The organism is Paraburkholderia tuberum STM678 (genome assembly GCF_902833905.1).
Lineage (GTDB): Bacteria > Pseudomonadota > Gammaproteobacteria > Burkholderiales > Burkholderiaceae > Paraburkholderia > Paraburkholderia tuberum.
Genome location: NZ_CADFGP010000007.1, coordinates 56888 through 172230 on the forward strand (window position 1 = coordinate 56888; position 115343 = coordinate 172230).

General features: G+C 64.8%; 92 protein-coding genes, 1 tRNA gene, 1 other RNA gene and 1 riboswitch (2 of these 95 running past the window's edge). Of the genes, 47 read left to right on the forward strand and 47 right to left on the reverse strand.

Features of this window, described 5'->3' with window-relative positions; all coding sequences use genetic code 11:
- Positions 1-1054, reverse strand: the 5' portion of a protein-coding gene (locus tag HWY30_RS07840) for an NAD+ synthase (RefSeq protein ID WP_090805620.1). The gene continues 659 nt to the left of window position 1, outside the view; only the first 1054 of its 1713 coding nucleotides appear in the window; it begins with the start codon at positions 1052-1054; its stop codon lies off the left edge, out of view.
- Positions 1055-1204: 150 nt separating this feature from the next.
- Between HWY30_RS07840 and HWY30_RS07845 the strand changes: the two genes are divergently transcribed.
- Entirely contained in the window at positions 1205-2374 is a 1170-nt protein-coding gene (locus tag HWY30_RS07845; RefSeq protein ID WP_090803547.1) for a GNAT family N-acetyltransferase, read from the forward strand.
- Between the two features lie 10 nt (positions 2375-2384).
- The gene (locus HWY30_RS07850; RefSeq protein WP_090803545.1) at positions 2385-2702 is read left to right on the forward strand and encodes a GIY-YIG nuclease family protein; all 318 of its coding nucleotides are present in this window, start codon (positions 2385-2387) and stop codon (positions 2700-2702) included.
- Positions 2703-2708: 6 nt separating this feature from the next.
- Here HWY30_RS07850 and HWY30_RS07855 read toward each other — a convergent pair whose 3' ends face one another.
- Positions 2709-4805, reverse strand: coding sequence for an FUSC family protein (locus HWY30_RS07855; protein ID WP_090803543.1), 2097 nt, complete (start codon positions 4803-4805; stop codon positions 2709-2711).
- A gap of 287 nt (positions 4806-5092) precedes the next feature.
- Positions 5093-5620: an inorganic diphosphatase gene (gene ppa / locus HWY30_RS07860; RefSeq protein WP_090803541.1), complete on the reverse strand. Its 528-nt coding sequence runs from the start codon at positions 5618-5620 to the stop codon at positions 5093-5095.
- 297 nt (positions 5621-5917) lie between these two features.
- On the opposite strand from ppa, the gene HWY30_RS07865 reads away from it, so the two are divergent.
- From HWY30_RS07865 to HWY30_RS07880, 4 genes are all read left to right on the forward strand, one after another.
- Entirely contained in the window at positions 5918-7357 is a 1440-nt protein-coding gene (locus tag HWY30_RS07865; RefSeq protein ID WP_090803539.1) for an aldehyde dehydrogenase family protein, read from the forward strand.
- A 91-nt stretch (positions 7358-7448) separates the two neighbouring features.
- On the forward strand, positions 7449-8207 hold the full coding sequence (locus HWY30_RS07870) for an SDR family oxidoreductase (RefSeq protein ID WP_090803537.1): 759 nt from the start codon (positions 7449-7451) through the stop codon (positions 8205-8207).
- A gap of 140 nt (positions 8208-8347) precedes the next feature.
- Positions 8348-9667, forward strand: a complete 1320-nt coding sequence (locus HWY30_RS07875; protein ID WP_090803535.1) for an MFS transporter — start codon at positions 8348-8350, stop codon at positions 9665-9667.
- Positions 9668-9883: 216 nt separating this feature from the next.
- On the forward strand, positions 9884-10828 hold the full coding sequence (locus tag HWY30_RS07880) for a cupin domain-containing protein (RefSeq protein ID WP_090803533.1): 945 nt from the start codon (positions 9884-9886) through the stop codon (positions 10826-10828).
- On the opposite strand, the gene HWY30_RS07885 is transcribed toward HWY30_RS07880, so the two are convergent.
- The gene (locus HWY30_RS07885; protein WP_090803531.1) at positions 10825-11787 is read right to left on the reverse strand and encodes a LysR family transcriptional regulator; all 963 of its coding nucleotides are present in this window, start codon (positions 11785-11787) and stop codon (positions 10825-10827) included. The two genes, HWY30_RS07880 and HWY30_RS07885, sit on opposite strands and share 4 nt — an antisense overlap.
- A 744-nt stretch (positions 11788-12531) precedes the next feature.
- On the opposite strand from HWY30_RS07885, the gene HWY30_RS07890 reads away from it, so the two are divergent.
- Positions 12532-13647, forward strand: a complete 1116-nt coding sequence (locus HWY30_RS07890) for a lactonase family protein (protein ID WP_090803529.1) — start codon at positions 12532-12534, stop codon at positions 13645-13647.
- 370 nt (positions 13648-14017) lie between these two features.
- Complete coding sequence (locus HWY30_RS07895) at positions 14018-14596, forward strand: acetate uptake transporter (protein WP_090803527.1); 579 nt, start codon at positions 14018-14020, stop codon at positions 14594-14596.
- A 381-nt stretch (positions 14597-14977) separates the two neighbouring features.
- Here HWY30_RS07895 and HWY30_RS07900 read toward each other — a convergent pair whose 3' ends face one another.
- Positions 14978-15400 carry an ACT domain-containing protein gene (locus tag HWY30_RS07900; RefSeq protein WP_090803525.1) on the reverse strand — a complete coding sequence of 141 codons (423 nt, stop codon included), beginning with the start codon at positions 15398-15400 and terminating at the stop codon, positions 14978-14980.
- A 286-nt stretch (positions 15401-15686) separates the two neighbouring features.
- Between HWY30_RS07900 and acs the strand changes: the two genes are divergently transcribed.
- A complete protein-coding gene (gene acs, locus HWY30_RS07905) occupies positions 15687-17747 on the forward strand; it encodes an acetate--CoA ligase (RefSeq protein ID WP_090803523.1) in 2061 nt (686 codons plus the stop codon).
- A 151-nt stretch (positions 17748-17898) separates the two neighbouring features.
- Here acs and HWY30_RS07910 read toward each other — a convergent pair whose 3' ends face one another.
- Positions 17899-19953 carry a sigma-54-dependent Fis family transcriptional regulator gene (locus HWY30_RS07910; protein ID WP_090803521.1) on the reverse strand — a complete coding sequence of 685 codons (2055 nt, stop codon included), beginning with the start codon at positions 19951-19953 and terminating at the stop codon, positions 17899-17901.
- A 310-nt stretch (positions 19954-20263) separates the two neighbouring features.
- Here HWY30_RS07910 and HWY30_RS07915 point away from each other — a divergent pair, with 310 nt between their 5' ends.
- The 5 genes from HWY30_RS07915 to HWY30_RS07935 all read left to right on the forward strand — a co-directional run bounded on the left by HWY30_RS07915 (position 20264) and on the right by HWY30_RS07935 (position 27559).
- Complete coding sequence (locus tag HWY30_RS07915) at positions 20264-21790, forward strand: aldehyde dehydrogenase family protein (protein WP_090803519.1); 1527 nt, start codon at positions 20264-20266, stop codon at positions 21788-21790.
- A gap of 266 nt (positions 21791-22056) precedes the next feature.
- On the forward strand, positions 22057-22308 hold the full coding sequence (locus tag HWY30_RS07920) for a PAAR domain-containing protein (RefSeq protein ID WP_090803518.1): 252 nt from the start codon (positions 22057-22059) through the stop codon (positions 22306-22308).
- Between the two features lie 41 nt (positions 22309-22349).
- Positions 22350-26198 (forward strand): type VI secretion system Vgr family protein, encoded by a 3849-nt coding sequence (locus HWY30_RS07925; protein ID WP_090803517.1) that lies wholly within the window; start codon positions 22350-22352, stop codon positions 26196-26198.
- A 1-nt stretch (position 26199) separates the two neighbouring features.
- A complete protein-coding gene (locus HWY30_RS07930; protein ID WP_090803515.1) occupies positions 26200-26802 on the forward strand; it encodes a hypothetical protein in 603 nt (200 codons plus the stop codon).
- A 154-nt stretch (positions 26803-26956) separates the two neighbouring features.
- Positions 26957-27559, forward strand: coding sequence for a hypothetical protein (locus HWY30_RS07935; RefSeq protein WP_090803513.1), 603 nt, complete (start codon positions 26957-26959; stop codon positions 27557-27559).
- 59 nt (positions 27560-27618) lie between these two features.
- Here the strand turns inward: HWY30_RS07935 and HWY30_RS07940 are convergent, their stop codons facing one another.
- From HWY30_RS07940 to hemC, 6 genes are all read right to left on the reverse strand, one after another.
- Positions 27619-29340: a diguanylate cyclase gene (locus HWY30_RS07940; RefSeq protein WP_090803511.1), complete on the reverse strand. Its 1722-nt coding sequence runs from the start codon at positions 29338-29340 to the stop codon at positions 27619-27621.
- A gap of 36 nt (positions 29341-29376) precedes the next feature.
- Positions 29377-31116, reverse strand: coding sequence for a SulP family inorganic anion transporter (locus HWY30_RS07945; RefSeq protein WP_090803510.1), 1740 nt, complete (start codon positions 31114-31116; stop codon positions 29377-29379).
- A gap of 113 nt (positions 31117-31229) precedes the next feature.
- Positions 31230-32258 (reverse strand): SDR family oxidoreductase, encoded by a 1029-nt coding sequence (locus tag HWY30_RS07950; protein ID WP_090805618.1) that lies wholly within the window; start codon positions 32256-32258, stop codon positions 31230-31232.
- 272 nt (positions 32259-32530) lie between these two features.
- Complete coding sequence (locus HWY30_RS07955; RefSeq protein ID WP_090803508.1) at positions 32531-33721, reverse strand: heme biosynthesis protein HemY; 1191 nt, start codon at positions 33719-33721, stop codon at positions 32531-32533.
- Between the two features lie 2 nt (positions 33722-33723).
- Positions 33724-35715, reverse strand: a complete 1992-nt coding sequence (hemDX, locus tag HWY30_RS07960; protein WP_090803506.1) for a fused uroporphyrinogen-III synthase HemD/membrane protein HemX — start codon at positions 35713-35715, stop codon at positions 33724-33726.
- Positions 35715-36713 (reverse strand): hydroxymethylbilane synthase, encoded by a 999-nt coding sequence (gene hemC, locus HWY30_RS07965; protein WP_090803505.1) that lies wholly within the window; start codon positions 36711-36713, stop codon positions 35715-35717. Before hemC ends, hemDX begins: the two co-directional genes overlap by 1 nt.
- A gap of 543 nt (positions 36714-37256) precedes the next feature.
- Between hemC and ppc the strand changes: the two genes are divergently transcribed.
- From ppc to HWY30_RS07995, 6 genes are all read left to right on the forward strand, one after another.
- Complete coding sequence (gene ppc, locus HWY30_RS07970) at positions 37257-40496, forward strand: phosphoenolpyruvate carboxylase (RefSeq protein WP_090805617.1); 3240 nt, start codon at positions 37257-37259, stop codon at positions 40494-40496.
- A 164-nt stretch (positions 40497-40660) separates the two neighbouring features.
- Positions 40661-41473, forward strand: coding sequence for a helix-turn-helix transcriptional regulator (locus HWY30_RS07975; RefSeq protein ID WP_090803503.1), 813 nt, complete (start codon positions 40661-40663; stop codon positions 41471-41473).
- A 142-nt stretch (positions 41474-41615) separates the two neighbouring features.
- Positions 41616-43022, forward strand: coding sequence for an argininosuccinate lyase (gene argH, locus HWY30_RS07980; protein ID WP_090803502.1), 1407 nt, complete (start codon positions 41616-41618; stop codon positions 43020-43022).
- Positions 43023-43384: 362 nt separating this feature from the next.
- Complete coding sequence (locus HWY30_RS07985) at positions 43385-43918, forward strand: energy transducer TonB family protein (protein ID WP_090803500.1); 534 nt, start codon at positions 43385-43387, stop codon at positions 43916-43918.
- A 368-nt stretch (positions 43919-44286) separates the two neighbouring features.
- The gene (locus HWY30_RS07990; RefSeq protein WP_090803499.1) at positions 44287-45594 is read left to right on the forward strand and encodes an MFS transporter; all 1308 of its coding nucleotides are present in this window, start codon (positions 44287-44289) and stop codon (positions 45592-45594) included.
- Positions 45595-45814: 220 nt separating this feature from the next.
- Positions 45815-45994: a hypothetical protein gene (locus tag HWY30_RS07995; RefSeq protein ID WP_018419748.1), complete on the forward strand. Its 180-nt coding sequence runs from the start codon at positions 45815-45817 to the stop codon at positions 45992-45994.
- A gap of 34 nt (positions 45995-46028) precedes the next feature.
- On the opposite strand, the gene HWY30_RS42440 is transcribed toward HWY30_RS07995, so the two are convergent.
- The gene (locus HWY30_RS42440) at positions 46029-46160 is read right to left on the reverse strand and encodes a hypothetical protein (protein ID WP_269217455.1); all 132 of its coding nucleotides are present in this window, start codon (positions 46158-46160) and stop codon (positions 46029-46031) included.
- Between the two features lie 521 nt (positions 46161-46681).
- Entirely contained in the window at positions 46682-47686 is a 1005-nt protein-coding gene (gene waaC, locus HWY30_RS08000; protein WP_090803495.1) for a lipopolysaccharide heptosyltransferase I, read from the reverse strand.
- A 219-nt stretch (positions 47687-47905) separates the two neighbouring features.
- On the opposite strand from waaC, the gene HWY30_RS08005 reads away from it, so the two are divergent.
- Positions 47906-49342, forward strand: a complete 1437-nt coding sequence (locus HWY30_RS08005) for a chloride channel protein (RefSeq protein WP_090803493.1) — start codon at positions 47906-47908, stop codon at positions 49340-49342.
- A 225-nt stretch (positions 49343-49567) separates the two neighbouring features.
- Here the strand turns inward: HWY30_RS08005 and minE are convergent, their stop codons facing one another.
- The 5 genes from minE to map form a co-directional block, all read right to left on the reverse strand.
- On the reverse strand, positions 49568-49822 hold the full coding sequence (minE, locus tag HWY30_RS08010; RefSeq protein WP_008922443.1) for a cell division topological specificity factor MinE: 255 nt from the start codon (positions 49820-49822) through the stop codon (positions 49568-49570).
- 14 nt (positions 49823-49836) lie between these two features.
- Entirely contained in the window at positions 49837-50652 is an 816-nt protein-coding gene (gene minD, locus HWY30_RS08015; RefSeq protein ID WP_018419744.1) for a septum site-determining protein MinD, read from the reverse strand.
- Between the two features lie 106 nt (positions 50653-50758).
- Positions 50759-51607, reverse strand: a complete 849-nt coding sequence (gene minC / locus HWY30_RS08020; RefSeq protein WP_090803491.1) for a septum site-determining protein MinC — start codon at positions 51605-51607, stop codon at positions 50759-50761.
- A 210-nt stretch (positions 51608-51817) separates the two neighbouring features.
- Positions 51818-52351, reverse strand: coding sequence for a GNAT family N-acetyltransferase (locus HWY30_RS08025; RefSeq protein WP_090803490.1), 534 nt, complete (start codon positions 52349-52351; stop codon positions 51818-51820).
- A gap of 91 nt (positions 52352-52442) precedes the next feature.
- Positions 52443-53228, reverse strand: a complete 786-nt coding sequence (gene map, locus HWY30_RS08030) for a type I methionyl aminopeptidase (protein ID WP_090805615.1) — start codon at positions 53226-53228, stop codon at positions 52443-52445.
- 446 nt (positions 53229-53674) lie between these two features.
- On the opposite strand from map, the gene HWY30_RS08035 reads away from it, so the two are divergent.
- The gene (locus tag HWY30_RS08035) at positions 53675-54034 is read left to right on the forward strand and encodes a hypothetical protein (protein ID WP_167368629.1); all 360 of its coding nucleotides are present in this window, start codon (positions 53675-53677) and stop codon (positions 54032-54034) included.
- Here the strand turns inward: HWY30_RS08035 and HWY30_RS08040 are convergent.
- From HWY30_RS08040 to HWY30_RS08055, 4 genes are all read right to left on the reverse strand, one after another.
- Positions 54009-55616 carry a hypothetical protein gene (locus tag HWY30_RS08040; RefSeq protein ID WP_090803486.1) on the reverse strand — a complete coding sequence of 536 codons (1608 nt, stop codon included), beginning with the start codon at positions 55614-55616 and terminating at the stop codon, positions 54009-54011. The two genes, HWY30_RS08035 and HWY30_RS08040, sit on opposite strands and share 26 nt — an antisense overlap.
- 739 nt (positions 55617-56355) lie before the next feature.
- Positions 56356-56446: transfer RNA gene (locus tag HWY30_RS08045), tRNA-Ser, on the reverse strand.
- Between the two features lie 202 nt (positions 56447-56648).
- Positions 56649-57944: a serine--tRNA ligase gene (serS, locus tag HWY30_RS08050; protein WP_090803484.1), complete on the reverse strand. Its 1296-nt coding sequence runs from the start codon at positions 57942-57944 to the stop codon at positions 56649-56651.
- A 64-nt stretch (positions 57945-58008) separates the two neighbouring features.
- The gene (locus HWY30_RS08055) at positions 58009-59322 is read right to left on the reverse strand and encodes a replication-associated recombination protein A (protein ID WP_090803482.1); all 1314 of its coding nucleotides are present in this window, start codon (positions 59320-59322) and stop codon (positions 58009-58011) included.
- Positions 59323-59533: 211 nt separating this feature from the next.
- On the opposite strand from HWY30_RS08055, the gene cytX reads away from it, so the two are divergent.
- Complete coding sequence (cytX, locus tag HWY30_RS08060; protein ID WP_090803481.1) at positions 59534-60850, forward strand: putative hydroxymethylpyrimidine transporter CytX; 1317 nt, start codon at positions 59534-59536, stop codon at positions 60848-60850.
- 120 nt (positions 60851-60970) lie between these two features.
- On the opposite strand, the gene HWY30_RS08065 is transcribed toward cytX, so the two are convergent.
- The 4 genes from HWY30_RS08065 to HWY30_RS08080 form a co-directional block, all read right to left on the reverse strand.
- Positions 60971-61159, reverse strand: a complete 189-nt coding sequence (locus HWY30_RS08065) for a hypothetical protein (protein ID WP_244144826.1) — start codon at positions 61157-61159, stop codon at positions 60971-60973.
- 204 nt (positions 61160-61363) lie between these two features.
- Positions 61364-61594: a hypothetical protein gene (locus HWY30_RS08070; RefSeq protein ID WP_090805614.1), complete on the reverse strand. Its 231-nt coding sequence runs from the start codon at positions 61592-61594 to the stop codon at positions 61364-61366.
- A gap of 335 nt (positions 61595-61929) precedes the next feature.
- On the reverse strand, positions 61930-62673 hold the full coding sequence (gene lolA, locus HWY30_RS08075) for an outer membrane lipoprotein chaperone LolA (RefSeq protein ID WP_090803478.1): 744 nt from the start codon (positions 62671-62673) through the stop codon (positions 61930-61932).
- A gap of 151 nt (positions 62674-62824) precedes the next feature.
- Positions 62825-65134: a DNA translocase FtsK gene (locus HWY30_RS08080; RefSeq protein ID WP_167368628.1), complete on the reverse strand. Its 2310-nt coding sequence runs from the start codon at positions 65132-65134 to the stop codon at positions 62825-62827.
- Between the two features lie 391 nt (positions 65135-65525).
- Here HWY30_RS08080 and trxB point away from each other — a divergent pair, with 391 nt between their 5' ends.
- From trxB to HWY30_RS08100, 4 genes are all read left to right on the forward strand, one after another.
- The gene (gene trxB, locus HWY30_RS08085; protein WP_090803474.1) at positions 65526-66527 is read left to right on the forward strand and encodes a thioredoxin-disulfide reductase; all 1002 of its coding nucleotides are present in this window, start codon (positions 65526-65528) and stop codon (positions 66525-66527) included.
- Between the two features lie 203 nt (positions 66528-66730).
- Positions 66731-67498, forward strand: a complete 768-nt coding sequence (locus HWY30_RS08090; RefSeq protein WP_090803472.1) for a Smr/MutS family protein — start codon at positions 66731-66733, stop codon at positions 67496-67498.
- 116 nt (positions 67499-67614) lie between these two features.
- Positions 67615-68274, forward strand: coding sequence for a glutathione S-transferase family protein (locus tag HWY30_RS08095; RefSeq protein WP_090805612.1), 660 nt, complete (start codon positions 67615-67617; stop codon positions 68272-68274).
- 130 nt (positions 68275-68404) lie between these two features.
- The gene (locus HWY30_RS08100) at positions 68405-69325 is read left to right on the forward strand and encodes a LysR family transcriptional regulator (protein WP_090803470.1); all 921 of its coding nucleotides are present in this window, start codon (positions 68405-68407) and stop codon (positions 69323-69325) included.
- A gap of 84 nt (positions 69326-69409) precedes the next feature.
- On the opposite strand, the gene HWY30_RS08105 is transcribed toward HWY30_RS08100, so the two are convergent.
- From HWY30_RS08105 to HWY30_RS08120, 4 genes are all read right to left on the reverse strand, one after another.
- Complete coding sequence (locus HWY30_RS08105) at positions 69410-70525, reverse strand: ABC transporter ATP-binding protein (protein ID WP_090803468.1); 1116 nt, start codon at positions 70523-70525, stop codon at positions 69410-69412.
- 93 nt (positions 70526-70618) lie between these two features.
- Entirely contained in the window at positions 70619-71476 is an 858-nt protein-coding gene (locus HWY30_RS08110) for a carbohydrate ABC transporter permease (protein WP_167368627.1), read from the reverse strand.
- On the reverse strand, positions 71466-72404 hold the full coding sequence (locus HWY30_RS08115; RefSeq protein WP_090803465.1) for a carbohydrate ABC transporter permease: 939 nt from the start codon (positions 72402-72404) through the stop codon (positions 71466-71468). The genes HWY30_RS08110 and HWY30_RS08115 overlap by 11 nt, the downstream gene beginning before the upstream one ends.
- 217 nt (positions 72405-72621) lie before the next feature.
- On the reverse strand, positions 72622-73869 hold the full coding sequence (locus HWY30_RS08120; protein WP_090803463.1) for an ABC transporter substrate-binding protein: 1248 nt from the start codon (positions 73867-73869) through the stop codon (positions 72622-72624).
- Between the two features lie 601 nt (positions 73870-74470).
- Here HWY30_RS08120 and zwf point away from each other — a divergent pair.
- From zwf to HWY30_RS08140, 4 genes are all read left to right on the forward strand, one after another.
- Positions 74471-75934 (forward strand): glucose-6-phosphate dehydrogenase, encoded by a 1464-nt coding sequence (gene zwf / locus HWY30_RS08125; RefSeq protein WP_090803461.1) that lies wholly within the window; start codon positions 74471-74473, stop codon positions 75932-75934.
- Between the two features lie 193 nt (positions 75935-76127).
- Entirely contained in the window at positions 76128-76844 is a 717-nt protein-coding gene (gene pgl, locus HWY30_RS08130; RefSeq protein ID WP_090803460.1) for a 6-phosphogluconolactonase, read from the forward strand.
- Positions 76822-78738 carry a bifunctional transcriptional regulator/glucokinase gene (locus HWY30_RS08135; protein ID WP_090803458.1) on the forward strand — a complete coding sequence of 639 codons (1917 nt, stop codon included), beginning with the start codon at positions 76822-76824 and terminating at the stop codon, positions 78736-78738. The genes pgl and HWY30_RS08135 overlap by 23 nt, the downstream gene beginning before the upstream one ends.
- A gap of 151 nt (positions 78739-78889) precedes the next feature.
- Entirely contained in the window at positions 78890-79816 is a 927-nt protein-coding gene (locus HWY30_RS08140) for a bestrophin family protein (RefSeq protein ID WP_090803457.1), read from the forward strand.
- A 31-nt stretch (positions 79817-79847) separates the two neighbouring features.
- Here the strand turns inward: HWY30_RS08140 and HWY30_RS08145 are convergent, their stop codons facing one another.
- The 5 genes from HWY30_RS08145 to apbC all read right to left on the reverse strand — a co-directional run bounded on the left by HWY30_RS08145 (position 79848) and on the right by apbC (position 85503).
- Positions 79848-80594 carry a lysozyme inhibitor LprI family protein gene (locus tag HWY30_RS08145; RefSeq protein WP_244168779.1) on the reverse strand — a complete coding sequence of 249 codons (747 nt, stop codon included), beginning with the start codon at positions 80592-80594 and terminating at the stop codon, positions 79848-79850.
- Positions 80595-80596: 2 nt separating this feature from the next.
- On the reverse strand, positions 80597-82882 hold the full coding sequence (locus tag HWY30_RS08150) for an arginine/lysine/ornithine decarboxylase (protein ID WP_090803453.1): 2286 nt from the start codon (positions 82880-82882) through the stop codon (positions 80597-80599).
- 90 nt (positions 82883-82972) lie between these two features.
- Positions 82973-83542: a dCTP deaminase gene (dcd, locus tag HWY30_RS08155; protein WP_008924193.1), complete on the reverse strand. Its 570-nt coding sequence runs from the start codon at positions 83540-83542 to the stop codon at positions 82973-82975.
- Between the two features lie 205 nt (positions 83543-83747).
- A complete protein-coding gene (locus HWY30_RS08160; RefSeq protein ID WP_090803451.1) occupies positions 83748-84284 on the reverse strand; it encodes a superoxide dismutase family protein in 537 nt (178 codons plus the stop codon).
- A 130-nt stretch (positions 84285-84414) separates the two neighbouring features.
- Complete coding sequence (gene apbC / locus HWY30_RS08165; protein WP_090803450.1) at positions 84415-85503, reverse strand: iron-sulfur cluster carrier protein ApbC; 1089 nt, start codon at positions 85501-85503, stop codon at positions 84415-84417.
- 340 nt (positions 85504-85843) lie between these two features.
- Here apbC and HWY30_RS08170 point away from each other — a divergent pair, with 340 nt between their 5' ends.
- Complete coding sequence (locus tag HWY30_RS08170) at positions 85844-86497, forward strand: YiaD family glycine zipper/OmpA-like lipoprotein (protein ID WP_090803447.1); 654 nt, start codon at positions 85844-85846, stop codon at positions 86495-86497.
- 406 nt (positions 86498-86903) lie between these two features.
- Positions 86904-89036: a methionine--tRNA ligase gene (gene metG / locus HWY30_RS08175; protein WP_090803446.1), complete on the forward strand. Its 2133-nt coding sequence runs from the start codon at positions 86904-86906 to the stop codon at positions 89034-89036.
- A 97-nt stretch (positions 89037-89133) separates the two neighbouring features.
- Here the strand turns inward: metG and HWY30_RS08180 are convergent, their stop codons facing one another.
- Together HWY30_RS08180 and HWY30_RS08185 are read right to left on the reverse strand one after the other, a co-directional pair.
- The gene (locus tag HWY30_RS08180) at positions 89134-93471 is read right to left on the reverse strand and encodes a translocation/assembly module TamB domain-containing protein (protein ID WP_090803444.1); all 4338 of its coding nucleotides are present in this window, start codon (positions 93469-93471) and stop codon (positions 89134-89136) included.
- 45 nt (positions 93472-93516) lie between these two features.
- Positions 93517-95370, reverse strand: a complete 1854-nt coding sequence (locus HWY30_RS08185) for an autotransporter assembly complex protein TamA (protein ID WP_090803443.1) — start codon at positions 95368-95370, stop codon at positions 93517-93519.
- Positions 95371-95637: 267 nt separating this feature from the next.
- Between HWY30_RS08185 and HWY30_RS08190 the strand changes: the two genes are divergently transcribed.
- From HWY30_RS08190 to panD, 4 genes are all read left to right on the forward strand, one after another.
- Positions 95638-95823, forward strand: a complete 186-nt coding sequence (locus HWY30_RS08190; RefSeq protein WP_090803441.1) for a DUF3460 family protein — start codon at positions 95638-95640, stop codon at positions 95821-95823.
- Positions 95824-95843: 20 nt separating this feature from the next.
- The gene (locus HWY30_RS08195; protein ID WP_244144827.1) at positions 95844-96767 is read left to right on the forward strand and encodes a segregation and condensation protein A; all 924 of its coding nucleotides are present in this window, start codon (positions 95844-95846) and stop codon (positions 96765-96767) included.
- Between the two features lie 283 nt (positions 96768-97050).
- The gene (gene panC / locus HWY30_RS08200) at positions 97051-97884 is read left to right on the forward strand and encodes a pantoate--beta-alanine ligase (RefSeq protein WP_090805609.1); all 834 of its coding nucleotides are present in this window, start codon (positions 97051-97053) and stop codon (positions 97882-97884) included.
- A 60-nt stretch (positions 97885-97944) separates the two neighbouring features.
- Positions 97945-98331 (forward strand): aspartate 1-decarboxylase, encoded by a 387-nt coding sequence (gene panD, locus HWY30_RS08205; protein ID WP_018431692.1) that lies wholly within the window; start codon positions 97945-97947, stop codon positions 98329-98331.
- 47 nt (positions 98332-98378) lie between these two features.
- Here the strand turns inward: panD and HWY30_RS08210 are convergent, their stop codons facing one another.
- Complete coding sequence (locus HWY30_RS08210; protein WP_090803440.1) at positions 98379-99017, reverse strand: ParA family protein; 639 nt, start codon at positions 99015-99017, stop codon at positions 98379-98381.
- Positions 99018-99261: 244 nt separating this feature from the next.
- On the opposite strand from HWY30_RS08210, the gene HWY30_RS08215 reads away from it, so the two are divergent.
- Positions 99262-99681, forward strand: coding sequence for a PaaI family thioesterase (locus tag HWY30_RS08215; protein ID WP_090803438.1), 420 nt, complete (start codon positions 99262-99264; stop codon positions 99679-99681).
- Positions 99682-99738: 57 nt separating this feature from the next.
- Here the strand turns inward: HWY30_RS08215 and HWY30_RS08220 are convergent, their stop codons facing one another.
- The gene (locus HWY30_RS08220) at positions 99739-101265 is read right to left on the reverse strand and encodes a cobyric acid synthase (RefSeq protein ID WP_176078864.1); all 1527 of its coding nucleotides are present in this window, start codon (positions 101263-101265) and stop codon (positions 99739-99741) included.
- 89 nt (positions 101266-101354) lie between these two features.
- Here HWY30_RS08220 and cobU point away from each other — a divergent pair, with 89 nt between their 5' ends.
- The 4 genes from cobU to HWY30_RS08240 are packed head-to-tail and all read left to right on the forward strand — an operon-like array spanning position 101355 to position 104965.
- Positions 101355-101909 (forward strand): bifunctional adenosylcobinamide kinase/adenosylcobinamide-phosphate guanylyltransferase, encoded by a 555-nt coding sequence (gene cobU, locus HWY30_RS08225; protein WP_090803436.1) that lies wholly within the window; start codon positions 101355-101357, stop codon positions 101907-101909.
- On the forward strand, positions 101909-102850 hold the full coding sequence (cbiB, locus tag HWY30_RS08230; RefSeq protein ID WP_090803435.1) for an adenosylcobinamide-phosphate synthase CbiB: 942 nt from the start codon (positions 101909-101911) through the stop codon (positions 102848-102850). The genes cobU and cbiB overlap by 1 nt, the downstream gene beginning before the upstream one ends.
- Before the next feature lie 33 nt (positions 102851-102883).
- Positions 102884-103960, forward strand: coding sequence for a threonine-phosphate decarboxylase CobD (cobD, locus tag HWY30_RS08235; RefSeq protein WP_090803433.1), 1077 nt, complete (start codon positions 102884-102886; stop codon positions 103958-103960).
- A gap of 54 nt (positions 103961-104014) precedes the next feature.
- Complete coding sequence (locus HWY30_RS08240) at positions 104015-104965, forward strand: cobalamin-binding protein (protein ID WP_090803432.1); 951 nt, start codon at positions 104015-104017, stop codon at positions 104963-104965.
- Between the two features lie 53 nt (positions 104966-105018).
- Here HWY30_RS08240 and cobC read toward each other — a convergent pair whose 3' ends face one another.
- The 6 genes from cobC to HWY30_RS08265 all read right to left on the reverse strand — a co-directional run bounded on the left by cobC (position 105019) and on the right by HWY30_RS08265 (position 111428).
- The gene (gene cobC, locus HWY30_RS08245) at positions 105019-105609 is read right to left on the reverse strand and encodes an alpha-ribazole phosphatase (protein WP_090803430.1); all 591 of its coding nucleotides are present in this window, start codon (positions 105607-105609) and stop codon (positions 105019-105021) included.
- Entirely contained in the window at positions 105594-106370 is a 777-nt protein-coding gene (locus HWY30_RS08250) for an adenosylcobinamide-GDP ribazoletransferase (protein ID WP_090803429.1), read from the reverse strand. The genes cobC and HWY30_RS08250 overlap by 16 nt, the downstream gene beginning before the upstream one ends.
- Positions 106371-106443: 73 nt before the next feature.
- Positions 106444-107505, reverse strand: a complete 1062-nt coding sequence (gene cobT, locus HWY30_RS41490; protein WP_090803427.1) for a nicotinate-nucleotide--dimethylbenzimidazole phosphoribosyltransferase — start codon at positions 107503-107505, stop codon at positions 106444-106446.
- 33 nt (positions 107506-107538) lie between these two features.
- Positions 107539-108381, reverse strand: a complete 843-nt coding sequence (locus HWY30_RS41495) for an ABC transporter ATP-binding protein (protein WP_090803425.1) — start codon at positions 108379-108381, stop codon at positions 107539-107541.
- The gene (locus HWY30_RS08260; RefSeq protein ID WP_090803424.1) at positions 108378-109442 is read right to left on the reverse strand and encodes a FecCD family ABC transporter permease; all 1065 of its coding nucleotides are present in this window, start codon (positions 109440-109442) and stop codon (positions 108378-108380) included. The genes HWY30_RS41495 and HWY30_RS08260 overlap by 4 nt, the downstream gene beginning before the upstream one ends.
- A 39-nt stretch (positions 109443-109481) precedes the next feature.
- Positions 109482-111428 (reverse strand): TonB-dependent receptor domain-containing protein, encoded by a 1947-nt coding sequence (locus HWY30_RS08265; protein WP_090803422.1) that lies wholly within the window; start codon positions 111426-111428, stop codon positions 109482-109484.
- Between the two features lie 90 nt (positions 111429-111518).
- Positions 111519-111783, reverse strand: a riboswitch (cobalamin riboswitch).
- A gap of 220 nt (positions 111784-112003) precedes the next feature.
- Between HWY30_RS08265 and HWY30_RS08270 the strand changes: the two genes are divergently transcribed.
- The 5 genes from HWY30_RS08270 (at position 112004) to HWY30_RS08290 (ending at position 114491) form a co-directional block, all read left to right on the forward strand.
- The gene (locus HWY30_RS08270; RefSeq protein WP_090803421.1) at positions 112004-112363 is read left to right on the forward strand and encodes an ATPase; all 360 of its coding nucleotides are present in this window, start codon (positions 112004-112006) and stop codon (positions 112361-112363) included.
- Positions 112360-112674 carry a cell division protein ZapA gene (locus HWY30_RS08275; protein WP_018419691.1) on the forward strand — a complete coding sequence of 105 codons (315 nt, stop codon included), beginning with the start codon at positions 112360-112362 and terminating at the stop codon, positions 112672-112674. Before HWY30_RS08270 ends, HWY30_RS08275 begins: the two co-directional genes overlap by 4 nt.
- Before the next feature lie 66 nt (positions 112675-112740).
- Positions 112741-112922, forward strand: a non-coding RNA gene (gene ssrS / locus HWY30_RS08280) — 6S RNA.
- A 141-nt stretch (positions 112923-113063) separates the two neighbouring features.
- The gene (locus tag HWY30_RS08285) at positions 113064-113522 is read left to right on the forward strand and encodes an EVE domain-containing protein (protein ID WP_090803419.1); all 459 of its coding nucleotides are present in this window, start codon (positions 113064-113066) and stop codon (positions 113520-113522) included.
- A 243-nt stretch (positions 113523-113765) separates the two neighbouring features.
- Positions 113766-114491, forward strand: coding sequence for an SIMPL domain-containing protein (locus HWY30_RS08290; protein WP_090803418.1), 726 nt, complete (start codon positions 113766-113768; stop codon positions 114489-114491).
- A gap of 94 nt (positions 114492-114585) precedes the next feature.
- Here HWY30_RS08290 and lgt read toward each other — a convergent pair whose 3' ends face one another.
- A protein-coding gene (gene lgt, locus HWY30_RS08295) for a prolipoprotein diacylglyceryl transferase (protein ID WP_090803416.1) crosses the window boundary here: on the reverse strand, positions 114586-115343 show its 3' portion. The gene runs 148 nt beyond the window's last position; the window shows 758 of its 906 coding nt (coding positions 149-906); its start codon lies beyond the right edge, outside the window; it ends in the stop codon at positions 114586-114588.

The following is a 115343-nucleotide window of genomic DNA, read 5'->3' on the forward strand; positions in this document are numbered from 1 at the left end:
CGTCGCTGGTCGAGATATCGGCCGTGTAGCGCGACGGCATCATCACCGCGCGTACCTTGTCGGCGCCGAGCGCATCGCATGCAACGGCCAGCACGAGCGCCGAATCGACGCCGCCCGACAGACCGATCAAAGCACCAGGAAAACCGTTCTTGCCGATGTAGTCGCGCACGCCCATCACGAGCGCCGCGTAGACCTGCGCTTCGATCGACTGCTCCGGCGCGATCGCGGCCGGCAGCGGCGTGCCAGCGTCGAACTCCACGACAGCCGTGGCTTCCTCGAACTGCGCGAGCTTCGCGACGAGCTCGCCCCGCGCGTCGAGCACGAACGAACCGCCATCGAACACGAGTTCGTCCTGGCCGCCGACCATGTTCACGTAGACCATCGGAATACCGGTTTCGCGAATGCGCGCGCGCAGGATGTCGAAGCGCACCGCTTCCTTGTTCAGGTGGTACGGCGAGCCGTTCGGAATCAGCAGCACCTGCGCGCCCGCGGCCTTTGCCATCTGCGCGGCCGACGCATGCCACGCGTCCTCGCAGATCACGACCCCGTACTTGACGCCGTCGAGTTCGAACACGAACGGCTGCGGGTCGGAGGCGAAATAGCGTTTCTCGTCGAACACTTCGGTGTTCGGCAGATCCTGCTTGCGATAGGTGCCCTTCACTTCGCCGTCGACGATCAGCGACGCCGCATTGAACGTATCGACCGGCGGCACGCCGCGCTCGATCGGCGCGTTTGCATTACCATGGCCGTTCGCCGGGCGGTGCGCGAGGTTGTCCGACCCGTCGCGCAGCGGATGGCCCACGATCACATGCAGACCGGTGAACGGCTTCAACTGTGCGGTGAGATCGGCCAACGCGGCCGCGCTGGCGGTGTAGAACGCAGGGCGCAGCAGCAGGTCTTCGGGCGGATAACCCGACAGCGCGAGTTCAGGCGCGACCAGCAGCTTCGCACCATCGCTGTGCGCGGCGCGCGCGGCGGCGACGATCTTCGCGACGTTGCCGGCGAAGTCGCCGACGGTGACATTGATTTGAGCAAGAGCGATTCGGGTCTTCATGGCAGGATCGACAGGCAAGCCTTCACGGCTCGCGGTACCGCGGCTCGATGGCTCGACGGGATTGAACAAACCGGATAAACGAACTCAACGAACGACGTGGCAGCTTCAGTTTCACAGCGCCGCGCCGGTCATTGCATACAGTCACTCAGATTGAACCAGCAACGTATCGATTATCGCACGGGCATTCTGGCCTCGCCCTCCGAGGTGGACGCCGCCGAGTGGAACGCCCTCCTCGCCGCGCAGTCGCAGCCCACGCCGTTTTTGCGGCACGAGTTTCTGAGCGCGCTCAATGCGACGCAATGCGCGGTTCCCGACACCGGTTGGGCGCCGCAATTCGTCACGCTGACCGACGCGCGCACGGGCATGCTCGCGGCGGCGGCGCCCGTCTATCTGAAGGGACACTCGTACGGCGAGTACGTGTTCGACTGGGCCTGGGCCGACGCGTACAAGCGCAACGGCCTGCCCTATTACCCGAAGCTGCTGTGCGCGGTGCCCTTCACGCCGGTACAGGGCAACCGGCTGCTGTCGGCGAACGAGCATGCGTTGCGCCATCTCGCGGCCACGTTGATGGCGTTCGCCGAGCAGGCCGAGGTGTCGTCGCTGCATGTGCTGTTTCCGACGCAGAGCGAAGCGGACGCGCTCACCGATATCGGCATGATGCAGCGCGAAGGCGTGCAGTTTCACTGGCTCAACGATGGCTATCGCGACTTCGAAGACTTTCTGTCGACGCTCGAACAGAAGAAGCGCAAGAACATCCGCGCCGAACGGCGCAAGGTGCACGAGGCCGGCATCACGATGCGAAGGATCCGCGGCGCAGACATCGAGGATGCCGACTGGCGCTTCTTCAGCAAGTGCTATCGGCAAACCTATCGCGAGCATTTTTCGAGTCCGTATCTGGACCTCGATTTCTTCCGGATGATCGGCGCCTCGATGCCGGAGAATCTGCTGCTCGTAATCGCCGAATATGAAGGTAAGCCGATCGCGAGCTCGCTCGTCGTCTATCAGCGCGACGAGAAAACCGGCGGCACCTTGTATGGCCGCTACTGGGGCGCGCTCGAACACGTGCCGTGCCTGCACTTCGAAACCGCGTACTATCAGCCGCTCGAATTCTGCATCGAAGAAAAGCTCGGCGCATTCGAAGGCGGCGCGCAGGGCGAGCACAAGATGGCGCGCGGCTTTCTGCCCACGGTCACGCGCTCGACGCATTGGCTCGCGCATCCGGCGTTCGCCGATGCGGTCGGCCATTTCCTCGATAACGAAAAAAACAGCATCCACGCGTACGTGGACGAGCTGCGCGAACACAATCCGTTCAAAGGCTAGAAGCGCGGTTATGGCGTGGTTTCTCTATCTGCTCGAATGCTCGGACGGCAGCGTCTATACCGGCATCGCGACCGATGTCGCTGCTCGCTTCGACAAACATCTGAGCGGCACGGGCGCGCGTTATACGCGCTCGCGCAAGCCGGTGCGGGTGCTGGCGTCGTTCGAGCTGGCGGACCGGTCGAGCGCGTCGAGCGCCGAGTATTGGGTCAAGCGGCTTACGGCGGCCGATAAACGGGCGCTGGCGGCCGGGGTGTTCACGCTGCAGTCGGTGTTGCCGGTTGCAGCGGTGAATGACGTCGCGGAAGACGGCGAGCGTTCCGACGGCTGAGTCGTGCTACCCCCTCGCCTCCCGCATCCTCTCCGTCAGCAGCCGATGCACCCGCGCCAGCTCGCCCACCACATCTGCTTCCAGCGACGTCAATTGCGCGCGAGCGGGTAACTCGAGCCGCACCGGCCGTAACGTGCGATTCAGCGCGGCCTCGATCGCCGCGCTGATCGCCTCGACCCATTCGTCGAGTTCGCTATGCAGGTCGCGACGGTTCGCGGTGAGGCGCAACTGCGTCGCGGTGCCGGCCATCCGTCGCAGCAGGCTCAGCACCGTCAGCGTGACCGTATCGGCCATCGAGTCCTCGAGCTTCTCGAGCCGCACGCGGCCGATCGCTTCCTCCGCGTTGTTGCTGGTGAGGCCCGCGGCGCGGCGCAATTGCTCGATCTCCTTGCCGCCATGCCGAGGCGCGTCGAGCGACGCGCGCAGATACGCGAGATTCGCGCGCACCGCGTCGCCGAGATAGACGCGCACATCGAGCTTCTCGCGCGTCGGCCATAGAAGGAACGTCGCGAGCAGCGCGAGCACGCAGCCGAGCACGTTGTTGCCGAGCCGCGTCAGCGCGAACGCCAACTCGTTGGCGCCCGGCGTCGCGAAGTCGGCGACCAGCACGAAGGTCGGCGTCAGGAACAGCACGAACAGGCTGTAACTGACGGGGCGCAGCGCCATCGTCGCCATCACCAGCGGGAACACCGCGAGCGAGATGCCGAGCGGCGAATGAATCGCATAGCCGATCGCCGCCGCGAGCACGCCGCCGACGATACTGCCCGTCGCGCGTTCGATGCTGCGCGGCCAGGTCGCGGCGATCGACGGCTGCAGGATCAGCAGCGTGGCCATCGTGGCCCAATAGCCGAACGGCAGACCGAGCGCGCGAATCACGACGAAGCCCGCCGTCGTCGTCACGCCGACACGCGCCGCATGGCGCAAGCCGACCGACTGCCACGACAGATTGGCCTTCAGCGTCGACCACGCGCGCGCCGTATAACGCGCGACGCACGCGCTCCACGGCTCGTCGTGCACCTCACGCGGCGCGAAATCGACGAGCTCGAAACCGGATTGCAGCTTCACCGGTTCGAGCAACGCGCTTTCGAGCCGATGCGCGAGACGCCGCAGACGCGCCTGCAGGTCCGCGAGACGTTCCCAGCGCGCGTCGCCGGTCGCGCTGCCGATGTCGCTGAGCACTTCGCCGATCGCATTGAGCGAGCGCACCGCGCGTCGCGTGCGGCGCGAATCGTCGGGCACTTTCGCGCCCGCGCCCGACACCGCGATCAGATACGCGAACAGCGCTTCGCCATCGGTCAGCAGGCCGAGCAACGTGTCGTAGACGGCCGCCCCGCCCGCCTTCGATGCGGGCACGTTCGCGAGCGCATCGCGCGAACGTTCGAGCGACGCGCGCGCATCGGCGCGAAAGCGCGCGGCATGCGTGGCCCATTCGCGCGGCGCGGCACGGCCGCCGACAAGCCGCGCGCTATCGAACGCGACATCGGCGAGGCGCAGATACACCGCGCGCAACGACGCGCGGCTCGCGCCGAATGGATGAATGCGCCACACGGTCAAGCTCAGCACGATCGCGAACAGGCAGCCGACCAGATAGACGCCGAGAAACGCGACACCCGCGCGCGCGTCGTGCATCGGCCGGTCGACCATCACGACGCAGGCGGTCGCCGCGAGGATCGTCACCTGCGACGTGGCCGCGCCCCAGATGCGGCCGAACGCGCCGAGCGTCGTGAACGCGAGCACCGCGAGCGCGGCCCACGCGGCACCCGAGGCGGACGCGAACGCGGTCATGCCGCCGCACAGCGTCGACAGCAGCGCGAAGCTCATCATCGACATGAAGCGTGCGCGGTTCGAGCCGGCGGCATCGGCGAGGCAGGTCCAGAACGCGCCGATCGCCGCCCACGCGAACACCGGATCGTGCAGCACGTTGCCGAGCGCGAGCATCGCCGTCGATGCGCACGCCGCCCTCAAGCCCTCCGACAGATTCGCCTCGCTCGCCGCGAATGACACCATCCAGACCGGCCGCTTGCGATAGATCGCGGTGACGACCGAATGCAGCCGGGTCGACCAGCGCGGCGATGTCGAGTGGGACTTGCTGCGGTTCATCATCCGGACCGTGGTTCTTGAAGTGATGGAAACGCGCGTTGATGCCGTGAGTGCGCGCGCGAGGTCGTGCGGCGAATGATAAGGGTTTACACCTAAATATAAAAATGCGTTCCGTTCATCGGAGCGATGCGTTCAGGTTATGCGTGCGAGACGACGCGTGCCAGACGAAGATCGCGGCGTTTTTGCACGGTAGTCGAATACCGCGCAAATCAGATGAAAAAACCGCGCGGTCCTTGCGGACTCGCGCGGTTTTCGTACTGCATGCAGCAAGCGGATGAACCGCGGCGCGCTTACTTCTTGTAGTTCGCCACGCCTTCGCTGATTTCCTTGTGGGCAGCATCGACGTCGGCCCAGCCTTCGACCTTGACCCACTTGCCCTTCTCGAGCGCCTTGTATTGCTCGAAGAAGTGCTTGATCTGGTCCTTCAGGTAAGCCGGCACGTCGTCGACCGACTTCAGGTTCGCCGTCATCGGGCAAATCTTGTCGTGCGGCACGGCGATCAGCTTCGCGTCGACACCGGACTCATCAGTCATCTGCAGCATGCCGAGCGCGCGGGCACGCACGACCGAACCTGCCAGCAGCGGGAACGGCGTGATCACCAGCACGTCGACCGGGTCGCCGTCGCCCGACAGCGTCTGCGGAATGAAGCCGTAGTTGGCCGGATAGCGCATGCCGGTGCCGATGAAACGGTCGACGACGAGCAGGCCCAGGTCCTTGTCGGCTTCGTACTTCACCGGGTCGCTTTGCGCCGGGATTTCGATGATGACGTTGAAATCGTGCGGAAGGTCATTGCCTGCGGGAACGTGATTGAAGCTCATGAGCGCTCTCTGAAGGGGATGGAAATCGGAAGGCGGCGAACGGCGCGCGGGCTGCGGATGCGGTGCGAACTGTGTGCGAACCGCGAACGTCGGGCACTGAAACCCTCTCGCCCCGAACGACGGGGCCGCGCACCGGACCGTACGGAATGCGCCATTATAGCCAATCGGCAGGTGGCATCCGCGGTCGGATCGGCGCGATAATCGTCTGGCGAGTCTCGCTTCGCGTCTCTACCGTTTTGTGTCTCCCCTTCGAACCCGCGCCGCCGCACGCCGGCCGCACGTCATCAAGGAGCATGCATGGAAGAAGCACGGCATTTCATCGGCGGCGAGTGGTGCGCCGCTTCCGGCGGCGAATCGATCGCCGTACTCGATCCCTCGGACGGCCAGCCGTTCACGCGCATCGCGCGCGGCACCGAGGCCGATATCGACACCGCCGTGCACGCCGCGCGCGCAGCGTTCGACGGCGCATGGGGTGCGCTGAGCGCCGCCGAGCGCGGCCGCGTGCTGTACCGGCTGTCGCTGCTGGTGGCAGCGCGCCAGGAAGACCTTGCACGGCTCGAAGCGCGCGACACCGGCAAACCGCTCAGGCAGGCGCGCGCCGACGCCGCCGCCCTGACCCGCTACTTCGAGTTCTACGCCGGCGCGGCCGACAAGCTGCACGGCGAAACCCTGCCCTACCAATCCGGCTACACGGTGCTGACGATCCGCGAGCCGCACGGCGTGACCGGCCACATCGTGCCGTGGAATTACCCGATGCAGATCTTCGGGCGAAGCGTCGGCGCGGCGCTCGCGACCGGCAATGCATGCGTCGTCAAACCGGCCGAGGACGCGTGCCTTTCCGTGCTGCGGGTCGCAGAGCTCGCCGCCGAGGCCGGCTTGCCGGCCGGTGCACTGAACATCGTGACCGGCTATGGGCACGAAGCGGGCGCCGCGCTCGCGCGTCATCCGGGCATCGATCACATCTCCTTCACGGGCTCGCCCGAAACCGGCAAGCTCGTCACGCAGATGGCCGCCGAAAACCACGTGCCGGTCACGCTCGAACTCGGCGGCAAGTCGCCGCAAATCGTGTTCGCCGACGCCGATCTCGACGCCGCGCTGCCGGTGCTGATCTCCGCGATCGTGCAGAACGCCGGGCAAACCTGCTCGGCGGGCAGTCGCGTGCTGATCGAGCAGGCGATTTACGAGCCGCTGCTCGACAGACTCAGCAGCGCCTTTCAGGCGTTGCGCGTCGGGCCGTCGAATGCCGACCTCGACTGCGGGCCGCTGATCAGCGCGAAACAGCAGCAACGCGTGTGGGACTTTCTGTCGGACGCGCAACACGATGGCATCGCGATGGCCGCGCACGGCGAGGTGATTCCCGAAGCGCCTGAAAGCGGCTTCTATCAGGCCCCGACCTTGCTGCGCGACGTGCCCGCGAGCCACCGCCTCGCGCGCGACGAAGTATTCGGTCCGGTGCTCGCCGCGATGTCGTTCCATGACGAAGCCGAAGCGCTCGCGCTCGCGAACGGCACGCGGTTCGGGCTCGTCGCCGGCATCTGGACACGCGATGGCGCGCGCCAGATGCGCCTCGCCCGACGCGTGCGCTCGGGCCAGGTGTTCATCAACAACTATGGCGCGGGCGGCGGCGTCGAATTGCCGTTCGGCGGCGTCAAGCATTCGGGACATGGCCGCGAGAAAGGCTTCGAGGCGCTGTATGGCTTTACGGTGCTGAAGACGATCGCGATCCGGCACGGCTAGCGGGTGCCGTAGGGCTCGCTCGCGATCGGCGCGAGCAGCACGTTACACGCAACAACGCATCGCTCTATCCATCACAAACAACGGAGACATCATGCGGTTGACAGGTAAAACGGCCATCGTCACGGGCGGCGGTTCGGGTTTCGGCGAAGGCATCGCAAAGACCTTTGCGCGCGAAGGCGCGAACGTCGTGGTCAACGACCTCAACGGGCCGGCCGCCGAACGCGTCGCGAGTGAGATCGCGATTGCGGGCGGCAAGGCGATCGCGGTCCCCGGCAACGTCGCGCAACGCGACGACTGGCGCACGCTGCGCGAGGCCGCGCTGGAAGACTTCGGCAGCGTGCAGATCGTCGTCAACAACGCGGGCACCACGCATCGCAACAAGCCGGTACTCGAGGTGACCGAGGCCGAGTTCGACCGCGTCTATGCGGTGAACGTGAAGAGCATCTACTGGAGCGTGCAGGAGTTCGTGCCGTATTTTCGCGAGCAAGGCGGCGGCAGCTTCATCAATATCGCGTCGACGGCGGGCGTGCGGCCGCGGCCCGGGCTCGTCTGGTACAACGGCAGCAAGGGCGCGGTGATCGTCGCTAGCAAGTCGCTCGCCGTTGAGCTGGGGCCGGAGCGGATTCGCGTGAACTGCGTGAATCCGGTGATCGGTGAGACCGCGCTGTTGTCCGAGTTCATGGGGGTCGAGGATACGCCGCAGAACCGGCAGAAGTTCCTGGCAGGGATTCCTCTCGGGCGGTTTTCGACGCCGCAGGATATTGCGAATGCGGCGCTGTATCTGGCTTCGGATGAGGCGGAGTTTATTACCGGCGTGTGCCTCGAAGTGGATGGGGGGCGCTGCGTGTAGCGGTAGGTGAAGCGCTGCGCACGCACTGCGCGCGCAGTCAGTGTTTTCCCCCAATATCGATTCGTCCTGCAAAAAACCTGCCGCGGATAGAATCGTTCGGCGGCGGCACTTCAATTCCATAAAAATGAGGAGACATAGTCATGGCTAGTCCTGCAAATCCGCTCCACCATCCCGGCGCTGGCGCGCCGCCTTCGACGTTCGAAGAGGCGACTTATCGCAAGGTTACCTGGCGGCTCGCGCCGCTATTGATGCTCTGCTACATCGTTGCCTATCTGGACCGTGTGAACGTCGGCTTCGCGAAGCTGGGGATGAGCACGGATCTTGGCTTGAGCGATGCGGTGTATGGCTTCGGCGCGGGGATTTTCTTCATCGGCTATTTCATCTTCGAAGTGCCGAGCAACGTGATCCTGCATAAGGTCGGCGCGCGTGTCTGGATCGCGCGGATCATGATTTCGTGGGGCGTGATATCCATGCTGACGATGTTAGTCACCACGCCGACGATGTTTTATGTGATGCGCTTTTTGCTCGGGCTTGCAGAGGCGGGTTTCTTTCCTGGGATTATTTTGTATCTCACCTACTGGTATCCGGCGCATCGGCGTGGACGGATGACGACCTGGTTTATGACGGCGATTGCGTTGTCGGGGGTGATTGGTGGGCCGGTGTCTGGGTACATCCTGAAGAACTTCAACGGCGTGAACGGGTGGCACGGGTGGCAGTGGCTGTTTCTGCTCGAAGGGGTGCCGTCGGTGCTGGTCGGGATCATCGTGTTCGTGATGCTCGATGATCGGATTTCGAAGGCTAAGTGGCTGACCCGGGAAGAGCAGCAGTTGCTTGAGAGTCAGGTGTCGGCTGAGGAAGCGACCAAGCACGATATGCCGATTCGGCAGGTACTCACTAGCGGGCGGGTGTTGATGTTGAGCCTCACCTACTTCTCGTTTGTGATGGGGCTTTATGGGGTGAGCTTCTGGTTGCCGACGATTATCAAATCGACCGGCGTTACCGATGCGTTTTTGATTGGGCTGCTATCGGCGGTGCCGTTTGCGGCGGCTGTTGTGGCGATGGTGTTTGTGGCGCGGAGTGCGGATCGGTCGAGGGAACGGCGATGGCATATTGCGTTGCCGGCGTTTCTTGGTGCTGTGGGGCTCGTGCTTTCCGTCGTTTGGGCGCATAACACCCTGCTTGCCATGACTGGGTTGACCCTGGCTACTATGGGCATCCTCACTACACTGCCGCTGTTTTGGAGTTTGCCTACGGCGATTCTGGCAGGCACCGGCGCCGCTGCCGGGATTGCGATGATTAATTCGATTGGCAACCTTGCCGGTTTCCTTAGTCCTTATGCTGTGGGGTGGTTGAAGGAGGTTACCGCGGCGAACGATTCGGGGATGTATATGTTGGCGGCGTTCATGGTGCTGGGCGGTTTGCTTGCTATTAGTGTGCCGGCGAGGATGGTTAATAAGTAACCTTGGCCGATGATGAACTGGCTAGCGGCCCGGCACGAACAACCCGCCGCGCCTCGAAACCGTCGTGGCACGGTGTTCCTTTTGCGCAAAGGTGATTTCGATGTCCGGCACTTCCGGCGCCAACGCCCCGCGCCTAAAGTCAGGTCAGCCTTCGGATGCGGATCCTCACAAATGGAACCGCGCGAAGCCCCCTCAAAACTCAAAAGGAGCAAAACCATGCTGACCAGGACATCCCCCGCGCTTCTCACCAAACCGAATGTCGCCACGGAAGACGCGCAATACTTCGAATACACTTCGTCCGCCAATCCGATTGGCGCGAAGCTCATCTCGCGTGTGCCGTTCTGCAGCTTCTCGCCTTCGCTTTATGCAGACGGCGCAACCCGAGTCGTGCCGCTTGACCTGTCTGCGGAGTTGGGCTGCCCGGGTCCCGCGACCGGTCCCGGCTTGAGCGCCAACTTCCTGCGCATCAATGCGGGCGACGCGTTGACACTCGATCCCAATGCGACCTCGCAGGTCTGCTACGTCATTAGCGGAGCGGGTAGCGTGCAGCAGTCCGAAACGAGCTTCCCGTTTTCGATGGGCGATTTCTTCACGTTCCCGGGCGGCCATGCCACGGTGCTGTCCGCTGCTGCGACGGCCACGCTCTATTACGTCAATGACGCGCCACTGCTCACCTATCTTGGTACCACCGGGGTACATGCGCGCTTTGCGCCGACACGCTATCCGGCCGCCGAGGCGCAGGCAGCACTGCGCGCGGTCGCGGAACAAGCGAACGCGGGTCGTCGCAACCGCATCAGCGTACTAATGGGCAACACCAACTTTCCGCAGACGCGCACGGTCACGCATGTGTTGTGGGCGATGTTCGGCATCGTGCCGCCCAACTCGGTGCAGAAGCCGCACCGGCACCAGTCGATTGCACTCGACTTCATCGCCGGCGGCAAGCCGGGTGTCTATACGCTGGTCGGAACGGAACTGGACAGGGATGGCAATATCGTGAACCCGACCCGGGTCGATTGGGAAGCGGGAATGGCATTCGTCACGCCGCCGGGACACTGGCATGCGCATTTCAACGAAACGAACGAAAACGCCTATGTGATTCCGATCCAGGATGCAGGCTTGCAGACTTACCTGCGCACGCTAGACATCCGCTTCGCCCATTAAGGCTGACGCTCCAGTGCGAGTCCGTCGTCCCAGTACGGCGGCTCGCCAAACGCCTCGGCATAGAAATCCACGAAGGCGCGCACCTTCGACGAGACGATCTTCTTCGGTGGGTAGACCGCCCAGACCGCGGGTTCGGCTCGTCCGGTGCGTGCTTCCCATTCCGGTAGCACGTGCTGCAAGCGTCCTCCGCGCAGGGCCGTAGAGGCGAGCCATGTCGGCAGGAGCGCCACGCCACAACCGGCCACGGCGAGCGCGAGCACGGCTTCGGAGTCGTCAGCGCGCAAGCGCCCCTGCAACTCCACCAGCACCTGTTCCTGTTCTTGCGACGCCCGCGCGTCCGCGGTGACCAGCGTGAAATACCATTTGTCGTCCGGGACCAGGGACACGCGAAGCGCATCGCGCGCGGCCAGATCGCCAGGCACACGCGGTGTGCCGCTACGCGCGAAATACGCCGGGCTGCCACAGACGATACGACGATGCGGTGCCAGGCGCCTCGCCATCAATGACGAATCGGGCAGCACGCCGGTACGGATCGCCACATCAATGCCCGCATCGATCATGTTGAGCGTTTCGTCCGTAGAGACGATGTCGAGGTCGATATCAGGATAGCGCGCCATGAAGGCCGGCAGATGCGGCACGATGTGCAGGCGGCCGAATGCCGGTGGCATTGTCACGCGCAGCACGCCTTGTGGCGTGCGATTTAGCGACGACGTCACTTCGCGCGCGTCATCGAGTGCTTGCAACGCTAACAAGGCGTGTTCACGAAACAGCCGGCCGCCTTCTGTCAGGACGAGGCCGCGCGTCGACCGGTTGAATAGGGCGATGCCCAGATCTCTTTCGAGTTCGCTGACGTAGCGGGAGACAGTCGAGGTCTTGACTGACAGTGCATTGGCCGTCTTGCTGAAGCTCTGCAGTTCCGCTGCGCAAACGAAGGCCCGTACTGCGGCGAAGTAGTCCATGGACTGTCTGACGTGGATGGAATTACCGGGCTTTTGCCGAGACCGGTAGTGTACTGCCCCGGCGCGGGCGAGTGTCGCTCGTTCCCCGGCTGCAGCCCGGCAGCGATTGGCGGCACGCGACCCCTTCGAGTCACTCAATCCACGTTGACGAATGTCCCCTTGCTGCCCTACAGGAGGCCATCGTCAATCTATTCGCCCCGAAGGGCTTTTCAAGTCAAGGCCGAAGGTAGTCCATTGGCAGCACTTACTGGCGGATCAGTCATACCTTTGCCGGGATTCAACGGCATCGGGAGCACCCGTCAAAAAATGTTCATGGTCAAGCGGCCCAGATGGACTATATACAAACGAGGGGCGGCGAATGGCTGTACGTCCAACGAAAACCGCCCTTGACTCAGGTCCGCGAGAGCCGCAGTCAAGCCGAACGGAGATGTACGACGCCGAATAGTCGCGACCCGTCTTTTCCCACATAGACCGGTCAGTGGATCGCAGCGTTAGCATCATTGCCGGGGGCGACGCGCTCCCGACCAATCCACCGCTGCCCGATGTTCCCTGTTCGACCTCCTTAACCACCGTGTAGTCAACGCGACAAGGGGTGAAGTAATGAAACAGCTCGCGAACTGGCTAACGCTCCTGCAGGTCTGCCTGTAGCCCAATTTATCAAGGACGTAACGCACAGCTACCTGCTCTGCCCACTCGTCCATCCGACGTCACCCGTTCGCTCGTCGTCCACGCAAGGAGTACGCCATGTCATTTATCACGTGCCGTTTAACGTTTCTATTGCGAACCATCGCGTTCGCGACGGCGTTAGGATTCGCTTCAATCAGCATTGCGCAAGCCGATTCGGAGGTCGATCCGCCAGGAGCGGTTTACGTTCTGTCAAACCAGCCGTCCGGGAACTCGGTTCTTGTCTATTCGCGCGCTGCCAACGGAATACTGAACTACGAGGCCACGTACTCAACTGGCGGTAAAGGAGCCGGCACGGGAGCCGATCCACTAGGCTCGCAGGGTTCCCTAACGTTGGCAGCGGGCTTTCTCTTCGCCGTGAATCCGGGCAGCAATGATGTTTCGCTGTTCGCGGTCGACGGCAGCAAACTGACGCTGCTCGACAGAAAACCATCGGGTGGTCAAATGCCCGTCAGCGTGACAGTCAAGGGGCCCATCGCGTATGTGCTTAATGCCGGAGGCACACCGAACATCAATGGCTTTATCGTCGACGCGTTTGGCAAGCGTCTCGTTCCATTACCAGGCTCACAACGACCACTTGCCGGCGGAAACTCCGCCCAGCCCGCGCAAGTGACGTTTGCGCCGGAAGGCAACGAACTGCTCGTGACCGAAAAGGGCACACAACTCATTGACACGTATTATGTCGGCTTCACCGGCTACGCCTCGAAGACTCCAACCCCCCATGCGTCAAACGGCGTCACGCCGTTCGGGTTTTCCATCACGACCCGGGGTTATGCGATCGTCTCCGAGGCCGGGTCTGGTTCTGTTTCCTCATATGAGGTCGAGGACAGCAAACATCTGACTTCCATCAGTGCGGCAATTCCCTTGGGCCAGAGCGCCCCTTGCTGGCTTGTCACCACGGGCGATGGACGTTTTGCCTACACGGCCAATGCCGGGAGCGACTCGATCAGCAGTCTGCGGATCGCGGCGGACGGTACAGTACGCTTGCTCAATCCGACTGCAGGCACACTCAGCGCTCCCCTTGACATGGCGCTCAGTGGTCACAGCAAATTCCTCTACGTTCGTGAAGGTAACGGCGCTGTGAGTGGCTTTCGCGTGATGCCAGACGGAACACTCGAGCCACTTGGCTCAGTCACCGGCGTACCGTCGGGGGCACAAGGGATCGCGGCGCGCTAGACACATCTCCCCCCGCGCGGGGAGATGTGCACGCGGGATCATGCTTTCGTATCCCTGTATCGGCAGCCTTCGCGCGAGAACGTTGCCGGTACCGCTGAGCACCCGCCATACGGGTAGCGACACGCTGCGTCTATCTGGCGGTCATCCTCCAGCCAGATCAGTACCATCCGATTCGGCGAGCGGCGCAACGCATCCTACACTTAAGTTCAACCGCGCAGGCTTGCACGTGGCTGCGCCACAAATTGGGCCGAACGCATATTGCGCTGATGGCCATCGATAGCGAGCATGGCGCGGTCGCGTTCGGCGGCGACCGAGGGATTCGTATCGTCTCCGGATATGTCTCAGATGCTAACCACCAAGGAGGCGGTTTATGAACAGTAAGTTAGCCAACCCGGCGCCGCTCGGGCTCGCTGGATTCGCATTCACCACATGGATGCTCAGCATGGTGAACGCCGGCTGGTTCGACAAGGATGCCTTGGGGCTCGTGCTGGCGCTAGCGTTCGCTTTCGGCGGCACGGCGCAGATGATCGCGGGCGTGCTCGAATTTCCACGCGGCAATACGCTAGGCACAGTGGCGTTCCTCAGTTACGGCGCCTTCTGGTGGTCCTTTGCGCTGTTTGCCGCGTTCCTGGGCACCAACGTGCCTGAGGCCTTCATCGGCTGGTATCTGTTTGTGTGGGGGGTCTTCACGTTCTACATGTGGATCGGCTCGCTGCACACGAGTACGTCTGTGCAACTGGTGTTTCTCTCGCTGTGGGTCACTTTTCTGCTGTTGGCGATCGGCGCATGGACAGGTATGGGCCTTGCCACGCGGGCCGGCGGCTATGTAGGCTTGATTACCGCTCTACTGGCGTTCTATGCGTCGGCGGCGATGGTAATCAACGAAAGCTTCGGACACACCGTGCTTCCGACACACGACTGGGCACAAGCCCATCCGCAAGCGGCCTAGCCACTCGGCGCGGGTCGGCCGGCGTGCAGCAAGCGCGCCGGCCAGTCAGGCCTGCGGTGCTCCATGGAGACGGAGACCAAGTCTGAGTATCGAGTCTTTCCGGTATCAGCTAAGTGGGTCGAGAAATGTGGACCGACTGGACTCGTTACGAGGCGATGAATCGCCGTTCGATGGAGGAACTCTGATGTTCGAACGAATACCCCTGACAATTCGCGCTATCGGCGGCTGTGATCGCTGGCCGGCTCTACGACGTCGTAAACGTGTCAGGGCGCTGCTCTGATGGCGTCCCACGGCCGGCGTCGCCTTCGTCTTGTCTGAGGAGTGGGCCGTGCCGAGCACACGGCATTGCGGCACCCGTTGCTGTCGCGGCGGCGCAACGTCCTACGCCTGCTGCAAAATCTCCATTGCACGAATCGTGTCACCCAGCGCGTCCATTGCCAGGTAGGCAACGAACTGTGTGCCGATAGCGGCAGCCGAAACGCCGCGAAGGTTGATTCCCCCGGTAGCCAACTTTTGGGTCAACTCTGCAATGATGCCCGGCCGGTCGGGGCCCATCACCCGCACCGAGTGAAGACTCGGGAGGACGTTGAACCCCACCTGCGAGGCGGCACGAATTTCTCGGTCGTTCTGAAGCGGCGCGAGAAACACGACTGCCTTCCCGGGTGCTTCCGCAGTTCGACGGGAGATGATGAATTGCAGGTTCGCTCCGGCATCTCGCAGGACACTTAACACTTCGGCGAGACCGCCGGGCCTGTCCTCGATTGTGGCCGCCCATACGTCGACACGTTCAACGAGCAGATCCATGGCGCCTCTCCCGTTTGATGAACCCCAATGAAAATTTAGTTCAGGGTTGAGCGACCGGCAAGTCAACGCTCGTCGTCGCGCTAACACCATTGGCCCTCGGGATGCAGCTCTTTGACAGGGAATACGTTGCTTGGCATTGCATCCGCCCTGGCCTTAAATTCGTTATGCAGCGCACGGACTGTCGCGCCTGGTGTCCAGACCCATGAGACAGGTCAAAAGACGCGCTGCCGCGGGTAGCGTGGGACACCTCGTGTCCCTGGGCACCTAGAAGCAAGGAGGAACTGTCATGTCACGAGACAAGTCATCGCGCCGCGCTTCCGCAGAGCAACAAGCGGCCGAGGTTTCCGAGGCGCAAATCGCCGTGCACTGGCCTGAAGAGGAATATTTCCCGCCGCCCGCCTCGTTCATCGCCCAAGCCAATCTGACAGACGCGGGAGTGTTCGCACGTTTCTCTCTCGACAAATTCCCCGAGTGCTTCAAGGAGTTCGCGGACCTTCTCGACTGGTACAGGTACTGGGACACGATGTTCGACGCGAGCAATCCTCCGTTCTGGCGCTGGTTCGTCGGTGGCCGGATCAATGCCTGCTACAACTGCGTGGATCGTCACCTCGCCGCCTACCGGAACAAGGCCGCGATCCATTTCGTGCCAGAGCCCGAGGACGAGACGGTCCAGCATGTCACCTACCAGGAACTTTATGTCCGCGTAAGCGAGTTCGCGGCCATGCTACGCGACTTCTGCGGTCTAAAAGCCGGTGACCGGGTTACTCTCCATATGCCTATGGTGGCGGAGCTGCCCATCACGATGCTCGCCTGCGCCCGGCTCGGAGTGATTCACTCGCAGGTATTTAGCGGCTTCAGCGGCGCGGCCTGCGCCGACCGCATCCTGGATTCCGAGAGCCGTCTGCTGATTACGATGGACGCTTACTGGCGTGGCGGCAAGCTGATCGATCACAAGGAAAAAGCCGACACCGCGTTCGCCGAAGCTGCCGGGAAGGGTCACCAGGCCGAGAAGGTTCTGATCTGGCAGCGGTATCCGGGCAAGTATTCGAGTCCGACGCAGCTCGTGGAAGAACGCGATGTCATCGTCAACGACGCCCTCAAGGCGTTTCGCGGCAAACGTGTCGAGCCCGTGCAGATGCCCGCTGAGGCACCGCTATTCCTCATGTATTCGAGCGGTACCACGGGCCGCCCTAAGGGGTGCCAGCATTCCATTGGAGGCTACCTCGCCTACGTCGCCTGGACATCGAAATACATCCAGGACATCCACCCCGAGGATGTGTATTGGTGCATGGCCGACATCGGCTGGATTACCGGTCACTCCTACATTGTCTACGGCCCGCTCGCGCTCGCGGCCTCGTCGGTCGTGTACGAAGGCGTGCCCGTCTACCCCGATGCCGGGCGCCCTTGGCGAATTGCCGAAAACCTCGGCGTCAATATCTTCCACACGTCGCCGACTGCGATCCGCGCATTGCGGCGCAGCGGACCGGACGAACCCGCGAAGTACAGCTATCACTTCAAGCACATGACGACCGTGGGCGAACCCATCGAGCCCGAAGTCTGGAAGTGGTATCACCGGTCTGTCGGGAAGGGGGAGGCCGTCATTGTCGACACGTGGTGGCAAACTGAAACGGGCGGGTTCCTTTGCAGCACGGTGCCGGCGTTGCACAAGATGAAGCCCGGCAGTGCCGGTCCGGGAATACCTGGCATTCATCCGGTGATTTACGACGACGCCGGTAATGAACTTGCAAGCGGTTCCGGCAAGGCGGGCAACATCTGTATTCTCAATCCGTGGCCCGGCGCGTTTCAGACCATCTGGAGAGCCCCGGAGCGCTACGTGAAAACGTACTATGCCCGCTACTGCCGGGATCCCAAGAGCAAGGACTGGCGCGACTGGCCCTACATGGCGGGAGACGGTGCTGTCGACGCTGCGGACGGCTACTTCCGGATTCTCGGTCGCATCGACGACGTGATCAACGTCGCCGGCCATCGCCTCGGTACCAAAGAAATCGAGTCAGCCGCCCTGCTTGTCCCCGAAGTCGTCGAAGCGGCTGTCGTGCCCGTCGCCGACGAGATCAAGGGCAGAGTGCCCGAACTGTATGTTTCGTTAAAGCCCGGAGTGGAAGCTTCGGAGGAGCTTGCAAAGCGGGTCACAAACTCGGTGGTCGATCGGATCGGAGCCATCGCGAAGCCGCACCGGGTGGTCATTGTTCCGGACATGCCCAAGACCCGGTCGGGCAAGATCATGCGGCGCGTGCTCGCAGCACTTTCAAACCATCAAGACCCCGGAGACGTATCCACGCTGGCTAACCCGGAGGTCGTTGACAGTCTGCGGGAGCTCGTGAAGTAATGGGGGCTACGTCCATGATCATCACGCGGCGCGCGCGGCGGGCGGGCGGCCATCGGGCGCCGCAGCCTTCGTCACCCATGTGACTCGACTCATAGGGAAAACTGGCCGGTCACCGCGGCCATTATCGATTGGTCCTGCGAAAACTCCCGCGTCAATCCTTTTCCGCCACCCGCCCCGGCTGCACAGCCGGCATCCTGCGATAGATCGTGTTCCGCGAGACCCCGAGCGCACGCGCCGCGGCAGACACGTTTCCGCCGTGGCGCGCCAGCGTCATCGCAACCACAGAGGTGGCAACATCCTGCAGCCGAGCACCGTCGGGCCGCGACGCATCGCCAGCAGCGGGGGCATCCGCAGCCGAACCGGCCGAAATGGCTGAAGAGCTCGAAGCGGCCGACGCAGCAGAGTCCCCCTGTCCAACCTCGCCGTCGCCGCAACCCGCGCCCCCCACATCATCCAAAAAATCATCCGGCAAATGCTCCCAGCGAATCACCCAATCCTCCTCCACCATCGCCGCCGCGGTCCGCAGCAGATTAGCCAGTTGCCGACAGTTACCCGGCCACGCATGTCGCCCGAACACCGCCATCACATCAGCCGCAACGCTGAGCGCCTGCCGCCCCCCGCTTTCGACTGATTCCCACCGCAACATCTTTTGAACGACGACCGCGAGATCGCTCCGCTCACGCAACGCCGGCAACCGAACCGCAAGCCCGTTGATCCGATAGTAAAGATCCTCGCGAAACTGGTTCTGCGCGATCATCTCGCGCAAGTTGCGGTGGGTCGCGCAAATAATGGAGACATCGACAGGAACCGCCCGCGTCGCCCCAAGCGGCGTCACAACCCGCTCCTGCAAAACACGCAGCAACCGCACCTGCAACGAATACGGCATATCCCCGATCTCATCGAGAAACAGCGTGCCTCCATTCGCCTGCATCAGCTTGCCGATCGCCCCTTTACGCCGCGCGCCGGTAAACGCGCCCTCTTCATACCCGAATAGCTCAGATTCGATCAGCGACTCCGGAATCGAAGCACAGTTGACCGCAACAAACGGCCCATCACCTCGCGGCGAATCGTTATGAATCGCCTGCGCGAGCAACTCCTTGCCGGTACCGGTCTCGCCGGTGATCAGAATCGGAATATCCTTGCCGAGCACCTTGCGAACCTTCGCGATCAGTGCGGACACACGAGCATCGCCAGTATCGAGATCACCGAGCCGCGACAGTCCCGCAGCCGGTTGACGCGCATTCGCACACACCGGTCGCGGTGCGACTGCACCCTGCACATCGACGGCTCCACGCCCCAGCCCAAACGACGCCCGCCTGAACTGCCCGCGCGCGCAAACCACCGCACCGTTGTGCAAATTCAGCATCAGATGCGGCGCGACGCCATGCACCAAACGATCGATCAATTGCGCATACGAGATCTGAAATAGCGACGACAGCGTATGCGCGCGCAACGCAGCGAGCGACAAGCCCAACTGAAACTGCGCACTTCGATTCGCGGACAGAAAGCGCCCATCATCGGTAAACGCAATGATCCCTTCCATCAGCGTGCCGAGAAATTCCGGCCGTCCGTGAAAAGACACTTGCAGCACGTCACGAAACGCAGTCGAGAACAGATGGTTTTCGATCATCTGCACCGACATCTTCGCGAGTGCCGTCGTGTGCTGGTGATAGCTGCGGTGGTCGCCCGTCACGTCGAGCACGCCGATCAGATCGCCGTACGGATCGAGAATCGGCACACTCGAACAGGTCAGGAAGCGGTTCGCCGCCAGATAGTGCTGGTCCCCATGAACGACCATCGCACACCCCTCGGCCAGCGAGGTACCGATCGCGTTGGTCCCCTGACGATCCTCGGCCCAGTTCGCGCCAGGGCGCAGCGCCACTTTTTCCGCGCGATGCAGAAAGTCGTCATCGCCGATCGAATGCAGGATCAACCCTTCGGCGTTGGTCAGCACGATCATGCTTTGCGTGTTGACGATCTGCTCGCGCAGCGTCTCCATGACCGGCATCGCATGCGCGCACAGCACCTGGTTCTGTTCGCGCTGCAGCGCGAGTCCCGTGCCGGACAGGATGTCGTAATCCGGCCGGATCGATGCGCGCAGGCCGAACGTCTCGGAGCGTTCGTGGGCTTTCTGGATCGCCGGTGCGGGCCAACCTTTGGAGCGGTTAGCCGCCGCCACGCCGAGCGGATGAACGTCGTCGCGCATTGTCTCCTCCTGAATGCGCCCGGGTCGTGCCGGACGCTTTGATGCGTGTCAACAGAATACTCCCTTTGTCAGTCCGCCCGACGCGTGCGGCGACCCCGCGCGGGCCCGCATCCTTGATCTGCGTCAGCGTCGGCCGAATCTGCGGCGTTTCTGAACACCCGCTGCCCGCGCAACTGTTCCGAAACGGAACACTTCCGCCATCCAGCTCACCGCAGTCCCTTAAATAGCCCACTTCGATGCATTGGTACGGTTCGTGCCTGATGTGGTCCCGCGCAGTCACCCGATCACCATCACAAAACGGAGACAAGTGATGAATCCATTTGACCTGAAAGCACTCGGCATCGACATCGAGTATCCCTATCGCCAGCGTTACGAAAACTACATCGGCGGCAAGTGGGTACCGCCGGCCGGCGGCGACTATTTCGACAACGTGTCGCCGATCAACGGGCAGCCGTTTTGTCGCGTGCCTCGCTCGAGCGCTGCCGATATCGACCTCGCCATCGACGCCGCGCACGCAGCGCGCCGCAAATGGGCGAAGACCTCGGTGACAGAGCGCGCGAACCAGTTGCTGGCGGTGGCCGAGCGCATGGAGAAGAACCTGAAGCTGCTAGCGGTCGCCGAGACGATCGACAACGGCAAGCCGCTGCGCGAAACGATGGCCGCGGACCTGCCGCTCGCCGTCGATCATTTCCGCTATTTCGCGGGCTGCATCCGCGCGCAGGAAGGCGGCATCTCGGAGATCGACGACAACACGGTCGCTTATCACTTTCACGAGCCGGCTGGGGTGGTCGGTCAGATCATCCCGTGGAATTTTCCGCTGCTGATGGCCGCATGGAAGCTCGCCCCCGCGCTCGCGGCCGGCTGCTGCGTCGTGATGAAGCCCGCCGAGCAGACGCCGGCTTCGATACTCGTGCTGGTCGAACTGATCGGCGACCTGTTCCCCGCCGGGGTCATCAACATCGTCAACGGCTTCGGCAAGGAAGCGGGCGAAGCGCTCGCCACCAGCAAGCGCATCGCGAAGATCGCGTTCACCGGCTCGACGCCGGTCGGCAAGCGCATCCTGCACGCAGCCGCGGACAACCTGATCCCGTCGACGGTCGAACTCGGCGGCAAGAGCCCGAACATCTTCTTCGCCGACGTGCTCGATCGCGACGACGCGTTCCTCGACAAGGCGCTCGAAGGTCTCGCGATGTTCGCGCTGAATCAGGGCGAAGTGTGCACGTGCCCGTCGCGCGTGCTGGTTCAGGAGTCGATTTACGAGCGCTTCATCGAGAAGGCGATCGCCCGGGTGGAACGCATCAAGGCTGGCCATCCGCTGAACCTCGAAACGATGATCGGTGCGCAGGCATCGCAGCAGCAGCTCGACAAGATCCTGTCGTATATCGACATCGGCCGGGACGAAGGGGCGCAGTGCCTCGTCGGCGGCGAGCGCGCAACCCCTGGCGTCGGCCTCGGCGAGGGTTTCTACGTGAAGCCGACGATGCTGTTCGGCAACAACGATATGCGTGTGTTCCAGGAGGAGATCTTCGGGCCGGTCGCCTCGGTGATGACGTTCAAGGACGAACAGCAAGCGATCGAACTCGCGAACGACACGTACTATGGCCTCGGCGCGGGCGTGTGGACTCGCGAAGGTACCCGCGCTTACAAGATGGGACGCGAGATCGAGGCGGGACGCGTGTGGACCAACTGCTATCACCTGTATCCGGCGCATGCGGCCTTCGGTGGCTACAAGCAGTCGGGGATCGGGCGCGAAACACACAAGATGGCGTTGTCGAACTATCAGCAGACGAAGTGTCTGCTGGTCAGCTATCAGGCGGAGGCGCTGGGGTTCTTCTAAGCGAAGGGCGCGTCGTCTATGGACGGCGCGTGCCGAAGAATGCAGCCGTGCGGCGTGGTGGCCGCTCCGGCTGCATCAATCGATGCGAAATCACGAAGTCCCCTCAGACCTCAGTCCGCCTCGACTTCTCTTCTGGAAGCCGTGAGATCACGTTCGCCCGACAAATCAAACAAATTGCCTGCATAGGCTAAAAATTCATCCAATTCCGAATGCTCCTGGTTGCCCCGCTCCCGATACTGTCGTTCGCACATAACAGGGGATGACCGATGAAGAACGGCAACGGCCAACCGATGATCCGGCTCGCAGACAAGACGACGCACGACGGCACGGTCATCGAGGCCGCGACAGACCTCATGCACATGGGCATCCCGGTTGCACTCGATGGACACGGCGTCGAGTGTCCGAGGTGTGGCGGTGTCTATCCGATCATCGCGACCGGCCAGCGAACCCACAACGGCAAGCGGGTCAGCCATGCCGGCGACAGGACGGGCTGCGGCGCGATCCTGATCGCTTCATGATCGCTTCCCGATTGCCACGAAACACCGAGCTCCTTGCACGCATGGTCGAACCCGCGCAAGACCGCACGCTAGGTCTTTCCAGTGACGCACTACCCACATGGGGCAATGAGCCTTTGCTGGCTCCGCTACGCCTGCGCGGCACCGAATCCCTGGGCAAGCTCTATCGATACACGCTCGATGTGGCGACGATCGAAAGTCCGACGCTCGGATTGTGGCAAGCAAAGGAACTGGTCGTACCCGACAACCTGATTGGCAAAGTCATCGACATTTCGATCGCGTTCGACGGCAACGGATTGTTCGGTCAACAGGAGTTGAAACCCGGTGACGTGGCACACGTGGGCGCGGGCCGCCGCACGATTTCGGGCCTCGTCACAGGCGTGAAACAGACCGGCACCGACGACCGGCGCGCCCATTACCGCTTCGTCGTGCGCCCCTGGCTGTGGCTGGCCACGAAGAACCGCGAAAGCAGGATCTTTCAGGACGCGAGCGTGGTGGACATCACCGACCGGATACTCAAGGAGCGTTATCACTTTCCGGTCGTGATGGAGTTGGGCGCGACCGGTCTGTGCGAAGGCTACCCAAAGCGGGACCATGTCCGGCAGATGTGGGAATCCGATTTCGAATTCCTCACGCGGATCTGGAGAGAATGGGGAATCTACTATCTGTTCGACGGAATGACGCTGGTACTGTGCGATTCGCCCGGCTCGCACAAACAGCACGACAACGGCTACGACACTATCCGCTATCACGCGCCTGACAGCCGGCACGTCGACGAAGAACACATTCACAGGCTCGAGGTCTCGCGTCAGATCACGACGGGCAAGGTCAGTCTGATCGACTACGACTACACGCGCCCCGGCATGCACTTCGAGGGCGAGTACGAGAGCTTCAGCGAACGGGCCTTCGACAACATCGAGCAACACGGCTGGGGCGACTACTCGCAACCGCTCGCCGGCGAGATGGGATTGTCGGGTAGGCGAAACAACTTCCGCAATGAAGCCGAACACCTCGCGAGCGTGCGCGTCGATGCAATGCGCTGCCACCGGCTGCGTCTGAAGGGCCGAGGGAATCTGCGCGGCCTGACAACCGGCAAAACATTCTGGCTCGACAACCATCCGCAATGCGACATCAACGCCGAGTACCTGGCGGTATCGACCACACTCGACATTCGCAACGCGCCGCAGAACACACAGCCGTCCGGTAACGACACGAACGACGCGTTGCGCCAGTGCGTGACCAGCTTCGTGCTTCAGCCTGCCAATACATTCTTCAGAAACCGCCCGAAGAAAAAGCCGCGCTGCGCGGCGGAAACGGCGATCGTGGTTGGGCCCGAGCACCAGCCGATCTGGGTCGATGGATACGCGCGCGCCAAGGTGCGTTTCGTGTGGGACCGGCTTGGCCCGACAAACGAGAGCGCCAGTTGCTGGGTGCGCGTGTCGTCGCCGTGGCAAGGCAATGGCTTCGGCGCGATCTATCCGCCGCGTGTCGGTCAGGAGGTCATGGTCAGCTACCACGAAGAGGACCCGGACAAGCCGTACGTATCGGGCCGGATGATCAATGGCTGGAACCAGCCGCCCTGGAAGCTACCGGATAACCAGGCACTTTCAGGCGTCTTGAGCAGTGAGCTCAAAGGTGGCTGCGACGGCCAGACCAATCACGTCGTACTGGATGACACGCCGGGCCAACTCCAGGCACAGCTCGCCAGCGATCACGCACGCTCGCGCCTCGTGCTGGGCTACAACACGCAGGTCGTGCGCGAGGCCGGCCGACAGCAGGCACGCGGTGAAGGCTGGGAACTGGCCACCGACGCCTGGGGTGTCGCGCGCGCCAACAGAGGCGTGCTGTTCACCACGGAGGCGCGTCGCGGCGCGACCGCGCCGGCAAAGGATCTCGGCGAGACCGTGGCGCGCCTCACGCAGGCGCGCGATATCCACGAGAACCTCGCGGGTCTCGCGCGGCAGTATGAGGCACAGGAGCAACAGACCAGTCAAAGCGACGTATCGCGGGCCATCAAGGCGCAGAACGAGGCGATACGCGGCGTCGCGGCGCGTGCGGACCTTCCCTTCCCGCAACTCAGCGCACCCGACATGGTGCTGGCCAGCGCGGCGGGGGTCGGTCTCACCGCAGCGCAAAGCACGCACGTGGCGAGTATCGAACACATCGCGCTCACAGCGGGCGGACACGTCAGCATGGCCGCGGCGAAATCGCTGTTGGCGTCGGCAATCAACGGCGTGCGGGTGTTCACGCAGAATCTCGGCATCAGGCTCAAGGCCGCGTCAGGCAAGGTGCGAATCGACGCGCAGAGCGATGATGTCGAGGTCATCGCGCAGCGGGTCGTCAGCATCATCAGTAGAACCGATTCGATCAATCTGATGGCCAGCAAAGAGATCGTGCTCCATGCGGGAAGCACGAAGGTGGTGATCAATTCGGAAGGGTACAGGGTCTATACGGATGGAGAGCATCGGGTCCATGCGCGTGGTCATCAAACTGACAGGCCAGCGGCGCGGCCTGTCAATGTGCCGGTAACGCCCGGAAAGCCGGGCAAGCTGGCCGCGCATCACGTTCTGATCGAACACGATACGGGCTTTGCACTGCCGAACCAGCCGTACCGGATCACGCTCGACGATGGTCAGGTGATTCAGGGCGTGACCAATGCGCTTGGAGAAACGAGTCTCGTCACGAGCAATCTTCTTGCATTCGCGACGGTTGAACTGTTCGCCGCGAGTGAACCGGACAAGGTTATTGCGGTGAGCAGAGGCGCGGTGATCAGGGAGGCGGACGAGCCGTTTGCGGGCGCAGTGCCCAACGCCGAGAAACGCACCGCCAGGGTCGCAGGAAGGGCCGTGGCCTCTCCCAATCAAAGCGCGACGACGGAAGACAAGCCGCCCGAATTCGTTTCGTGTGATCCGATGAACTTCGGCCTGCGCTTTTATCACTTCATCAACGGTGCGACCGAGGCTGATGCGCCGGCCGGTGTGTCGATGCGCAAGGATGTTGAATATCCGGTGACCAAGGCTTATACGGCTGCAATTAAAACCGCGTTGCAGGGAATCGATTGGGCCGGGTTGCCGTGGCCTTTGACTTCCAGTTCGATAGAGACGATTCAAAACGCGGTCACGCCGCAATTGGAAATCGCGCTTAGTGAGGGGCCCTTTGGATTGCCACGACGCGATGCCGCCAACTCGGAAAATGGTGGTGCCATGCCAAAGCTTGTGATTGTCGATCCACAGCGGGCAACGCAGTACGCCCTGCGGCAGGATGTCAGCGCCGCGTTTATCGGTGACGATTGGGCTATCGCCGTCAACGAGAGCGAGATTGCACGCATCGTCGAACTGATGGACCAGCCGGCTTCGCTGGATCACCGCCTCAGGGCATTTGCCGACACGCTGTATCACGAGTCTCGCCACTGCCAACAGTACTTCTGGATGCTTTCTTTGCTTCAGCATTTTCCAGACGACTACAGGGAGCTGCCGAATATCCGCTTGGTGTATTGGTCGACGATGCTAAAAAAGGCCTATACGGCGGCTGGAAACACGCAGCTACCCGACGATCACCGCGTTCACATCGGTCTGCACAGGATGCTTGTATTCCACTACTACTGGCTGATCTCCTGCATGCAGGACAAGCCGGGCTGGGAGTACGTCAGGCGAGATCTCCCGAGTGCTGAAAGGAAGGTATGTGACCTGCTGAATGTCTCCGCTGAAACAGCTCAAAAAATGGTGCAATTCGAAACCGGCTATAGGAGCCAGATTCATGAAGAAGATGCCTACGCCTGCGCGGAAGTGGTTCAGGCCTACTGGCGCAATCCTGGTGATCCTCTCGTTCGCAACCCCGGTACATGCACGGCTCAGTACGCTGACGCCCTCAGGATCGTCGGGGCCAGGAGCTGAGATGAGACCGATCGTGACCGACGCCCAGCGCGACATGGCCTTGAGAATATTGACCACGGCAATGGCGATCCTGCGGGACGACCAGCCCTTCGATCCCGCACATACGATTTTCGGCCGCATTATCGCGGCGCGGCCTGAGCGCGGCGTGGTAGGTGTTACGGAGTATTGCTTCGAGAATCCGGCGTTCCCACGGACGGAAATCACCGTAGTTGTGATACCCGATCCGCTCGACCGCTCTGCCGACCGCGCGCAGGTCAAGCAAGTCATGCTGGACTTCACGATCCGCTTCAGTCCACTGTTGACAGACATTAACCGTTCGACGCTGGAAGACCTCCTCCATGTCGATATCGGCTACTGGATCGACGGCAACGGCGAGCGGCGACCCGGCAACGATATGGGGACAGTGCCGCCGCACGTTCGTCTGCATCACTATCGCTATCGTGCTTCGAATCTGTCAACGAGCCGGTTTCCGGTGGACGTCGAATTTGCTTTCGGCGACCCCGACCCAAACGATCCGACGCCGGACGAACCCAAAACGCCGGTCCTGATGGACGTTCGCCTCAATCGTGACTATTCCGCGTTGAAACGGCAACACCGTGAATGAAGCCCGTCTTGAACAGCAGGTGGCAACGCGCCACGGCGCGCGGAAGTGGTTCAGGCCTACTGGCGCAATCCTGGTGATCCTCTCGTTCGCAACCCCGGTACATGCACAGCTCAGTACGCTGACGCCCTCAGGACCGTCGGGGCCAGGAACTGAGATGAGACCGACTGTGACCGACGCCCAGCGCGACATGGCCTTCAGAATATTGACCACGGCAATGGCGATCCTGCGGGACGACCAGCCCTTCGATCCCGCGCATACGATTTTCGGCCGCATTCTCGCGGCGCACCCACTGCGCGGTCGTGTAGGTGGTATGCAGTACTCCTTCGTCAATCCGGCATTTCCGCGGACGCAAATCATTCTATTTGTGGTACCCGATCCGGCCGCCCCCTCCGCCGACCGCACGAAGGGCAAGCAAGTCGCGACGCACTTCACGATCCGTTTCAGTCCACTGTCGACAGACATTAACCGTTCGACGCTGGAAGACCTCCTCCATGTCGATATCGGCTACTGGATCGACGGCAACGGCGAGCGCTGGCCCGGCAACGATATGGGAACGGCGCCACCGCAGATTCGGCTGCATAGCTATCGCTATCGTGCTTCGAATCTGTCAACGAGCCGGTTTCCGGTGGACGTCGAATTTGCTTTCGGCGACCCCGACCCGAACGATCCGGCGCCGGACGAACCCAAAACGCCGGTCCTGATGGACGTTCTCCTCAGTCGTGACTATTCCGCGTTGAGACGGCAACACCGTAAATAGAGCCCGTCTTGAACAGCAGGTGGCAAAGCGCCGCATGTGCAGAGACGACATCCGCATTTTCAGCTTTGCATGGACTCGCTTGCCACCACCCTGTTTCGCCCACTCGCCTTCGCGGCGTACAGTCGCTGGTCCGCGACCGCAATCAACCCCTCGAGGTCAAAGCAGTTATCCGAAACACTCTCCGCCACCCCGATCGATATCGTGAACCATATCTCACGGCCCGGCGCGGTGCGGGTTAATTGCGTCTCCTGAAGGACGCAGGCGTTGCGGGCGACGGCCTCGCGCACGCGCTCCGCAATTCGGGCCGCGTCGTCCGCGGTCGTATCGGGCAGCAGCCCACAGAACTCCTCGCCACCCAGACGTGCCATCAGATCCCCCGGGCGCACGGCAATCCTGACCACGTTGGCCAGGTGCTTCAGGGCCTCGTCTCCGCCAGCGTGCCCCCAGTTGTCGTTGATCACCTTGAAATGGTCGATATCGATCATCAGCAGCGCGATGCGGCGCTCGTCGTTGCGCCGTGAAAGTGCGTCGAATTCCTCATTCAAACGGCGGCGGTTCGCGAGACCGGTCAGGGGGTCCGCGAGCGACAATTCCCGCAGCCGCCCGTTGAGTGCCATCTGCGTGGAAAGAAGCTGGTCGACGACAAAAAGAGTGGCCCAGAGAAGCAATGCCATCAGTATCCACACCCCGGCAAACAGCGCGCTGCTCAAGCGAACGACCGAGAAGAATACGGTCGCAGCGGATACGTAATCGGTCAATACGAGATCCGCCGTATCCAGCTTTCTGAAGAGCAGGAAGTCCTGTCCCGCACTCAACGTTCCGCTGGGTGTCCGAAACAGCGTGGAAGCAGAGAGCGTGTTCCACTGCGCCGGCAGAGTCTTCAGCCAATTCTCATCATTGACCGAGAAAGTACTTCCGCTCGTTGCAATTGGCATCCCGCTCGGGTCTATCAGAGCGTGAGTTTCATCCGCTGTGGTGTTGTTCCACAGATAGTCCTGAACGATGCGTTGCGGGACCACGAAGAATATGAGGCCGCGAACCACGTCGTTACTCATCACCGCTGTCCCAAACAGCAGGCGAGGTCCTGCCGGGTTCTTGCGCCCGCGAACCGGATCGAACGTGACGTCATAGTCGAGCGGGTTCTGGTTGGCCAGCTGTAACAGGCGCGAGCTGCCGTACATTTGCAACAGCCGGACTACCTCGTCGTCGTCAATGGTTGGGTGAGCGACCACGATACCGGTCGGCGAGACATATACCGCGCGTTCGAGACCCGTGCCCATCTGGAATTGCACGGCAAACAGCCGGCTCATCAATTGGGCGAGCCGCAGGTCCTCGACAAATGTGGGCTCGTCACGGTGCAAACCAGGAGTCACCGCGAGCTGCTGTGTGCCGATACCCCGAATGGGGGCGTCGATATCGCGAACTTGAAGATTCCAGACGCGCTCGTCCTGCGCCCGGAGTACTGCCTGGAGCGAGGCATCCGGTGTTCGATCGAGCTGTGCTGTCCGGTCCGCAAGGAGCCGCTCGGCACTCTCGCGAAGAAACTGCAAGTGCTGCCTGTTATTGCGGACCGCGACATCGAGAACCCTGGCCTGAATCTCGAGCTGATGCGAACGGTTATCGAGCTCCCGGGCACGTACGAGAAAATATTGGTGTACAGCAAGAATCAACGTGACAACGAATACCACGGCGAAACACAGGATCACGGTATGCCGCGGACGTGAACTGGCGCGGTCCCAAACCGTTTTCGCAGGCGTTTTAGACGCGGACGGCAGGCGCATGCCGGCTCTCCGGTGATCCAGCTCCAAGTCTGAATACTATTCCTTCCCAACCCCCTCGACATAGCTATCAACCGCACTGTTCACCGTCGGATGAAAGCACGCATCGCCAATCAGATCCGTCAACTCGAAGCGTCTGAGCTTGTCGCGAACCGGATCCTTCATCTCTGCAAAGTGCAGCACAATCCCGCGCTCGTCGAGCGTGCGCGTCAGTTCCCGCAGCATGTCGGCGGAGGTGACGTCCACGCTCGTCACCGGTTCGGCCGCCACCACCACACGCCGCACCGGTGCCGGCGATTCGGCGACGGCTTCCAGCAGGCGCTCCTGAAACTGCTCGGCATTCGCAAAGAACAGCGGTGCATCCCAGCGAAACAGCACGAGCCCGGGGATTCGCTGGGCATGCGGATAGCGCTGCAAGTCGTGATAGCCGCGCAAACCTTCGACGCGACCGAGCACCGCGTAGTGCGGTCGCCAGCCGTCCCACAGAAATTCGATGACCGCGATCACCACCGCGAAGCAGATGCCGGGGATCGCACCGAACACCGCGACGCCGGCAAAGCAGGCCATCGACAGCCAGAACTCCCATTGCTGGATGCGGAAAATCCGCTTCAGGTCCGTGATCTCGAACAGACCGATCGCCGCCGCGATGACGACCGCGGCGAGCGCACTGTTGGGCAGGTAGCGCATCAGATTGGGCGCGGCCATCAGCAGCGCCGCGACCGCCAGCGCGCCGACGACGCCCGTCAGTTGCGTCTTCGCACCCGCCGCCTCGGCGACCGGCGTGCGCGACGAACTGCTGCTGATCGGGAAGCCGTGGAACAGGCCGGCCGCAAGATTGGCCGCGCCGAGCCCGACCATCTCCTGATTGGGGTCGACGCGGCTGCGAAAACGTGCCGCGAAAGTTCGCGACAGCACGCTGGTATCCGCGAACGAGATCAGCGCGACCGCGCAGCCGCCGAGCAGAATCTTGACCAGATCGGCGTCGGTGACCCACGGCAGCGCAAAGGTCGGCAGGCCTTGAGGAATCTTGCCGAGCACTTTCACACCCATGCTATCGAGGTGCAATGCGGTTACGCACAACGTCGCAACGATCACGGCGATCAGTATGCCCGGCAGCTTTTCGAAGCGCTTGAGAAACAGGATCAGCACGAGGCTTCCAGCGCCCACCGCGAAGCTATACCAGTTGGATTTGCCATCGGCGATGGCCTGCACGAGGCTCACGATGTCCCGCAATGGCCCGCGCTCTTCGATTGAGATGGCAAACAGTTTGGGCAGCTGACTGATCAGCACGGCAAGCGCAATGCCGTTCATATAGCCGTATCGAATGGGTTTCGACAACAATTCAGTGATGAATCCCAGCCGCAGCAAGCCCATCACAATACAGAACAGGCCGGACACGATCGCCATCATGCTGGCCGCCGCAATCGCGCGCGACGGGTCGCCCGCAGCGATTTGCACCACGACCGCCAGAATCGGAGCGGCGAGCGCGGAGTCGGGACCGAGCACGAGAATCCGGCTCGGACCGAACAGCGCATACGCCAACAGCGGAACGATCGTCGCGTAGAGGCCGTACACGCCAGGGACGCCGGATGCCTCCGCGTAAGCGATCCCAACCGGCACCAGCATCGTGGTCAGTACCAGTCCCGCCGTCAGATCGTTCGGCAACCATCTCAGCCGGTACGTCTTGAGCACCGTCAGTCCCGGCAGCCAGCGCATCCAGCGGCGCGCCCTGCTTACAGCAGTCTGTTCTTTGTGAGGAACTGGCCTGTCCGCTTCCATTTTTGGAATGTTCGTAGTCGAGGACGCCGCACCACGGTTTGTGGGCGGTACCGTCATTCGAAGGATAGTCCAGACATTCCGTTGGCGACAGGATGAGGCCGACCGGCCGCGCATCAGGGCCGCTGGCGCCTCAGCAGCCACGCGACGCCCCCCGCCAGCGCCATCACTGCCGCGCCGTACACCGCATTGCGATGCCGCTCGGTGAACATCTGCCAGCAGTACGCATGCGCTTCGTCATCGAAGCGACCATGCGAAGTGTAGTGGCCCGGCACCGGCTCGTAGAGATTCGCGGGAGCATCGGCGGGCAACGGTTCATCGGTCAATTGCCCGTCGTAACCCGCCCGCGCGAGATAGCGGTCGAGCAGCGCCGGCGCGATCCGGTTCGCGAGGATTGCCTTGACCGTCGACCACCCGACCCACACCTGCCGCCGCCGATGGGTGGCCGCAAAGTAGATCGCCCGTGCCGCCACTTCCGGCTGAAACACCGGCGCCACCGGCCGTGCCCTGCGCCCCGTGCGATTGAGCGCCCAGTCGAATTGCGGCGTATTGACCGCGGGCAGATCGACCATCGTCAGATGGATATCGACTCCGTCGTGCAGCAACTCGGAACGCAACGAATCGGTGAAGCCGCGCACGGCAAACTTCGCGCCGCAATAGATCGACTGCAACGGCACCGACCGGTACCCGAGCGCCGAGCCGACATTGACGATCGTGCCGTGCCCGCGCGCGCGCATCACGGGGAGCGCCGCCAGCATGCCGTTGACCTGCCCCAGATAGGTCACCTGCGTGCCGCGTTCGACATCGCGCGCGCTGAGCGCCGACACCGGCGCAAACGCGGTCGCCATCGCGACGTTGACCCAGACGTCGATGCCGCCCCACTCGCGCTTCACGCGCTGCGCCGCGCGCTCGATCGCGTCGGCATCGGCGACATCGGCCGGAATGGCGAGTGCGCGCACGCCATAGGTCGCGGCGATCTCCTCGGCGGCACGAGCGAGCCGTCGCGGCTCGCGCGCGATGAGCCCAACGTCGTAGCCCTGCCGCGCGAATTCGGACGCGCTCGCGCGCCCCACGCCGGCACTTGCCCCTGTAATGACGACGACGCCCTTGCGCTCGACGTCGCCGCTGCGGGTCTCGGTTTGCACCGTCACAGCGTCGCTGGCCACTTTGAACACCTCCGAGGTTGCGTATCCAGTGAGGTGGTGAAGCAAAGCGCAGTCCCGACGATTCGAGCTGGGGATCTGCGAATTGCGCGCGAGTCCAGCGCACGCTCGGCCGCCGGGACGCCGGCCGCCGGAGCGCCGGCCGCCGGAACGCCGGCCGCCGGAAAAACAAATGGCCGCAGCGCGGGGCTGCGGCCATCAGGTAGCGGCTTCCGAGGCTTGCGCGCTTCAGCGCATGGCCGAAAACGCCGAACTCACGTCACGTTCATCGCCAACGCACTCTCGCGATAGTGCTGGCTCGCCTTGTCGGTATCGCCCAGTTGCTCGTGCAGACGCGCGAGCGCGCGATGCGAGCGGATCTTCAGCGTCTCGTTGTCGGCAAGCTTCAGCGCGCGTTCGAGGAACGACTGCGCCTTGCCCCACAACTGCTGATGCAGGCACAGGCGCCCCAGCGCGAACATCAGGTCCGCGTCTTCCGGCCGATCCTTCTGCCACGCCTCGGCCTTCTGGATCAGCGGCAACGCGTCGCCGCCGGCCGTGTCCGGATAGCGTCGCAGCAGGCGCGCATCCCAGTTCTGCGCGAGCGCCTCCTCGACGATCTTGCGCGCCTCCTGCGGACGGTTCAGCGCGACCAGCAGTTCGGCGGCGGTGTCGGCGAGGCGCGGCGAATGACGCTCGGTCGCCGACAGCGAGTTCCACAGTTCGAGCAGCGCGTCCGCATTGTGGCGACGATCGCGCAGCAGATTTTCCGCCGCCAGTTGACGCAGCCGCACCGCGACCGCCGGATGGATCGCCTCGCGCTTCTCCAGCGTCTTCACGAGCTTCAGCACTTCGCCCCAGTTCTTCAGTTGCTGCTGTGCACGCAGCATGATTTGCTGCGCGTGAATGCGCCGCGCGCCCTGCGATTGCATCTCGGTCAGCGCATTGAGCGCGCCGTCGGCGTCGCGGCCGTCGGCGCGCATGTCGGCGGTGGCCATCAGGCGCGCGTCCTGCCAGTCGGCCTCGTCGATCTGCGCGAGCCATTCGTCGCGCCGCGCGTACTCATGCATGCGATGCGCTGCGGTCGCCGCGATCAAACCGGCCGCGCCCTTGTTGTCGCCATTCGTGAGCGCGTCCTTGGCGGCCTTTTCCGCGCGCGAGAAACGCCCCGCGTACAGGTTGCCGATCGCGTCGCGCAACGCCGCGTGCGCCTTCGCGACACGCGCGCGTGCGCGGTACGCGGCGACGCGCTGCGGCATGCGCCAGATATTGCGGATGATGCGCAACAGCGCATAGAGCAGGATGAACAGCACCACCAGCCCGACGACGAACAGGTTCAGCGACATGTCGACGCGGTACGGCGGATAGATCAGCAGCACTTGCCCAGCGTCGAAGCGCCCGCCCACCGCGAGCACGACCGCGACGGCGAACAGCGCCGCGAGCCACAGGAGTCCCCGGATCGCCATGATTAACCCCGGTTCCGGTATTGATTGACGGCCTGCAGGCTCGTATCGAGGTTCGGCAGCTCGACCGCGGCCGAATCGGCGTCCACCTGCTTGACCAGATCGATGACCGTCTGCGTGTCTTTCGACGACGCGTCGAAGTAGCGCGTCAACGCGGACTGCGCCGCCTGCAGGTCGGACTTCAGCGTGGTCTGGTTGCGCGACAGCAGCGCGAGACGCGCCGACAGCAGACGCAGCTTCAGGTTCTCGCGCACGAAGTAGCCTTGATCCGGCGTGACCAGCATCGCGTCGGCGTTGTCGATACGGCGCACCTGCACGAGGCTCGTCAGCTGTTGGCCGATGCCGTGCGTGACCTCGTCGATCCACACTTCCCAGCGCGGCTTGCCGGTGGCAGCGGCCACCTTCGCGGTGTCGGCCCACGTGACCGCATGCGGCGTGGCACGCGGAATCGGTGCTTCACCCGACAGCGGCAGGCCGTTCACGTGATCGATCGCGTTGTCGAGCTTGATCGCGAGGCCGGTCAGATCGGTGGACGGCGCGGCCTTCAGCTTGTCGATGTCCTGCGCGATCGCCTTGCGCACCGCGACCGCCTGCGGACTGTCCGACGCCGCGAGGCGCGTATCGGCGCTTTGCAACGCGAACAGCGCGAGCTGCGTATTGCCGGTCAGCTGCAACTGCTGGCTCGCCGCCGACAGCATCTGCCCGACTTCGGCGAGCGTCCAGTCGTCGCGATTGCGCGCGAGATCCGCGTATTGCTGTTGCAGCGCCTGCTGCGCGGCCTGCGCATCGGCGAGCTTGCCTTCGAGCTGCGCGACCTGCGAGTCCGATTGATGCACGGTGGCGAGCGCCTGGTCGATCTTGATGCGCAGCTCGTTGGTCTGCGTGTCGTTGGCCTGCTGACGCTGCGCGAGTTCCTGCTCGGTGCGCACGAGCTTGCGGTTCATCGCGAAGCCGCCCACGCCCGCCGCGCACGCGATGACCACGATGACCAACCACAGCAGCGGTCCGCTCGTGCTGCGGCGCTTTTGCGCTTCGTACGGCGTGAAGGGTGGGTTCGGCGGCAAGGCGGCGCTTGCGGGCGGCTGAGGTGAGGCGTTCGTGGATGCGTTCGTTTCAGTCATGCGTGGTTGAGCCGGGTTGGACGATACCGGTTGGACGACGGGAGGCACGGCGGCCGCGGCAACGAGGGCTCGGACTATGCGCTCGTCGCCCGCGCCGGACACCGTAATCCTATCAAAACCCAATGCCCGCGCGGTCTGCGCGATGCGGGGATGCGGCGTGACGAGGGGCGCGTGTTTGAGCTGCTCGATCTCGCCGGCGGTCAGATGCTCCTGCGCGAGTTCGTGCAGATTGCGGACGCCTTCGGAGCTGGTCAGAAGCCATGCGTGCGGCGTGCCCGCGAGCAGTTCGTGCACGCGCGCCCATGCGCCGATCGACGGCTCCGGCACGATGCGCCGGTAAGCGGCCACCGCGTCGACTTCGGCGCCGGCTTCACGCAGGCGCTCGCTCAGCCATTCGCGGCCGCCGTCGCCGCGCACGATCAGCACGCGCTTGCCTTCGAGGCCCGCGGCACCGAGTTGCGCCTCGAGCGCGGCAAACAGGCTCTCGGAGTCGAAGCTCGTCGATTCGTCGTCGGCGCCCGCCGCGGGGCTGATCACGCGATGCTCGGGCGCGCTGACGCCGTGGCGCGCGAGCGCTTGCACGCTGCCCGGGCCGACCACGCCGATCGGCAGCGCATGCGGCCAGATATCGTCATGGCGCGCGAACGCGTGATCGACTGCGTTCGGCGACACGAACACGACGAGCGCGTAGCGTTCGAGCGACGCGAGCGCGGCGCACAACGGCGCGTCGTCGATGACGGGCGCGATGTCGATCAGCGGGAAGTCGAGCGACGCGAGTCCGGCTGCTTCGAGCCGTTCGACGAGTTCGCTCGACTGGCCGGCCGGCCGCGTGATCACGACCGTGAAGGGCGCCTTCTCGGGCGAGACGGCGGCCATCACTCGCTGGCCGCCGCGCTGGGCGCGGCCGCGGGACCGCTCGCCGTACTGAGCGCGCGGACGATGTCGAGGGCGCCCTGCTGCACGAGCGAGTGCGCCACTTCCTCGCCGAGCGCGAGCGCGCGCTCGACGGTGGGCGCCGGCGCCGACGCCTGCGCGCTCAGCACGCGCTGGCCGTCCGGCGTCGCGACGATGCCGCGCAGATGCAGCGCGCCATCGCCCCAGGTTGCGTAGGCCGCGAGCGGCACCTCGCAGCTGCCGCCGAGCACGCGCGATACCATGCGCTCCGCTTCGACGGCCGCCGCCGTGTGCGGATGATGCAGCGGCGCGAGCCATGCGGCGAGGTCCGCGCGATCGGCGCGAATCTCGATGCCGAGCGCGCCCTGGCCCGCCGCGGGCAGACTGTCCTCGGGATCGAGCAGCGCGCGGATGCGATCGGCGAGACCCAGCCGCTTCAGCCCGGCCGCGGCCAGAATGATCGCCGCGTAATCGCCGCGATCGAGCTTGGCGAGTCGGGTATCGAGATTGCCGCGCAACGGCCGCACGTCGAGATGCGCATAGCGCATGCGCAGCATCGCCTCACGCCGCAGACTCGAGGTGCCGACCACTCCACCGGCCGGCAGCGCGGCGAGCGAGTCGTACTGATTGGACACGAACGCGTCGCGCGGGTCCTCGCGCTCCATGATGGTGGACAGAGCGAAACCGGCGGGCAACTCCATCGGCACGTCTTTCAGCGAATGCACCGCGAGGTCGGCGCGGCCATCGGCGAGCGCGGCTTCGAGCTCCTTCACGAAGAGCCCCTTGCCACCCACCTTCGACAGCGTGCGATCGAGAATCTGATCACCGCGTGTCGTCATTCCGAGGATTTTTACATCACAAGATGGATATAATTTGTGCAGCGCACATCGCACATGCTCGGCTTGCCACATGGCAAGGCGGCTCTCTCGCGACGCAATCACGAGCGTGTGGGGTGGCGTGGAAAACGTCTCGGTGTTCATTAGCTTGCTGCTGGATGTCGGGATGGAATAACAATCAATGTTAGCACGCGCCCTCGTTCGCGCCCTTTGGTTCCAAGGCACGGCGAAGCGCCGTGCGCAAGCGGCATCGACGGAGGAGACGGGCTTCGCGCCATGCGCGAAGGTCCCCATTCCGCGTTGTCACGTACGGTCGTTCGCGCACTGCGCGGCGGCATGCGGGATGATGCAATGCGGCGAACATGCTGAGGCAATGCCTGCCGCGTGTTCGGTCCCAGCGCGGGCTGGCAGCCCGTGGCTCCTTTCTCCCTCGTCGGCGTCTCGATTCGGCAGCGCTCGTGTCGTTCCGCGTACGCGGTGCGGCACGCGCGGGCCGCTTCGTAGTGGGTCGAGCAATCGCCGTGTACAGTCGCCGTTTCAAGTCTCCGTTGCAGTTGCACTAGCAGTCCGTCTTGTAGTCCGTTGCGTAGTCCCTGTTGCACGCAGTTCACGTTGCACTTGCTGGTGGCAGTTCCGCAGTCGCAGTTCATCAATCAACAGACCCTGGCTTCCCCGAGGAAACTCATCGTGACGTCTTCCGGATCGGCGCGCCCCGCCCGCCGCAACACTGCCTCGCCCACCGCTCGCCCGGCCGACCCCGCGGCGCCTGACGCCCTGTCCGACGTTGCCGCGCACGCCATATCGTCGAGCGTCGGTCAACATGGCGACACGCGCGCCGACCAGCGCGCCAGGCGCCGCGCCCTCGCCGCTCGCGCCACCAAAGCCCCGAAGGCCGCGCAGACCTCGGTGCCCGTCAAGCTGGACAAGGCGCAAAAGGCGTCGAAAGCCGGCAAGGCCAGCAAGGCTGAACAGGCCGCGACGTCGGCCACCGCGCGCAAGCCGGCCAAGGCCAAGGTCGATGGCGACGCAACACCCCCGCGCGCCGCGAAACCGTCGAAACCGAAGGACCTGCCGCCGGCTGAGTCCGCCGCCGCGACCACCGCGAAGAGCGGCGGCCGCACGCGCGAGGACAAGGACCACCCGCTGTTCCAGGACATCCGCTATCTCGGGCGTCTGCTCGGCGACGTGCTGCGCGAGCAGGAAGGCGAGGCGGTGTTCGACATCGTCGAGACGATCCGGCAGACGGCAGTGCGTTTCCGTCGCGAGGACGACAGCGCCGCCGCGCAGACGCTCGACAAGAAGCTGCGCACGCTGACGCCCGAGCAGACCGTCAGCGTCGTGCGCGCGTTCAGCTACTTTTCGCATCTCGCGAACATCGCCGAGGACCGTCACCGCAACCGCCGTCACCGGATTCACGCGCTCGCGGGCTCGGCCTCGCAGCCGGGCACGATCGCCCATGCGCTCGAGCGGCTCGCAGCGGCTGGTGCGGCCGCGACACCGGTGCTGCAGCGGTTTTTCGACGACGCGCTGATCATGCCGGTGCTGACCGCGCACCCGACCGAAGTGCAGCGCAAGAGCATTCTCGACGCGCAGCACGACATCGCGCGTCTGCTCGCCGAGCGCGACCAGCCGCTGACGGACCGCGAGCGAGCGCACAACGAAGCGATGCTGCGCGCGCGCGTCACGTCGCTGTGGCAAACGCGCATGCTGCGCGACTCGCGTCTGACGGTCGCCGACGAAATCGAAAACGCGCTGTCGTACTACCGCAGCACCTTCCTCGAAGAACTGCCGGCGCTGTACGCCGACATCGAGGAGGCGCTGAAGGAGCATGGTCTCGAAGCGCGCCTGCCGCCGTTCTTCCAGATGGGCAGTTGGATCGGCGGCGATCGCGACGGCAATCCGAACGTCACCGCCGAAACGCTCGAAAATGCGATCACGCGTCAGGCCGCGGTGATCTTCGAGCACTACCTGGAGCAGGTGCACAAGCTCGGCGAGGAGCTATCGATGTCGAATGTGCTCGTCGGCGCGAGCGATGCGCTCAATGAGCTCGCGGCCATCTCGCCCGACCATTCGCCGCATCGCACCGACGAGCCGTATCGTCGCGCGCTGATCGGCATCTACACGCGGCTCGCGGCAAGCGCGCGCGTGCGCCTCGGCGAAGGCAGCGTGCCGCTGCGCAGCGCCGGCCGCGGCGTCGCGCCGGTCCGCGCGATTCCCTACGACGACGCCGCCGACTTCGTGCGCGACCTCCACGTGCTGATGGATTCGCTCGCCGAGCATCACGGCGCGCCGCTCGCCGCGCCGCGTCTCGCGCCGCTCGCGCGCGCGGCCGAAGTGTTCGGCTTCCATCTCGCGAGCATCGATCTGCGGCAAAGCTCCGACATCCACGAAGCGGTGATCGCCGAGCTGCTCAAGCGCGCCGGTGTCGAGGACGATTACGCGGCGTTGCCGGAAGCCGACAAGCTGACCGTGCTGCTCGCCGAACTCGCGCAGCCGCGCGCGCTGCGCGTGCCCTCCGCCGACTACTCCGAGCTCGTGAAAAGCGAACTCGCGGTGCTCGAGGAAGCGCGCATGACGCGCGAGAAGTTCGGCGCGCGCGCGGTGCGCAACTACATCATTTCGCACACGGAGACCGTTACCGACCTGGTCGAGGTGATGCTGCTGCAGAAGGAAACCGGCCTGTTGCGCGGACGCCTCGGCCACGAGCACGACCCCGCGCGCGCCGGCCTGATGGTGATCCCGCTGTTCGAGACGATCCCCGACCTGCGCAACGCGCCGCACATCATGCGCGATCTGATCGCGCTGCCGGGCATTCGCGCGCTGATCGAACATCAGGGCAACGAGCAGGAAGTGATGCTCGGCTACTCGGACAGCAACAAGGACGGCGGCTTCCTGACGTCGAACTGGGAGCTGTATCGCGCGGAGCTTGCGCTCGTGTCGCTGTTCAACGACCGCGGCGTGACGCTGCGTCTGTTCCATGGGCGCGGCGGCACCGTCGGGCGCGGCGGCGGCCCGACCTACCAGGCGATCCTGTCGCAGCCGCCGGGCACCGTCGACGGTCAGATCCGTTTGACCGAGCAGGGCGAAGTGATCGCGAGCAAGTTCGCAAATCCGGAAATCGGCCGGCGCAATCTGGAAACCGTCGTGGCCGCGACGCTCGAAGCGTCGCTGCTGCCGCACGACCACACGTTGGCCGAGCTGCCGGTGTACGAGGAAACGATGCAGCAGCTGTCCGATACGGCGATGGCCGCGTATCGCGCGCTCGTCTACGAAACGCCGGGCTTCAAGGAGTATTTCTTCGAGTCGACGCCGATCGCGGAGATCGCCGAGTTGAACATCGGCAGCCGCCCCGCGTCGCGCAAGCTGCAGGATCCGAAGCAACGCAAGATCGAGGATCTGCGCGCGATTCCGTGGGGCTTCTCGTGGGGTCAATGCCGGCTGCTGCTGACCGGCTGGTACGGCTTCGGCAGCGCGGTCGCCGAGCACCTCGACAGCGCGCCGTCCGACGCCGAACGCGCGCGCCGTCTCGCGCTGCTGCAGAAGATGCACAAGAGCTGGCCGTTCTTTTCGAACCTGATGTCGAACATGGACATGGTCATCGCGAAGACCGACCTCGCGGTCGCGTCGCGTTATGCCGCGCTCGTGACCGACAAGAAGCTGCGCAAGCATGTGTTCGAGCGCATCGTCGCCGAGTGGGAGCGCACGTCGAAGGTGTTGTCGGAGATCACCGGCAAGAGCGACCGGCTCGCCGAGAATCCGCTGCTCGCGCGCTCGATCAAGAATCGCTTCCCGTACCTCGATCCGCTCAATCACCTGCAGGTCGAACTGCTCAAACGCTATCGCGCGGGCGACACGAATGCGCGCGTGCGGCGCGGCATTCATTTGAGCATCAACGGGATCGCGGCGGGGTTGCGCAATACCGGTTGAGGTTGCCGCATTGGCGGACAAAAGCCGGGTGTGGCCGACGCAGGTCACACCCGGCTTTTCTCATTGCGCGAATCCAGCCGCTACAATAGAGCCCGCCATGTACCAGTACAAGTTCGGCAATTATTCTGGTATCTCTATTACCCCCTCCACGCGCAGCCGATAGCATGACGACGCCGTCTTCCGCCGACCACCCGCCGCCGCTCGACGCCACCCCGGCGCGCGCGCTCGGCGACTTCATCCGCGCCCATCGCGAGCGGCTGTCGCCGCAGGCGGTCGGGCTGCCGCCGGGGCCGCGTCGCCGCACGCCCGGTCTGCGGCGCGAGGAAGTCGCGCAGCTGTGCGGCGTGAGCCCGACCTGGTACACGTGGATCGAGCAGGGCCGGCCAGTGTCCGCTTCCGCCGATGCGCTCGCGCGCATCGCGGTCGCGTTGCAGCTGTCGCGCGCCGAGCGCGCGTATCTGTTCGAGCTGGCCGCGCAACGCGATCCGGCCGAGCCCGACCCGGCCGCCGCCGATGCGCCCGCCACGCTGCTGCAAACCGTGCAGCTCATCGACACGCCCGCCTACGTGCTCGACCGGCAGTGGAATGCGCTTGCGTGGAACGAGCGTGCGGCCGATCTGTTCGTCGGCTGGCTCGACGGCGCGCACGACCGCAACCTGCTGCGCTACACGTTCACCGAGCCGGCCGCGCGCGCGTTGATCGTCGATTGGGAAACGCGCGCGCGGCGGCTCGCCGCCGAATTCCGCGCCGACTCGATCCGCCATCTGAACGATGCGCCCACACGTGGGCTGATCGATTCGCTTTCGGCCGCGAGCGACGAGTTCGCACGCTACTGGGCCTCCCAGGACGTCGGCGGCCGCGAAGGTGGCAGGCGCGAGTTCAACCATCCGCGCGACGGGCGCATCGTTTGTGACCAGATCACGTTCAAGCCCGCGCATCGCGAGGATCTGAAGCTCGTGGTGCTGGTGCGCGAATAGGCCCGCGATGGGCGCGGCAGCGCTTTGGCCGCCCTCACCCGGTGTTAAAATCTTCGTCTTTCTTCGCTGCGGCGGCGCTTCTGCACGATTCGCGCACTCGCGTTGCCAGCCTCTTCACCGCTCGTTTTTACCGCCCAACACCATGACGTCCCAACTGCACAAAAAAGGCGAAGCCTGGTCGGCTCGCTTCTCGGAGCCGATGTCGGAACTCGTCAAACGCTACACGTCGTCGGTTTTCTTCGACAAGCGTCTGGCGTTCGTCGACATCGAAGGGTCGCTCGCGCACGCGTCGATGCTCGCCGCGCAGAAGATCATTTCCGCCGACGACCTCGCCGCGATCCAGCGCGGCATGGCGCAGATCAAAGGTGAAATCGAGCGCGGCGAGTTCGAATGGCAGCTCGATCTCGAAGACGTGCACCTGAACATCGAAGCGCGCCTGACCGCGCTGATCGGCGACGCCGGCAAGCGCCTGCACACCGGCCGCTCACGCAACGACCAGGTTGCGACCGACATCCGCCTGTGGCTGCGCGGCGAGATCGACCGCCTCGGCGAACTGCTCACCGAACTGCGCGTGGCGCTGCTCGAGATCGCGGAGAAGAACGCCGCGACCATCATGCCGGGCTTCACGCACCTGCAGGTCGCGCAGCCCGTCACGTTCGGCCACCATCTGCTCGCGTACGTCGAAATGTTCTCGCGCGACGCCGAGCGCATGATCGACTGCCGCAAGCGCGTGAACCGTCTGCCGCTCGGCGCGGCCGCGCTCGCCGGCACCAGCTATCCGATCGACCGTCACGCCGTGGCGAAGACGCTCGGCTTCGACGGCATCTGCGCGAACTCGCTCGACGCAGTCTCCGACCGCGACTTCGCGATCGAATTCACGGCCGCCTCCGCGCTCGTCATGACGCACGTGTCGCGCTTCTCCGAAGAACTGGTGCTGTGGATGAGCCCGCGCGTCGGCTTCATCGATCTGGCCGACCGTTTCTGCACCGGCTCGTCGATCATGCCGCAGAAGAAGAACCCGGACGTGCCCGAACTCGCGCGCGGCAAGACCGGCCGCGTGAACGGCCATCTGATGGCGCTGCTCACGCTGATGAAGGGCCAACCGCTCGCGTACAACAAGGACAACCAGGAAGACAAGGAGCCGCTGTTCGACACCGTCGATACGGTCGCCGACACGCTGCGCATCTTCGCCGAAATGGTCGCCGGCATCACGGTCAAGCCGCAGGCGATGCGCGACGCCGCGCTGCAAGGCTTCTCGACCGCGACGGACCTCGCCGACTATCTCGTCAAGCGCGGCCTGCCGTTCCGCGACGCGCACGAAGCAGTCGCGCTCGCGGTGCGCGTGTGCGCCGATCGCGGCTGCGATCTCGCGGACCTGACGCTCGACGAAATGCGCGGCGAACTGCCGAACGTCGCGCATCTGATCGGCGACGACGTGTTCTCGTATCTGACGCTCGAGGGCTCGGTGGCGAGCCGCAATCATCCGGGCGGCACCGCGCCCGAGCAGGTGCTGGCCGCGGTGAAAGCGGCGCGTGCGACGTTGAAGTAATCGACGCCTGGGCAGCGCCGTGAGCCTCAGCTTGCGGCGTGGCTGGTTGAACCGGGATCGAAAAGGCGGGCCCGTTTGGCGGGTTCGCCTTTTTTATTGCCGCGTGTGAATGGCGAATCGAAGGAAAAAGAAAGCCCGCCAGAAGCGGGCTGAAAAGACTTCCACCGATGCCTCAGCAAGAGGCCATCAGAGTGTAGGCGGGTTTCGCTCGCCGACCAATGCGCGCACATTTCCGGCCATTACAGCGGAAAGCAAAGCACCTCAGCGGGGCACGCACGATGACATCCGGCGGGCGAACGCCAATTGAATCCCGACGGTTTTTGACTACCATTCAATCAGGTTCTCCTCGCGGTTCGTCGACGATGCTCTCTCGCACTTCTCCCCCTCCTGTTTCTCACCGTGTGGCTCTGCGCTCCTTCACGGCCGCTCGCATGCATCGGCTATCGCTCGCCGCGCTCGGTGTTGTCGCCGTGGCCGGTTGCACGATCACACCGCTGACGCCTCACGAAACCGTCAGCACACCGGTGGCCGCGATCAACAGCGCGACGCTCGATCAATATCGCGACGCGGTCGCACGACGGATCGTCGAGCGCAATCCGTCGTATGTGCTCCAGGGCAGGCCTCAGCCGATGCTGCGCTCGCTGGTGGTGGTGTCGTTCACGGTCGATCGTTATGGACACATCGTCGAGTCGTCGGTGTATCGCACGAACGGCGACGACGAAGCCGAAAGCACCGCGCTCGCGACGCTGCGCCGCTCGGCGCCGCTGCCGCAACCGCCCGGCAAGCTGCTGAATGGCCGCGGCCAGCTCGAGCTGTTCGAAGACTGGCTGTTCAACGACAACGGCAAATTCCAGCTGCGCGAGCTCGCCTCGCCGCAAGCGGAAACGTACGACTGAGCGCGGTTGGCGCGTGCGCTGACACGCACCGCCCAGCGCAGCCGCGCATGGGTCGGCCACGCGCGAGCTACTCGAGTCATCGCGCATAACTCATAAAGCAACCTCGTTGCCGCGCAAGCTTGCGCCGCCATTGCTGCGCGACGAGCGCGCTCGCTATAATTTTCCGATTCCCCGCGCCGGAGCCTTCCGGCATGGCTCACGCCGTCCGCACACCCGCCGGCGCGGCGCATGAGCCGACTGCAGTGCCGCGCCGCCACCCCGCGTGCGGCGCCCAAACCTATACCTCAACGAGGATGCCGCCGTTGCGCGCCGCCTGTCTGCGAAACACGGCTCAGCGCGCCGCGGCCTCATACAATTGGAGACCCTGCATGTCCACTTCGCCGATTTCCGCCGCTCAGCCCGCAAGCGGGCAAAACAATACCGCGCGGATCATCTTCGCGAGCTTCATCGGCACCGCGATCGAGTTCTACGATTTCTATGTCTACGCGACCGCCGCGGCGCTCGTGATCGGACCGGTATTCTTCCCGCATGGCTCGGCCACCGCGCAGGCGCTGTCGGCGTTCGTCACGTTTGGCATCGCGTTCGTCGCGCGACCGATCGGCTCGTTCCTGTTCGGCCACTTCGGCGACCGCATCGGCCGCAAATCGACTCTGGTTGCGTCGCTGCTCGTGATGGGCCTGTCGACCACGCTGATCGGCTTCGTGCCGGGCTACGACGCGATCGGCAGCCTCGCGCCGATCCTGCTGTGCGTGCTGCGTTTCGGCCAGGGTATCGGCCTCGGCGGCGAATGGGGCGGCGCCGCGCTGCTCGCCACCGAAAACGCGCCGGCCGGCAAACGCGGCTGGTTCGGCATGTTCCCGCAACTCGGGCCCTCGATCGGCTTTCTCGCGTCCAACGGCCTGTTCTTCGCGCTCGCAATGTCGCTCTCCGACGAGCAGTTCCGCAGCTGGGGCTGGCGCGTGCCGTTCATCGTCAGCTCGGTGCTCGTCGCGCTCGGGCTGTACGTGCGGCTGAAGATTGCCGAAACGCCCGCGTTCCAGGTAGCGATCGAGCGCAAGGAGCGCGTGCGCGTGCCGATCGCGACGCTGTTCTCACAGCACTGGCGGCCGACCGTGCTCGGCGCGCTCGCGATGGTGGTCTGCTACACGCTGTTCTACAACGCGACGACGTTCTCGCTGTCGTACGGCGTCGGGTCGCTGCATATTCCGCGGCAGACGTTCCTCGGCCTGCTGTGCATCGCGGTCGTGTTCATGGCAATCGCGACGCCGCTGTCGGCCCGTGCGAGCGATCGCTTCGGGCGTAAGCCGGTGCTGATCGTCGGCATCATCGCGGCGATCCTGTCGGGCTTCACGATGGCGCCGCTGCTCGGCAGCGGCGAGCCGTTGCTCGTGCTGCTGTTTCTCGTGATCCAGCTGTTCCTGATGGGCGTGACCTTCGCGCCGATGGGCGCGCTGCTGCCGGAACTGTTTCCGACCAACGTGCGCTATACGGGCGCCGGCGTCGCGTACAACCTCGGCGGGATTCTCGGCGCGTCGGTCGCACCGTATATCGCGCAGGTGCTCGCCGCGCACGGCGGCTTGGCGTGGGTCGGCGCGTACGTGTCGGTCGCCGCGACCGTGAGCCTTGTCGGCGTGCTGTGCATGCGCGAGACGCGTGATGAGAGTTTGATGAAATGATGCAACGCGCATCGACGGAACAACGCTTTCGTCGATGCGCGTTTGCCGAGGTTCGATCGATGCTGCACGCGCGCAGTTTTTACGCGTCTGCGGCAGCAGGCAGAGAGCATTATTTCCTCGCTGTTTCCGCGGCCCGGCCCGGGTAAAACCCCCGCCTTGCGCGTCCTTTTGACTTGCCTATACTCCCTGACATAACCCTATAAAAAACGGGGAGATCCGCATGAACGTCCATCTTCACAATGCCGATATCGTGACGATCATCGCGCTGGCCTTGCTCGGCTCGCTGCTGCTCGCGCTGCGCTTCCGTCCGACGACATGGAAATCCATCGTCGTCGAGGCGCTGGCCGCGAACGCCGCGGCCATTGCCGCGGTGGTCGCGTTCGAAATGCTGGTCGCCTGAGGCTGGTGCTCCGGGCCTGAGCACGGCGCGCGGCTTAGCGGTAGTAGTAGCCGTGATGGTAGTAGCCACCGCCGTAGTAATAGCCCGGCGCCGGCGCGATAACGCAGCCGCCGAGTGCCGATGCGAGCAGCGTGCCGGCCACGAGAGTCAGGATCAAGCGTTTCATGTTGTTCTCCATCGAGTCAGATTGATTCGAGCGCAAACCCCGAATGACCCGATTGGACACGACGCGCGCCGCAACGAACGTTGCCATTTGTAAGGGAACATCACCGAGCTGTTACAGGACCGGCGCGCTGGATCGGCGCGTTCGATCGACCGCCCCGCTGCCGCCAGATCGCGCCACCATGGCGGAAAACACCGCCTATACTCCGTTGAGCGCACTGTCGCGATAGAAACCTTGCTGGCCGCGCCGGCGTCGCCGCAATCGAGCGGTTACGACGCGCGCCATGCGAGCCTCGACGCACCGCGGCGTATCAGCTTGCCGCCCCCGCGTCCGCGCATCGGACGCTTCGGCGTCCAACGAAAAGCGACAGTTTTAACAGACGTGTAATCGATTCCTCTCCGCCCGCTGTTCCCCGACACGGGCGTTCTTTGAGGCGCGACGATGCAGTCCCCGCCAGCAAGGGTGGACTACGCATCGCGCCTCTTTTCTTTTGCGCAAACGATTGCGCGAGCGCACGAACGAACTCAGGCGGCGGCAGATCCTTGCTGCATCGCGAGCACCGGCTCTGCCGCGTACACGTAGTCGATCGCTTCGAGCGCCGCGCTGATCGGCGGCACCGAGTCGCCGTCGCCGATCGAGGTCGAGCGATACGGCGCCTCGACGCCGCAATGCGATGGCGACGTCGCGACGAAGATCATCACGGTGCGCTTTTGCAGCGCATGCGCGAGGTGCACGAAACCCGTATCGGTACCGACCACGAGCGCGCACGCGCCGATCATCTGCGCAACTTCGGTCACACTCAATGGCGGCAGCACGGTCGCGCCTGGCACCTGCGCGGCGATCTGCCCGGCTTCGGCAAGCTCACCGTCCGAACCCCACGGCAGCACCACACGAAAACCGCGCTCGCTCAACTCGCGTCCAAGCGCCGCCCAGTGCGTGAGCGGCCATTTCTTGTCTGCTTTCGAGGTGGCGTGAAAGAGCGCCGCGACAGGCGCGTCTTGCGTCGCGAACGGCTGCGGGACGGTTTCGGGTAGCTGCAGGTCGTAGATGGGCGGTCCTTCCACTTCGTAGCCGAGCGCCTCGCTGGCGCTGATGCGCATGCCGTGCCACGCGCTGCCTTGCGGACGTGGGCCGAAACGCCCGGTGTAGGCGAACGCCGCGCCACGCTCGCCCAGATCCAGGGATTGATAGCCGATGCGCCGCGATGAGCGCGCGAGGAAGGCGATGATCGCGCTCTTGTAGACGCCGTGAATGTCGATGATGTAGTCGTAGCGATACGCGCGCAGCTCGGCGATGGATGCCCAGATCGCCTTCAGATCACTCCAGCGACGCGCCTTCTTGAAGCGGCGCAGCGGCGCGCACAGCACGCGATCGACGCCCTGGCTCCAATGCACGACTTGCGCGAATGCTTCGTCCGCCGCCCAATCCACCTGAACGCCAGGAAATGCGCGTTTGATGTCGGCGACGACTGGCAACGCCTGCACGATATCGCCTAGTGAAGTGACCTTGACAATAAGTATTCGCTTCATTGAGGGTCTGTTCGTTATTCGAAATTGAAACTATTCTAGCTGACGTTTTACCGATCCCGCCAAATGGCCGTTGCGCACGGTCCGATTCTCAATACGGCACGTTACAGCAAAAAAAATATCCGCCTGATGATTCACTTCACTTCATTATTTCAAACATCTTTCACGTGTTGTGGTCGATCCCGCACGCTTTATACTTGGCCCTTTGCACGAATCTAATTCATGTCCCGGCCCTTCCCTTCCCGTTCGCCCGCTGTCATGCGTCACGCAAAACGCCTGTGGCGGCAATACGGCATCTTCTGGCTCGGTGCCATCGCCGTCGGCCTGGTCGCGGTGCTGTACGCGCGTCTGATCGACTGGGGGTATGACGCGTTTCTCGATGTCCGGCAGCGGTATGTGTGGGCGCCGCTCGTGATCACGCCCGCGGTTGCCGCACTCGCGGTCTGGCTCACGCGCAAGTTCTTTCGCGGCTCCGAGGGCAGCGGCATCCCGCAGGTCATCGCAACGCTGCACACGAAACAGCGCGGATACGGCACGCGGCTGCTGTCGCTGCGAATTCTGCTCGGCAAAATCGGCGTGTCGTTTCTCGCGATTCTCGGCGGCTTTACGATCGGCCGTGAAGGACCGACCGTGCAGGTCGGCGCCGCGCTGATGTTCAATCTGCGCCGGTTCTATCCGCGCTCGAATGCGCAGATCGAACGGCAGCTCACGTTGGCGGGCGCGGCAGCGGGTTTGTCGGCGGCGTTCAATACACCGCTCGCGGGCGTCGTATTCGCAATCGAGGAATTGACGCGCAGCTTCGAGGCGCGCACGAGTGGCGTGCTGATCACGGCGATCATCATTGCGGGTGTCGTCGCACTGGGCCTGAACGGCAACTACACGTATTTCGGCACGATCCAGATCGGCGCGCATTTCCCTGATCTGCTCGCCGTCGCGGTGGTGCTCACCGCGATCGTCACGGGAATCGCGGGCGGTATCTTCGGCTGGCTGCTGCTCAATACCGCGCGCTGGATTCCGGAGCCGCTGCGTCAGTTGCACGGCGAGCGGCCGGTTGTGTTCGCCGCGCTGTGCGGCTTCGCGATCGCGGTGGTCGGCGTGATCTCGGGCGGCACGACGTTCGGCAGCGGCTATACGGAAGCGCGCGGCCTGCTCGAGGGACACGAGCAGTTGTCGGTGTTCTATCCGTTCCTGAAGATGATCGCGATGGTCGGCTCATACCTGCCGGGCATTCCGGGCGGCATCTTCGCGCCGTCGCTGTCGATCGGCGCGGGCTTCGGCAATCTGCTGCACATGGTGTTCGATTCGATGCAATTGCCGATGCTGATCGCGCTCGCGATGGTCGGCTATCTGGCCGCGGTCACGCAGTCGCCGATCACTTCGTTCGTGATCGTGATGGAGATGATCGACGGCCACGCGCTCGTGATTTCGCTGATGGCCACCGCGTTGATCGCGAGCCGAGTGTCCCGCCTGTTCGCGCCGCCGCTCTATGAGTCGCTCGCCGAGCGCTACGTGGCGCCGCTGCCGCAGCCCACGCCTGCGCCAGTGCCGGAAGTGCCCGAGGTCGAGGTGCCGGAAGCGGAAAGCGAGGACGGCGAGCCGAGCGCCGACGATGCCGCGGACGACATCACGACGGATACCGCCGACTCGCCGCGTCAGTAGATGCGTGAGGGCGACGCGAGGCTGACGTTGCGCGGGGTAACGGCACCGCTGGAGTGCAACGGTTCATTTCGACCGGGAAATGGCGAGCGCCGTGGAGATGCGAAGAGACGACTTCAGACAGAAGCCAGAGGACGAGCCGAACGCCGCAACGCATCACGTCGCTCCGACGCGACGCCATGCGACGTCCTGCACATGATGCGAGACGGACCGCGGTCCATCCGAAGCTCAGGCCTGGGGTATTTCGATCTTGACTTCAAGCACTTCGAGATCGTCCTGACGCTCGAGACTCACGCGTATGTCGTCGTCGGAAATCTTCACGTACTTCGAGATCACGGCCACCAGTTCGCGTTGCAACGCAGGCAGATAATCGGCGGGCGCATGGCCGCCGGCGCGCTCGTGCGCGATGATCAACTGCAGGCGTTCCTTCGCTACCGACGCGGACTTCTTTTTCTCGCCCAGCAAAAACGAAAGAATCGACATGACGTGCGCTCCCCTTACTTGGTGCCGAAGAGGCGCTGCAGCAGCCCGGGCTTCTGGTAATCGACAAAGCGAAGCGATTTCTGCTCGCCGAGGAAACGCGACACGACGTCCTTATAGGCTTCGGCCACATCGGTGCCGTCCATATGCACGGCCGGCAGACCTTGGTTCGACGCGTGCAGCACCGCTTCCGATTCCGGAATCACGCCGATCAGATCGATGCGCAGAATTTCCTGGATGTCGGTCAACGACAGCATTTCGCCTTCGCTGACACGCTTCGGGTTGTAGCGGGTGATCAGCAGGTGCTCCTTGATCGGTTCCTTGCCTTCGATCGCGCGCTTGGTCTTCGACGACAGGATGCCGAGAATGCGATCGGAGTCGCGCACCGACGACACTTCCGGGTTCGTCACGATCAGCGCTTCGTCGGCGAAGTGCATCGCAAGCAGCGCGCCCGACTCGATACCGGCCGGCGAATCGCAGACGATGTATTCGAAGTCCATCGCGATCAGATCGTTGATGACCTTCTCGACACCTTCCATCGTCAGCGCGTCTTTATCGCGCGTTTGCGAGGCCGGGAGGATGAACAGGTTCTCGCATTTCTTGTCTTTGATCAGCGCCTGATTCAGATTCGCTTCGCCCTGGATCACGTTGATCAGGTCGTACACGACGCGGCGCTCGCAGCCCATGATGAGGTCGAGGTTGCGCAGGCCGACGTCGAAGTCGATCACGGCGGTCTTGCTGCCGCGCAACGCGAGGGCCGACGCAAAGCTCGCGCTCGTGGTCGTCTTGCCCACGCCACCCTTGCCCGAAGTCACCACAATGATTTTTGCCATTACCCTTACCTTGTGTTCGTCAAATGCGTCAATTGGTGCGCGGCCCGCCTCGCCGTGAAACGCCGCGTGCCGCAATCGCTCGGGGCAGGGCGCGTTTCGCGGCGCTTTACGTGAGCCGCAGCGGTTCGATCATCAGCTTTTCTTCTTCGAGCCAGATCTGCACCGGCTTGCCGAGCACGTCGGCCGGCAGCGGGTTCTCGGTCGTTCGATAGATGCCCGCGATGGAGATCAGTTCCGGTTCGAGACACGTGCAGAAGATGCGCGCGTCGTGATTGCCCTGCACGCCGGCCAACGCCCGGCCGCGCAGCGGCGCGTAAATGTGGATGTTGCCTTCCGCGATCACCTCGGCGCCGTAGCTGACCAGACCGAGCACGACCAGATCGCCTTTTGCGTAAATACGCTGACCCGAGCGCAACGGCTTGTCGACCACCATCGTTTGCGGCGACGTGGCAAGACGCACCGGCTCGGCGGCGGGCGTGGGTTCGACGGCGGCGGCAGCGGCCGTGCCCGTGGCCGCGCTGGCGGTTGCGGATGCAGAGCTGGCGGACGCGCTCGTGCCCGCGCTTGCCTCGGTGCCTGCTGTCGCGTCTGCCGCGCTCGCCGTGCTGTCCTCATCGGCCTGCTTCGCCGGCGCGCCGCGGCGATCGCGCGCTTCGAGCAACGGCAATCCCGACTCCGTCGCCCACTGTTGCTCCGCATTCGCGACCACACCGACCGGACGCATGCGCACGCTGTCGAGCAGTTGCGCGATGTCGGCGAGCGGCACGCGTTCGTTGCCGGCGAGACGCCGCACGTCGATCGCGACGACGTCGTTAGCGAAGAATTCGGGGGTCGCCTCGAAGCGTCGCGTCAGCTCGGCACGCATCGCATCGAGGTCGGTCGTTTTGACCACGAACATCAGCGTGTCGACAGAGCCGCTGCGCAGTTCGAAAAAGGGCGATTTCTTGGGCGACATAGCGTTCGGCGAAAAATTTTGCGTATTTTACAGGCGTACAAGCGCGCGGCCACTATTTTTCCCGGGAGAATCGGTGCTCGCGCGCGCGAGCGCAACGCGTGTCGTCGATGCGATCGACGCGCGACGGTGCGAAAGAAACGCTGGCGGGAAAAAGACCGTGATGAAGGGACGGCGAAGACGAGCGGCGCGCGCGACGCGCCGCTTGGGCGATCACTGCTGTAACACCTGCGAAGTGGTCGGCACGTGCCGCACCAGCAGACTTTCGACCTGCTCGGGTGCGCGCTCGACGCGCCGGTGCTCGCCGGTCGGGCCAAAGCCCAGCGCTTCGTAAAAGCGCATCGCGTTGCGGTTCGCGTCGGCGACCCACGCGTAGATTTCCGTGGCGCCCGCATTCGCGAGCCAGCTGCTCGCGGTATCGACGAGCAGCTCGCCGCCGCGCAGATGGCGCACGGCCGGCGCCACCCACAACTCGCAGACGAACGCGCGACGCGCCGCGGTGTCGTCGAAATGCGCCTCGATCAGCCCGGCCGGATGACCCTCGGTATAGAGCAGGAATGCACCGACGGACTGCGAAACCGCGTGATTCGCCGCGGTCGCGTCGAAACTGGCGGCATCGGCCGACAACGCGTCCTCGAGCGTCGCGCCGAAGGCATACGGCGCCTCCCGCAGCGAGGCCGTGCGGAGTTCGCGAAAAACGGCGCCCTGATCAGCAGTGATGCGGCGAACGGTCAATGACGGACTCATGCAGACGAAACCCCTGGAAACCCTAACGCGTAGCTTTAACCGAACCGGCCGGCGAGTCAAATTTATTATTGACCAGAATATGCGGTCCCGCTCACGGCGCGTCGTAGTCGCCCGTGCCGTCCGGCCACGGCGTCAGCAGTTCATAGCCGTCGTCGGTCACGGCGACCATGTGCTCCCATTGCGCCGACAGCGAGCGGTCCTTCGTGATCACGGTCCAGCCGTCGCGCTGTACCGACGTGCCGGCGCGGCCCGCGTTGATCATCGGCTCGATCGTGAAGACCATGCCCGGCTTCAGGCGCACCCCCTGCCCCGGCTGCCCATAGTGCAGCACCTGCGGGTCCTCGTGATAGACCTTGCCGATGCCGTGCCCGCAGTAGTCGCGCACGATCGAGAAGCCCTCGCGCTGCGCGACCTTCTGGATCGCGTGGCCGACGTCGCCGAGCGTCGCGCCCGGCTTCACCTCGCGGATGCCGGCCACCATCGCCTCGTAGGTCGTGTCGATCAGCGCACGCGCGACCGTGCTCGACTGGCCGACGCAATACATGCGGCTCGTGTCGCCGAAATAGCCGTCCTTGATGATCGCGACGTCGATGTTGAGGATGTCGCCGTCCTTCAGGATCTCGTTGCGATTCGGAATGCCGTGACACACGACATGGTTGACCGACGTGCAGACGGTCTTCGGAAAGCCCAGATAGCCGACATTGGCCGGAATCGCTTTCTGCGTGCGGACGATGTAGTCGTTGCACAGCGCGTCGAGGTCGTCGGTGCAGACGCCTGCCTTGACGTGCTCGCCGATCATTGCCAGCACATCGGCCGCGAGGCGGCCCGCAATGCGCAGCTTCGCGATATCGTCGGGAGTCTTGTACGTAATGGCCATGAATTCAGTCGATGTGAGTCGCGGGTCAAGCGCGAGATGACCCGCCGCGCCCGAAAGCCCGGCGGCCCGCAACCGCCGCTCGATTGGGCGATTTCGGGCAATTGTACAGAGGATCGTCAGTGGACCCCTCGAAAACCGGCCGAAGCGGTGCGCGAGAAGCGGCGGTGGCGCTGTCGCGGCTTGCTGCGGCGCGCGCCCGAATCAGGATGACAGTTTTTGCGCGGCCCGTTGCGGGCCTGGGCGCTCGCATCGACTTAAGAGCAAAGGAACTCGAAGGATCATCGAGCCGGCAACGCCAATCGTTCAGCTTTCCATACTAAATCAGCGCACCGAGAAGCAGGCTGCCTCGCTCGGCGAGACGGTCTCGGCGATGGAGCAGCTCACCGCGATCGTGCAGCTCAACGCGAGCATTGCCGAATAGGCGAGCGAACTCGCGCGCGTCGCGCGTGACGAGCATCGTCGGTGAAATCGCGCAGGTGTCGCGTGAACAGAGCGATGGGATTCAGCAGCTGGGCATCGCGATCACGCAAATGGTCGAGGTCACGCAACAGAACGCGGCACTCGTCGAGAAAAGCGCGGCGGCGGCCGCGTCGCCCGCGGATCAGGCGCGGGCGCTGAGGGAGGTGATGGAGGGGTTCGGGGTGGATGAGGCGCCCGCACCCCCGCCTCGATACTCCGAAGGGAAGATTGGGCGCCGCCGTCAGGCCCGGCGACTCGTCGCTCTTGACACCGGGCAGCATCGACTGCGGACGGGCGGAACTGCTTGCGTCGACCCGCGGCCTAGTTGTCGGGATGGGCCGCCGTGAAGCTTTGGAAAGCACTGTAAGACGGATTCAGCGGTGAACCGTTGAGCATGATGCCGTAAGTCTGGTCGCCGCTGTCGAGCACGTAATACATGACGGACTGGATGTTGTGCGTCTTGCGGTTCTGATAGAACTCGCCGAGCTTCGTCGAGATGTAGTTCGAACGATAGGCCTCAGTTTGCTCCGGTCCGGTGTTCCACTCGGTGACGATGAACGGCACGCCATACCGGGCCTTGCAATAGATCGGCAGATCGAAGCCTGGCATCGCGCCGTCCGTACCGAGGTCGAACAGATCGCCATACACCTCGTAGTTGTGCCACGTGGTGATGTCCCAGCGCACGGTCGGGTAACCGCCGCTACCATCCGGCTGCATACCGTCCCACAGCGCGTCCGCCGCGCCGATATCGTTCACGCAGAAGTTGATGCCGCATTTGGCGTTGGACTGAACCGACTTCACGCCGTCGATCATCCCGCGCATGACGCCGCGCATCACCGGCCAGTTCGCGTTGTTGAAGTCCGACGCCCTCGTGCCCGCATAAGTGAAGTTGAGCACGGTGGCGTTCTGCCGCGTCAGCTCGTTGCCGCATTCGTAGATGGTCACGCCATACGGCTTCAGTGCGTTCGCGACGGCCTGGGCTACCGCGTAACCCTGGCTGTAAGCCGCATTCTCGCCAGCAATCAGGTTGCCGCTGGAGTCGTAGACGCCCTGGTTGATCAGCACGATCAGCGTCATCCCCGCCGACTGGAAAGCCTGCGCGAGTCCGATCACCGCGTTCAACTCGGTCGACGTGTTGTTGCAGCCGACGCGATAGCTCGTGCAACCCATGCCCTTCAGGATCGACACGATCTGTTGGGGCGTGTAGTTGTAGTCGAAGTGGCCGTTCATGCCGTAGAACATGCCGGCGGACGGTGTGATCGCGGTGCGCGGATCGTTACAGGGCAGCCAATGGCCGGCGGTGTCGTTGTTCACGTAGAACTGGCCACCCGTGCCGCAATGCCAGATCTTGCCGCCGTACCACAACACGAGCGAGACGTTGTACGTGTCGCCGACCGTCGCCCCGTTGCAGTAAATGACGCCGTTAGTCAGCGTCCAGATTGCGCCGGACTTGTCGATGATGTACGGAGAAGCGGGCAGCGAGGTGCCGTCGGCCGAAGTGCCGCCGAGGCGCGGGTCGTTGCAGCCCACCCAGCCCGAGCCCGTCCATTCGTAAAACTGACCACCCGTACCTTCGTGATAAATCACGCCGCCGTAAAACAGCACGAGCGAGACGTTGTAGGTGTTGCCTGCCGCCGACCCGTTGCGGTAGACCGAACCTCCGGAAAGGGTCCAGACGTTGCCGGAGTTGTCCGTGATGGACGTGGCGGGCGGCATGGAGATGCTGTTCGGGTCGCTCGTCTTCGCAGTCGGCGTTGTATTGCTCGAGGCTCCGGACGCACCCGACGCTGCCGCGGCACCGGAAGCGCCAGTCGCAGCGGCTGCCTTGCCAATCGCGTTCGATGACCCACTGCCCCCACCACACGCGGTCAAAAGATAACTTGCGCTCAGGGCCGTCAGGCCCCCAATGAATTGACGTCGTTTTATCATCGCGGAGTAATTCCAAATGTCGGGAAAATTCCCGATAAAAAGACCAAAAGGTGAATTCGCTGTGATTCGACGGACAATGAATAAGGATTCGATGCAAATGAATTTGCAGGCCTTAAAGACTATTGTCCCGAAGTGCTTTGAACGCACGTCTGTGTTGTCCGATTGAACCGAGGCGCGCGAAGGTGGTCCTCGCGGTGGTTCAGATTGACAGGGCTGGGTGCGCGTTGGTTCGCAAACGTTTGCGGTGCAAACGTTTTACTGATTAATTGCCGAAGCTTTCATTTTCAGGAAAATTCTTCCTGTAAAAGCTTCTGACGGCGTAAATCGTACCCTGAACGAATGACCGAGCCCAATCAAAAATCGTATTTATTTGTAAAAAAGGGCAGATCTTGCGGAGATCTGTGGGGTCGGCGAAGATTCGCACTTTCAGAAGTCGATCGGGGGGCGGGTCGCCCGCAAATTTTCTGACTTCGACCCCTTATAGCGTACAACAGCCACGCCCCGAATATGTCCGGCATATGAATTAGGGGACAGTGCAGTACGGATGACTTAAGATATTTGTATGGAAATGAGATGAAAAAGACCACGAGCAACGAATGGCTTATGTAAAAAATTGAAACAAGGGATTTCGCCAAAATAGAAATGATGCTTGAATAATTTCGAATTGCCTTGGCAAAGCCATTCGAGAACTCAAAGCAAAAACCCCTTGATCTCGGTGAAATCAAGGGGTTTCAGAATTTGGCGGAAAGGGTGGGATTCGAACCCACGGTACGGGGAAACCGTACGCCTGATTTCGAGTCAGGTACATTCGACCACTCTGCCACCTTTCCGGGTATTCCAACTCGCTACTGCATTGTCGGATCCAAGCGGGCCGTTGCTTGGGAGAAAAAGATTATAGAACAGCTCGAATTAGTTTTCCAAGCCCCCTCGTCCAAAAAATTTCTAAAAAATTTTCGCGGGACCTCGATGCCGTTCGCGGCATCCATCGTCAGACGCGCGACGACACCGCGCCTGCGCGCGCATCGGCGACGCTCAGGCCGCCGGCACTTGCAGCCGCTCGACGCCGCCGAGGTAAGGCCGCAGTGCCGTGGGCACCGTCACCGAGCCATCGGCGTTCTGGAAGTTCTCGAGCACCGCGACGAGCGTGCGGCCCACCGCGAGACCCGAGCCGTTGAGCGTATGCACGAGCTCCGGCTTGCCCTGCGCGTTGCGGAAGCGTGCCTGCATGCGTCGCGCCTGGAACGACTCGGTATTCGAGCAACTCGAAATCTCACGATAGGTGTTCTGCGCGGGCAGCCACACTTCCAGGTCGTAGGTCTTCGCTGCGGAAAAGCCCATGTCGCCGGTGCACAGCGTGATCACGCGATACGGCAGTTCGAGCTTTTGCAGAATCGCCTCCGCATGGCCGACCATCTGCTCGAGCGCGTCGTACGATGCGCCTGGCGCTACGACCTGCACCATCTCGACCTTGTCGAACTGATGCTGGCGGATCATGCCGCGCGTGTCGCGGCCATACGAGCCCGCTTCCGAGCGGAAGCACGGCGAGTGCGCGGTCAGCCTGATCGGCAGCGCGTCCGCTTCGACGATGCTCTCACGCACCGTGTTCGTCAGCGAAATTTCCGAGGTCGAGATCAGGTACTGCGTGACCGTGTGTTCACCGCCGCCCTTTTCGACGCGGAACATATCGTCCGCGAACTTCGGCAGCTGGCCCGTGCCGTACAGGATGTCGGGATTGACGATGTACGGCGTGTAGATCTCGGTATAGCCGTGCTGCTGCGTGTGCGTGTCGATCATGAACTGCGCGAGCGCGCGATGCAGCCGCGCAATCTGGCCGCGCAGCATCGTGAAGCGCGCGCCCGACAGCTTCGCGCCGGTCTCGAAGTCGAGGCCGAGCGGCGTGCCGACGTCAACGTGATCCTTGACCTCGAAGTCGAACTGGCGCGGCGTGCCCCAGCGGCGCACTTCGACGTTGCCGGCTTCGTCGTTGCCGACCGGCACGCTTTCGTGCGCGAGATTCGGCACGTCGAGCAGCAGATCGGACAGACGCTTCTGGATGTCTTCGAGCTTGACCGCCGACGCCTTCATCTCGTCGCCGATGCCGCCGACTTCGGCCATCACCGCCGACGTGTCTTCGCCGCGTCCTTTCATCGCGCCGATCTGCTTGGACAGGCTGTTGCGGCGCGCCTGCAGTTCTTCGGTACGGGTCTGGGTATCGCGGCGTTCCGCTTCGAGCGCGGTGAAGGCCGCGACGTCGAGGGTATAGCCGCGGTCGGCGAGGCGCTTTGCGACGCCGTCGAGGTCTTTGCGCAGCAGCTGGATGTCGAGCATGGGATGGGACGGATGTTCGTTGTATGAAAACGCGATTTTAACGCACCGGCAAAGGTGAAACGCCTCAAGCCTTCTTCGGCTTGTTCTCGGCGCGCCACCGCGCATCGAGCTCGCCAAGGCGCGCGAGCTTCTCGCCGATCTTGCCTTCGAGACCACGCGGTGTCGGCTCGTACCAATGCGGCTCGCGCATGCCGTCGGGCAGATAGGTTTCGCCGGCCGCGTACGCATCGGGTTCGTCGTGCGCGTAGCGGTAGTCGTGGCCGTAGCCGAGTTCCTTCATCAGCTTCGTCGGCGCGTTGCGCAGATGCACCGGCACCGCGCGCGACTGGTCCTTGCCGACGAAGCGCCGCGCCTCGTTGTACGCGTTGTACCCGGCATTCGATTTCGGCGCGACCGCCAGATAGATGATCGCCTGCGCAAGCGCGAGCTCACCTTCGGGCGAACCGAGACGCTCGTAGGTTTCGGCAGCGTCGAGCGTGATGCGCGCGGCGCGCGGGTCCGCGAGGCCGATGTCTTCCCACGCCATGCGCACGATGCGACGCGCGAGATAGCGCGGGTCCGCGCCGCCGTCGAGCATGCGACAGAACCAGTACAGCGCGCCGTCCGGGTTGCTGCCGCGCACGGATTTATGCAGCGCGCTGATCTGGTCGTAGAAGGCGTCGCCGCCCTTGTCGAAGCGGCGCAGATTCTCCGCGAGCGCGCTGCCCAATAACGCGCCGTCGATCTCGGTGGTCTTCTGCTGTGCGGCCGCGCGCGCGACGATCTCGAGGTTGTTCAGCAGCTTGCGGCCGTCGCCGTCGGCCGAACCGATCAGCGCGGCGCGCGCTTCGTCGGTGAAGGTGAGGCCGCCGAGCTCCTTCTGCGCGCGCTCGAGCAGCTCGCGCTGTTCGTCGTCCGTCAGGCTCTTCAGCACGTAGACGGCGGCGCGCGACAGCAACGCGCTATTGACCTCGAACGACGGATTCTCGGTCGTCGCGCCGACGAACACGAACAGGCCCGACTCGACGTGCGGCAAGAACGCGTCTTGCTGGCTCTTGTTGAAGCGATGCACTTCGTCGACGAACACCAGCGTCTGATGGCCGTTCGCGCGATGGATCTGCGCGGTTTCGACCGCCTCGCGGATATCCTTCACGCCCGACAGCACCGCCGACAACGCGATGAACTGCGCATGAAACGCATCGGCCATCAGCCGCGCGAGCGTGGTCTTGCCGACGCCCGGCGGGCCCCACAGGATCATCGAATGGGCCTCGCCCGATTCGAACGCGACCCTGAGCGGCTTGTTCGGACCGAGCAGATGCGACTGGCCGATCACTTCGTCGATATTGCGTGGCCGCAGGCGTTCGGCGAGCGGAACATTGGCACGGGTTTCTTCAAACATGACGTTTTGGGGATAATCTCGGCTTTCCGGGGCACGCACCGCTTCGGAGCAACGCCTCGCGGGACAAGCGCAAAGCCCGCGTCCGGCCGGAAACACAGCACGAACGCGGGCAACGTCCTGCATTATGACAGTGACGGCGGCCAGGCGATGGCCGACCCGGGGCGCCGGCAACGCAAAGAATCACAGCACCACCAACAGGAACGAACATCAGATGGCTCAAGATTCCGTCGCCGGCAACGCCGGCTCCACCTACGCGCCGCTCACGCCGGTGCCCGACGCGCGCCGCGCGTTTCGCACCGGCGACGCGTTCGCGCTGTGGTTCTCGCTCGGCATCGGCCTGCTCGTCGCCCAGGCGGGCGCGCTGCTGGTGCCGGGGCTGTCGCTGCCGCATGCGCTCGTCGCGATCGTGCTCGGCAGCGTGATCGGCGTCGTGCTGCTCGCGCTCGTGGGCGTGATCGGCACCGACACCGGGCTCGCGGCGATGTCGTCGCTGCGTCCGACGCTCGGCGTGCGCGGCGCGTCGGTGCCGGCCGTGCTGAACATGGTGCAACTGGTCGGCTGGGGCTCGTTCGAGGTGATCGTGATGCGCGATTCTGCCGATGCGCTCGCGAAACAGGCGTTCGGCCTGTCGATGCCGCTCGTGTGGACCGTGATCTTCGGCGTGCTCGCGACGCTGCTCGCGATCAGCGGCCCGCTGTCGTTCGTGCGGCGCTTTCTGCGCAAGTGGGGGATCTGGCTGCTGCTCGCGGGCGCCGCATGGCTCACGTGGAATCTGCTCGCGCGCCACAATCTCGCGGACCTGATGCGTCGTCCCGGCACCGGCGAGATGTCGTTCGGCGGCGCGGTCGACCTCGTGGTCGCGATGCCGCTGTCATGGCTGCCGCTGATCGCCGACTACACGCGCTTCGGCCGCCGCGCCGGCGAGACGTTCCGCGGCACGCTATACGGCTATGGCATCGCGAACATCTGGTTCTATGCGCTCGGCGCGGTCTACGGGCTCGCTGCCGGCGGCGGCGATGCATTGCTGACCGGCGCGCTCGCGCAAGCGGGCGGCGGGTTTGCGCTGCTGCTGATTCTGATCGACGAAATCGACAATGCGTTCGCCGACATCCACTCGGCCGCGGTGTCGACCGGCACGTTCTGGACGCGCGCGAGCGTGCCGTTGCTGTCGGCCGCGTTCGGTGCGCTGTGCACGCTGATCGCGCTGCTCGTGCCGACGGCGAAGTACCAGAACTTCCTGCTGCTGATCGGCTCGGTATTCGCGCCGCTGTTCGGCGTCGTGCTGATGGATCACTTCATCGTGCGCAAGCGTCGCGTCGACGCCGCGGTGCTCGCCGATGTGCTCGGCCGCTACGGCTTCTCGGGCGGCTGGCACCTGAGCGCGTTCGTCGCTTGGGCGATCGGCATCGCCTCGTACCAGGTGATCAATCAATGGCTACCGAATGTCGGCGCGACGCTGCCGTCGCTTGCGATCGGCGCGGTGTGCTATTACGCGTTCGTATCGGCGCGCAAGACCGCGTATGCGTGAGCGCGTCACCCTCAGCGCGTTGCATTAGACGCAGCTGTCACAAAATAAAAAAGACCTGCAATCCAACTGCAGGTCTTTTTTTGTGACCGTCGAACGGCCAATCACAGTGCGCGCCGCGGGCTATTTTTTCGCCGCTTTGCGCCGACGCGATTCGGCCTTGCGACACAGATCCGTGAGCAGCCAACGGGCGACGGTCTCCGGCCGATTCGGCGCATACGAGGCGAATTTGCTCTCGTTCGCGAAATGGACGACGACGGTGCCCGTCATGACGCGATAAGTTCCGGCATAGTTTACGCCGTCCAGTTCCACGCTAAGCGCGTGGGTGGTTTCATATTCCGCGAAAGTCAAAATTAAGGCGATATCTCGAAACGAGACATTATCGCTACGATTTTTCGGAAGTCAAAGAAATATGCAATTGGTTGCATATTAAATTCTCACCGGCGGTAATTGTTGCGTTCTCCGCTTGAAAACCCAAATAACGGGCTGCCGGATTACGTTAGATAACCTGCTGCCTTACTGCCGTTCAAGCCGAACCGTCGGCGTATCGGCGAAACGCTCAAGCGCGCGATTGCCTTCCCGATGGGCTTCGGCCTCGTCGATAAAGGTTTTTTCACTATATGCAACGACCTTGAAACCACTTCCGGCCGCGCGCGGAACCGTTATTCCCCAATGCCACCCGCCCTCCTGCTGGAACACATGGAGGGACGGGGATAAGCGTGAATCGTGTGAAGAAGACAATCTCATGACATGCCTCGTCTTTCCAGACATCCAAAGCGACAACAACCTTCGATCAGTTTAGGCGTTATTTTGTTGCGTTGCAGCAAAAAATTGTTAGAGATTACGAACCCAATCCTGGGAAAATGATCGGACGCGCCAACTCCAGCCCATGAGCAATGCCGGTCTTTCCAGTCTCGCACTAAATCATTACGTCTGCCGGTACGACGATTTAACGTTCGTCGCGGCGCCGGGCGCGCATCCCTAAGCAATCCACGCACCGCGCGAAAATAAAAAGCCGCGCTCGACAAGCGCGGCTTCGCCGGCGTTTGCAAAGGCGCCAGTGTCGGCGCCTACCGCGCGGTTTATCCGTTGATCACATCCGCGCCCTTCGGCACCGTGAACTTGAATGCATCGGGCGGCAGTTGCGGATTTTTCTGGATGTTCGAGAACGTGAGCAGCGTCACGTTACCGAACACGTCGTGCAATTCCATCGCTTCGAGATTGCCGTCCTTGAAGCCGATGCCGACGCGCTCGAACTGCGTGTCCTTCGCCTTCGGCGTCAGTTCGAGCCAGTCGATGCCGGCCTTCACGCCCGCGTCGCGCAGCGAGAAGTTCTTGTCCAGATCGTTGCTGCCGAACAGGATCGCCGCCGGGCTTGCGCCGAGCGCGTTGCCGAGCGGGCGCACCGTCACCTGGTTCAGATCCTTGTCGTAGACGTAGAACTTGTCGCCGTCCGCCTGCAGCAATTGCGAGTAGGGCTTCTCGTATTGCCAGATGAACTTGCCGGGCCGCGCGAACATGAACGTGCCGCTCGACGTGGTCGGCTTGGCCGGGTTCGCGGTGGACAGCGCGCCGCTCGCGCCCTGCGCCTTGCTCGGCGCGCGCACTTCCTGCTGCACGAAGGCGCCGCGCGCCGAATGGACCTGCGCGATGAATGCCTTCAGTTGCTCGGTGCCGCTCGCGAACGCGTGCGAGGCGACGAGCAGCGACGCACCGATCGCGACACTGCCCACGGCGCGCGCGATCTTGCGCATGCCGCGGGACACGCGCTCGCCGAGGCGCCCCGCTCGACGCTGTCGGGCATCCTGCTGCGCGATTGCTTGCATAGGTTTTTCTCCCTTGAATGAATTCGGTGATGGGCTGCGCCAGCTCGATGCACTCGCTGAACACAGAGTGACTGGCCCAGCGTCGAGCCGCAATGGCGCACCGGACGGTGCACGCGGCGTCGCTCGCGATGGCCGCAATGGCTCGTTGCGGCTATTCCGCCTCGCGCGCCGGCGCCAGGATCTCGCGATTGCCGTTCGACGACATCGCCGACACCACGCCCGAATTCTCCATCTGTTCGAGTAGACGCGCCGCCCGGTTGTAGCCGATGCGCAGATGCCGCTGCACGAGTGAAATCGACGCGCGGCGATTCTTCAGCACGACGTCGACCGCCTGATCGTATAACGGGTCCGACTCGCCTTCGGTGGACGCGGTTCCCGCCGAGCCTTCGTCGCCCTCGCCGCTCACGCCGCCTTCGAGAATGCCCTCGATATAGTTCGGCTCGCCCTGCTCCTTGAGCTTGTCGACGACGCGGTGCACTTCATCATCCGACACGAACGCGCCGTGCACGCGCACCGGCAAACCGCTGCCTGGCGGCAGATAGAGCATGTCGCCCATGCCGAGCAGCGACTCGGCGCCCTGCTGGTCGAGAATCGTGCGCGAGTCGATCTTCGACGACACCTGGAACGCCATACGGGTCGGCACGTTGGCCTTGATCAGGCCGGTGATCACGTCGACCGACGGACGCTGCGTAGCGAGAATCAGATGGATGCCGGCCGCGCGCGCCTTCTGCGCGATCCGCGCGATCAGCTCTTCGACCTTCTTGCCGACGACCATCATCAGGTCGGCCAGTTCGTCGATGACGATCACGATGTTCGGCAAACGCGTCAGCGGTTCCGGATCGTCCGGCGTCAGGCTGAACGGATTCGGCAGCTTCTCTTCGCGCTTGGCCGCTTCGTCGATCTTGTTGTTGTAGCCGGCGAGGTTACGCACGCCGACCTTGCTCATCAGCTTGTAGCGGCGCTCCATTTCGGCGACCGCCCAGTTCAGCGCGTGGCCCGCCTGGCGCATGTCGGTGACGACCGGACACAGCAGGTGCGGAATGCCTTCGTAGACGCTCATTTCGAGCATCTTCGGATCGATCAGGATCATGCGCACCTGCTCGGCGCTCGCCTTGTACAGCAGCGACAGGATCATCGCGTTGATACCCACAGACTTGCCCGAACCAGTCGTGCCGGCGACGAGCAAATGCGGCATCTTCGCGAGATCCGCGCACACGGGCTTGCCGCCGATGTCCTTGCCGAGACCCATCGTGAGCGGCGACGCGGCATCCGCATACACGGCCGAGCCGAGAATTTCGGACAGGCTCACGGTCTGACGGCGCTGGTTCGGCAGCTCCAACGCCATGTAGTTCTTGCCCGGAATCGTTTCGACGACGCGAATCGACACGAGCGACAGCGAGCGCGCGAGATCCTTCGCGAGATTAACGATCTGACTGCCCTTCACGCCCGTGGCCGGCTCGATTTCATAGCGCGTGACGACGGGCCCCGGATACGCGGCGACCACGCTCACGTCGACACCGAAGTCCTTCAGCTTCTTCTCGATCAGGCGCGACGTGAATTCGAGCGTGTCCGCGGAAATGGTTTCCTGCGCGGCTGGCGCGGGGTCGAGCAGCGCGATGGGCGGCAGCGTGGAGTCGCCGGGCAGATCGGTAAAGAGCGGCACCTGGCGTTCCTTCTCGACACGCTCCGACTTCGCCGGCGTGGCGAGCGGCGGCACGATCACTACGGGCTCGTGCTCCTCGATGCGCACGCGGCCCTTCTCGACCTTGCCTTCGCGCTTCACGGCGGCCGCTTCGCCGAGCTTGCGATCGAGCCCGGCCTCGCGGCGCAGCTTCGCGAACGTCACCGCGGAAATGATCGATTCGCCGACCTTCTCCGCGACCGACAGCCACGAAAAACGGAAGTACAGCGACAGCCCGATCCCGAGACCGAGCAGCAGCGCGAGCGTGCCACCGGTGAAGCCGAGCGCATGCGAGATGCCGCGCGCGACAGCCTCGCCGATCACGCCGCCGGGCGCGCGCGGCAACTGCACCTTCAGCGACCACATGCGCAGCGCCTCGAGGCCGTTGCACGACAGCAGCACGAGCATGAACGCGAACGCGTCCGCGAGCCAGCTGACGCCGCGCGGCGCGTCGTCGTCCTGCGGCTCTTCGTTGCGGCTGATGCGCTTGTAGTTCGCGGAGATGTGGCGGCCGAGCAGCACGATCCACCAGTAGGCGGACAGGCCGAACAGCAGCAGCAGGATGTCGGAAGTCCACGCGCCGACGCGGCCCGCCCAGTTCGAGATATGGTCGACCTGCGCGGCATGGGTCCAGCTCGGGTCGTGCCTGCTGTAGCTGACGAGCGACATCAGCAGGAACACGCCGAGGGCCACCTGCAGAATCCAGCGGATTTCGGTGAAGAGGCGCGACATGCGGTGCGGCAATGCCTGCGCGCTCGCGGTATAGGGAGCTTTTGCCATTGATCCTGTTGCCTGGGGTAGCCGGTTCAGGCTGAAACTGCCGCCGGGAACGCGGCCCGAGCCTCGCCGCGCACGGCTTCGGGCCCGATCCCGGCTACCGGAAACTTCGATCCGGGCTATTGTAAACGCTGTGTCCCGCGCAAGGCTGTAAATGACGGTAACCTGGCTGTTTGACCACAGACGCATGCGCGAGGCGCGCTGAATTCGCCGTATCGCGCCGCGGGCTCGCCCCGAGCGCCCACGCCGCCACGCTATCGCGGCGATCAGAAAGCTTGATGGCGCAGCGGCACGCCCCGCCCTTTATAATGCCCGACTGATACCCATCTACAGTTTCAGCTCAAAAACGCACGGCTACGCAGCGGCGAGCCGCGCGCCGTACAAGGATTCGATCATGCCCGCAACTGCAACGAAACACGCCAAGGTTCTGATTCTCGGTTCCGGTCCCGCCGGCTACACGGCGGCGGTTTACGCGGCGCGCGCCAACCTCGCGCCGGTGCTCGTCACCGGCATCGCGCAAGGCGGCCAGCTGATGACCACGACCGACGTCGAAAACTGGCCCGCCGACGCCAACGGCGTGCAAGGCCCGGAACTGATGGCGCGCTTCCTCGAGCACGCCGAGCGCTTCAATACCGAGATCATCTTCGACCACATCCACACGGCGAAGCTCGATGAGAAGCCGATTCGCCTGATCGGCGATTCGGGCGAATACACGTGCGATTCGCTGATCATCTCGACGGGCGCATCGGCGCAGTATCTCGGCCTGCCGTCGGAAGAGGCGTTCATGGGCAAGGGCGTGTCGGCCTGCGCGACCTGCGACGGCTTCTTCTACAAGCAGCAGCACGTCGCCGTGATCGGCGGCGGCAATACGGCCGTCGAAGAGGCGCTCTACCTCGCCGGCATCGCGAAGAAGGTGACCGTGATCCATCGGCGCGACAAGTTCCGCGCCGAGCCGATCCTGATCGACCGTCTGCTCGCGAAGGAGAAGGAGGGCGTCGTCGAGATCAAGTGGAACCATGTGCTCGAAGAAGTAACCGGCGACAACTCCGGCGTGACCGGCCTGCGCATCAAGCACACGCAGAGTGGCGAGACCACTGACATCGCGCTGCAGGGCCTGTTCGTCGCGATCGGCCACAAGCCGAACACGGACATCTTCGCAGGCCAGCTCGAGATGAAGAACGGCTACATCATCACGAAGGGCGGCCTGAACGGTTTCGCGACCGCGACCAGCGTGCCGGGCGTGTTCGCCGCGGGCGACGTGCAGGACCACATCTATCGCCAGGCGATCACCAGCGCGGGCACCGGCTGTATGGCCGCGCTCGACGCGCAGCGCTATCTCGAGACCATCAACGAAATGGCCGGCGAGCACGCGATGAGCGCGGAAGCGGACCGCTGATCCGCGCCGCGCTGCCGTATGTCGAGACGAAGTCCCGACAAACGGGCGCGACAGTAAAATGACGGTGGCGCAGCGCTGCTGTCATTGGCTCACGAAGGCCGCGGCTGAAATGCCGGCGGCCTTTGTCGTTTTTGCCGCCTTGTCAATGTGCGTCGAGCGCGTTGGCAGCACCACCGACCGACCTTTCCGCCTGTATTGCCGACATGCCGAAGAATCAGCCCCATCCGAACGAACCGAAACGCCCGCAAGCCGCCACGCGTCCCGCGCCCGCAACGGCTGCGCCCGCCGTCGCACCGAAGCTCGATCGCGCATCGGGGCTCGCCGGACTCGGTGCGTTGCGTGAAGCGTTGAAGGGCGAAGCCGAGCGGCGCGAGCGCGAACAGGCGGCGACGCGAGCGGCGCAGCGCGAAGCGGCCGCCGACGCCGATCTGTTCCGCCGCGAGATCGGCGAAGTCGCGCCGCTCGCGATTCCGCCGCGCGCGACGCTCACGCGCAATCCCCCGCCGCCGCTGCCGGTGCAGACGCTGCTCGACGAGGAGGCGGTGCTGCACGAAGCGATCTCCGACGAATTCGACCCCGAAGTGCTGCTCGAAACCGACGAAACGCTGTCGTATTGCCGCCCCGGCTTGAGCCGCGACGTAGTGCGCAAGCTGCGGCGCGGCGACTGGATCGTGCAGGCGCAGATCGACCTGCACGGCATGCGGCGCGAAGAGGCACGCGAGGCGCTCGCGGAATTCATCCGCGAATCGGCCAAACGCGGCCTGCGCTGCCTGCGCGTGATTCACGGCAAGGGTCTGGGGTCGATCGGCAAGGAGCCGGTGCTGAAGGGCAAGGTGCGCGCGTGGCTCGTGCAGAAATCCGAAGTGATCGCGTTCTGTCAGGCGCGCCCTCATGACGGCGGCGCCGGTGCGGTACTCGTGCTGTTGCAGCCGGGCTCGTTGCCGCCGCATGGGGCGAGCGCGAAGGTCTGAGGTCGATTTTTTCGGCCGTCGTTCGTCGTGGGGTAAACGGCCAGTCTGGCCGTCGCGCGGTGTGGCTCTCGTCGTCACCGCGTACTCGTGCTGTGCAACCGTCAAAGGTGATCGCGATGCCCCTGCAGCTTTATGCCCATCCGTTCTCGTCCTACTGCCAGAAGGCCCTGACCGCGCTGTACGAAAACGGTACGCCGTTCGAGATGCGCGTGCTCGCGCATGACGACCCGAAGGTCATGGCCGAATTGGCCGCGCTGTGGCCGATCAGGCGCTTCCCGGTGCTCGTCGACGGCGGGCGCACGGTGGTCGAGGCGAGCATCATCATCGAATATCTGGGCCTGCATTATCCGGGGCCTGTCACGCTGTTGCCCGCCGATCCGCGCGTAGCGCTCGAGGTGCGCACGATGGACCGCTTCTTCGACAACTACATTTCGACTCCACAGCAAAAAGTCGTGTTCGATAGCCTGCGTCCCGAAGCCGAGCGCGACCGGCGTGGCGTCGTCGATGCGCGCGCGCTGCTCGACACTTCGTACGCATGGCTCGACCGTCACATGGCCGAGCGCGAATGGGCCGCCGGCGACAGCTTCAGCCTCGCCGACTGCGGCGCCGCCCCGTTCCTGTTCTACGCCGACTGGACACACCCGATCGACCCCGCGTTCGCGCACGTGCGCGCGTACCGGCAGCGGCTGCTCGCGCGGCCCTCGTTCGCACGCGCGGTCGACGAGGCGCGGCCCTACCGGCCGCTATTTCCGCTGGGCGCGCCGGAGCGGGATTGAGCCACGAGCGGCGGTGGCAGTTGCGCGCGAACGAGACGCGGCAGACAACCCGTTTTGCTGGCTGTAGACTTCCTGTCGTGTCGCAAACCTGCCCCGCCCTTCTTCTGGCTCACCACCCACAAGGCACACCATGGACCGTTTCGAAGCGATGGAGATCTTCACGCGCGTGGTCGAAGCGAACAGCTTCACCAAGGTTTCGGAATCGCTCGATCTGCCGCGCGCGAAGGTCAGCCGCACGATCCAGGCGCTCGAGGAACACGTCGGCGTGCGGCTCCTGAACCGCTCGACCCGCCAGGTCAGCGTGACCGAAGACGGCGCATCGTTCTACGAGCGCTGCGTGCGCATTCTCGCCGACGTCGCCGATGCCGAGTCGTCGCTGTCGAGCAAGCGCGAGAATCCGGCCGGGACGATCCGCGTCGACACCTCCGGCACGCTCGCGCGCTCGCTGCTGCTGCCCGCGCTCGACGACTTCTACGCGCACTACCCCGCGATCGACGTGCGCCTCGGTCTCGCGGACCGCAACATCGATCTGATCCAGGACGCCGTCGATTGCGTGATCCGCATGGGCACGCCCGAAGAATCGAGCCTCGTTGCGAAGCGCATCGGGCTTGCGCGCATCGTCACGTGCGCATCGCCCGCGTATCTGCGCAAGTTCGGCACGCCGACCACACTGGCGGACCTCGGCGAGCATCGCGCGGTCAACTACGTGTCCGCGCGCAGCGGCAGGACCTTCCCGTTCGAATACGAAGTGGACGGCGAAATCGAGCGCGTCGCGATGGATAGCACGCTCGCCGTCAACGACGGCTCGGTGTACATCACGGCGGGTGTGTTGGGCCACGGCATCATCCAGCCGTCGCGCTTCATGGTCGCCGAGCTGATCGAGCAAGGCGCGCTCACGGAGATTCTCGGCAACTACACGAGCCCCGGTACACCGCTGTCGATTCTGTATGCGCATCGCCGCAATCTGAGTTCGCGGCTACGCGCGTTTATCGATTGGGTCAGCGAGCTCGCGCGCAACAATCCGGACTTGCGTTTGCCCGAGGCGGCGTAACGGCTGCAAAAGAACAGAAGCCCCATGCGCAATTCAACGCATGGGGCTTTTCTGTAGCGACGGATTCAGCGCTGAGGCGACGACTTACGCAATCCGCTCTTCATTCGCCGGATCGAACAACACCGCCTTCGACGTATCGAACAGCAGCGTCGCATTGTTCTCCGGTTGCGGGTTCGACGCCGGGTGCACGCGGCTCACCACGCGCTTGCCGTTGATCTGCGCGAACACCAGCGTGTCCGGACCGGTCGGCTCGATCACGTCGACCTTCACTTCGACCGGCTGCAGCTTCGAGTCGTCGCCGTGCGCGCCGCGCGCATCGGTGATGCGTTCCGGACGCAGGCCGAGAATCACGTTGTTGCCGACGTGCGAGCGCACCTTCGCCGAATCGAACGGCAGCACCAGCGCCTTGCGCGCGACGCCCGTATCGAGTTCGATGCCGACGCCCGAGCCCTGCTCGACCAGCTTGCCTTCGATGAAGTTCATCGGCGGTGCGCCGATGAAGCCCGCGACGAACAGGTTCGACGGCGAGTCGTAGATTTCCTGCGGCGCGCCGAACTGCTGAACGATGCCGTCCTTCATCACCGCGATGCGGTCGCCGAGCGTCATCGCTTCGATCTGGTCGTGCGTCACGTAGACGATCGTCGTGCCGAGGCGTTGATGCAGCAGCTTGATTTCCGAGCGCATCTCGATGCGCAGCTTCGCGTCGAGGTTCGACAGCGGCTCGTCGAACAGGAACATCACCGGATCGCGCGCGAGCGCGCGGCCCATCGCGACGCGCTGACGCTGGCCGCCCGACAGCTGACCCGGCTTGCGATCGAGCAGATGCTTGATCTGCAGCGTGTTCGACACACGCTCGACAATCTGCGTCTGCTCCTGCTTCGGCACCTTGCGGATGTTCAGGCCGAACGAGATGTTGTCGCGCACCGTCATCGACGGATAGAGCGCGTACGACTGGAACACCATCGCGATGTCGCGATCTTTCGGCGACAGGTTGTTGACCGTCTTGCCGTCGATCTGGATCTCGCCCTTGGTCACGGTTTCGAGACCGGCAATCATGTTGAGCAGCGTCGACTTACCGCAGCCTGAGCCGCCGACCAGAATCAGGAACTGGCCGTCTTCGATGTCGATGTTGACACCCTTCAGAACCGGCACCCCGTTCGGGTAGGTCTTGTACACGTCACGGATGGAAAGGCTTGCCATGCTGTGAATCCTCTAGTCTCTGGTACTGCTTGAAAACGTCTTGTCAGGCGACGACGGCACGCGTTCGGTGAAACGCCGTCGCTCCAGGGTGATTTAGCCCTTCACCGCGCCCGCGGTCAGGCCGCGCACGAAGTAACGTCCGGCGATGATATAGACGAGCAGCGTGGGCAGCGCCGCGATGATCGCGCCGGCCATGTCCACGTTGTATTCCTTCACGCCGGTCGAGGTGTTGACGAGGTTGTTCAGCGCCACGGTGATCGGCATCGAATCGACGCCGGAGAACACGATACCGAACAGGAAGTCGTTCCAGATCTGCGTGAATTGCCAGATCAGGCACACCATGAAGATCGGCAGCGACACCGGCAGCAGGATCTTCGTGAAGATCGTGAAGAAACCCGCGCCGTCGATCCGCGCGGCCTTCACGAGTTCAGCCGGCACGCTCACGTAGAAGTTGCGGAAGAACATCGTCGTGAACGCGATACCGTAGATCACGTGCACGAGCACGAGGCCGCTCACCGTGTTCGCCAGGCCGAGGATGCCTTCGAGGCGCGCCATCGGCAGCAGGATCGCCTGGAACGGAATGAAGCAGCCGACCAGCAGCATCGTGAAGATCGGATCGGCGCCGCGGAAACGCCAGTGCGTGAGCACGTAGCCGTTGAACGCGCCGATGATCGACGAGATCAGCACGGCCGGAATCACCATGCGCACCGAGTTCATGAAGAACGGCTGCATGCCGTCGCAACGCACCCCCGTACACGCGCCGCTCCACGCCTTGAGCCACGGCGCGAAGCTCCAGCTCGTCGGCGGCGTCAGCAGGTTGCCGGTGCGCAACTGGTCGATGTCCTTGAACGACGTCGACAGCATCACATACAGCGGGAACAGGAAGTACAGCGCGAACAGAACCAGGGCCGCGTAAATGACGGCACGGCTAATCGTCATCTTAGGCTGCATTGCGGGTGCTCCTCGATTCCAGATACATCAGCGGCACGAGCACGGCCACTACGGTAGCGAGCATCATGATCGACGATGCCGCGCCGACGCCGAGCTGCCCACGGTTGAACGAAAACGTGTACATGAAGATGGCCGGCAGCGACGTCGACGTACCCGGACCGCCGGCGGTCAGCGCGACGACCAGGTCGAACGTCTTGATGGTGATGTGACAGAGGATCAGCAGCACGGAGAAGAACACCGGCCGCATGCTCGGTATCACGATCTTGCGGTAGATGGTCGGCAGGTTCGCGCCGTCCATCTGCGCGGCCTTGAAGATCTCGCTGTCGACGCCGCGCAAGCCGGCGAGGAACAGCGCCATCACGAAGCCGGTGGACTGCCAGACCGCCGCGATCACGATACAGAAAATCGCCCTGTCCGGGTCGCCGAGCCAGTTGAACGAGAAGCTCGTCCAGCCCCAGTCGTGAAACACCTTCTCGATGCCGATGCTCGGCGTCAGAATCCATTGCCACGCGGTGCCGGTCACGATGAACGACAGCGCCATCGGATACAGGAACACGGCGCGCAGCGCGCCTTCGTTGCGGATCTGCTGATCGAGCAGGATCGCGAGCAACAGACCCAGACCGATGCAGATACCGATGAACGGAATGCCGAACCAGCCGAGGTTCGCGGCCGAAGTCCAGAACACGTCGTTCTGGAACAGTTCGCGATAGCGGTCGAGACCCGCGAACTCCCAACGAGGCATCAGCCGCGAAGTAGACAGCGACAGATAGCCGGTGATTGCGATAAAGCCATACACGAAGATCAGGCTGATCACGACGCTGGGTGCGAGCACCAGCTTCGGAATCCAGCGATCGGCAAGGGCCGCCATGGGCGACGTGCGGCGGGTGACGGCGGCCGTTTTCCCGTTCCCGCTGATGGAAGCAGTCACTACTCGACTCCTGCTGAAACTGTACCGTCGGGCTGCCCGTGCACGCATGGCGCGGGACCGCGACGGTCTGGGTGTGACTCCATGAAACCAGGGTGAGCCGCGTGGCGCCGGACTGCGCTGCGAACGAAAGCAGCTCGAGGTCCGACTCGACACGGCCCGAAGGGCGCGCCCGGTGCTTCGGATGCAAGCCGCCGGGCGCAACACTTCGTACTTACGCTTACTTGGTCTTCGCTGCCTTCGCGAGAGCCTGAACCGCAGTCTTCGAATCTTCCTGCGAATTCATGAACTTCGTGACGACGTCGGAGATCGCGCCTGCCGCGGCATCCGGCTGAGCCATGCCGTGAGCGAGCGACGGCACATAACCGCCGGCCTTGATCGCGATCTGCTCATCCGCGTACGACTTCTTCGCGCAGTCGTCGAACTTGTCCATCGGCACGCCGAGACGCACCGGGATCGAGCCCTTGTACAGGCTGAACTGCTCCTGGAACGCCGGCGACATGATCGTCTTCGCGAGCGCGAGCTGGCCCGGCGTCGCGGCCTTCTGGCCCTTCTGCTGGAAGAACACGAACGAGTCGACGTTGAACGTGTAGGCCTTCTCCGTGCCCGGCACCACGGCGCAGACGTAGTCCGTGCCCGACTTCTTGCCGGCGTTGGTGAATTCGCCCTTCGCCCAGTCGCCCATGAACTGCATGCCGGCCTTGCCGTTGATGACCATGGCCGTCGCGAGGTTCCAGTCACGGCCCGTGCGACCCGCGTCGAAGTAGCCCTGGATCTTGCGGACCGTGTCGAACACGCCGACCATCTTGTCCGAGGTCAGCGTCTTCTCGTCGAGGTCGACGAGCGCCTTCTTGTAGAAGTCCGCGCCCTGCGACAGCACGACGTCTTCCCACAGCGTCAGGTCCTGCCAAGGCTGGCCGCCCATCGCGATCGGCTGGATGCCCGCGGCCTTCATCTTGTCGGCCACCGCGAAGAACTCAGGCCACGTGGTCGGCACCTTGCCGCCGGCCTTGTCCAGCGCAGCCTTGTTGATGTACAGCCAGTTCACGCGGTGCACCGAGAAGGGAGCGGCGACGTAGTGGCCGTCCGCGCGAATGATCTTGTCGATTTCCGGCGGCAGGTTCTTCTTCCAGTCGCCCGCGACCGAGTCGATCGGCACCAGCACGCCCTGCGAAGCCCACTCCTGGATCAGCGGACCCTTGATCTGCGCGGCGCTCGGTGCGTTGCCCGAGATCACCTGCGTCTTCAGTGCCGTCATGGCAGCCGCGCCAGCGCCGCCCGCGACCGCGAAGTCCTTCCACGTGTAGCCCTGCTTCGTCATGTCGTCCTTGAGGACGCCGACGGCCTTGGATTCGCCGCCCGAAGTCCACCAGTGCAGCACTTCGAGAGACTCGGCGGCCTGCACGGCCGACACGCCACACATCAGACCCGCAGCGCACAGAGCGCCCATGATCGCGCGAAATTTCATTGCTTATCTCCTCCAGACACCTGAACAAAAAAACGAATGGCCCCTGATGTCGCCAGGGTGCTGTGGTTGGTTCAAACAGGCAAAACACCGGCGATCGAGCACGGTCGGGCGCATGCGCGAGGGCATGTGCCGGCGGACCGATGTCCGGCCGCTGGACGCTCAAGAGGTGAGTGGTTCGGGATGCAACTGACTGTCTCCTCTTTTGATTTTTGCCTGCCCGCATCGCGCTGCAGACTCGAGGTACCTCATACGCCAACTCGACGCCAGCCTGACGTCGGCTGCGGGCAACGACCCCGCAAGCCCGTCGACTCCCCGGCTTTCCGTAAGGTCCGCCGGCACCCTGCTGGCGCGTACCGGAAGGCGTTGTCCCATTGTCCGTCAGCGTGCCGGGGACGCCCGCCGAGTCGCAAAAAGCGTGCATTCCGTCAGTACAGCGCACGCTCTTTTTTCATCGAATTAGCGCTACCTCTTGATTTGGATTGTAGTTAAACTACAATTCAGTGTCAAAAAATATTTTATCGGACTACGGTCGCTCTTCCGGGGCGCTGCGCGTGCAGTGTCCGATCAGCGCGGCGGCCCTTCAGGACATCGACGGAGACTCATGCATACCGACACAAGCTTCACCTTCGTTCTCTTCGGCGGAACCGGCGATCTGTCGATGCGCAAGATCCTGCCCGCGCTGTTCGAGGCGCACCGCGCGGGCGGCATGCTCGCCGACAGCGGCAAGATCGTGGCGCTTGCGCGGCACGTCGAGGATCGCGGCGAGTATCTGCAGTGGGTCGACGGGCACGTCAAGCCGCATGTGTCGAAGAACGGCCTCGACGAAGCCGCGTGGACGAGCTTCCTCGCGCGCATCGAGTTCGTGAAGATCGATCTCGGCAATCCGGATGACTTCGCGCAACTGCGCGACGCGATCCAGGAGATGCCCGGCATCCGCGTGTTCTATCTGGCGACGGGTCCGTCGCTGTTCGTGCCGATCTGCCATGCGCTCGCCGCGGTGGGCCTGAACCACAACGCGCGCATCGTGCTCGAGAAGCCGCTCGGCTACGACCTGAAGTCGTCGAACGCAATTAATGATGCGGTCGGCGAAATCTTCGCGGAAGAACAGATCTACCGGATCGACCATTACCTCGGCAAGGAGCCGGTGCAGAACCTGCTCGCGCTGCGCTTCGGCAATGCGCTGTTCGAGCCGCTGTGGCGCCGCGAGTGGGTCGAAAGCATCCAGATCACGATCGCCGAGGAACTCGGCGTCGAAGCGCGCGGCGACTTCTACGACAATACCGGCGCGCTGCGCGACATGGTGCAGAACCACCTGTTGCAGTTGCTGTCGATCGTCGCGATGGAACCGCCCCACTCGATGGATTCCGACTCGGTGCGCGACGAAAAGCTGCGCGTGCTGCGCGCGCTCAAACCGGTCGAGCCGCAGGACATCGGCAAGGTCGCGGTGCGCGGCCAGTATCATTCGGGCGTGATCCGTGGCAACACGGTCCCGGCCTACGCGACCGAGCACGGCGTGAAGCCCGATAGCTCGACCGAGACCTTCGTCGCGCTGAAGGTCGAGATCGGGAACTGGCGCTGGGCCGGCGTGCCGTTTTTCCTGCGCACGGGCAAGCGGCTCGCCGATCGCGTCGCCGAGATCGTCGTGAATTTCCGTGCGGTGCCGCATTCGGCGCTTGGCGCGTCGGCGCTGCGCGCGGGCGCGAACCGCCTCGTGATTCGTCTGCAGCCTAACGAGACGATTCGTCTGTACTGTCTCGCGAAGCAGCCCGGCGAGGGTATGAACCTCGCGAGCGTATACCTCGATCTCGCGTTCGACCGGTTCTTCCGCGAAGGCCAGATGGAGGCCTATCAGCGGCTGCTGCTCGACGTGATCCACGGGCGCCTCGCGCTGTTCGTGCGGCGCGACGAACAGGAAGCCGCATGGCGCTGGGTCGAGCCGATCCTGAACGAGTGGAAGGCCTCGACCAAGCCGCCCAAGCCGTACGCGGCGGGCACGTGGGGACCGGCCGCGGCGAGCGCGATGCTCGCCCAGCACGGCACCTGCTGGCTCGAGGAAGAGAATTGAGTTTGATGAATTGATGGACGGCGCCGCGCGCGATGAACACCTCGGCGCGCGGCGCCGGCAACACCACCGACGAACTGAACGGAGTCGCGCCGGTATCGCGTCATGCGTTTGCAGGCCACCCGCCTTGCAGGCATCGTGCGAGAGCAGTCAGGCTGATTCCGCAGACCTAACAAGAAAGCAGCACGGAGGAGAAGTGATCGAGCTTCACGCTTTCGACGACCAGCGCGCCCAATCCGACGCGCTGGCGAAAGCGGTGGGCGACGCGTTACATGCGTCACTTGCCGCACAGGCGGCCGGCACCGGCACGTCAACCCCGCTCGCGCGCCCGGCCATGCTGGCCGTGTCCGGCGGCAGCAGCCCGCGTCCGTTCCTGCAAACGTTGTCGACGCAGACGTTCGACTGGCCCCGCATCGCGATCACGCTGGTCGACGACCGCTGGGTGCCGGAGACCGATAGCGCGAGCAACGCGCAGCTCGCGCGCGCCACGTTGCTGCAGAACGCGGCGCAACACGCGACCTTCTGGCCGCTCGTCGACACCACCCAGGATCTGCATTCGCACGTCGCCGCGCTGAACGCGGACGCGCGCTTTGCCACGGCGCCCGACGTCGCGGTGCTGGGCATGGGCGAAGACGGCCATACCGCGTCGATCTTCGCCGACGCGCCCGAATGGGATCACGCGATCAACACGACCGAGCGTTTCGTCGCCGTGCATCCGGGCGCGGCGCCGCACGCGCGCGTGAGCTGGTCGCTGTCCGCGCTGAAGGACGTGAAGCATCTGTTTCTGCTGATCGCAGGGCCGCGCAAGATGGACGTGCTCAACGCCGCGTCCGCCGCGCTACAAAAAAATGCCATCTCGCAGCTGGCAAACGACAAGGGAGTGAGACTCGATGTCTACTGGTGTGCAAACTAAAGCTGTGCCGGGCGCGGTCCAGCACGCCGATGGACCGAGGCTGCTTGCCGACATCGGCGGTACCAATGCGCGTTTCGCGCTCGAGACGGGCCCCGGCGAAATCGGCTCGGTGCAGATCTATCCTTGCGCCGACTACCCGAGTGTCGCCGACGTCATCAAGAAGTATCTGAAGGACACGAAGATCGGCCGCGTCAATCACGCGGCGATCGCGATTGCGAACCCGGTCGACGGCGACCAGGTCAGCATGACCAATCACGACTGGACCTTTTCGATCGAAGCGACGCGCCGCGCGCTCGGCTTCGACACGCTGCTCGTCGTCAACGACTTCACCGCGCTCGCGATGGCGCTGCCCGGCCTCACCGATGCTCAGCGCGTGCAGGTGGGCGGTGGCCAGCGCCGGCCGAACAGCGTGATCGGCCTGCTCGGCCCCGGCACCGGCATGGGCGTGTCGGGCCTGATCCCCGCCGACGACCGCTGGATCGCGCTCGGCAGCGAAGGCGGCCACGCCACCTTCGCGCCCGCCGACGAGCGTGAAGATATCGTGCTGCAGTACGCGCGCAAGAAGTGGTCGCACGTGTCGTTCGAACGCGTGGCCGCGGGGCCCGGCATCGAGGTGATCTATCGCGCGCTCGCGGGCCGCGACAAGAAGCGCGTGCCGGCCAGCGTCAATACGGCCGATGTGGTCAAGCGCGCGCTCGAAGGCGAGCCGCTCGCGGCCGAATCGGTCGACGTGTTCTGCGGCATTCTCGGCACCTTCGCCGGCAACATCGCGGTGACGCTCGGCGCGCTCGGCGGCATCTATATCGGCGGCGGCGTCGTGCCACGCCTCGGCGAGTTCTTCGCGCGTTCGTCGTTCCGCCAGCGCTTCGAGGCGAAGGGCCGCTTCGAGGCGTATCTGCAGAGCGTGCCGACCTATGTGATTACCGCCGAATACCCGGCGTTCCTCGGCGTATCGGCGATTCTGGCGGAGCAGCTGTCGAACCGCGCGGGCGGCAGCTCGTCGGCGGTGTTCGAGCGGATTCGCCAGATGCGCGACGCGCTGACGCCGGCCGAGCGCCGCGTCGCCGAACTCGCGTTGAACCACCCGCGTTCGATCATCAACGATCCGATCGTCGACATCGCGCGCAAGGCCGACGTCAGTCAGCCGACCGTGATCCGCTTCTGCCGCTCGCTCGGCTGCCAGGGGCTGTCGGACTTCAAGCTCAAGCTCGCGACCGGTTTGACCGGCACGATTCCGGTCAGCCACAGCCAGGTGCATCTCGGCGACACCGCGACCGACTTCGGCGCGAAGGTGCTCGACAACACCGTGTCCGCGATTCTGCAATTGCGCGAGCATCTGAACTTCGAGCACGTGGAACGCGCCATCGACCTGCTGAACGGCGCGCGGCGCATCGAGTTCTACGGACTCGGCAATTCGAACATCGTCGCGCAGGACGCGCACTACAAGTTCTTCCGCTTCGGCATTCCGACCATCGCGTACGGTGACCTGTACATGCAGGCGGCCTCGGCCGCGCTGCTCGGCAAGGGCGACGTGATCGTCGCGGTGTCGAAGTCGGGGCGCGCGCCCGAGCTGCTGCGCGTGCTCGACGTCGCGATGCAGGCCGGCGCGCAGGTGATCGCGATCACGTCGAGCAACACCCCGCTCGCGAAGCGTGCGACGGTCGCGCTGGAAACCGATCACATCGAGATTCGCGAGTCGCAACTGTCGATGATCTCGCGCATCCTGCACCTCGTGATGATCGACATTCTCGCGGTCGGCGTGGCGATTCGGCGCGCGGTGCCGAGCGACGACGTCGCCGAGACGGTCGAGAAAGCGCGCGAAGGCGCCGACGACGACGCGACGGCCGTGCTCGACTGGCTCAGTCACGGCGCTGCGTCGTCGGCGCGCGACTGAGCCTCCGCTCACGGCTGTCCCGATCCGCTCGCGGTGAACGAACCCGCGGCGTGTGCATCGTCTTCGATGCGCCCGCCGCGGGTTTTCCTGTTTGGGGACGCGAAAAGCCACCGATAATAGGCGCTCTATCTCCTGGCTGAACCGCTTTGCCATGATCATCCGCCCGCATCTCCACTGGTTTCACATGCTGCTTGCGTGGCGCGGCTCGGTGCTGCCGCAGTTGCTGCCGCGGCTCCTGCTGATCTTCTTCATCTCGATCATTGCGCTCGCCGCACACGATCATCTGCTGCCCGTCAGCCTGAACCTGAACTCGATCGCGCCGTTCTCGCTGGTCGGCATTGCGCTCGCGGTGTTTCTCGGCTTTCGCAACAACGCGAGCTACGACCGCTGGTGGGAGGCGCGCAAGCTGTGGGGGCAGTTGCTCAATGAGTCGCGCTCGCTGACGCGCCAGGCGCTGACGCTGCCGTCGCGCGAGTTGCCCAAAGAAGAAGCCGCCGCGTTCCTGGCGATACTGAGCGCGCTCCCGCATGCGCTGCGTCATCAGTTGCGCAAGACCGAACCGCGCGACGACCTTGCCGCGCGGCTGCCCCGCGCACTGTTTGAACGTGTGATTGGATCGCGCTACAAGCCAGCCGCGCTGTTGCTGTGCCTCGGCGAATGGGTGCAGCGCGCGGCACGCGCGGGGGCGCTCGATCCGATGGCGGTGCTCGCGTTCGACCGCAATCTGAGCGGGCTGTCGGATGTGATCGGCGGGTGCGAGCGCATCGCGTCGACGCCACTGCCGTTCGCGTATTCGGTGATGATCCACCGCACCGTGTACTTCTTCTGCGCGTCGCTGCCATTCGGACTCGTCAATAGCATCGGCATTTTCACGCCGGTGTTCGCGGTGTTCGTCGCGTACACGTTCATGGCGCACGAAGCGATCGCGTCGCAGCTCGAAGAACCGTTCGGCACCGACGACAATGACCTCGCGCTCAACACGATGTCCGCGATGATCGAGGATGCGATGCGCGATCTGCTCGGCGAGCCGGCGCTCGCGCCGCCGCAGCCGCGCGAAGACCGTTATCAATGGGATTGAATGCGCGGTGGGCCGCGCCGGTCGGCGGCCGTCAGTGGTTGCCGGCCGTTTCGGAGAGCCGTTTGATCGTCGCGACGCGCGCGCCGATGATGTCGATACGCCCGTGCTCGTCGACGAGCCGCGTCGACGCCGTCAGATACGCGCTCCACGCGCGTTGCGCGTGCACGAGCGTCGGCCGCGATTGCGCCGGCATCTTCGATTCGAGCACACGATAGTAGCGCTTCAGATCGAACATCGCGTGTTCGCAACGCGCGTCGGCGTTGCAGGCTCGCGGCCGGCGCGGCTCCGGACCGTTCGCATCGGCGAGCGCGCTGCGCAGCGCGAGCGCGCGGTCGCGCACCGGCTGCAGCTGCATGTCGGCTTCGGAAAGCACGTACGTCGAACCTTGGGTCGTGGCGAAGACCGCGGCAAGCAACTGCTTCTCGGCATCGCGCGACGCGAGCCAGCTCGACTGGCTCCTTTCCCACAGCCTGCGCCGCGCGGGCGGCAGCTTCGCGAGCAACTGCTGGTACGCGTTGTCGACCGCGACCTTCCAGCCGATGCGCGCAGCGTCCATGCACTGCACCTGCCCCATCGTCGTCGACATGTCGGCGCGCGCGAGACACGCGCGCATCGACGCGTCGATCGGATCGGCGGCGGCCACCTCGGCATGCGCCGCCGGACTCGCGATGCCGCCGAACACCACCGTGCCGGCCGCCAGCGCGAAGGCCAGCACGCCGGCCCCGCGCCGGCAGCGGCCGATCGCTGCCAGGCCCGGCAGAAACGTCACCCACTCCATCGTCAGAGGCGCACGCAATCGACGAAGTATTCGATGCGCCCGTTGACCATTTCGCCGACGAGCCCGTGGATATCCGTATGGAAGCCCGGGAAGCGCTCGTTGAACTCGCGCGCGAAACGCAAATAGTTGACGATGGTCCTGTTGAAACGCTCGCCCGGAATCAGCAGCGGAATGCCCGGCGGATACGGCGTCAACAGGATCGACGTAACACGGCCTTCGAGCTCGTCGATCGGTACCCGATCGATCTCGCGGTGCGCGAGCTTCGCGAACGCGTCGGACGGCTTCATCGCCGGCTCCATGCTCGACAGGTACATCTCGGTCGTCAGACGCGCGATGTCGTTCGCGCGATACACGCTGTGGATCTGCTGGCACAGGTCGCGCAGGCCGACACGCTCGTACATCGGATGATGCTGCACGAACTCGGGCAGCACACGCCACAGCGGCTGGTTGTTGTCGTAGTCGTCCTTGAACTGCTGCAGCTCGGTCACCATCGAGTTCCAGCGGCCCTTCGTGATGCCGATCGTAAACATGATGAAGAACGAGTACAGGCCCGTCTTCTCGACGATGATGCCGTGCTCGGCCAGGTACTTCGTGACGATCGCGGCCGGAATGCCGGTTTCGCCGAAGCCGCCGTCCATGTCGAGACCCGGCGTGACGATCGTCGCCTTGATCGGGTCGAGCATGTTGAAGCCTTCGGCGAGCGGGCCGAAGCCGTGCCACGCGTCGTTGGGGCGCAGCATCCAGTCGTCGCGCGAGCCGATGCCTTCCTCGGCGAACTGGTCCGGGCCCCACACCTTGAAGAACCAGTCGTCGCCGTATTCGGTGTCGACCTTGGTCATCGCGCGGCGGAAGTCGAGCGCTTCAGCGATCGACTCCTCGACGAGCGCGGTGCCGCCCGGCGCTTCCATCATCGCCGCGGCCACGTCGCACGACGCGATGATCGCGTACTGCGGGCTCGTCGACGTATGCATCAGATACGCCTCGTTGAAGCGATGCTTGTCGAAGCGGCTGTTCTTCGAATCCTGCACGACGATCTGCGACGCCTGCGAGATGCCGGCGAGCAGCTTGTGCGTGGAGTGCGTCGCGTACACCATCGCGCCGATGCGCGGACGGCCCGCGCCGATGGCGTGCATGTCCTGATAGAACTCGTGGAATTCAGCGTGCGGCAGCCACGCTTCGTCGAAGTGCAGCGTGTCGAGCCATTCGCCCAACATCTCCTTGATCATCTCGACGTTGTAGATCACGCCGTCGTAGGTGCTTTGCGTGATCGTCAGAATGCGCGGCTTCAGGTTCGGGTTCTTCGCGAGCGCTTCGCGCGCGAACGGGTTCGCCTCGATCTTCTTGCGGATGTTCTCCGGTTCGAACTCGCTGCGCGGAATCGGGCCGATGATGCCGAAGTTGTTGCGGGTCGGCGTCAGGAACACCGGGATCGCGCCGGTCATCGTGATCGCGTGCAGGATCGACTTGTGGCAGTTGCGGTCGACCAGCACGATGTCGCCCGGCGCCACCGTGCCGTGCCAGACGATCTTGTTCGAGGTGGAAGTGCCGTTGGTCACGAAGAACACGTGGTCGGCGCTGAAGATGCGCGCGGCGTTGCGCTCCGAGGCCGCGACCGGACCGGTATGGTCGAGCAGCTGGCCCAGTTCGTCGACCGCGTTGCAGACGTCGGCGCGCAGCATGTTCTCGCCGAAGAACTGGTGGAACATCTGGCCGAGCGGGCTCTTCAGGAACGCGACGCCGCCCGAGTGACCCGGGCAGTGCCACGAGTACGAACCTTCTTCCGCGTACTGCACCAGTTCCTTGAAGAACGGCGGCGCCAGCGAGTCGAGATACACCTTCGCCTCGCGGATGATATGGCGCGCGACGAACTCCGGCGTGTCCTCGAACATATGGATGAAGCCGTGCAGCTCGCGCAGGATGTCGTTCGGCAGATGGCGCGAAGTGCGCGTTTCGCCGTACAGGAAGATCGGAATATCGGCGTTGCGGCGGCGCACTTCGGTCACGAACGCGCGCAGCGCGACGATCGCGGCGGCAAGCTCGGGCGTCTCGCCTTCGACGACCACGTTATCGACGTACGGCAGCAGCTCGTCGTCGTCGATCGACAGGATGAAGCACGACGCGCGGCTCGACTGCTGCGCGAACGAGGTCAGATCGCCGTAGCTCGTCAACCCGAGCACTTCCGCGCCTTCTTTCTCGATGGCTTCGGCCAAAGCCCGGATGCCGGAACCCGAGATGTTCTCGGAGCGGAAATCTTCGTCGATGATGACGACGGGGAAACGGAACTTCATGGGCGATTCTCCAAAAAGAAAACGACCGCTGCGTTACGTAAAAAGCGCAGCGGTCACCCGAATAACTGGTGGGTCAAGACGCTGCCGGCGTCACGTTTTCGGCAATGTGACGCCGTGCTGACCTTGATACTTGCCGCCGCGATCCGCGTACGACGTTTCACAAATCTCGTCGCTTTCGAAAAACAGCACCTGGGCGACGCCTTCGTTCGCGTAAATTTTCGCAGGCAAAGGTGTCGTATTCGAGAATTCGAGCGTGACGTGGCCTTCCCATTCCGGCTCGAACGGCGTCACGTTGACGATGATCCCGCAGCGCGCGTAGGTCGATTTGCCGAGGCACACGGTCAGCACGCTGCGCGGAATACGGAAATACTCGACCGTGCGCGCGAGCGCGAACGAGTTCGGCGGGATGATGCAGACGTCGCCCTTGAAATCGACAAACGACTTCTCGTCGAAGTTCTTCGGATCGACGATCGTCGAGTTGATGTTGGTGAAGATCTTGAATTCGTCGGCGCAGCGGATGTCGTAGCCGTAGCTCGAGGTGCCGTAGCTGACAATCTTCCGGCCGTCTTCGGAGACGCGAACCTGATCGGGCGCAAACGGCTCGATCATCTTGTGCGACTCGGCCATGCGCCGGATCCACTTGTCAGATTTGATGGTCATAGGTGAGAGCTGCTCGACGTGAATATCAGGTGTGACGAAAGATAGATGAAAACGGCCGGCGGCGGCGCCCAGCCGGCAAAGGCCGCTTATTTTACGCGATCACGGAGACGCTGCCGCAGATGGCGCGAGGCGCGCCCGATGAAGGGGGTCCGCCGACTGGCACGACGCCGTTGCGGGGCGGGCGCGGCGAAAGCGCGCTCGCGCTTCACTGCTGGCGAATCACGCCGCAGGCGATCGCCGCGCCTGCGCCATGCTGAGGGTAAGCGTAGGGATCGGTCGCATCGCGGTGGAGCAGTACCGCGCGCTGCAGCACCGAGCGGATGCCGTCGAGCGACACGTCCGGCGCGACGATGAAGCCGGTGGCCACGCCGTTCGCGTCCGCATGGATGTTGCCGAGATCGCCCTCGACGCGCGCGCCGGCCTTGAGCCGTTCGGCCGCCGGCGAAAACACCGGACCGGCGCTGGAGCCGTCGGCGGCGTTGCAGTCGCCGCGCTCGTGCACCTGCAGCGCGTGGTCGCTATTGGGCGGCAAGCCCGTGAGATTGTAGGTGACCTGGACGCCGTCCGAGCGCTCGATAAAGGTCACGAGACCGTGCGCCTGATTGCCCACGGTGGGCAGCAGTTGCGCGTCGGCGCGCTTTTCCTGTGGTCTCAGGAATACGCCACAGCCGCTCAACAGCACACAGCCGGCAGTCAGGACGATGAACGCATGTACCGCGTGCCCGTCGATTCGTTTTCCCATGCGATCCTCTTGTCGGCCTGGCGGCTGCCCCTGCGGCCGCCGAGCCGAACTCGTGAAGTCGACATGATACCGCGAGAGTTCGTGAAAATAGGGATCGAGATCACCCCTAATCCCTCGCCCGAACGGCCGCTCAGGTGTTCTGTACGACGATGTTCGGAAACTTCGAGCTCATGTCGCGCGCGCGTTCGGCGATATGCACCGCGACCTTGCGCGCGATCGAGCGATAGAGCTCCGCAATGCGCCCGTTCGGGTCCGCGACGACCGTGGGACGGCCCGAGTCGGCCTGCTCGCGGATCGTGATGTCGAGCGGCAGGCTGCCGAGCACCTCGACGCCATACTCCTTGCCCATGCGCTCGCCGCCGCCGGCGCCGAAGATGTGCTCCTCGTGCCCGCAATTCGAACAGATGTGCAGGCCCATGTTCTCGACGATGCCGAGAATCGGGATGCCGACCTTCTCGAACATCTTGAGGCCCTTCTTCGCGTCGAGCAGCGCGATGTCCTGCGGCGTCGTGACGATCACGGCGCCCGTAACCGGCACGCGCTGCGCGAGCGTCAGCTGGATGTCGCCGGTGCCCGGCGGCATGTCGACGATCAGATAGTCGAGTTCGTGCCAGTTGGTCTGGCGCAGCAGCTGTTCGAGCGCCGAGGTCGCCATCGGGCCGCGCCACACCATCGGGTTGTCCGCCTCGATCAGGAAACCTATCGAGCTGGCCTGCACGCCGTGGCCGGTCATCGGGTTCATCGATTTGTCGTCGGGCGATTCGGGACGACCCTCGATGCCGAGCATGGTGGGCAGCGACGGGCCGTAGATGTCGGCGTCGAGAATGCCGACCGCCGCGCCCTCGCTCGCGAGCGCGAGCGCGAGATTCACGGCGGTCGTGCTCTTGCCGACGCCGCCCTTGCCCGAGGCAACCGCGACGATGTTCTTCACGCCGGGCAGCAGTTTCACGCCGCGCTGCACGGTGTGTGCGGCAATCTGTTGCGAAACCTCGACGCGCACGTTCGCGACGCCCGGCACCGCGCGCAACGCGTCGGCGAAGCGCTGGCGGATCGCGTCGAACTGGCTTTTCGCCGGGTAGCCGAGCGTCACCTGAAGGTTGACCGCGTCGCCCTCCACAACCACGTTGCGGATGCTCTTCGCGGCCGCGTACGGCGCGCCCGTGTTGGGGTCAGTGACGGCCGCGACGGCGGCGTCGACCAAAGCCCGATCGATACTCATTGATACTCCGTGGGGAAGAGGTGCGGCGCGGCGAGATGGACCGATCGGCCACGCGGCGGAATTTGCAAGAAATTGTTATGCGGCATTGCGAAAATCGAACGTGCCGGGCACCCTTCGGGGCACGCGGGACGCCGTAGGGTCGCATCACTGTGTGTTTCAGGCACTATTGTAGTGTCTGACGGCACACGGTGCCCTAAGACCCTTCTTCGCTGTAGGACCGCGCGAAGCAAGGCGCAGGAATCGTTCCCGAACTTTCTGAGTGGTCGGTGCATTGCCGTAATGTTCGCTGCATAGACTGACCGCTACCCGCTAGCTCATTCGCACTCGAAAGGAAACCAAAATGAATGCAAGAATCATGACTCGCGTGGCCGTATTCGCCGTGGCCGGCTCGCTGGTGGCAGGCTGCGCAACCCAACAGGGCACCAACACAGCAGTCGGCACCGGCGTGGGCGCTGGTGCCGGCGCGGCGATCGGCGCGATCTTCGGCGGCGGCAAGGGCGCGGCGATCGGCGCGGCCACCGGCGCCGCGGTGGGCGGCATCACCGGCTACAACTGGGACAACATCCGCAACCGCATGTCGGGCGCGACCAAGGGCACCGGCACGCAGATCACCGAGCAACCTGACGGCTCGCTCAAGCTGAACATCCCGAGTTCGGTCACGTTCGACACCAGCAGCTACGCGATCAAGCCGTCGTTCGCACCGGTGCTCGACCAGCTCGCACAGACGCTGCAGCAGAATCCGGAAGTCGTCGCGTCGGTCGTCGGCCATACGGACAGCACCGGCTCGCTGCAATACAACCAGACGCTGTCGGTCAATCGCGCACAGAGCGTGACCGGCTATCTGGCGCAACGCGGCATCGCGCCGCAGCGCCTGTCGGCCACCGGCATGGGCCCGAACCAGCCGATCGCCGACAACAACACCGAAGCCGGCCGCGCGGCCAACCGTCGCGTCGAGATCTATCTGCGCGCCACGGCGCAGCACGCGACCCAATAAGGGCAAGTCTCAAGGAGAAGGCGCTGCCGGGCCGACCGGGCGTTTCAGCCGCACGCGCCTGGCTTGCGGGCGGGACGAGCCGCCGGACCGGTTTGTCGACGGATCGAAAAAATTTCGAACTCTGCGGAAAATCTGCGGTCTGTCTTTACGGTACGTGGCTGGCGAAGCCATCACGTCACCATTCTCCTCTTGTCGTTGTTGCTCCGGGGTTTATCGACCCCGGTTTTTTTTGCCCGCGCGGTTTTGCACCCCGCTTCGCCAGGCATCGTTCCTGGCGGTCCCCCACCGCAGCGCCCGCCCCCATCCCCCTCTGTTCCGCGCGTCCAGCCCGCCGCGCCCGGTCCGCGTGCGGCGTGCGCCCTGCTAAAATCACCGTTTCGTCCCACCGCAGGCACCCCCGATCCTTATGTCAGCACCCGCCACCGACCTCCCAGCAGGCGCGCCGCCCGGCCGCCGTCAGATTCTCGTCACGTCGGCCCTGCCTTATGCGAACGGGCAGATTCATATCGGCCATCTGGTCGAATATATCCAGACGGACATCTGGGTCCGGGCGCTGCGAATGCACGGCCACGAGGTCTACTACGTCGGCGCAGACGACACGCACGGCACGCCGGTGATGCTGCGCGCGGAAAAGGAAGGTCTGACGCCGAAACAGCTGATCGATCGCGTCTGGCTCGAACACAAGCGCGACTTCGACAGCTTCGGCATTTCGTTCGACAACTACTACTCGACGGACTCCGACGAAAACCGCGTGCTCAGCGAAAACGTCTACCTCGCGCTGAAGGAAGCGGGGCTGATCGACGCGCGCGAGATCGAACAGGCGTACGACCCGGTCAAGGAAATGTTCCTGCCGGACCGCTTCATCAAGGGCGAGTGCCCCAAATGCGGCGCCAAAGACCAATACGGCGACAGCTGCGAGGTCTGCGGCTCGACCTACCAGCCCACCGAGCTCGTCAATCCGTACTCGGTCGTCTCGGGCGCGACGCCGATTCGCAAGACCTCGACGCACTACTTCTTCCGCCTGTCCGATCCGCGCTGCGAGAACTTCCTGCGCGCCTGGGTCGGCGGCCTCGCGCAGCCGGAAGCGACCAACAAGATGCGCGAATGGCTCGGCGACGCCGGCGAAGCCAAGCTCGCCGACTGGGACATCTCGCGCGACGCGCCGTACTTCGGCTTCGAGATTCCGGGCGCGCCCGGTAAGTATTTCTACGTGTGGCTCGACGCGCCGGTCGGCTACTACGCGAGCTTCAGGAACCTCGCCGAAAAACGCGGCCTCGACTTCGACGCGTGGGTCCGCAAGGGCTCGACGGCCGAGCAGTACCACTTCATCGGCAAGGACATCCTGTATTTCCACACGCTGTTCTGGCCCGCGATGCTCGAGTTCTCGGGCCATCGCACGCCGACCAACGTGTTCGCGCACGGCTTTTTGACCGTCGACGGCGCGAAGATGTCGAAGTCGCGCGGCACCTTCATCACCGCGCAAAGCGTGATCGACACCGGCCTGAATCCGGAATGGCTGCGCTACTACTTCGCGGCCAAGCTGAACAGCACGATGGAAGACCTCGACCTGAATCTCGACGACTTCCAGGCGCGCGTGAACAGCGATCTGGTCGGCAAATACGTGAACATCGCGAGCCGCGCGGCCGGCTTCCTGATCAAGCGCTTCGACGGCCGCGTGCAGGACAGCGCGATGCATCATCCGCTGCTCGGCACGCTGCGCGCGGCGCTGCCGCAGATCGCCGCGCACTACGAGGCGCGCGAGTACAGCCGCGCGCTGCGTCAGACCATGGAGCTCGCCGACTCGGTCAACGCCTACGTCGATACCGCCAAGCCCTGGGATCAGGCGAAAGACCCGGCCAACGCGGTCGCGCTGCACGAGACCTGCAGCGTCAGCATCGAGGCGTTCCGTCTGCTGTCGCTGGCCCTGAAGCCGGTGCTACCGAAGCTCGCCGAAGCGGTCGAGGCTTTCCTCGGCATCGAGCCGCTCGTGTGGGCCGACGCCACCGTGCCGCTCAGCTCGGCGCGCCCGATCAACGCGTACAAGCATCTGATGACGCGCGTCGATCCGAAGCAGATCGAGGCGCTGCTCGCGGCCAATCGCGACTCGCTGCAGGCCACGCCGGAAGCGGCGCCGGCCGACGCGAAGGCCAAGGCGAAGGCCCACGCCAAGGCCGTCGCCGCGAAGGAAGAAGAGGCCGGCATCATCACGATCGACGACTTCGCGAAGGTCGATCTGCGCATCGCGAAGATCGTCGACTGCAAGGCGGTGGAAGGCTCGGACAAGCTGCTGCAACTGACGCTCGACGTCGGCGAAGAGAAGACCCGCAACGTGTTCTCGGGCATCAAGTCCGCGTATCAGCCGGAGCAGCTGATCGGCAAGCTGACCGTGATGGTCGCGAACCTGGCGCCGCGCAAGATGAAGTTCGGCATGTCCGAGGGCATGGTGCTGGCGGCATCGGCGGCGGACGAGAAGGCCGACCCGGGCCTCTACGTGCTCGAGCCGCATAGCGGCGCGAAGCCCGGCATGCGCGTGAAGTAACGCGCGGCGCCTTCGGGCGCCTCGCCCCACCTCGCCGCAGGCAGGTATGACGAAAACGGCACGCTTCCAGGCGTGCCGTTTTTTTATGTTGCCCGCGTCACCACGAGATCCGGTCGAAGCGCCGCGTGTACAGCACGTCGGCGCCATAGAACGTGCCGCCATACACGACCAGCGACCAGTATCGCGTCAGATTGATCGTCGCCTTGATCGCATTGCTCGCCGACTGCAACCCCTGCTCGTAGCCGATCACGAGCCGCTCGTTGATCGCCTTCGACACCATCACGACCTGCGGATCGGTCAGGCCGACGTCGCTGCGGCCGATCGAAAACTCGTCGAGCCCGACGGTCTGCGCGATCCGCTGACCCGTCGCGCTGCCGAGCAGCGCGAGCGCGGTCGTCATCGTGCTCTGCTGGCCGAGGTTATTGCCCTGGTCGGTGCCGTGGCCGAACAGCAGCCACGACAGTTTTTCGTTGTCCGACACGCTTGGCTCCGACACGAGCCGCGCGACCGGCGCCTGCAGCGTGCCCGTTACCTGTACGCCGGCCTCGACCTGCTGGTTGCGGCGCATCGCGAGAATGTTGATGCCCGGATTCGTGACTGGCCCGTTGAACGTGAAGAAGCCGTTCTCGATCGCGAGCTTGCGGCCGAATGCGGTGTAGGTCGAACCCGGCGTGACGCGCACGTTGCCGATCGCGCGCAGCGGCGTATTCGGCGCGCTCGTCGCGGTGATCGTGCCGGCGAGGCCGAGATCGGCGCCCTTCCCACGGAAGCGGAAGTCGTTGCCGAGGCCGATCTCGATGTTCGCGCGTGGCGCGAACGGGCTCTCCGGCGGCTGGCCGCCTTCGCTCGGACGCGGCCGGCCGCCCGAGCGCGTGCCGTCCGGGCGGATGATCACGACGTCGTCGCCGAGGCTCGGCGCGGCCTGCTCGGGCAGATCGAACCGCGCGCTGTCGACCACGAACTTGCCGTCGATCACAGGGCCGCGCTCCACGCCGCCGTTCGAGATGTTCGCACTGCCCGACAGCGACAGATGGCGGTCCGGCGACGCGAACACATCGAGCTTGTCGGCGACGATGCTCGCGGTCATGTCGGGCTCCGGGCTGTCGAGACGCACGCGCCCAGTCGCGCGCAGCGTGCCGCTCGCGCCGTGGAACTCGACCTGCTGGAAGTCCACCATGTTCTGCGACAGCGCGATGCGCACGACCCCGTCCTTCAGTTGCACGCCCTGGCTCACGACCGTCGCGGACAGACCGTCGCCGGTCAGCGAGCCGGTCACGTTCGGTTTCGCGACCGTGCCGCCGAGCGCGAGCTTCAGCGCGAGATGGCCGTCGAGCAGATAGCTGGGGCCGAGCAGGCCGCCCGTCGTGCGCAGCGACGGCACGTTCGCGTTCACGTTGCCCGACAGCGCGCTTTGCGGATCGACGCTCAACATGCCGTCGCGCAGCACGAGCGGCGTGTGCGCGTCGGCATCGATCACGCCGACGCGGCTCGCCTGCGCATGCACGGTCGCATTGAGCCGGTTGCCGCCGGTGAATTCGGCGCGCGCTCGGATGTCGCCAATGCCCATCGACGAGAGCCCGCGGCCGATCTCGACCGTCACGTCGCCGCTGCGCCGGCGCAGCTCGATGTGGCCGCTCGCCGTCGCGCCGAGCGAGAAGTCCCAGTCGCCGTCGAACACGAGGTCGGTGTGCACGGCGGGCGGCTCGCCGGTGATCTGGTGACGCAGCTCCTGCAAGTGCGCGAGCGACACATCGGTCAGGCTGCCGGCCGACTGGATGCGGCCGTGATCGAACGCGAATGACTTCAGGGTCAGCACCGAGCCTTCGATCGTCAGGCGCGTTGCGCCAAGCGTGAGGTGCCCCGGCCCGGCGCTGAGCGCGAGCGGCGATTCGAGATTGAGCGCCGGCGTGCCGCGATTTTGCAGACGCGTGACGGTGCCGTCCCAGCGCGAGCCGTCGCGCGTGTCGGTCAGCTTGCCGTTGGCGGCGAGCGTCAGATCGAGCGGTCGGTCCTGCAGCTTGCCGGTCGCGGCGGCTTCGAGCGTGTGGTTCGCGCGTGTGCCGGACAGGCGGGCGGTCAGCGTGGCGAGGTCGACGCCGCCCGCGTTGACGTTGCGCGCGTCGGTCGTGAACGCGAGCGCGCCGTTCGCGCCGTCGCGCAACTCGGCGTGGCCTTCCGCATGGCCGATGCGGTTGCTCGCGAACACGACGCTGTCGGCCTTGTAATTCAGCGTGACGTTCGGATGCGCGAACGAGCCGGTAACGTCGCCGTCCGCGGCGACCGCGCCCGCGAGGCCGAAGCCGAGCCGATCGAGCTGCGGCGCGTCGATGCCGAAGCGCAGCCGGTCGCCGGCCGCGCCGAAGCTGCCTTGCAGATTCACCCGGTTGCCCGCCACCGAAAGATTCGCGTGGCTCGGCAGGATTCGCGAGCCGGCCAGCTGGATCATGCCGCCGCCCGTGAGCGGCAGGTCGTTGTAGACGCTCGGACCGAGCGTGAATTCGGCGCGCGTCGTGAAGACCGGCGCGAGCACACCTGCTGCCGTGACCGTGGCGTTCACGCGCGCCTCGATCCTGCGCGCTGGCGGACCTGCATGGGCGGCCGCGCGTGGCGCATGGCCCGCGCCATGCGCGGGCGGTGGCGTCCCGCGCTCGAGCACTTCGGTCTGCACCGCGGCCTGCGCTGTGTTCTTCGCGATGGCGGCGGCCTGATCGCCGGACGCCGCGCTCTTCGCGCCGGCGGTGCTGCCCACGAGCGCCGCGGCTTGCGCTTGCCGCTCGCGTTGCGCGCCGCTCGCGGCGGACGCGCCGGATGTCGTGACAGGCGTGCGGGCGGGCATCTGCGAGGTCAGCGACAGCGGATCGAAATCGGTCAGTTGCGCCTTCAGGTTGTAGGTCGAGTTCTCATCGTGCTTCAGCGCGCCCGATAGATCGATGCGGCCACGGCCCGACGTGACACGCACGTCGTTGAAGCTGATGCGTGCGGGGTCGAACGTAATCTTGCCCTGGGCGCGCAGCGCGGCGGCGGGGTCGGCGAGATCGAGCGTCAGGGTCTGGATGTCGTCGTTCAGGCGGATGCCGATCGGGCCGGACAGCTGCGTCGGCCGCAGGGTCGCCTGCAGCGCGTTCAGGTCGAGCCGCGCGACGCTCAGATCGAGCCGGCCGTGCCGGCCGCTCAGCGCACCGCCGCCGGTGAGCGTCGCGTTGCGCACGAGCCGCACGTTCAGGTTCGAGATGCTCTGCGTGTGGGCGTCGAGGCGCACGTCGGCGTTCGCATCGATCAGCGGCAGCAGTTTCTGGTCGATTGCGCCGGGTTTCGCGTTGACGATCGAGACATGGCCGGCGACGGCGAAACCCGCCGCCGGTTGGGCCGGCGCGTGGTGGTCGCCGAAGATGTGGTGCGGATGGCTCGCGGCCGACGGTTTCGCCGCGCTGGCTGTGCCAGGGGCGGTCGCCGCGCCCTGCTCGACCGGCTGCAGCTCCGCGCGCACCGCCAGATCGGCCAGCGGCGCACCCGGCGCGAAAGCCTGCGGATTCACATGATCGAAGCTCAGCGTCGCGCGCTGCAACGGCACCGCGGCGAACGGCGCCGCTTCGACCCGCGCGTGGCCGGCAAGCTTCATGCCGCTCGCATCGAGCTCGGCGACGAGCTGCTCGAGCGTGCCGCTCACATGGCCGGCCACCTGCACCGCTTCATCGTTGACCTTGCCCGCATAACCGACTTCGCCGGTGAGCGGAAACGGCCGCACGCCATCGAGTTTCGCCGCTGCCGTCAGCGCCCCGAACGGCGTATCGAGCCGATCGATCACGGCCTCGTGATGACGCCCGTCGCTGCGCCCATGAAACGCGAAGCTGGACAGCTCCGTCGTCGACGCGCCCTGGTGCAGCAGCAGCCGCTCGACCCGCACGTCGCGGATCTCCAGCTGCATCGGTAGCTGCAGATCCTGCGGCAAGCTCAGCGGCTCGCTGGTGCTCGACGACGACGGGCCGACGCGCGCCTCGATCGTGCCGACGTGCAGGTAGTCGATCGTGAACCGCCACGGCTCGCGCGCGAGCGCCCAGCTGCCCGCGATGCGGTCGATCTCGATGTCGGTGCCGCTGCCGTCGAGGCTGCGCCAGCGCACGTCGCGAAGTTGCACGCCGCGCGCGAGCGTGCCGCCGTCGAGCGTGCCGGCGAGCCGGCCGCCGAGCAGCTTCACAGCCGCGTGCCACGCGTACGCGGTGCCGCGCTCGGTCGTCAGCGCCCCGTACAGCAGACCGACCGCGAGTGCGGCGAGCAGTACCAGCATGACCACCGTGCCCGCGACCGACTTCAGCAGCAGCCGGCCCCAGCGCCGCTTCGGCGGCGGCGTGTCGGGCGGCTGCCGCCCATCCGGCGGTCCTGGCGGCATGGCGCCGGGCGGCTGCGCGGGGGGCGGGGCGGTGACGTCGGTGGTCATGCGTGAATACGGTGGCAAATAAGGTAGTGGGTTATCGTCAAAACGTCAGAACGCGATGCCGAGCGTGATATACGGCCGCACCCGGTTATCGCGGATCCCGTAAGCGACATCGAGATTGACCGGGCCGACCGGGCTGCGCCAGCGCGCGCCGACGCCGGCGCCCGGATAGAAAACTTTTTCGCCCCAGGTGTCGGTCGCGGTGCCGATGTCGAAGAATACGGCCGCGCCCCAGTTGTGCGAGAACCAGTGCTGGTATTCGGCCGCGCTCGTCAGCAGGTACTTGGTCGGCAGGATCGAGCCGGCGACGTTGTTACCGATGCTCTGGAAGCCGTAGCCGCGCACCGAGTTCGAGCCGCCCGCGCGGAACAGCAGCGACGCCGGAATGCCGCTCGAGCTGCCGCTCGTGAATACGCCGCCGAGCTCGGCGCGGATCAGCACGATGTCGTCGACGCCGATCGGAAAATACTGCTGGCCGCGCGCGTAGCCGCGGATGAACGACTGGTCGGCGAGCAGACCTTTCACCGCGAAGCCCGCCTCGACGTGGATCAGGTTGCCGCGGCGCGGGAACAGCGGGTCGTCGGTGTCGCGCCGCGTCCACGACCACCCCGGCACCAGCGCGTGCGCGCGGCTCGGCGGCGCCGCGTTCTGGTCGAGCTGATCGTCGTAGAACAGCAGCGAATAGCTGTAGTCGAGGAACTGCGACGTGCGCGAGCGCTGCACGCCGCCGCGGATGCTGTAGATGCGCGTGTCGGAGACGTCGGTGGTCGTGTACGACGCGAGCGCGCTATTGGTCCACCCGTGCTGGCCCGGCGGCATCGACAGCTGGATCTGCCCGTATTGCTGCGTGTTGTCGGCGCGGCCCTCGACGGTGAACGGCCACGCCGCGCCGAACGTGTTCAGATACGTGTAGCCGCCCTGCACGAGCGGGCCGTTGTCGGTCGAATAGCCGACGCCGCCGCGGAAGCTGTTATACGGAAACTCCGACACCTTCACGTGCACCGGCGTGTCGAGCGGCTTGGCGGGGTTGTCGTCGAGGTCGATCGCGACGCTCGCGAAGTACGGCGTGTTCTGCAGTTGCCGCTGCAGTTCGGCGACAGTGCGCGTGTCGTAGATGTCGCCCGGCGAGATCGGATTGACGTTGTGGACGATGCGCTCCGGATAGCGCTTCATGCCCTGCACGTCGAGTTGGCCCATCGTGAAGGTCGGCCCGCTGTCGTAGATCACCGACAGCTTCGCCGTGTGCGTGCGCGGATCGATCAGCGCCTCCGAGTGGTAGATCTTCGCGGCGAGGTAGCGGCGCGATTGCAGCTCGTGCAGCGACGCGTTCTTCGCGTCGTCCCAGGCGCCCTGCGAGAACGGCTGGCCCTCGTGCAGCGAGAACGCGAAGCGCGTCGCGTTTTCGCGCGATGGGTCTTCGGTCAGCACGGCGCCGCGAAACGACAGATCGACCGACGTGACTTTGGTCTGCGGGCCCGGCTCCACGCGCACGGTGACCTGCCGCAGGTTGTCGACGGTGCGCACGTCGGTGCTGACGAGCGGCGAGAAATAGCCCTGCGTCGCGGCGAGATCGCGCACCTGCTGTGGCGTCGCGGTGATCAGGAACGAGAACTGGTCGTCGGTGACGTCGGGCCGCTTCGCGAAACGCGAGATATCGAGGTGCTGTTCGAGCAGCCGGCGCAGCGCGCGCGGCTCGGCGACCACCTCGACCTTGTAGCTCGGTGCCTTGCTCGCCGCGTGAGCCTTGCCCGCGGCGAGCAGCAACATCAGGAGGCCGAGGCCGATGGCGAGCGACGCACGCAGCCAGCACCGCGCGAGCGCCTCGCGCTCACGCGCGCGCCCGCGCGCTTGGCCGGTCTCGCCGCGCAACGCACGCGGCATGTCGATCGTACCTCCCGCCAAACAGGACCTCCGGCCTCAATGAGTGAATTCTCGCGCCCCGGCCGCGCATGCGATCGAGGCATGCTATTTGACCACAACGCGACCCCGATCGGCCTGTCTCGTACCCCTGGCGGAGCTCCGCGCTTCATCTCAAAAATGGGCGGCCCGCGGCGATTTTCGACCGCCCGCGACGCATGCGGTAAAATCGCGGACGACGGCGCCCTCCCCGCGGCACCGCGCAGCGGCCAGCCCGAGAGCCGCCACCCTACCCACCACGGACGTCGAGCCATGTATCAATCGGACATCACCCAGTTCCTGAACCAGCTCAAGCAACAGAAGCCCAATCTGGAGGCCGAGCAACGCAAAGGCCGCGCACTGCTGTGGGACAAACAGCCGATCGATCTGGAAGAGCGCGCCGAGCAGAAAACTTCGCGCGTGGAGCAGACGCCTTACTCGTACTACCAGAACTTCTAAGCTCCCCAGTCACGCCGACGATGAGTCACGCTGACGAGGTGCATGGTCCGCTTCACGGCCCGATACACGGTCCAATACACGGCCCGGTTCACGGCCCAGCGCCGGCACCGTCCGACACCGCGCTTTCCACGCCCGCCACCGATTCGACGCCCGACACGGTCGACGGCGTCGCGTTCGCGCGTCTGTACGGCGAGCCGCTGTTCAAGCTGCCGAACGACCTGTACATCCCTCCGGACGCGCTCGAGGTATTCCTCGAGACCTTCGAGGGGCCGCTCGACCTGCTGCTGTACCTGATCCGCAAGCAGAACTTCAACGTGCTCGACATCCCGATGGCGGATGTCACCGTGCAATATCTCGGCTACGTCGAGCAACTGCGCAAGACCAATCTCGAACTCGCGTCCGAGTATCTGCTGATGGCCGCGATGCTGATCGAAATCAAGTCGCGCATGCTGCTGCCGGTCAAGAAGGCCGACACCGGCGAGGAAGCCGAAGACCCGCGCGCCGAACTGGTGCGCCGCCTGCTCGAATACGAGCAGATGAAGCTCGCCGCGCAACGCATCGACCAGTTGCCGCAGCTTGGGCGCGATTTCCTGCGCGCCGAGGTCTACATCGAGCAGAGTGTCGCCCCGCGCTTCCCGGACGTGAACAGCGACGACCTGCGCGCCGCGTGGGCCGACGTGATCAAGCGCGCGAAGCTGGTCCAGCATCACAAGATTTCGCGCGAGGAGTTGTCGGTGCGCGAGCACATGAGCCTGATCCTGCGGCAGTTGCAAAATGCGCGCTTCATCGAGTTTTCCGATCTGTTCGACACGAGCCGCGGCGTGCCGGTCGTCATCGTGAATTTCATCGCCATGCTCGAGCTGTGCCGTGAATCGCTCGTCGAAATCACCCAGGCGGAGCCGTTCGCGCCGATTTACGTGCGACTGGCGTATCTACCGGCCTGAGCGCTGAATGACGGCCGCTTGACGGCCGGACCGCGGCCGGACCGTGGAAATCTCGCTACGAACACCGTCGCAGCGAAGCCTGGCGGGCCTCAGCGGGGAGTGCGCGGCAAGCTCGTCGCGCGCCACTCGGAAGTGCCGCCGCGTTTCGGTGCGTCCGCTGCCCAAATCCACTACAATCCGCGCTCCGAACCCGTCATTTGCCGGTGAGGCGATGAGCCGCGCGATTCCGCCAGGCGTCGCGCCAACCGGATCGCGCGCCGCGCGAGCCTATCCCTGTCCGATCATGAAAGTCATCAGCTCGATCCATGAATTGCGCGACCAGTTGCGCGGCCAGAATCGCACGGCCTTCGTGCCGACGATGGGCAACCTGCACGAGGGCCATCTGTCGCTGATGCGCCTCGCGCGCCAGCACGGCGACCCGGTCGTGGCGAGCATCTTCGTCAACCGCCTGCAGTTCGGCCCGAACGAGGATTTCGACAAATATCCGCGCACGCTCGAAGCCGACATCGAGAAGCTGCAAAAGGAAGGGGTCTACGTGCTGTTCGCGCCGACCGAAAGGGACATGTATCCGGAGCCGCAGGAATACCGCGTGCATCCGCCGCACGATCTCGGCGACATCCTCGAGGGCGAATTTCGCCCCGGCTTCTTCCACGGTGTGTGCACGGTCGTGATGAAGCTGATGTCGTGCGTGCAGCCGCGCGTCGCGGTGTTCGGCAAGAAGGATTACCAGCAACTGATGATCGTGCGCCAGATGTGCCACCAGTTCGCGCTGCCGACCGACATCGTCGCCGCCGAAACCGTGCGCGACGCCGACGGCCTCGCGCTCAGCTCGCGCAACCGGTTCCTTTCAGCCGCCGAACGCGGCGAGGCGCCGATGCTGGCCGCCGAACTCAATCGGGTGCGCGACGCGGTGCTCGCGGGCGAGCGCGACTTCGCGAAACTCGAAGAGTCGGCCAAAGCGACGCTCGCGACGCGCGGCTGGAATCCCGATTACATCGCGATCCGCAAGCGCTCGAACCTGATCGCGCCCGGCGCGCAGGACGCCAACGCACCGCTCGTGGTGCTGGCCGCCGCGAAGCTCGGCGCGACCCGGCTCATCGACAACCTCGAAATCTGACGCCGCAACCGCCCGCGCGAACACAGTTACACTGCGCAGTCACACAGGATTGGATTGATCATGCAACGCAATATGCTGAAGTCGAAGATTCACCGCGTCGCGGTCACGCACTGCGAGCTCCACTACGAGGGCTCGTGCGCGATCGACGAAGATCTGCTCGAAGCGGCGAATATCGTCGAAAACGAGCGTATCGACATCTGGAACATCAACAACGGCGAGCGCTTCTCGACCTACGCGATCAAGGGCGAGCGCGGCAGCGGCATGATTTCGCTGAACGGCTCGGCCGCGCGTCGCGCGCAGCTCGGCGATCTGGTCATCATCGCGGCGTTCGCGGTGGTCGACGAGGCGGAGTTGAAGGCGGGCTGGAAGCCGGACCTCGTGTTCGTCGATGAAAACAACAAGATCAAGGGCAGCCGCGACCACGTGCCCACGCAGGCCTGGAGCTGAGCGAAGCTCAGCTTGACGCTTGACTGATGGCGGGCAGCCCCCCCGCCTCAGCCCTTCTTCCCCGCGCCGTTCGTCCACTCGACGATCGGCTGCCACTGCTCCAGATCCTTCTCCACACGGCTTTTCGCGACGTCCCACAGCGTCAGGCCGTGCGCCGCGAGCTGCACGTAGTTCTGCGTGTCGCGCAGAAAACCGAGCACCGGCAGCTTCAATCCCTCGACGAAGCGATGCAGCTGCTCGGCCGAGCGCGTGCGCGCATCGACGCGCATGCCGACCACGCCGACCTCGATCGCGCCCTTCCTGACCGCCTTTTCCTTCGCCAGCCGCTCGAGAAATTCCTGGGTCGCGAGAATATCGAACAGCGACGGCTGCAACGGCACGATCACCTTGTCGGCGAGATCGAGCGCGATGTTCAGGCGATTGCCGTGCAGGCCGGCCGGCGTGTCGACGACCGCGTGCTCGAGGCCTTTCGGCGGCTTGGCCGGCGTGTCGGGGTTGACCTCCCAGGTTTCGATATTTGGTAGCGTGGCGGGCCGTAATTCGAGCCACGCATGCGCGGAGTGCTGCTTGTCGAGGTCGGCCAGCGCGACCCATTCGCCCGCCGCGGCGAAATAGCCGGCCAGATTGGTCGCTAGCGTGCTCTTGCCCACGCCGCCCTTCGGATTCGCCACCACGATCACCGACATGAAATCTCCCGGAAAGAAGGCTGGACACCGCCAGCCGGTTTGCCGCGCTATTGCTCCGTCCCCGCCGATCCGCTGTGACCGGCGCCGGCGGGCTCCACGATCGCTGCCGTTCGAAGTTCCGTTTCCAGGGACGCCCACCGGTCCAGGCGTTGATAATATCGACAAATTCAGCGCGGCCGAAGCCCCCGCATCGCGAATCGGCCGCTCCAACCCGCCGTTTTTTTCGACAAGGACCTGAAATCTCATGAGCAAACTGCGCCCGGAATACACCGTCGAACGCCTGCTGGAGCGCCAGAAGGGCACGCTGCCGGACCTGCTGGGCCTGCGCGTGCTGACCGTGGACCAAGGCACGCTGGTCGCCGAACTGACCGTGCGCGAGGCGCTGCTCGCGCCGAACGGCTTCCTGCACGCGGCCACGGTGATCGGCCTCGCCGACACCGCGTGCGGCTACGCGTGCATCGCGCATCTGCCCGAAAACTCGCGCAACTTCACGACGATCGAGCTGAAGAGCAACTTCCTCGGCACCGCGACGCAGGGCACGATCCGCGCGGTCGCCAAGGGTGTGCACCTTGGGCGCAGCACGCAGGTCTGGGACGCGACGGTCACCGGTCCGGATGGTAAGACCATCGCGCTGTTTCGTTGCACACAAATGGTGTTGTACTGAGCAAACCGCGCGAGCAGCAATTGCGTTCAATCCGCTGAAGAAGACCGGCGCAAAGCGTCACCCCAGCGCCGCGAACAGCCTGCGCATATCGACGTGCCCGGCCAGCGTATCGGCCAGCCGCTCCAGCGACGCCTCGCGCAACGCCGGATAGTCGAGCGCTTCGGCATCGCTCAAACCCGCCCATGCGAGCAGCGCCGCGCACGCGGCCGGCGTGTCGAACAGGCCATGCACGTAGGTCGTGAGAATCTGGCCATCGGCGGACATCGCGCCATCGGGACGGCCGAAGTCCGCGCCGCCCTCGCGCGGGCCCGCGTGGTCGAGTCGCAGCGCCGGCGTGTCCAATGCCGGCCCGCGCGTCTCGCCCATATGAATCTCGTAGCCGGCGACGTCCGGCGTGCCGGGCAGCGCCAGGCGCCCGGTCACATTCTTCAGCGTCTTGTCGCGCGTGAGCACCGTCGCATAGTCGAGCCAGCCGAAGCCCGCGAAGGTGCCCGGTGCGCCCTCGACGCCATGCGGATCGGCGATCTCGCGGCCCAGCATCTGCATGCCGCCGCAAATGCCGATCACGCGGCCGCCGTAGCGCAGATGCCGCGCCAGCACGTCGCCCCAGCCCTGTGCGCGCAGAAACGCGAGGTCGTCCGGCACGTTCTTCGAGCCCGGCAGGACGATCAGATCGGCGGCCGGCGGCGGCGTACCCGCGCGCACATAGTGAAAATCGACCTGCGGATGCGCGCGCAACGCGTCGAAGTCGGTGTGATTGCTGATGTGCGGCAGCACCGGCACGACCACGCGCAGCAGACGGCGCGAATCAACGCTCGCCGCCGCGCGCAGCTCGGGCGGCAGCATGTCCTCGGCGTCGAGCGTCAGGCCATGCAGATACGGCACGACACCGAGCACCGGCTTGCCGGTCTTCGCTTCCAGCCAGTCGAGCCCGGGCTTCAGCAGACCGATGTCGCCGCGAAAGCGGTTGATGATGAAGCCGCGCACGCGCGCCTGCTCGCTGTCGGACAGACATGCGAGCGTGCCGGTCAGGTGCGCGAACACGCCACCGCGATCGATGTCGGCGACCAGCACGACCGGGCAGTCGACCGCCTCCGCGAAACCCATGTTCGCGATGTCGCGCTCGCGCAGATTGATCTCGGCCGGACTGCCCGCGCCTTCGACGAAAATCGTGTCGTACGACGCGCGCAGCCGCGCATACGACTCCAGCACCGCCTCGAACGCGACCGGCTTGTAGTCGTGATACGCGCGCGCGTCGAGATTGATGCGCGCCTTGCCGTGGATGATCACCTGAGCGCCGCGATCGCTGGTCGGCTTCAGCAGCACCGGGTTCAGATCGGTGTGCGCGTCGATGCCCGCGGCGAGCGCCTGCAATGCCTGCGCGCGGCCGATCTCGCCGCCGTCGACGGTCACCGCGCTGTTCAACGCCATGTTCTGCGGCTTGAACGGCGCGACCCGCGCACCCGCGCGCCGCGCGAGGCGGCACAGTCCCGCAACCAGCGTGCTCTTGCCCGCGTCGGACGTGGTGCCCTGGATCATCAGCGTGCCGCGCGGCACGGGCAGGGTGTCGGGAGGAATGGTCATTCGGGTCACGGCCGTGCAGGTGGAAGATGGACAGTGGCGTTGCAATGCTATCGAGCGGCATTATCCCATCGCGCCGGTACAATCATAGGATGACTCCCCGCGACCTCACCTTCGTCCTCGGCGGCGCCCGCTCGGGCAAGAGCGCGCATGCCGAGCGGCTCGCCAGCGACAGCGCCTTCCCCGTCATCTACATCGCCACCGCCCGCGTCACCGACGACGCCGAATTCAACGCGCGCATTGCGCATCATCGCGAGCGGCGGCCCGCGCATTGGGGGCTCGTCGAAGCGGACGACGACCTCGCCGGCGCGCTCGCGCAACACGACGCGCCGGGCCGGTGTCTGCTGATCGACTGCCTGACGCTGTGGCTCGCAAACCTGCTATGTCCCGCCGACAGCGCGGCGCCGCCGCTGTCGCACTACTACGAGCAGGCCGCCGCGTTCGAAGCGGCGCTCGCCGGCGCGCGCGGCAAGATCATCGTCGTCAGCAACGAGATCGGCCTCGGCGTCGTGCCGCTCGGCGAAGCCACGCGTCTTTACGTCGACGAACTCGGGCGCTTGAATCAGCGCATCGCCGCGTTGAGCAGCGCGGCCACGCTGATGGTCGCGGGACTGCCGCTCGCGCTGAAAAGCGCGAGCGGCATGTGATGCCGCCGCTGACCATGCCGCTGGTCGCGACGCTCGCGGTCGCGGGCGTCGCCGTCGATCGCTGGTTCGGCGAGCCGAGCCGCCGGCATCCGCTGATCGGGTTCGGCAACTGGGCGGCGCGTATCGAGGCGCGCTTCAATCACGACCGGCGTCTGCGGCTCAGGGGCCTGCTCGCATGGGCGCTCGCGGTTCTGCCGCCGGTGTTGATCGCGTGGTGGCTCGTCGCCGTGCTGCCGTTGTTCGCGGCCTGCGCGCTGCATGTCGCGCTGCTGTGGTTCGCGCTCGGCGCGCGCAGCCTGCGCGATCACATCGCGCCGATCGCGCGGGCGCTCGGCCAACGCGATCTGGCCACGGCACGTGAGTTGACCGCACGGATCGTCTCGCGCGACACCGCGCAGTCGGACGAGGCCGCGCTCGCGCGCGCCGCGATCGAATCGGCGCTCGAAAACGGCAACGACGCGATCTTCGGCGCGCTGTTCTGGTTCGCGCTCGCGGGCGGTCCTGGCGCGCTCGGCTTTCGCCTCGCCAATACGCTCGATGCGATGTGGGGTTATCGCACGCCGCGCTATCTGCGCTTCGGCTGGGCCGCCGCGCGCATCGACGACGTGCTGAACTGGATTCCCGCGCGCCTGACTGCCACGAGCTACGCGCTGCTCGGCGACACGCTGATCGCCTGGCGCTGCTGGCGCGAGCAGGCGCCGCGCTGGGACAGCCCGAACGCGGGCCCGGTGATGGCCGCCGGCGCCGGCAGCCTGAACGTGCTGATCGGCGGGCCGGCCGTGTATCACGGCACGCTCGAGCACCGGCCGACGCTGGGCTTCGGGCGTCCCGCCGAGGCGCGTCATGTGGGCGCCGCGTTGATGCTGGTCGAACGCACGGTGATTCTCTGGCTGGCCGTGCTGATCGTGCTGGCGTTGTTGAGCGTGCCGTTTCATGGCTGAGCGGAACGACGCGCGTAGCGATGGGATGAGCGCATGACCGACTGGACGCAACCGCGCGAGCACGCCGCAAGCGGCCCGATCGCGCACGGCGGCAACCTGCACGAAGCGGCGGCGCGCTACGGCATTGCGTACGCGCAGTGGCTCGATCTGTCGACCGGCATCAATCCGCACGGCTATCCGGTGCCGCCGCTGCCCGCCGACGCGTGGCGCCGTTTGCCCGACGAAGGCGACGGCTTCGCCGAGCGGGCCGCGCGCTACTACGGCGCGCCCGATGCCGCGCACGTGCTGCCCGTCGCCGGCAGCCAGGCGGCGATTCGCGCGCTGCCCGCGTTGCTGTCGCCCGCGACGGTCGGCATCGCGCCGCTGACCTACGGCGAGTACGCGCCCGCGTTCGCGCGCGCCGGACACGCGGTCGCGCCGCTCGAGGTGGATCGCGACACGCTGCCCGCCGCGCTCACGCACGTCGCGATCGTCAACCCCGACAATCCGACCGCCACGCATATCGATGCCGCCAGGCTGCTGCACTGGCACGCGCAGTTGCGCGAACGCGGCGGCACGCTGCTCGTCGACGAAGCGTTCGCCGATACGCTGCCGGCCGCGCGGGTCGCGTCGCTGGCGGCGCATACGCACCGGGACGGGCTCGTCGTGTTGCGCTCGCCCGGCAAGTTCTTCGGGCTCGCGGGTGTGCGCGCCGGCTTCGTGCTCGGCGCGCCCGCATTGCTCGCCGCGTTGCGCGACAGGCTGGGGGCGTGGACCGTCAGCGGTCCCGCGCGTCATGCGGTGAGCGCCGCGTTCGACGATGCCGCGTGGCAAACGCGCATGCGTGAGCGGCTCATCGGCGACAGCGCGCGGCTTGCCGGGCTGTTGCATGCGCACGGTTTCGCGACACGCGGCACGCCGCTTTTCGCATGGACCGACGATGCGCGCGCCGCCGCGTTGCATGAAGCGCTCGCGCGGCGCGGCGTGTGGACGCGTCTTTTTCCACCATCGCTTCGGGTGCCATCGGCCAGCGTGCGCTTCGGGCTGCCGGGCGACGAAGCCGAATGGACCCGCTTCGAGCAACAGTTGCAACAGGCGGTTGACTCGATCGATACCGCGCGGTCGAGTTAGCGCAGTGACCTTCGCACCCAAGCCGCTCAACGCTTCGTGATCCGCCCTCGTCCGATGATCCGCTTTGCACCTTCCATCCGCTTTGCCCCGCCCGCGCATGGCTTCATCCATTGGTTCGGCGCCGCAGCGCTCGCGCTGACCGCACTGAGCGCGCACGCCGCGATCACCGTCACCGACGACAGCGGCGCGACCGTCACGCTCGCCGCGCCCGCGCAGCGCGTGATCAGCCTCGCCCCGCACGTGACCGAATTGCTGTACGCCGCGGGCGGCGGCCCGAAGATGGTCGGCGCCGTGTCGTACAGCGACTATCCGCCCGAAGCGAAGCAACTCCCGCGCGTCGGCGACAACAAGGCGCTCGACCTCGAACGCATCGTCGCGCTGAAACCGGACCTGATCGTCGTGTGGCGGCACGGCAACGCGCAGCGCCAGCTCGAACGCTTGCGCGAGCTACACGTGCCGCTCTTTTTCAGCGAGCCGCGCCGTCTCGACGATATCGCCGTGTCGCTGACCAAGCTCGGCCGGCTGCTCGGCACATCGGCGAGCGCGGATGCGGCGGCGGCCGCCTTCCGCGACGACATCGCCCGTCTGCGCGCGCGGTATGCGAACCGCCCGGCCGTCAGCGTCTTTTATCAGGTATGGGACCGGCCGCTGATGACGCTCAACGGCGAGCACATGATCAGCGACGTGATCACGCTATGCGGCGGCCGCAATGTGTTCGCGGACCTGCAGCCGCTCGTGCCGACCGTGTCGATCGAAGCGGTGCTCGCGGCGAATCCGCAGGCGATCGTCACCGCCGCGCCCGGCGCGACGCGGCCCGACACGATGCTGCCGCAACTCGACACATGGCGCGCATGGCCGGGCCTCGCGGCCGTCGCGAACAACAACCTGTTTGCGATCGACGGCGATCTGATCAATCGCCCCGCGCCGCGCATCGCGCAAGGCGCGCGGCAACTGTGCGAGGACCTCGAACTGGCGCGCTCGCGCAGCAAGCAGCCCGCGCCATGACGGCGCCGCGTGTGGCGAGAAAAAAGGATCGGTTTTCCGGATGACCACGCGGGTCACGCATTCCATCGCACGAGCGACCACTGCAGCGTCTCGTCGTTACGTCGCAACCAGACGATCCCCGTCATATCTAGCGACCACTGCAGGCAATGCGCGAGCGGCACCTCCAGCACCCACGACGCGATCGCGCGCATCACGCCCGCGTGCGTGACCACGTATGCGGGCGACAGCTCGCGCGTCAGCGCGAACGCATCGAACCACGCTCGCACACGCGCGACGAATTGCGCGACGCTCTCGCCGCCGTGCGCGCGCGCATGTTCGAAATTGGCGGCCCAGTCGTCGAGCAGCGCGCGATCGATCGTATCCCAGCGCTGCGCTTCCCACTCGCCGAAATCCATTTCCTTCAGGCGCTCGTCGTGGCTGACCACGCAGCCGAAGTCGTTCGCGATCTCGGTCGCTAGGGCGGCGCAGCGCGTAAGCGGACTCGTGATCAGCACACGCGGCGCCGGCACCTGCAAGCTCGCGAGCTTCACCGCCAACGCATTGGACGTGACCTCGGCGCTTTCCGCCAACGCGACATCGCTATGGCCGTAACAAACCCCCGCCTCGAGCGCGACAGCGGGATGTCGAATCAGGACGATATCCATGCAAGCCCCACCAGGTAGATGCTCAATTCGAAGATCTGCTGCGCGAAGCCGAGGCAGTCGCCGGTATAGCCGCCGATGCGTCTGACGAAATAACGGCCCATCGCGAAGCGCAGCGCGAACAGCACAGCACACGTGAGCGCGGCGAAACGCCAGTCGGGCATGCCGGGGCCGTTCGGCCACAGCAGCCACGGCAGCCCGAACAGCACGGCGCACAACAGCGCCAGCCCGCTCAAACGCTGCGCGACCGGCTTGGCTTTGCCGGCCGCGCGCACATAGTCGAGCGTGGCCAGGTAACTGATCGCGCACGCGCGGCTCGCGCCATGCGCCGCAAGCATCAGGCTTGCGGCGCGCAGCGGTGGCAATGCCGCGAGCGTTTGCCACTTGATCGCCAGAGCGATCACGAGCGCGATGGCGCCGAAAACACCGATGCGCGAGTCATGCATGATGCGCAGCGCATCGTCGCGCGTATAGGCGCCACCGAACGCATCGATGCAGTCGGCGAGACCGTCCTCGTGAAATGCGCCCGTGACCACGAGCGACGCGGCCATCGACAGCAGCACCGCGACACTCGCCGGAAACGCGCGCAGCGCGGCCAGATAGACGAGCGCGCTGAAGCCGCCGACCAACACGCCGACGAGCGGAAAATAGCGCGCCGCGGCGTTCAGATAATGCGGCTCGAAACCGACCCAGCGGGGCACGGGCACGCGCGTGAAGTAACCGAGCGCCGTGAAGAAATAGCGCAGTTCCGCGAGCGGGTTCATGAACGTGGCGAGTGCAGATTCACGGCGCTGCGGGCCGAGCTTCGCGTTATCGCGAAGCGCGTGCTCACGCGCTTCACGGTTCGCGATCGGCGACGCCCGCCGAATCGAAGCTGGCCATCTCGTTGACGAAGGCCACCGCCGCGCGCAGCAACGGCACCGCGAGCGCGGCGCCCGTGCCTTCGCCGAGCCGCATGTCGAGCGACAGCAGCGGCTGCGCGCCGAAATGATCGAGCATGCGCCGATGCCCGGCCTCGTTCGACGCATGCGCGAACACGCAGTACTCGCGTACGTCGGGCGAGAACGCATCGGCGACCAGCAGCGCGGACGTCGCGATGAAGCCATCGACGAGGATGGTCATGCGCGCCTCGGCGGCCGCCAGATACGCGCCCGCCATCATCGCGATTTCGAAGCCGCCGAAGGTCGCGAGCACGTCGAGCGGCGCGCGTGCATCCGCATGGCGCGCGAGCGCCGCCGCGAGCACGTTGCGCTTCTTCGCGAGTCCCGCATCGTCGAGACCCGTGCCGCGGCCGACGCAGTCGTCGATCGGCACACCGCACAGGCGGCTCATCAGACACGCGGCCGCCGACGTGTTCGCGATGCCCATCTCGCCGAAGCCGATCACGTTCGTGCCGAGCGCCGCGTGATGACGCACGCGCGCGGCGCCCGCCTGCATCGCGGCGAGCGCTTCGGCGTGCGTCATCGCGGCTTCGTGTGCGAAGTTGCGCGTGCCGGGCCCGACCGGAATGTCGACGAGTCGGTCCGTGGACAGCAGCGGCGTCGCGATGCCCGCGTTGACCACTTCGAGTTCGAGACCCGCGACGCGACTGAGCGCGTTGATCGCCGCGCCGCCCGCGATGAAGTTCGCGACCATCTGCGCGGTCACCGCTTGCGGATACGGGCTCACGCCTTCGGCGGCGATGCCGTGGTCGCCCGCGAAAACGATCATCGCGGGACGCTGCACGGTGGGACGCGTACTACGCTGGATCAGGCCCATCTGGCGCGCGAGCGTTTCGAGGCGGCCGAGGCTGCCGGGCGGTTTGGTGCGCGTATCGATGATCCGCTGCAGCTCGGCGCGTAGCGTCTGATCGAGCGGCGCGACTTCGGGCAAACCGGCTGGGTGTGGGATGCGAGTCATAGGTGTGATCGAAACAAGGGATAGGAATAAATATCAGCCTGACTGTGCGTCATGGCCGGCAGGCGATTCGTGACGCGCGCGCGGCGCGGGTATCAGCGCCTCGTGCTCGCCGTCGCGAATCAGAATCAGTGGATAGCCGAACGCGCGGCTCGTCAACGCGGGCGTCAGCACGTCGCGCACTGGGCCCGCATACGCGCCGCCCGCGCCGTCGAGCAGCAACGCGTGCGTCGCGAAGCGGCGCGCGAGGTTCAGGTCGTGGCACGAGAACAGCACACTACGGCGCGGTTCGCGCGTCCATGCGGCGAGCGCTTCGAGACAGTCGACCTGATGATGCAGGTCGAGATGCGACAACGGTTCGTCGAGCAGCAACAGCGGCGCGTCCTGGCACAGCACCGCCGCGAGGGCAACGCGCTGACGCTCGCCGCCCGATAGCGACAGCACGTCGCGCGCCGCAAAGTCCGCAAGGCCGAGCCGTTCGAGCGCCGCCCGCGCGGCCGCGCGATCCTCGTCGCGCTCCCAGCCCCAGCCGCCCAGATGCGGGAAGCGGTTCAGCAGCACGATGTCGAGCACGCTTGCGTTGAACGCATCGGCCGCGCTTTGCGGCATCAGCGCGCGGCGCCGTGCGAGCGGCAGCGGCTGCCAGTCGGCCACGCGCACGCCATCGAGTTCGACATGGCCCGCCGCCGGATGCAACAGCCCCGCCAGCGTCGATAGCAAGGTGGTCTTGCCCGCGCCGTTCGGCCCGGCGATGCACCAGATTTCGCCCGCATGGAACGTGTGCGTGAACGCGTCGAGCAAGGTGCGCGCGCCGGCGCGCAACGTCAGGCGCTGCGTGCTCAGCATCGAACAGGTGGGGCTGGGTTTGGCTCGTATCATCGGCGGCGTTTGAGCAGCATCCACAGGAACACCGGTACGCCGACCAGCGACGTGATCACGCCGACCGGCAATTGCGCGGGCGCGATCACGGTACGCGCGATCAGATCCGCGCCCATCACCGCGACACCGCCGCCGAGCGCGGCCGCCGGCAGCAGCATGCGCTGATCGTTGCCGAACGCGAGCCGCAGCATGTGCGGCACGACGAGACCGACGAAGCCGATCGTGCCCGCAGTCGTCACCGCCGCGGCCGCCGCCAGCGACGCGACCAGGTACACACGCAAACGCAGCGGCATCACGGCGACGCCCAACGCCTGGGCGGCCGCGTCGCCGCGCAGCAACACGTTCAGACGCGGCGCGGCCGGCACGATCGCAAGCAACACGAGCACGAGCGCCATCAGCGCGGTCCACGGCAGCGCGCCGCCGTTGAGGTCGCCGGTGAGCCAGAACAGCATGCCGCGCAGACGGCTGTCGGGCGCGAGATTGAGCAGCAGCGTGATCAGCGCGCCCCACCCGGCCGCGATCACCGCGCCGGTCAATAGCAAACGGGGCGACGTGTCCTGCGGCTCGCCGCGCCATAGCTCGCGACGCGCGAGGCCGAGCACCAGCAGGATCGACACGAACGCACCCGCGAATGCGCTCGCATCGACGAGCCACCATGCGCCGCCCGCAATCATCGCAACGAGCGCGAACGTCGCCGCGCCGCCCGACACGCCGAGCACGTATGGCTCGGCCAGCGGATTGCGCAGCAGCACCTGCAGCAGCGCGCCGGCGAGCGCGAGCAACGCGCCGCACGCGAAGCCCGCGAGCGCGCGCGGCAAACGCAACGTACGCACGATTTCGCCGGCGAGATCGTCGCTGCCCGTGCCGCCGAACGTGTGCGTCGGCACGAGCGCCGCAAGCACGCGCGACGGCGCGAGCGGCACACTGCCGAGCACCAGCGAGGCGCCGAGCACCGCCACGGCGGCGAGCGCGAGGCCGAGCCAGATCGCGGCCGCGCGTTTCGCGTTCATCGGGCGCGGCGTCGCCATCGCGGCACGCAGCGAAGCGGACGCGCGACTCATCCGCGTGCGCTCACGCATGCGGCCACCCCGGCGCGCGCGTCACTGCTGCTGCCAGCCGAGCGTGAGATACGCACCGCGTCGCGGCGAGTTATACGAGTAGGCCGTTTCATAATCCTTGTTGAACAGATTGTCGATTTGCGCACTGACGTACCAAGCTTTGGTGACGTTGTAGCGCGCCGACAGATTCACGATGCCATAACCGCCGAGGTTGCCGGTGCTATCGGTGCGCGGACCGCTGACGATCCACTCGCCGCCAACCCGCCAGCCACCGATGCTGCGGTTCACCGCGAACGACCCGAACCGACGCGCGCGCCGCACGAGGTCGGTACCGTTGTCGAGATCGACCGGGTTCTGCAGCGTCACCGTTGCGCGCACGTCGGTCTTGCCGACATGACCGCTCCACGATCCCTCGAGTCCCTGCACCTTCGCACGGCCGACGTTCTCCGCGAGGTAGATGCCGGGGATCGTCTGCACGTAGTCGATCAGATTCGTATAGCGCGTCTGGAATGCGTTCAGTCGCATCACGCCGAGCGCATCGGTCGCGTACTGCAAACCGGCTTCGACCGAATGACTGCGCTCGGGTTGGATCGACGGGTTGCCGCTGATCGGATAGTACAGATCGTCGAAGCTCGGCGCGCGGAACGCATCCGAATAGCTTGCGGTTACCTTCCAGCGCGACGTGATGTCGAATCCGTAGCCGAGATAGTAACTGTTCGCCCCACCGAAATCGGAGTACTGGTCGCGTCGCACGTTGGCCTGAATCTGGTTGCGGCCGAAGCGCGCGCTGTAGCCCGCGAAGACCGAATCGACGCGACGGTCGGGCGCGGCGAACGTGTCGGAGTCGAGCGTCTGGTCGAGATGCTCGTAGCCGAGTTGCAGCTTCTGGTTCGCGGCGAGCGCGAAATCGTTCTGCCACGTGTACTGGCGATTGTCGGTATCGAAGCGGCCGTTGTAGATGCCATTGGTGTTCGACACGCTGCGGTCGTCGCCTTCGGCGAGCGTGACGTGGGTGGTCCACCAGTCGGTCAGCTTGCCGTTCGCGAATACCGACACCTGACGCACCTTGCTATAGAGATTGTTCAGATCGGTGGGCTCGCCGTACGCATTGTCGTAGCTGTTGTCGTTGTTCGACTGGAAGTAGCTGACGCCCGCGTCCCACCTGTCGGTGAACTTGTGACGCAGCGACGCGCTGATGCTCTCGTTCAGATTGCCGTTTGCGTTCGGATTCGCGTTCGGCGCCTCGAGCGGATTGAGCGACGAAAAGCCGTCGTCCTTCGTGCGCGCGAGCGAAATATTGAAAGTCGTGCGGCCGTCCTGATCGAGCGCGCCGTTCACGCCGGCTGTTTGCGTCTGCGTGCGATAGCTGCCGTAGCCGACCGAAAAATTGAAACGCGGCGGATGATCGCCGCCGTCTTTCGTGAACACCTGCACGACGCCGCCGATCGCGCCCGAGCCATACAACGCCGACACGTTGCCGTTCACCACTTCGACGTGATCGACCTGATCGAGCGGAATCTGTGCGAGTTGAGCTGAGCCGAGACTCACCGAATCGACGCGCACGCCGTCGATCAGCAGCAGCGATTGCGTCGACGATGCGCCGCGCAGAAAGAGGCTCGTGGTCGAACCGGGGCCACCCGTGCGCGAGATTTGCGCGCCTGGCGCGAGTTGCAACAGGCCGGGCAGATCGGTCGCGGTCGTGTCGGCGATGTCCTGCTGATCGAACTGCGTGGTCTGCGGGATCGCATCGCGCAACGCTTGCGGTCCGCGTTGCGCGGTCACGACGATCGGCGACAGCACGCTGCCCGACGCATCGGCGGAGGCGGCATTGGCAGCGATTGCAGCGTTTGCGGCGGTAGCATCCGTGGCGGACGATGAAGACGAATACGGCGTCGCGGACGCGGATGCAGGCTCGGCGCTTTGCGCATGCACGACGAGCGGCAGGCTCGCGAACGCGAGCAGCGTTGCGCGGGCGATGGGGGACAGCATGGGATGACATTCCTGTGGATAGCGTGCGCGGCCTGCTTCCCCGCAGGCCGACGCGTCACGAGGCGTCCCCTTGTTCAACGTTTTCGCGGGGGACGTCCCTCTTTTCTGGCCGGTATCCGGGCTACGACACATCGATCCCGCCTTCCCACGCGTGACGCGCAGTGGCACACTCGCACGTTGAACTTCCAACCTTGCGACCAGGACCGACCTGCATGAGCACATCACATGCGGTCGCTTACCGTTGCGGGGGCAGCGCAGGTTCGCGCATCCGGTTTTGGCACCGCGCGCGTCCTGCTTCCCGTTTAACTGCGCGCGCCGAGAAGCGCGCGCGGGCACCAGAGTGCGGGAAGTTTACGAGCGGCCTCGCGGGGCGTCAAGAAAGGTCAACCGGAGCGCAATCGGTTCTGTTGAATGCAGGTTATTGTCCGATGGATTACCGGTTTTTTACCTTATGGTCGACGACACGACACGCAACGAACCTGCACGTAGCGATGCTGTTACGTCTCGAAACGAGACAATTGTCGGAACCTGTAATATTCCGCGCTAAAATGCGATGTCTTTAGAGGACGCAGCACATGCTCACCGAACTCGAATCACTCTCCCAGAACATCGGCAAGCTGATTGCGATCAGCCAGCGCCACAACGAAGCGCGGCTCGCGCTCGAAGAGCAGCTCGCGCAAACGCGTGCCGAAGTGCAAGCCACGCATGCGGAACTCGCGCAATTGCGCGAAGAGCGCGACGCACTGCAGGCGGAACGCGACGCGCTGTCCGCCAAGATCGACGACGCTCAGGTGCGCCTGAATGCGATTCTCGAAAAATTGCCGCGCGCACGCGCGAGCAGCGAACCGGATAACCAGCTCGATCTGCTCGAGTCCGCCCAGCCCGGACACGAGGAAGCGGAAAGCGACGTGAGCCGACACGGAGAAAGCGCATGACCACCAAGCAGATCGAAGTATCGATTCTCGAAGTACCCTATCGTCTTGCCTGCTCGCCGGAAACGGAAGGCGCGCTGCTCGAGGCGGTCGCGCGCGTCGACGCCGAGATGAAGAAAATCCGCAGCGGCAGCAACGTGCGCGGCACCGATCGCATCGCGGTGATGGCTGCGCTGTCGCTGGCATCGGAACTGCTTAAGCTGCAAAGCAGCGTGCGACACGGAGAAGCATTTCCCGCTGAAGAAATCCGGCGTACAATGCAACAAATGAACGAACAGCTAGGTACTGTGATCGAGCAGTACAGCTTGCAGTAAGCAGTAGTGGGCCGGTTTCGAATCGGTCACGTGTTGAACGGTTTGGGTTGTAGCTTCATCGGTTTAGCTTCCCTGCCTGGTTCGCCAAGGTCATACATTCCTTGAACCAATGCCATGTGCACGGTTGCGGAAATTTGTAGCACGGGTGTGCGCGTCACTCAGTCTGATGTACCCGAAGTGTTGCTAACTGCGACCAATTCTGAACCCTCGGTTCAGGATGCCGGCCTAGCGGCTAAGGCGGGGACCTTATCTGGAACGGCATCGGACTTCGGTTCGATGCCGTTTTTCTTTGGTCGTCGTTTTTTCGTTTGAGCGCCTTTTTCAGGGGCTTTTCCGTACGCGCCTGCTGTTGTTGCGCTTCGTTCAATCTCACACGCTCACTCCGATTCATGCGCTACTGGCTGATGAAGTCCGAACCGGACGAAGCAAGCATCGACGACCTCGCCAACGCACCTCATCGCACCTTGCCGTGGACCGGCGTACGCAACTATCAGGCGCGCAACTTCATGCGCGACGTGATGCAGGTCGGCGACGGCGTGCTCTTCTATCATTCGAGCTGTCCGGAGCCCGGCATCGCGGGCATCGCGGAGGTCTCGTCGACCGCGTATCCGGACCCTACGCAGTTCGATAAAAAGAGTCCGTACTACGACGCGAAATCGTCGCCGGAAACGCCGCGCTGGATGCTCGTCGACGTCGTGTTCAAGAAGAAAATCGGGCTGATTCCGCTTGCCGCGCTGCGCGAGCATGCCGAATTGCAGGACATGCGCGTGCTCGCCAAAGGCAATCGCCTGTCGATCACGCCGGTGACCGAAGCCGAATGGCGCTTCATCACTAAACAGCTGGTTTAAGGGCGAACGCGCGACGCGGCACCTGTCGTGATCGCATCCAGGTCATCGTTTCCGATGCGGCGGCGAAGCACTAATTGGGGAACCAAGCGTCGGTAAAACGCGCCTAATCGGTCGACGAAAGCGTGAACTCGAACCGGCCGCTCGACGGCAAGCCGATGCATTCACCAGCGCATCCGTCAAACCGCGCGCCACTACCCGGCGCTCGCGTCGAACGTGCACAACCTGTTCAAAAGGATTCCAGTCATGACGACAAAAACCGCACGGTCCCTCGCACTTGCGCTCGCCTTGGGCGCGCCTGTGGCACTCGCACTGAACCCTGCGACCGCTCGAGCGCAGACCATGATGCCGCAGCCCTCGGGCGTGCTGTCGCTGAATGCGCAGGCGAGCGCGGAAGTCCCCCAGGACGAAGTCGAAATCACGCTGTTTTACGAGCAGGAAGCGAGCGAGCCGTCGTCGCTGACGTCGACGCTGAACGAACGCGCCGACGCGGCATTGCAGAAAGCGCGCGGCGTCAGCGGCGTGACCGCGCGCTCGGGCGCGTTCTCGATCTTCCCGTCGACGGACCGCGACGGACGCATCACGACGTGGCGCGGCCGCACGGAAGTCGTGCTCGAATCGCGCGACTTCGCCGCGGCATCGAAGCTCGCCGGACAGATGGCATCGATCATGCAGGTTGGCAACGTGCGTTTCTCGCTGTCGCCGCAAGCGCAGCGCGCGGCCGAACAGCGGCTCAGCGGCGAGGCGATCAAATCGTTTCGCGAGCAGGCCGCGGCGTCCTCGCAGGCGTTCGGCTTTAGCAGCTATTCGATCCGCGAGGTCAACGTGAGTCACAGCGGCGTGATGCCGCGTCCGATGATGATGATGAGCGCACGCGCGATGGGCGCCGACGCGAAGAGCGCGCCGCTGTCGCTCGAAGGCGGCACGTCGACGGTGACGGTCAACGTGTCGGGGTCGGTGCAGATGAAGTGACGCGCAAGCGCAAGCCCAAACAGAAAACGCCACGGCATCCATCGATGCCGTGGCGTTTTTTCATGCAACACTCGCTACGCTAGCCGAGCGCCGCTCAGTTCGCGCCAACCGCCTGCGCCTGCTCGCGACGCCCACGGCGATACGCCCACACCATCAGGCCGATGCCCGCGAGAATCATGGGCAGCGACAGCCATTGACCCATCGACAGCCCCATCGCGAGCAGGCCGAGGAAATCGTCCGGCTCGCGCGCGAATTCGACCGTGAAGCGCGCCAGGCCGTAGCCGATCAGGAACATCGCGGAAATCGCGCCGAGCGGCTTCGGTTTGCGCGAGAAAAAGATCAGCACGAAGAACAGCGCCACGCCTTCGAGCGCGATCTCGTACAGCTCCGACGGATGTCGCGGCAGCATGTGATATTGCGCGAACACTTCGTTCAGATGCCATTGCGCGGCCAGTTGCGGATGCGTGGCGAGCCATGTGGCGTCGTCAGGCGCGGCGCCGGGAAACAGCATCGCCCACGGCGCCGACGGATCGGTCACGCGGCCCCACAGCTCGCCGTTGATGAAGTTGCCGAGGCGCCCCGCCGCGAGGCCCGTGGGCACCATCGGCGCGACGAAGTCGGTGACTTGCAGCCACGAGCGCTTGCGCTGATAAGCGAACAGCATCATCGCGATCGTCACGCCGAGAAAGCCGCCGTGAAACGACATGCCGCCTTCCCACACCTTGAAGATGTCGAGCGGATGCGCGAAATAAAAGCTCGCCTTGTAGAACAGCACATAGCCGAGCCGGCCGCCGAGGATCGTACCTAGCACGCCGTAGAACAGCATGTCGTCGATATCCTTCGCGGTCCAGC

Bases quoted from the DNA above. Each gene is read 5' to 3' on its own strand.
- HWY30_RS08170 (WP_090803447.1), top strand. From the start codon at position 85,844: ATGAATGCAAGAATCATGACTCGCGTGGCCGTATTCGCCGTGGCCGGC.
- HWY30_RS07865 (WP_090803539.1), top strand. From the start codon at position 5,918: ATGGAAGAAGCACGGCATTTCATCGGCGGCGAGTGGTGCGCCGCTTCC.
- apbC (WP_090803450.1), bottom strand. From the start codon at position 85,503: ATGAGTATCGATCGGGCTTTGGTCGACGCCGCCGTCGCGGCCGTCACT.
- map (WP_090805615.1), bottom strand. From the start codon at position 53,228: ATGGCCATTACGTACAAGACTCCCGACGATATCGCGAAGCTGCGCATT.
- HWY30_RS08290 (WP_090803418.1), top strand. From the start codon at position 113,766: ATGACGACAAAAACCGCACGGTCCCTCGCACTTGCGCTCGCCTTGGGC.
- HWY30_RS07890 (WP_090803529.1), top strand. From the start codon at position 12,532: ATGTCATTTATCACGTGCCGTTTAACGTTTCTATTGCGAACCATCGCG.
- trxB (WP_090803474.1), top strand. From the start codon at position 65,526: ATGCCCGCAACTGCAACGAAACACGCCAAGGTTCTGATTCTCGGTTCC.
- hemDX (WP_090803506.1), bottom strand. From the start codon at position 35,715: ATGGCCGCCGTCTCGCCCGAGAAGGCGCCCTTCACGGTCGTGATCACG.
- cobD (WP_090803433.1), top strand. From the start codon at position 102,884: ATGACCGACTGGACGCAACCGCGCGAGCACGCCGCAAGCGGCCCGATC.
- HWY30_RS08215 (WP_090803438.1), top strand. From the start codon at position 99,262: ATGAGCAAACTGCGCCCGGAATACACCGTCGAACGCCTGCTGGAGCGC.
- acs (WP_090803523.1), top strand. From the start codon at position 15,687: ATGTCACGAGACAAGTCATCGCGCCGCGCTTCCGCAGAGCAACAAGCG.
- HWY30_RS08145 (WP_244168779.1), bottom strand. From the start codon at position 80,594: ATGGAGTGGGTGACGTTTCTGCCGGGCCTGGCAGCGATCGGCCGCTGC.
- HWY30_RS08080 (WP_167368628.1), bottom strand. From the start codon at position 65,134: ATGGCAAAAGCTCCCTATACCGCGAGCGCGCAGGCATTGCCGCACCGC.
- HWY30_RS08260 (WP_090803424.1), bottom strand. From the start codon at position 109,442: ATGAGTCGCGCGTCCGCTTCGCTGCGTGCCGCGATGGCGACGCCGCGC.
- HWY30_RS08180 (WP_090803444.1), bottom strand. From the start codon at position 93,471: ATGACCACCGACGTCACCGCCCCGCCCCCCGCGCAGCCGCCCGGCGCC.
- HWY30_RS07900 (WP_090803525.1), bottom strand. From the start codon at position 15,400: ATGGATCTGCTCGTTGAACGTGTCGACGTATGGGCGGCCACAATCGAG.
- HWY30_RS08240 (WP_090803432.1), top strand. From the start codon at position 104,015: ATGATCCGCTTTGCACCTTCCATCCGCTTTGCCCCGCCCGCGCATGGC.
- HWY30_RS08095 (WP_090805612.1), top strand. From the start codon at position 67,615: ATGCCCCTGCAGCTTTATGCCCATCCGTTCTCGTCCTACTGCCAGAAG.
- dcd (WP_008924193.1), bottom strand. From the start codon at position 83,542: ATGACCATCAAATCTGACAAGTGGATCCGGCGCATGGCCGAGTCGCAC.
- cytX (WP_090803481.1), top strand. From the start codon at position 59,534: ATGGCTCAAGATTCCGTCGCCGGCAACGCCGGCTCCACCTACGCGCCG.
- HWY30_RS08005 (WP_090803493.1), top strand. From the start codon at position 47,906: ATGTCCCGGCCCTTCCCTTCCCGTTCGCCCGCTGTCATGCGTCACGCA.
- HWY30_RS08160 (WP_090803451.1), bottom strand. From the start codon at position 84,284: ATGGGAAAACGAATCGACGGGCACGCGGTACATGCGTTCATCGTCCTG.
- HWY30_RS08190 (WP_090803441.1), top strand. From the start codon at position 95,638: ATGTATCAATCGGACATCACCCAGTTCCTGAACCAGCTCAAGCAACAG.
- HWY30_RS42440 (WP_269217455.1), bottom strand. From the start codon at position 46,160: ATGAAACGCTTGATCCTGACTCTCGTGGCCGGCACGCTGCTCGCATCG.
- HWY30_RS08120 (WP_090803463.1), bottom strand. From the start codon at position 73,869: ATGAAATTTCGCGCGATCATGGGCGCTCTGTGCGCTGCGGGTCTGATG.
- HWY30_RS08270 (WP_090803421.1), top strand. From the start codon at position 112,004: ATGCTCACCGAACTCGAATCACTCTCCCAGAACATCGGCAAGCTGATT.
- HWY30_RS08105 (WP_090803468.1), bottom strand. From the start codon at position 70,525: ATGGCAAGCCTTTCCATCCGTGACGTGTACAAGACCTACCCGAACGGG.
- cobC (WP_090803430.1), bottom strand. From the start codon at position 105,609: ATGGATATCGTCCTGATTCGACATCCCGCTGTCGCGCTCGAGGCGGGG.
- minE (WP_008922443.1), bottom strand. From the start codon at position 49,822: ATGTCGATTCTTTCGTTTTTGCTGGGCGAGAAAAAGAAGTCCGCGTCG.
- HWY30_RS07910 (WP_090803521.1), bottom strand. From the start codon at position 19,953: ATGCGCGACGACGTTCATCCGCTCGGCGTGGCGGCGGCTAACCGCTCC.
- HWY30_RS07955 (WP_090803508.1), bottom strand. From the start codon at position 33,721: ATGGCGATCCGGGGACTCCTGTGGCTCGCGGCGCTGTTCGCCGTCGCG.
- cbiB (WP_090803435.1), top strand. From the start codon at position 101,909: ATGCCGCCGCTGACCATGCCGCTGGTCGCGACGCTCGCGGTCGCGGGC.
- HWY30_RS07875 (WP_090803535.1), top strand. From the start codon at position 8,348: ATGGCTAGTCCTGCAAATCCGCTCCACCATCCCGGCGCTGGCGCGCCG.
- HWY30_RS07985 (WP_090803500.1), top strand. From the start codon at position 43,385: ATGCTCTCTCGCACTTCTCCCCCTCCTGTTTCTCACCGTGTGGCTCTG.
- waaC (WP_090803495.1), bottom strand. From the start codon at position 47,686: ATGAAGCGAATACTTATTGTCAAGGTCACTTCACTAGGCGATATCGTG.
- HWY30_RS07870 (WP_090803537.1), top strand. From the start codon at position 7,449: ATGCGGTTGACAGGTAAAACGGCCATCGTCACGGGCGGCGGTTCGGGT.
- HWY30_RS41495 (WP_090803425.1), bottom strand. From the start codon at position 108,381: ATGATACGAGCCAAACCCAGCCCCACCTGTTCGATGCTGAGCACGCAG.
- HWY30_RS08040 (WP_090803486.1), bottom strand. From the start codon at position 55,616: ATGATAAAACGACGTCAATTCATTGGGGGCCTGACGGCCCTGAGCGCA.
- HWY30_RS08025 (WP_090803490.1), bottom strand. From the start codon at position 52,351: ATGAGTCCGTCATTGACCGTTCGCCGCATCACTGCTGATCAGGGCGCC.
- HWY30_RS08090 (WP_090803472.1), top strand. From the start codon at position 66,731: ATGCCGAAGAATCAGCCCCATCCGAACGAACCGAAACGCCCGCAAGCC.
- HWY30_RS08055 (WP_090803482.1), bottom strand. From the start codon at position 59,322: ATGTTTGAAGAAACCCGTGCCAATGTTCCGCTCGCCGAACGCCTGCGG.
- panD (WP_018431692.1), top strand. From the start codon at position 97,945: ATGCAACGCAATATGCTGAAGTCGAAGATTCACCGCGTCGCGGTCACG.
- metG (WP_090803446.1), top strand. From the start codon at position 86,904: ATGTCAGCACCCGCCACCGACCTCCCAGCAGGCGCGCCGCCCGGCCGC.
- HWY30_RS07990 (WP_090803499.1), top strand. From the start codon at position 44,287: ATGTCCACTTCGCCGATTTCCGCCGCTCAGCCCGCAAGCGGGCAAAAC.
- HWY30_RS08110 (WP_167368627.1), bottom strand. From the start codon at position 71,476: ATGCAGCCTAAGATGACGATTAGCCGTGCCGTCATTTACGCGGCCCTG.
- HWY30_RS07995 (WP_018419748.1), top strand. From the start codon at position 45,815: ATGAACGTCCATCTTCACAATGCCGATATCGTGACGATCATCGCGCTG.
- HWY30_RS08275 (WP_018419691.1), top strand. From the start codon at position 112,360: ATGACCACCAAGCAGATCGAAGTATCGATTCTCGAAGTACCCTATCGT.
- cobT (WP_090803427.1), bottom strand. From the start codon at position 107,505: ATGACTCGCATCCCACACCCAGCCGGTTTGCCCGAAGTCGCGCCGCTC.
- HWY30_RS08220 (WP_176078864.1), bottom strand. From the start codon at position 101,265: ATGACCATTCCTCCCGACACCCTGCCCGTGCCGCGCGGCACGCTGATG.
- HWY30_RS08150 (WP_090803453.1), bottom strand. From the start codon at position 82,882: ATGAAGTTCCGTTTCCCCGTCGTCATCATCGACGAAGATTTCCGCTCC.
- HWY30_RS07940 (WP_090803511.1), bottom strand. From the start codon at position 29,340: ATGCGCCTGCCGTCCGCGTCTAAAACGCCTGCGAAAACGGTTTGGGAC.
- HWY30_RS07885 (WP_090803531.1), bottom strand. From the start codon at position 11,787: ATGGACTACTTCGCCGCAGTACGGGCCTTCGTTTGCGCAGCGGAACTG.
- HWY30_RS07945 (WP_090803510.1), bottom strand. From the start codon at position 31,116: ATGGAAGCGGACAGGCCAGTTCCTCACAAAGAACAGACTGCTGTAAGC.
- HWY30_RS07915 (WP_090803519.1), top strand. From the start codon at position 20,264: ATGAATCCATTTGACCTGAAAGCACTCGGCATCGACATCGAGTATCCC.
- HWY30_RS07880 (WP_090803533.1), top strand. From the start codon at position 9,884: ATGCTGACCAGGACATCCCCCGCGCTTCTCACCAAACCGAATGTCGCC.
- serS (WP_090803484.1), bottom strand. From the start codon at position 57,944: ATGCTCGACATCCAGCTGCTGCGCAAAGACCTCGACGGCGTCGCAAAG.
- HWY30_RS07850 (WP_090803545.1), top strand. From the start codon at position 2,385: ATGGCGTGGTTTCTCTATCTGCTCGAATGCTCGGACGGCAGCGTCTAT.
- minD (WP_018419744.1), bottom strand. From the start codon at position 50,652: ATGGCAAAAATCATTGTGGTGACTTCGGGCAAGGGTGGCGTGGGCAAG.
- hemC (WP_090803505.1), bottom strand. From the start codon at position 36,713: ATGAACACCGAGACGTTTTCCACGCCACCCCACACGCTCGTGATTGCG.
- HWY30_RS08140 (WP_090803457.1), top strand. From the start codon at position 78,890: ATGATCATCCGCCCGCATCTCCACTGGTTTCACATGCTGCTTGCGTGG.
- HWY30_RS07895 (WP_090803527.1), top strand. From the start codon at position 14,018: ATGAACAGTAAGTTAGCCAACCCGGCGCCGCTCGGGCTCGCTGGATTC.
- HWY30_RS08250 (WP_090803429.1), bottom strand. From the start codon at position 106,370: ATGAACCCGCTCGCGGAACTGCGCTATTTCTTCACGGCGCTCGGTTAC.
- HWY30_RS07920 (WP_090803518.1), top strand. From the start codon at position 22,057: ATGAAGAACGGCAACGGCCAACCGATGATCCGGCTCGCAGACAAGACG.
- HWY30_RS08195 (WP_244144827.1), top strand. From the start codon at position 95,844: ATGAGTCACGCTGACGAGGTGCATGGTCCGCTTCACGGCCCGATACAC.
- lolA (WP_090803478.1), bottom strand. From the start codon at position 62,673: ATGCAAGCAATCGCGCAGCAGGATGCCCGACAGCGTCGAGCGGGGCGC.
- panC (WP_090805609.1), top strand. From the start codon at position 97,051: ATGAAAGTCATCAGCTCGATCCATGAATTGCGCGACCAGTTGCGCGGC.
- ppa (WP_090803541.1), bottom strand. From the start codon at position 5,620: ATGAGCTTCAATCACGTTCCCGCAGGCAATGACCTTCCGCACGATTTC.
- zwf (WP_090803461.1), top strand. From the start codon at position 74,471: ATGCATACCGACACAAGCTTCACCTTCGTTCTCTTCGGCGGAACCGGC.
- HWY30_RS07930 (WP_090803515.1), top strand. From the start codon at position 26,200: ATGAGACCGATCGTGACCGACGCCCAGCGCGACATGGCCTTGAGAATA.
- HWY30_RS08285 (WP_090803419.1), top strand. From the start codon at position 113,064: ATGCGCTACTGGCTGATGAAGTCCGAACCGGACGAAGCAAGCATCGAC.
- HWY30_RS07925 (WP_090803517.1), top strand. From the start codon at position 22,350: ATGGTCGAACCCGCGCAAGACCGCACGCTAGGTCTTTCCAGTGACGCA.
- minC (WP_090803491.1), bottom strand. From the start codon at position 51,607: ATGTCGCCCAAGAAATCGCCCTTTTTCGAACTGCGCAGCGGCTCTGTC.
- HWY30_RS07855 (WP_090803543.1), bottom strand. From the start codon at position 4,805: ATGATGAACCGCAGCAAGTCCCACTCGACATCGCCGCGCTGGTCGACC.
- HWY30_RS08070 (WP_090805614.1), bottom strand. From the start codon at position 61,594: ATGAGATTGTCTTCTTCACACGATTCACGCTTATCCCCGTCCCTCCAT.
- cobU (WP_090803436.1), top strand. From the start codon at position 101,355: ATGACTCCCCGCGACCTCACCTTCGTCCTCGGCGGCGCCCGCTCGGGC.
- argH (WP_090803502.1), top strand. From the start codon at position 41,616: ATGACGTCCCAACTGCACAAAAAAGGCGAAGCCTGGTCGGCTCGCTTC.
- HWY30_RS08135 (WP_090803458.1), top strand. From the start codon at position 76,822: ATGTCTACTGGTGTGCAAACTAAAGCTGTGCCGGGCGCGGTCCAGCAC.
- HWY30_RS07935 (WP_090803513.1), top strand. From the start codon at position 26,957: ATGAGACCGACTGTGACCGACGCCCAGCGCGACATGGCCTTCAGAATA.
- HWY30_RS08210 (WP_090803440.1), bottom strand. From the start codon at position 99,017: ATGTCGGTGATCGTGGTGGCGAATCCGAAGGGCGGCGTGGGCAAGAGC.
- HWY30_RS07975 (WP_090803503.1), top strand. From the start codon at position 40,661: ATGACGACGCCGTCTTCCGCCGACCACCCGCCGCCGCTCGACGCCACC.
- HWY30_RS08100 (WP_090803470.1), top strand. From the start codon at position 68,405: ATGGACCGTTTCGAAGCGATGGAGATCTTCACGCGCGTGGTCGAAGCG.
- HWY30_RS08265 (WP_090803422.1), bottom strand. From the start codon at position 111,428: ATGCTGTCCCCCATCGCCCGCGCAACGCTGCTCGCGTTCGCGAGCCTG.